This is a genomic window from Roseateles asaccharophilus (assembly GCF_004362405.1).
Lineage (GTDB): Bacteria > Pseudomonadota > Gammaproteobacteria > Burkholderiales > Burkholderiaceae_C > Kinneretia > Kinneretia asaccharophila.
The window spans coordinates 113291-225025 of the sequence record NZ_SNXE01000007.1 but is presented as its reverse complement, the minus strand read 5'-3'; the positions used below and the strand labels follow the sequence as shown (position 1 = coordinate 225025).

Sequence of the window (111735 nt, the reverse complement as noted above, 5' to 3'; positions counted from 1 at the left end):
CTGCGCCCGAGCCCAGGTTCCGGCTCCCGGCCAGGCGCCCCGCCTGGAGGCCGTGCGCCAGAGCTACGGCTTGGCCGCCGAGAGCGTGGGTGACTACGAAGACGACTCGCTGGGGCGCATCGACCCGGCCTGGGTGAGCCAGGCCAAGCGCCGCGTGTCGGTGGCCAAGGACAGCTGGTCCTCCGCCGCCGAGGGCGAGAACCACCGCCTGGCGGGCCTGGACGAGCAGTTTGCCGCCCTGTCCGAATCCCTGGGGCGTCTCTTCCCCAGCGGTGAGGTGCTGGGCCAGACCCTGCAGCGGGCCGTGGTGGCCACGCTGCGCTCGGGCCAGGCGCCCAAGCCGGATCTGGCCATGGAGGTGGCCACCTGCCTGCTGTATGTGGAGGCGGCGCTCGAGGACGCGGCTTTCGACCAGCCTGAACAGGCCGAACGCGTGCGCCAGCTGGCGCGCCGGGTCGAGAGCGTGGCGCATGGCGAGGCGCCGGCTCCGCTCGAGGCCTGGATGGAGGACCTGTACCGCCGGGTCTCTGACCGCCAGACCTTGGGCAGCGTGGTGCACGAGTTGCGAGCCAGCCTGTCCGAGGTGGAGCGCGAGACCGACCAGTATTTCCGTGACCCCAGCCAGCGTCAGGTGCTGATCCCGGTGCCGGGCCAGTTGCAGGCCATGCGCGGCGTGCTCAGCGTGCTGGGCCTCTCGCAGGCCGCCCAGGCCGCGCTGCGCATGCGCGACGAGGTGGACGCGCTGGCCAATACCGAGGTTGATCCCAGCCTGCCCGGGCCGCGCGAGGCCTTTGAGCGTCTTGCCACCAATCTGGGTGCCCTGGGTTTCCTGATCGATATGTTGAGCGTGCAGCCGGCCCTGGCCAAGCGCATGTTCCATTTCGACGAAGCCAGCGGTGTGCTGTCGCCGCTCATGGGTCGCCGCAGCGATGCCGTGAGCCTGCCGCCGCTCGAGGCCAAGGCCGAGCCCAGTCTGCTGAGCCAGGCCCAGGCCGCGGTGCAGGACGTGCAAGACCGCCCCGCGGATGAGCTGGCGCGCGATATGGAGCGCCTGTCGCTGCAGGCGCGCGCCGAGGACGATGCCGGCCTGGCACAGGCCGCCCTGCAGGCCCAGCGCCTGCTGGAAGATCCCGCCCAGGCGCCGGCCCAGGCCCTGCAGTCGCTCAACGAGCTGCTGGAGGCCCGCGCCCCGGCGCCCGCGCCGCTGCCCCAGGCGTCCGAGGACGTGCTGGACGAGGACATGCTGTCCATCTTCCTGGAAGAGGCGCAGGAGGTCTTTGCCACCGCACGCGCCGCCTTGGCGGCCCTGGAAGCCCAGCCGCAGGATGTGGCCGAGCTCACCACGGTGCGCCGTGCCTTCCATACCCTCAAGGGCAGCTCGCGCATGGTGGGCCTGAATGCCTTTGGCGAGGGCGCCTGGGCGTGTGAACAGCTGTACAACGACCGGCTGAGCGCCCAGACCGGGGCCGACCCGGCCCTGCTGGCTTTCAGCGCCGAGGCACTGGACTATCTGGCCGACTGGTGCGCCGCCATCGCTGAACACCGTGGCGCCATGCACAGGCCCGAGGGTCTGCGCCGCAGCGCGGACGCCCTGCGGCTGGAGGGGCGCGTGCTGCCCCTGGATTGGCCGCTGGCCGAGTCCGCGCCGCAGCCGCAGCCCAGCGAGGAGCCGCCAGCCCTGGCCCTGCCCGAGGTGCAGGATCAGCCGGCCGCCACGGTTGCGGACCTGCTGGAGCTGGACTTTGCCGAGCCCGTGCCGGCCGCGCCGCCGCAAGCGGAGCGGGCGCAGCCCGAGCCCGCCCCCGAGCTCTCCCTGCGTTTGGACTTCCCGCTTGATGCGCTGTCCGGCGATGCGCCCATCGAGCCGGTCGAGCCCGAGTTGGTGGCGCCGGCCGTGCCCGCCTTTGCGCCGACCGAGCCGGTGGGCCTGGACCACGAACTGCCGCCGCAGCGCCTTGAGCCGTCGGGTCCGACCGAACTGCTGGAGCTGCCCGAGGTGCTCGAGTCGGTCGAGCTGCCGCTGGAGCTGGATCTGCAGACGCCTGTGGCGGAACCTGCGGCCTATGCCGAACTGCCCGAGTTCGAGCTGCATCTGGACATGGGCAGCGAGCCCGGCGAGGCCGTGGAAGTGCCCGAGCTGCCGGCCGGCGAGCCGCCTGAGCTCGGCGAGGTGCTGGAGCTGCCCGTGGCTGAGGCGCTGTCCGAGCCCCTGCCTGAGCCTGGGCCTGAGCCTGAGCCTGAGCCCGCGGCGCCGCAGCTGACTTTGGTCGTCCCCGAGACCGTGCCCGAGCCCGAGCCTGCTTCGGAGCAAGAGCGCGAGGAAGAGTTCAAGGTCATCGGCCCGCTGCGCATAGGCATCGCGCTGTTCAACATCTTCCTGAACGAGGCCGACGAGTTGTCGCGCCGCCTGTCCACGGCCCTGGCCGAGTGGGCGCTGGAGCTGGCGGCGCCGGTCCCGGCCAATGCCGAGGCGCATGCCCATTCCCTGGCGGGCAATGCCGCCACCGTGGGCTTCGAGGATCTGTCGGCCCTGGCCCGTGAGCTGGAGCATGCCCTGGGCCGCGCCGCGCGCGCCGGGCGCTACAGCGAACAGGACGCCCAGCTCTTCGTCGGGGCAGCGGACGAGCTGCGGCGCCTGCTGCACCAGTTTGCGGCCGGTTTCCTGAAGTCCGTGGATCGCCAGTGGCTGGAGCGCCTGCAGGCCTATGAGCCGCTGGAGCCGCGTGATGGCGAGACCCAGGGCTACTCCGAGCCCATGGACTTGATGGACGCTCCAGTGCCGGCTCCGGCGCTGTCGGCCTTTGCCGAGCGTGCCGTGCAGGCCGGTCACGAAACCGTGGAGCCGGGTACGCCCGACCAGATCGATCCCACCCTGTTCCCGTTCTTCGAGGAAGAGGCTGCGGAGCTGCTGGTCGAGCTGCATGCCCAGCTGCGCGACTGGGTGGCGCAGCCTCAGGCGCGCAGCCATGCCGCGGCGACCATGCGCACCCTGCACACCTTCAAGGGTGGTGCGCGTCTGGCCGGTGCCATGCGCCTGGGCGAGCAGGCCCATGAGCTGGAATCTCAGGTGGAGCACCTGCTGGAGCGTGAGTCGCTCGCCGCGCCCGATCTGCATGTGCTGCAGGACCTGGCCGATGAGCTGCAGGCCGGCTTCGAAGCCTTGCAGGCCGCGCTCAAGCAGACGCCGGCCCCGCTGCAGGAGCCGGACCCCGAGCCGGTGCCTGCCGCCTTGCCCGCGGAGCCCGTGCCGGCTGCGGCTGCGGACCAGCAAGCTGGCGCGGACGATATCGAAACCCTGCCGCTGCAGGAGGAGTCGGGCCCGCAGATCGACTGGTCGCGCTTCCAGGACGGCGCGCTGCCCGCGCTTGCTCAGGGCGATGAAGCGGTGGCCGGCCCGGTGGGCGGCGGCATGGTGCGTGTGCGCGGTGCGCTGCTGGAACGCATGGCCGTCCAAGCCGGCGAGATCAGCATACGTCGCGCCCGTCTGGAGTCCGAACTCTCGCAGATGGAGACCTCCCTGCTGGATCTGGACGACAACCTGGAGCGCCTGCGCAGCCAGCTGCGCGAGCTTGAGCTGCAGGCCGAGGCGCAGCTGGGTCAGCAACAGGAAGCCGCCAAGCAGGCCGGTCGCGATTTCGACCCCCTGGAGTTCGATCGCTACACGCGCTTCCAGGAACTGACGCGCTTGCTCACCGAGTCGGTGGGCGACGTCGCCACCCTGCAGCGCTCCCTGCAGCGCAATGTGCAGCTGGGTCAGGACGAGTTGGCCGGCCAGTCGCGACTGACCCGCGAGCTGCAGGATGATCTCTTGCGTACCCGCATGGTGGAGTTCGATGCCAGCCTGGCCGAGCGTCTGCACCGTGTGGTGCGACAGGCGGCCCGTGAGGCCGGCAAGCAGGCTCAGCTGCAGATCGTGGGCGGTCATATCGAACTGGACCGCAGCCTGCTGGAGCGCCTGACCGGCGCCTTCGAGCATGTGCTGCGCAACAGCGTGAGTCACGGTATCGAAAGCCCGGCCGAGCGCCTGGCCGCCGGCAAGTCCGAGCAGGGCCTGATCACGCTGAGTTTGGCGCAGGAAGGCAATGAGGTGCGGCTCACCTTTAGCGACGATGGTGCAGGCCTGAATCTGGCCCGCATCCGCGAGCGCGGTGAGATGCAGGGCTTGATCGCCCAGGGGGCCGAGCTTAGCGAAGAGGCTCTGAGCGAGCTGATCTTCTCGCCCGGCTTCTCGACGGCCAGCGAGGTCACCGAGCTGGCCGGCCGAGGCGTGGGCATGGATGTGGTGCGTTCCGAGGTCAACACCCTGGGCGGCTATATCGATGTGATCTCGACGCCGGGGCAGGGGGCATCTTTTGCCCTGCATGTGCCCCTGACCACCGCGCTGACCCAGGTCGTGCTGCTGCGCTACGGTGAACACCAGGTGGCCGTGCCGGCCAGTCTGATGGAGTCGGTGCTGCGCATGCCGCTGGCGCGGGTGGAGCAGGCCTATGCCGAGGGTCAGATCAGTGTCGGCGATGCGCAGCTGCCCTTCTACTGGCTGGGCGGTCTGATGAGTGACAGCAGCCGTGGCGTGCTGGCTGGCCGCAGCGTGCCCGTCTTGCTGGTCAAGAGTGCCCATCAGCGCATTGCCCTGCATGTGGACGAGGTGCTGGGCAACCAGGAAGTGGTGGTGAAGAACCTGGGGCCGCAGCTGGGCCGCGTGCCAGGTCTTGCGGGTATCAGCCTGCTTGCCTCGGGCGATGTGGCCCTGATCTACAACCCCGTGGCCCTGTCGCAGTCCTATGGCGCGGCAGCGCACGCCCATGCGCAGAATGCGCAGAGCGCGCAGCTGAGTTCGCCCGCCGATGTGCCCGAGGTGCTGGCGCCGCTGGTGATGGTGGTCGATGACTCGCTGACCGTGCGTCGCGTGACCCAGCGCCTGCTGGACCGCGAGGGTTATCGCGTGCTGCTGGCCAAGGATGGCATGGACGCGATGGAGAAGCTCTCCGGCGACGAGCTGCCTGCCGTGGTGCTCTCGGACATCGAGATGCCGCGCATGGACGGCTTCGATCTGGTGCGCAATATCCGGGCCGACAGCCGCCTGTCCGGGCTGCCCGTCATCATGATCACCTCGCGCACGGCCCAGAAGCACCGTGCCTATGCCCTGGAACTCGGGGTGGAGCACTACCTGGGCAAGCCCTATGACGAAGAGCAGTTGCTGAGCCTGATTGCCAGATACACTTCGGGCACTCTCGCCGCAGCCGAACTGGCCTAGCGGCCGAGACATGCCCGGCTGGCATTGCAGCATCCGCCCCGGGCCCTCATGAATCTCATCAAGGCGGACCCGCGTCAGCGGGCCCGCCCTTGCTTGCGTTTTAGGGTGCTATGTCTGAAGTCGTCGAGCATCTCGCGGAGCTGACCGGATTCCGGGACCGCGACGTCATGGATGTGACCTTGGTCTCCGCCTTGCGCGACCTGCTGGAGCCGCGATCCGTGGCGATCTACCGCATCGTCGGAGAGGCCGGTCAGGAGCGCTGGCTCACACGGGCCCGGCTGGAGGGCGATCAGGCCGTGGCCAGCGCCGATGCGTTCTGGACCGAGGCCGAGCATCTGCCCGCCCTGCACACACAGCCGGCGCGTCTGGAGTGCATGCGCGAGCGCCATGTGCTGCAGAACCGCCAGGGCGACCAGTGGCTGACCCTATTTCCCCTGGCCACCGACCGTGAAGTGGTGGGTGTGCTGGAACTGGGCACGGATGCGCCGCTGCGCAACTCGGCCCAGCGCATGGTCGGCAGCATTCTGCGCATTTATCACAACTTCCAGGGCCTGCTGGACTACAGCGAGCGCGACACCCTGACCGGCCTGCTCAACCGCAAGACCTTTGACGAGAGCTTTCTCAAGGCCCTCAGCGAGCTCAACGCGCCGCAGCGGCAGGCCTGCGACCTGGCCGACGACGGTCGCCGTCTGGCCGTGCCGACCGCGGGCCGCCAGCCGCGTTACTGGCTGGGTGTGATCGACATCGACCACTTCAAGTCGGTGAATGACAGGCACGGCCATCTCATCGGTGACGAGGTCCTGCTGCTGCTCTCGCGCCTCATGCGCAACAGCTTCCGCTTTCATGACCTGCTCTACCGTTTCGGCGGCGAGGAGTTCGTGGTCCTGATGCGCTGCGAGGACGATGATGATGCGGCGCAGGCCTTCGAGCGCCTGCGCCACAACTGCGAGCAGTACGGTTTCCCCCAGGTCGGACGCATCACCGTGAGCATAGGGTTCACCGAGGTGCGTGCCGATGATGCGCCGGCCGGTGCCTTCGAGCGCGCCGATCGCGCCGTCTACCATGCCAAGGCGCATGGCCGAAACCAGGTGCGCAGCCATGCCATCCTGGTGGAGCAGGGGCAGATGCGCGAGAGCCGCCAAGTCAGCGCCGTCGAGCTGTTCTGAGACCGGCGGCGAGGGGACTCCGGGATTTCCCGGGGTCTTCATGGGGTCTTAATCAATCGATTGATTGAATTCGCTAGCATGCGCGGATGTCCGCATCCGAGACCCCCAAGCCCGGCGCCCGCGAACGCATGCTGCGCGAGGCCACCCGCATCTTTGCCAGCAAGGGCTTTGACAAGGCCAGCACCCGCGAGATCTGCCAGGCGGCCGGCGTCAATATCGCCTCCATCCACTACTACTTCGGTGACAAGCAGGGCCTGTACCGCGAGGCCCTGATCCAGCCCATGCTGGAGGTGCTGGCCCATATGCCCGCCCCCGAGGCCAAGCGGCCGCTGTCCGAGTGGTTGCATGACTTCTTCGGCGCCCTGCTGCTGCCGCTGCGCATGGCCGACTCCGACCTGGCCCATCTGATGCGCCTGATGGGCCGCGAGATGATGGAGCCCAGTGCCGTCTACGACGAGCTCTGCAGCCGCCATATCGCCCCCCTGCACGAGGGCCTGGTGGAGATGCTGCGCCAGCGCTGCGGCCTGGCCCAGGCCGATATGGGCCTGCAGCATCTGGCCCATGCGCTCACCGCCATGGCCCATGACTACTGGATGTCCAGTGATTTCATGGAGTCCTTGAGCCCGGGCGTGGCCCGCGGACCCGGCGCCTACGAGCGGGTGCTCGCCCGCCTGGTGGCCTATGGCCAAGCCCTGATCGAATGCGAGATCGCGCTGCGCCAGCGCGCCGACGCCCCGGCCTCCAAGACCAGAAAGTCCGCCAAGTCGTGAAAGTGCCCACTACCCCCGCCCGCAGCTCTTTGCCGGGCCTCTTGCTGACGCTGCTGCTGAGCGCTTGTGCCCTGGGGCCGGCGCCGCGACCCGAGCTGCCCCAGCCCGCCGCCTGGCAGGCCCCCCTGCCGCATGGGGGCAGCAGCGAGCAGCTGGGCCAGTGGTGGTCCCGCTTCGACGACCCCTTGCTGGAGGCCCTGATCCGCCAGGCCGAGGGCGCCAATCCGGGCCTGCAGCAGGCCCTGGCGCGCATTGCCCAAGCGCGAGCCGCGGCCGGTGCGGCCCAGGGCGGGGCCCTGCCGCAGCTTGGGCTCGGTGGCTCGCTGAACCGCAGCCGCGCCGCCGTGCCCAGCAGCGAGGGCCCGCGCAGCCTGGGCACTGTGGGCCTGGACGCGAGCTGGGAGCTGGATCTCTTCTCGCGCCAGCGCCTGCAGAGCCAGGCAGCCAGCGAGCGCGCCGCGGCTTCCAATCTGGCCTGGCACCAGGCCAAGATCAGCCTGGCGGCCGAGGTGGCGCAGAACTATCTGGGCCTGCGCAGCTGCGAGCGCCTGCTGGACATCGTGCAGCGCGATGCCGAGTCGCTGCGCTTGATCGCCGGCTATGCCCAGGACAAGGCCCGCGTGGGCCTGGAGTCGCCCGCCGCCGCGGCCCTGCTGCAGGCCTCGGCCGCCGAGGCCGCCGGCCGCGTGCTGGCCCAGCGCGCCGACTGCGATCTGCAGATCAAGGCCCTGGTGACCCTGACCGTGCTGGACGAGCCGGCCCTGCGTGAGCGTCTGACCGACGGCCGCGCCCGCCTGCCGCAGAGCGCGCGCTTTGCCGTGCCGGCCCTGCCCGCGGCCCTGCTGGCCCAGCGTCCTGATCTGGCCGCCAGCGAGCGCGAGGTGCTGGCGGCCTGGGCCGAGCGCGGCGCGGCCGATGCCGAGCGCTATCCGCAGCTGCGCCTCACGGGCTCCTTCTCACGCGGCGCCCTGCGGGTTGGCGGCCTGCGCGATAGTGGCGAGGGCTGGTCTCTCGGCCCCACGCTGAGCCTGCCGCTCTTTGATGGTGGCACGCGCCGCGCCAATCTGGACGCCGCCCAGGCCCGCTACGAAGAAGCCCTGGCCCTGCACAAGGAGCGTCTGCTGGGCGCGGTGCGCGAAGTGGAGGAGGCGTTGGTGCGTCTGGACGCGGCCGAGGCCCGCGAGGGCCATGCCCAGGACAGTGCGCGCGGCTACGAGGCCTCGCTGCAGGCCACGCAGGCACGCTGGCAGCGCGGCCTGTCCAGTGCGGCCGAGTTGGAGGACGCGCGCCGTCTGGCCCTCAACGCCCAGGCCAGCCTGGTGCAGGTGCAGCGTGAGCGCCAGAGTGCCTGGATCGCGCTCTACAAGGCCAGCGGAGGCGGCGGCTGGCAGCAGCCCTGAGCCCCCTGGCGCCCGCAGAACAAGGAAGCAGCAATGATGCAGATGAACAAGCACAGCAAGTGGATGGTCACGGCCCTGGCCGCGGCCCTGGTGGGCGGCTGGGCCCTGGCGGCCGAGTCGGGCAAGGACGGCGCTGCGGCGGCGGCCAAGGCCCGGCCGGCGCTGAGCGTGCAGCTGGTGGCGGTGGACGGTCAGGACTGGCCCCAGAGCCTGAGCGCCAGCGGCACGGTGGCGGCCTGGCAGGAGGCGGTGGTGGGTGCCGAAATCTCGGGCCTGCGCCTCTCGCAAGTGCTGGTGAATGTGGGCGATGCGGTGCGCCGCGGCCAGCTGCTGGCCCAGCTCTCCAGCGACACGGTGCAGGCCGAGCTGGCCCAGAGCCGGGCCGCCGCCGCCGAGGCCCTGGCCGCGTTGGAGGGGGCGCGCCTGGATGCCGAGCGCGCCCGCGCCCTGCAGGCCAGCGGCAGCGGCGCGCTCAGCGCCCAGCAGCTGCAGCAATACCTGACCGCTGAGCAGACCGCCAAGGCCCGCGCGGAAGCGGCCCAGGCCCGCGTGCGCAGCGATGAGCTGCGCCTGGCCCAGACCCGCATCCTGGCGCCGGACGACGGCCTGATCTCGGCCCGCAGTGCCACCCTGGGCGCCGTGGTGCAGGGGCAGGAGCTGTTCCGCCTGATCCGCGGCAAGCGCCTGGAATGGCGGGCCGAGGTGCCGGCCGCCGAGCTGCCGCGCCTCAAGCCCGGCCAGGCGGTGCAGATCAGCCTGCCGGGTGCTGGCACGGCGCCGCTGCGTGGCAGCGTGCGCATGCTGGCGCCCACCGTGGACAGCGCCACGCGCAACGGCCTGGTCTATGTAGATTTGCCCGCCAGCGCCATGGAGTCCGGGCTGCGCGCCGGCAGCTTTGTGCGTGGCGAGATCCAGCTGGGCAGCGGCCGGGTGCTGAGCCTGCCGCAGACGGCCGTGCTGCTGCGTGACGGCTTCAGCTATGTGTTCAAGGTCGGCGCCGAGGGCAAGGTGCAGCAGACCAAGGTGGCGACGGGCCGGCGCGTGGGAGACCGCATCGAGCTGCTCTCGGGCCTCAAGGCCGGGGAGCGCGTGGTGGCCAGCGGCGTGGGCTTCCTCTCCGATGGCGACCTGGTCCAGGTCGTGCCCACCACGGCCGCGGGGAAGTAAGCCATGCTGAATGTCTCGTCCTGGTCGATCCGCAATCCGACCCCGGCCATCCTGCTCTTTATCATGCTGACCCTGGCGGGTCTGCTGGGCTTTCGCTGGATGAAGATCCAGAACTTCCCGGACATCGATCTGCCCACCGTGACGGTGTCCGCGGCCCTGCCCGGCGCCTCGCCGGCACAGCTGGAATCGCAGGTGGCGCGCAAGCTGGAGAACCAGATCGCCACCCTGCAGGGGCTCAAGCACATCTACACCACCATCCAGGACGGCACGGTCACGGTGACCGCGGAGTTCCGCCTGGAGAAGCCCACCCAGGAGGCGCTGGACGATGTGCGCGCCGCCGTGGCGCGCGTGCGCTCCGACCTGCCGGGCGAGCTGCGCGACCCCATCGTCAACAAGCTGGAACTCAGCGGCACGCCCATCCTGACCTATACCGTGGCGTCCAGCCGCATGGATGACGAGGCCCTGTCCTGGTTTGTGGACAAGCAGGTGACCAAGCGCATGCTGGCGGTGCGGGGCGTGGGCGCGGTCAGCCGCGTGGGCGGTGTCACGCGCGAGGTGCGCGTGGAGCTGGACCCGATCAAGCTGCTGGCGCTCAACACCACGGCGGCCGAGGTCTCGCGCCAGCTGCGCCAGTTCCAGCAGGAGGCCTCGGGCGGGCGGGTCGATATCGGCGGCGCCGAGCAGTCGGTGCGCACCCTGGCCACGGCGCAGAGCGCCCAGGAGCTGGCCGCCATGGACATCGCCCTGGCCGATGGCCGGCGCCTGCGCCTGGACCAGCTGGCCACGGTGAGCGATACCGTGGCCGAGCAGCGCAGTGCGGCCCTGCTCAATGGCAAGCCGGTCGTGGGTTTCGAGATCACGCGCAGCCGCGGCGCCGGCGAGATCGAGGTGGCCCAGGGCGTGAAGCTGGCGCTCGAGGAGCTGCGGCGCGACCACCCCGAGGTGGAGATCGTGGAGGCCTTCAACTTCGTGGACCCGGTGCAGGAGAACTACGAGGGCTCCATGTACCTGCTCTACGAGGGCGCTTTTCTCGCGGTGCTGGTGGTGTGGTTCTTTCTGCGCGATTGGCGTGCCACCCTGGTGGCGGCCACGGCCTTGCCGCTCTCGGCCATTCCGACCTTCTTTGTCATGGAGCTGCTGGGCTTCACGATCAATATCGTGACCCTGCTCTCCCTGTCCCTGGTGGTTGGCATCCTGGTGGACGATGCCATCGTCGAGATCGAGAACATCATGCGCCATCTGCGCATGGGCAAGACGCCTTACCAGGCGGCCATGGAGGCGGCGGACGAGATCGGCCTGGCGGTGATCGCCACCACCTTCACCCTGATTGCCGTGTTCCTGCCCACCGCCTTCATGAGCGGGGTGGCGGGCAAGTTCTTCGTGCAGTTCGGCTGGACGGCGGCCATCGCGGTCTTTTTCTCCCTGGTGGTGGCGCGCATGCTCACGCCCATGATGGCGGCCTATCTGCTCAAGCCCCCTCGCGGTCCCGAGCATGAGCCGCGCTGGCTGCAGCGCTACACGGGCTGGGCGCGCTGGTGCCTGCAGCACCGGGTCAAGACCTTGCTGGCCACCGCGGTCTTCACCCTGGGTTCCCTGGGCCTGGTGGGCTTGCTGCCCACCGGCTTCATCCCGCCGGATGATCTGAGCCAGACCCAGGTCAATATCACCCTGGCGCCGGGCAGCACCTTCAAGCAGACGGCCGAGGCGGCCGAGGCCGCGGGCGCCATTGTCAAGAATCATCCCCATGTGCGCCTGATCTACACCGCCATCGGCGGCGGCTCGGCCGGTTCGGATCCCTTCGCGGTGGGCGGCTCACCCGAGGTCCGTAAGGCCACGCTGACCCTGAATCTGAGCCCGCGCGGCGAGCGTCCGGGCCTGAGCAAGCAGGACATCGAGGCGCAGCTGCGCGAGTCGCTGGAGCGCATACCGGGTGTGCGCATCAAGGTGGGTTTCGGTGGCTCTTCAGAGAAGTATGTGCTGGTGCTGGCGGGCGAGGATGGCCGGGTGCTGGCCGAGCATGCGCAGCTGGTCGAGCGCGAGCTGCGCGGCATTCCGGGCATCGGCGCCGTGACCTCCACGGCCAGCCTGACCAGGCCCGAGCTGATCGTGCGTCCAGACTTTGCGCGCGCTGCTGAGCTGGGCGTCAGTGCAGCGGCCATTGCCGAGACCTTGCGCGTGGCCACGGCCGGCGACTACGAGCAGGAGCTGCCCAAGCTCAACCTGGCCGAACGTCAGGTGCCCATCGTGGTCAAGCTGCCGGCCAGCGTGCGCGGCGATCTGGACTATCTGTCGCGGCTCCCCGTGCCGGGCAGCCGTGGGCCGGTGCCCTTGTCGAATGTGGCCACGCTGGAGATCGCCAGCGGGCCGGCCCAGATCGACCGCTATGACCGCCAGCGCAATATCAACTTCGAGATCGAGCTCAACCAGCAGCCGCTGGGCGAGGTGGCCAAGCAGGCACTGGCCCTGCCCAGCCTGCAGAACCTGCCGCCGGGGGTGATCCAGACCTCGGTGGGCGATGCCGAGGCCATGGAGGAGCTCTTTGCCAGCTTTGGCCTGGCCATGCTGACCGGGGTGCTGTGCATCTACATCGTGCTGGTGCTGCTGTTCAAGGACTTCGTCCAGCCCGTCACCATTCTGGTGGCGCTGGTGCTCTCGGTGCCCGGCGCCTTCTTCGCGCTCTTCATCACGCACACGGCCCTGTCCATGCCCTCCATGATCGGTCTGATCATGCTGATGGGCATCGCCACCAAGAACTCCATCCTGCTGGTGGACTACGTGATCATCGCGCGCCGCGACCATGGGCTGGACCGCATGGCGGCGGTGCTGGACGCCTGCCACAAGCGCGCACGGCCTATCGTGATGACCACCATTGCCATGGGCGCGGGCATGCTGCCCATCGCCATGGGCATCGGGGTGGATCCGAGCTTCCGCGCGCCCATGGCCATCGTCGTGATCGGCGGTCTGATCACCTCCACCTTCCTGAGCCTGCTGGTGGTGCCCATCGTCTTCACCTATGTGGACGATCTGGTGCAGCGCCTGCGCCCGCGCCGGCGCGGGTCCGAGCCTCAGTCGGAGACGGCGCGTGACTTGACCACCCCGTAGCGCGCCAGCGTGCGCTGGCGCGCCTCGTCGTGGCGCACCAGGGGCGGGGCGTAGTCGGCCGGGGCCTCCAGCGGCCCGGCCAGCCAGGGCGCGTGCAGCAGCTTGTCGGGCAGCTCGGCCAGCTGGGGCAGGTAGCGGCGGATGAAGCGGCCCTCGGGGTCGAACTTCTCGCTCTGGCTCACGGGGTTGAAGATGCGGAAGTAAGGCTGGGCATCGCAGCCGCTGGAGGCGGCCCATTGCCAGCCGCCGTTGTTGGCGGCCAGGTCGAAGTCCAGCAGCTTCTCCGCAAAGTAGCGCTCGCCCCAGCGCCAGTCCACGCCCAGGTCCTTGATCAGGAAGCTGGCCGTCACCATGCGCAGGCGGTTGTGCATATAGCCCGTGCTGTTGAGCTGGTGCATGGCCGCGTCCACCAGGGGGTAGCCGGTCTCGCCGCGGCACCAGGCGGCGAAGAGGCGCTCGGCCTCGGGGCCCTGTTCCCAGACGATCTTGTCGTACTCGGGGCGGAAGGCGCTGCCCATGGCATGCGGCCAGTGGTGCATGACCTGGTGGTAGAAGTCGCGCCAGATCAGCTCCGAGAGCCAGACCTCGGCGCCGCGCTCGCCGGCCGTCATGCGCTGCCAAGCCTCGCGCGCCAGGCGGCGGATCGAGAGCGTGCCAAAGCGCAGATGCACGCTCAGATAGCTGGGGCCCTTGACGGCCGGGAAGTCACGGGCCCGGTCGTAGCGGTCAATGCGCTGCAGAAAGTCCTCGAACAGGGTCTCGGCCTTGTCGGCCGCCAGATGCGCCGCTAGGCCGGCGTCCTGGAAGCCGATTTCGGCCAGGCTGGGCACGCCTTGCGCCAGGGCATGAGGGGCCAGGGCCTCGGCGTAGCGCGCCACCGGGTAGGCGTGCAGATAGAACTCGTCCACCTTCTTGAGCCAGGCGTTCTTGTAGGGCGTGAACACGGCATAGGGCTTGCCGGCGCCGGTGAGCAGCTCGCTGCGCTCGAAGATCACATGGTCCTTGAAGCTGTGCCAGGTGCGGCCCTGGGCGGCCAGGGCCTGGGCCACGGCGGCGTCGCGGGCCAGGGCCTGGGGCTCGTCATCATGGTTGGCGAACACGGCCTGCACGCCCAGCTCGGCCGCCAGGCGCGGGATCTCCTCGGCGGCCGCCCCATGCCGCACGATCAGGGCGCCGCCCTGCGCGCGCAGCTGCGCGTCCAGCCGCTGCAGGGCCTGCAGGATGAACTGCACCCGGCGATCGGCCCGGGGCAGGGCGTCCAGGATGGCCGTGTCCAGCACAAAGACGCAGAAAACCCGGCGCGCCTGGCGCAGGGCGTGATAGAGGGCGGCCTGGTCGTCCAGGCGCAGATCGCGCCGGAACCAGACCAGGGCATGGTCCAAAGTCTTGCTGCTCATGGCCAGAGAATAAAATGCCCGGATGTCCAAGCACCAGATGGCCCTCACCAACCAGTTCCTGATCGCCATGCCGGGCATGGCGGACGATGCTTTTGCCGGAACCGTCATCTACCTGTGCGAGCACAACGACAAGGGCGCCCTGGGCCTGGTGATCAACAAGCCCATCTCTCTGACCTTGGGCAATCTCTTCGAGAAGGTGGACCTGAACCTGCCCGATGAAGAACTGGCCGCGCGGCCGGTGTTCTACGGCGGCCCGGTCCAGACCGAGCGCGGCTTCGTGTTGCACGAGCCCCTGGACGAGGAGGGCGGCCACTACAACGCCACCCTGGCCGTGCCGGGCGGCCTGGAGATGACCACCAGCCGCGATGTGCTGGAGGCCCTGGCCCACGGCGCCGGCCCCAAGAGGCTGCTGGTGACCCTGGGCTACAGCGGCTGGGCCGCCGGTCAGCTGGAGGAAGAGATCGGCCGCAACGGCTGGCTCACCGTGGACGCTCAGCCGGCCATCATCTTCGACACCCCCGTCGAGCAGCGCTATGACAAGGCCCTGTCCCTGCTGGGCATAGACCCGCGCATGCTCAGCATGGACGCGGGTCACGCATGATGGCGGCCTCTTCCACGCCCGCCAAGCCCGCCTCCGCTGCCTCGCCGGCCACCGCGCAGTCTCTTCTGGCTTTTGACTTTGGCAGCCGCCGGGTCGGTGTGGCCACGGGCACGCGCTTCAGCGGCACGGGCCAGCCCCTGCGCAGCATCCAGCAGGAGGGCGAGGCGCGCTTCGAGGCCATTGCCCGCCTGATCCAGGAGTGGCAACCCGACGCCCTGGTGATCGGCGTGCCCTTCCACCCGGACGGCGCCGAGCACGAGATCACGCTGCGGGCGCGCAAGTTCGGCCGCCAGCTCAAAAGCCGCTTCCGCCTGCCCGTCTACGAGGTGGACGAGCGCTACACCAGCGTCGAGGCCGAGAGCCAGGGCGCGCGCGATATCGACGCGGCCTCGGCCGCGCTGATTCTTGAACAATTCTTCCGGGAACACCCATGAGCACACTTCTCCTCGACGCCGAGGCGCTCTACACCGACCTTCTGCGCGGTGTGCAGCGGCTGCTGCAGCCCAACACCGCCCTGGTGGGCATCTGGTCGGGCGGCGCCTGGCTGGCCGAGCGCCTGCAGAAGGACCTGGGTCTGGCGGGCTTGCCCGGCGTGATCTCCAGCGCCCTGCACCGCGACGATTTCGGCTCCAAGGGCATGAGCGCCGCGGCCGACCACACCAAGCTGCCCTTCGAGGTGGAGGGCCGCCCCATCCTGCTGATCGACGATGTGCTCTACACCGGCCGCACCACGCGCGCCGTGATCAACGAGCTCTTCGACTTCGGCCGCCCCGCAAGCGTGACCCTGGCCGTGCTGGTGGACCGCGGCGGACGTCAGCTGCCCATCGAGCCGGCCTTCTCGGCCGCACGCGTCACGCTGGGCCCGGAGCAGAAGCTGCGCCTGGCCCGCGACGCTGAGGGCCGCTTCAGCTTCGACGTGAAGTGAGGCCGGGGAGAACACCATGCTGAGCAAACGAAACCCCCAACTGAACAAGCACGGCGAGCTGATCCATCTGCTCTCCATCGAAGGCCTGCCGCAGGCGGTGATCCACCAGATCCTGGACACGGCCGGCACCTTTCTCTCGGTCAATGACCGCGAGGTCAAGAAGGTGCCCCTGCTGCGCGGCAAGTCGGTGTTCAATCTGTTCTTCGAGAACAGCACCCGCACCCGCACCACCTTCGAGATCGCGGCCAAGCGGCTCTCGGCCGATGTGATCAATCTCGATATCGCGCGCTCCAGCACCGCCAAGGGCGAGACCCTGCTGGACACGGTGGCCAATCTGAGCGCCATGCACGCGGACATGTTCGTGGTGCGCCACAGCGAATCGGGCGCGCCCTATCTGATCGCCCAGCACTGTGCGCCGCATGTGCATGTGGTGAACGCGGGTGACGGTCGCCACGCCCACCCGACCCAGGGCCTGCTCGATATGTACACGATCAGGCACTACAAGAAGGACTTCCGCAATCTGACCGTGGCCATCGTGGGCGATATCGTGCACTCGCGCGTGGCCCGCTCCGACATCCATGCGCTCAACATCTTGGGCGTGCCCGAGATCCGCGCCGTGGGCCCCAAGACCCTGGTGCCGGGCGACCTCAAGGACATGGGCGTGCGCGTCTGCCACGACATGGCCGAGGGCATCCGGGATGCCGACGTCATCATCATGCTGCGCCTGCAGAACGAGCGCATGAGCGGCGCCATGCTGCCCAGCGCCGGCGAGTTCTTCAAGAACTTCGGCCTCACGCCCGAGAAGCTGGCTCTGGCCAAGCCCGACGCCATCGTGATGCACCCGGGCCCGATCAATCGCGGCGTGGAGATCGACTCCGCCGTGGCCGATGGCAAGCAGAGCGTGATCCTGCCGCAGGTGACCTTCGGCATCGCGGTCCGCATGGCGGTCATGAGCATCCTCGCTGGGAACGAAGCATGAAGATCCTGATCAAGAACGGCCGGCTGATCGACCCGGCTTCCGGCCTGGACCGCGTGGGCGATCTGGCCATCGCGGCCGGCCGCATCGTGGCCCTGGGCGATGTGCCGGCCGATTTCGAGGCCGCCCGTGTCATCGACGCCAGCGGCCTGGTGGTGGCGCCCGGCCTGGTGGACCTGGCGGCGCGCCTGCGCGAGCCGGGTCTGGAGCAGCGCGGCATGCTGGAGAGCGAGCTGGCCGCGGCCGCGGCCGGTGGCGTGACCAGCCTGGTCTGCCCACCCGACACCGACCCCGCACTGGACGAGCCGGGCCTGGTGGAGATGCTCAAGTTCCGCGCCCGCAAGCTCAGCCGCTGCCGCCTCTTTCCCCTGGGCGCCCTGACCCGCGGCCTGGACGGCGAGGTGCTGACCGAGATGGCCGAGCTGACCGAGGCAGGCTGCGTGGGCTTCGGCCAGGCCGAGCGCCCCATCAGGAACACCCAGTTCCTGACCCGCGCCTTCCAGTACGCCGCCACCTATGACTACGCGGTCTGGCTGCGCCCGCTCGATCCCTGGCTGTCCGGTGGCGTGGCCGCCAGCGGCGCCGTGGCCACCCGCCTGGGCCTGGCCGGCGTGCCGGTGACGGCCGAGACCATTGCCCTGCACACCATCTTCGAGCTGGTGCGGTCCACCGGTGCGCGGGTGCATCTGTGCCGCCTCTCCAGCGCCGCCGGCGTGGCCCTGCTGCGCGCGGCCAAGCAGGAGGGACTGCCGGTGACGGCCGATGTGTCCATCAACTCCCTGCACCTGACCGATATGGACATCGGTTTCTTCAACCCCGCGATGCGCCTGAACCCGCCGCTGCGCCAGGGCCGCGACCGCGACGCCCTGCGCGCCGCCCTGGCCGACGGCACGCTGGATGCCCTGGTCTCCGACCATATGCCGGTGGACGAGGACGAGAAGATGCTGCCCTTTGCCGAGGCCACGCCCGGCGCCACCGGCCTGGAGCTGCTGCTGAGCCTGGCGCTGAAATGGGCCGAGGACGACAAGCAGCCCCTGGCGCGCGCCCTGGCCACGGTCACGGCCGAGCCGGTGCGGGTGCTGGGCCCGGCCCTGGGTTCGCTGGCGGCCAGCGCCGGCCGGCTGGTGGAGGGTGGGGTGGCGGATATCTGCGTCTTCGACGCCCAGACCCGCTGGGCCGTGCGCCCCGAGGCCCTGCTGAGCCAGGGCAAGTACACGCCGTTTGCGGCGGACGTGAGCGGCTTTGAGCTGCCCGGCCGCGTGCGCTACACCCTGGTGGCCGGCCACATCGCCCACGAATGCGCAGCCTGATCGCCGTCTGGCGCCTGGGGCGCGTCAGCCTGCATGTGCTGCGCGGCCTCTTGATCGTCAGCCTGCGCTTCGGCAGCCTGAAGCCCGCCCAGCGTCACGCCCATGTGGGCGCCTGGTCGCGCCGCCTGCTGCAGCTGCTGGGCGTGCGCCTGGAGGTCGTGGGTCAGGGGCGCCCCGGTGCCAAGCTGCTGGTGGCCAACCATGTGTCCTGGCTGGATATCGCGGCCATGCATGCGGTGCTCCCGGAGGCGCGCTTCATCTCCAAGGGCGATGTGCAGCACTGGCCGCTGGTCGGGCGCCTGGTTGTGGGCGTGGGCACCCTCTTCATCGAGCGCGCCAGCAAGCGCGATGCGCTGCGCGTGGTGCACCAGACGGCCGAGGCCCTCAAGGCCGGTGACACCGTGGCCGTCTTCCCCGAGGGCACGACCGGGGCCGGGCCCGAACTGCTGCCCTTCCATGCCAATCTGCTGCAGGCCGCCATCGCCACCGAGCTGCCCATACAGCCCGTGGTGCTGCGCTGGCACGAGCCCCATGAGCCCTTCAGCACGGCGGCACGCTTCATCGGTGACACCAGCCTGGCCCAGAGCCTGTGGCGTATCGCCAGCGCCCGCGAGCTGGCGGTGCGGGTGGAGCTGCTGTCGGCCCAGGCCACGGCCCATGCGGACCGGCGCGCGCTGGCCGAGCATCTGCGCGAACAGATTGGCGCGGCCTTGATCGCGGGCATGCGCTAGCGCCTGAGCCTGGGCTACATTGGGGCGATGAGTGATCGCAGCAGCCCGCTTGTCAGCAGCTCCGCCAGCCAGGCCCTGAAGATCCGCCGTGTCGGCATCGACACCTGGCGCGAGAACGTGGTCTATATGCACCGCGATTGTCCCGTGGTGCGTGCCGCAGGTTTTCAGGCCCTGTCCAAGGTCGAGGTCCATGCCAATGGGCAGACCATTCTGGCCGTGCTCAATGTGGTGAGTGACGAGCACATCGTCAAGGGCTGCGAGCTGGGGGTCAGTGAAGACGCCTTTGCCCGCCTGGGGGTCAACGATGGCCACAGCGCCAGCGTCAGCCATGCCGAGCCGCCGCAGTCCATCGCGGCCCTGCATCGCAAGATCGCGGGCGAGCGCCTGAGCAAGGAAGAGATCCACGCCATCATCCGCGACGTGGCCCAGGCCCGCTACTCCAAGGTGGAGCTGGCGGCCTTTGTGGTGGCCACCAACCAGTATGAGCTGGACCGCGAGGAGATCGTGCACCTCACCGAGGCCATGATTGCCGTGGGGCGCCGGCTGGACTGGCAGCGTCAGGTGGGGCATGGGGTGGTGGTGGACAAGCATTGCATCGGCGGCATCCCGGGCAACCGCACCTCCATGCTGGTGGTGCCCATTGTGGCGGCCCACGGCATGACCTGCCCCAAGACCAGCTCGCGCGCCATCACCTCGCCCTCGGGCACGGCCGACACCATGGAAGTGCTGGCGCGTGTGGAGCTGCCCTTCGAGCGCATGGTTGAAATCGTGCGCGAGACCCATGCCTGCCTGGCCTGGGGCGGCACGGCCGACCTCTCGCCCGCCGACGATATCCTGATCTCGGTGGAGCGCCCGCTGTCCATCGACTCGCCGGGCCAGATGGTGGCCTCCATCCTGTCCAAGAAGATCGCCGCCGGTTCCACCCATCTGGTGCTGGACATTCCGGTGGGCCCCAGCGCCAAGGTGCGCTCCATGGCCGAGGCTCAGCGCCTGAAGAAGCTGTTCGAATATGTGGCCAAGCACCTGCGGCTGCAGCTCGATGTGGTGCTGTCGGATGGTCGCCAGCCCATAGGCCGGGGCATCGGGCCGGTGCTGGAGGCCCGCGATGTGATGCAGGTGCTGCAGGGCGATCCCTCCGCGCCCCAGGATCTGCGTCAGAAGGCCTTGCGCCTGGCCGGCCGAATGATCGAGTTTGATCCCGATGTGCGGGGCGGCGAGGGCTTCCAGATCGCGCGCGACATCCTGGACTCGGGGCGGGCCCTGGCGCAGATGAACGCCATCATCGACGCCCAGGGGCGCCGCGAGCAGGTCTTGCAGCCGGGGCAGCTGCGGGCCGAGGTCTGCGCCGCGAGCGATGGGGTGGTGATTGCGACCGACAATCTGCGCATTGCCCGCATCGCCCGTCTGGCCGGTGCGCCCCAGGTGCCCTCAGCGGGCCTGGACCTGCTCAAGAAACTGGGTGATCGGGTGTCCCAGGGCGAGCCGCTCTACCGCATCCATGCCCAGTACGAGGCCGATCTGCGCTTTGCCCTGGCACATGCGCAGAAGGATTCGGGCTATGCCCTGGGCAGCGCCCAGGAACTGCCGCGCGAATTCGCCAGCGGCAGCCCCTTCCTGTTCTGAAGCCGTGACACCGCTGCCTGGTGCGCACAAGGAGAAGTCCATGGAGCAGACCCTGCTGCTGGCGTTCGAGGATGAGGCGCCCTTGGCGCGCGAGCTGAGTGAAGCCCTGGCGGTGCCGCTGGCTTTTGTGGGCCGGCACCGTTTTCCCGACGGCGAGTTGCGTCTTGTGCTGCCCAAGCCCCTGCCGCCGCATGTGCTGCTGCTGCGCGGCCTGCAGCAGCCGAATGAGAAGCTGGTGGAGTTGCTGATCGCGGCGCCCACGGCGCGGGAGCTGGGCGCGCGTCAACTCTTATTGCTGGCGCCCTACCTGGCCTATATGCGCCAGGACATGGAGTTCACGCCCGGCGAGGCGGTCAGCCAGCGCCATATCGCCCGACTGCTCGCCCAACAGTTCGATCATGTGCTGACCATCGATCCGCATCTGCACCGCATTGCCAGTCTGGATGAGGTGATGCCGCCGGGGGCGGGGCTGGCCTTGTCGGCCGCCCCCTTGCTCGGGGCCTGGATCGCGCAGCGCGTGCCGGACGGTCTGCTGATCGGGCCGGACGAGGAGTCCTCCCAGTGGGTCCGCGAAGCGGCCCGCGCGGGCGGCCTGGACTACGCCGTGGGACGCAAGCTGCGTCACGGCGATCATGACGTGAGCCTGGCCCTGCCCGAGCTGCCGGTGGCCGGGCGTGCCGTGGTGCTGCTGGACGATATGGCCTCCACCGGTCGCACCCTGATCGGCTCGGCCGCCGAGCTGCTGCGGCGCGGCGCAGCCTCGGTCGATGTCGCCGTGACCCATGCGCTGTTCAACGGCGATGCCCTGCCGGCGCTGCGCGCGGCGGGCGTGCGCCATATCTGGAGCAGCAACAGCGTGCCGCACGAAAGCAATGCGCTCAGCGTGGTGCCGCTGCTGGCCCAGGGCCTGCGCCGGCTGCTGCAGCACTGAGGCTGGCGTCAGCCGCGCGCCGCTGCGGCCTCGGCCACCAGGGCCGGATTGAAGCGCGGATCGTTGTACATCTTGAACTGGCGATAGACCTTGAAGAAGGCCCGGCCCGCGGCGGCGTCGGCCAGCAAGGCGTCCAGGCAGCTGCCCAGATCCTCGCGCTGTTGCAGCAGCTGTCCCAGCTTGGCGCGGCTGCTGCTGCGATGCGCTTCATCCACATCGCGGCGCTCCACCTGCCGGCGCATGGCGTGAATCTTGAGCGCCAGGATGGACAGCCTGTCCATCATGGTGCCGGCCGTCTCGCTATTGAGTCGGGCCCCGGCGGGCGCCAGGGAGCGCGGCGTATCGCTGCGTGCGGATTGAGCGTCGACCAGGCCCAGGCGCAGCAGCAGCAGCTCGTCCACGCGCTCCGTGGCGTCATTGCGCGCCTGGTTGTAGCGGTCGATGGCGCGCTTGTTGGCGGCAATCTCGCTGTCGGTGACCTGGGTGCGGCGCGCCAGGTCTTCCTCGGCCCACAGCTTGCTGTTGTAGAAGTGGTTGCGTGCGATCCAGAGCCGGAGCTCGTCCACCTGATCGACAGCCGGCTCCTGCAACCCATCGTGGTCTTGCAAGGCCTGATCGTGGAGCTGGGCAAGTTCCTTGGACGCGGGCAGGGGGGCGATGCTGTTCATGAATTGTTTTTCCGGGGAGGTCGGCTGGCGCGGCGCTGGCTGGCAGAATTTTCTCTGCAATCGATCAACAGTGCCCCGCGAGGCCCAAGAAAATCAATGACCCAGGTCCCTCAAGCCGCCACCAGGACCGTGATCGTGCGGCTGCGCAATTTCGTGGGCGATGTGGTGCTCGGCATACCGGCGCTGCATCTGTTGGAGCAGCATGGCTACACGCCCGTGCTGGTCGGCAAGGCCTGGGCTCCGGCGCTGCTGGAGGGGCAGTCCTGGTCGGTGAATGTCTTGGCCAAGGGGACGCGGGCTCGTGCCGCACAGCTGCGCGCCCTGCGGGCGCAGGCGCAGATGGGCGACCCCGCGTTTGATTCGCGGCTCAATGCGCTGGTCCTGCCCTGGTCCTTTGGCTCCGCCCTGGAGATGCGCCTGGCCGGCTTGCGGGCCGTGGGCTACCGGCATGAGGCGCGCTCCTTGCTGCTGTCACGCAGCTGGCCCATGCCGGCGCAGAGTCATGCCCTGCTGAACTACTGGGATCTGGCCTGCCGCTTTCTGGGCATTGAGCGTCCCCTGCCGCCCGCCGAGATCGGGCTTACACCCAGTCCGGCCCAGCAGGAGCTGGCGGAGCAGCTGCTGGCGCGGCACGGTGTCCATGAGCCCTATGTGCTGATCTGCCCCTTTGCGGCGGGTGACTTCGATACCTTGAGCAAGACCTGGCCCCATTTTGCTGAGTTCGCCAGGCTGGCCTCGGCGCGCGGGCTGCGCCTGCTGGTGTGTCCCGGACCGGGTGAGGAGCAGGTGGCGGCCGAACGTTTCCCGCAGGCGCTGAGCCTGCCCGGGCTCAATCTCGGCGTCTATGCGGCCCTGCAGCGCCGGGCCGCCCTGGTGGTGAGCAATGACACCGGGCCTGGCCACCTAGCCGCGGCCGTGGGTGCCCGTTTGCTCAGCGTGCTGGGGCCCACGGAGCCAGAGCACTGGGCCCCCTGGGGGAGCCGCGTCGATGTCATGCGCCAGCATCCTGGCTGGTGGACTGCGCAGCAGGTGCTGAGCCGCAGCGAAGCCTTGTTGGCGGGGGCTCCGCCCAGTGGTGGCGCGTGGCCGCACTGTCTGCAGGAGGTCATGCCTCCGGGCGCTGAGCCCCGTTGATGTGCGTGGGTGCCCGAGCAGTCACCTTGTTCTTGTATTGGTATTTTTTCGGTTCTATTGTGGCCTGTAGCGGTCGCGCGTCACTTCCCGGTGGCCTCAGTCCGGGCTGCTCGTAGCAGTCCCATTTCAGGGGCAAAAAAGCACAAAAGTAGGCAAATCGGCCCCAAATTGGGTTCAAGAATCCAGTCCAAGGGCCGATCATTTGCTCGTGGCCTGGGGCGGTAGGCGCACAGCGATTGCTTCTGCCGCTGAAGTCGCCATCAAGTTGTCAAACCAAAAAGGATGAATACCATGGTGTCGTTGCCTCAGATGGCTCAGCGCTTGATACCGCTGGCAGCCGCTCTCAGCTGTTTCGGTGCGCAGGCTCAGGCTAATCAGCAGTCGGCCTGGAGCTTTTCGGGTTTCGCCACTGCCGGCTTGGTTGGCACCAGCAGCGACAAGGCGCTGTACGTCATCCCCGGCCAGCTGCGTGGGGGCGACAAGTCCTGGAGCGGCGAGGTGGACAGCAAGCTGGGCTTGCAGCTCACCGGCCGTTTCAATCCCATGTTCTCGGCCACGGGCCAGCTGCTGACCAAGCAGAATGGCAAAGGCAACTGGACACCGGAGTTGGAGTGGGCCTTCGTCAAGGCCCAGCTCAGTCCGGGCTTGGCCCTGCGCGCCGGTCGTATGGGTGCACCGCTGTTTGCCGTCTCCGATTTCCGAGACGTGGGCTACGCCAACACCTGGTTGCGCCCGCCGCTCGATGTCTACGGCCAGGTCCCTATCAGCAACTTTGATGGGGCAGATGCGCTCTACCAAAAGAGTCTGGGCTCCACCACGCTGAGCGCCCAGTTGTTCGGTGGTGTCGCGGGTTCGCATTTCGAGGGAACCAAGGTCAAGCTCAAGAACATGGTGGGTTTCAACACCACAGCCGAGTTCGATGGCGGCATCACCCTGCGCCTGGGTCATGTGCAGGGTAAGCTCCACGTTTACAACAACACCCTGAACAGCTTGGTCGGCACCCTGCGCGGTATTCCGGTGCCCAGCATCTCGGCCGTGGGCAACCAGTTGGCGGCGGATGGCAAGGACGCGAGCTTCACCGGCATCGGCTTGGCCGTGGATCGTGGCCAGTGGCTGGCCAATTTCGAGTACACCATGCGCCGCACCGATTCCTATGTGCCGGACACCACGGGCTGGTACGGCACCCTGGGCATGCGCCATGGCAAATTCACGCCCTATGTGACGGTGTCGCGCCTCAAGGTGGACAGCAGCAATGTGGGCAGCTTGCCGACCGCCGTGGGCGTGCCGGCCATCGATGCCGCGCTGCCGACCCTGCGTGGCGGGGTTAATCTGGTGGTGGCGGGTCAGTCCACCGAGCAGAACACCACGGCTCTGGGCCTGCGCTGGGATGCCTGGCGCAATATCGCGCTCAAGGCCCAGTACGATCGCGTCACGCCCAAGCGCGGCGATGGTCTGTTCACCGGCGCACAGCCCGGATTCGGGGGCGACAGCGTGAACGTCTACAGCCTGGCCGTGGACTTTGTGTTCTGAGGCGGGGGACCCAAACAATGAATAAGAGCAAGCTGAACAAGCAGGTCCTGGCCGCTGCCCTGTCGGGTCTGGGCTTCATCACCAGCGCAGCCGCCCAGGTGGCGGTCATCGTCAACCCCAAGAACCCGGCCGCCAGCATGACGGCCGAGCAGGTGTCCAACATCTTCCTGGGCAAGAGCAACACCCTGCCCAGCGGGGGCACGGCCGCCGCCGTGGATCAGGCCGAAAGTGCTGCCATCCGGGAACAGTTCTACACCAAGGTCACGGGCAAGCAGTCTGCCCAGGTCAAGGCAGCCTGGTCGCGCCTGGTGTTCTCCGGCAAGGCCACGCCGCCCAAGGAACTGGCCAACAGCGCCGAGGTCAAGAAATTCGTGGCGGCCAATCCCGATGCCATCGGCTATGTGGAGAAGTCGGCGGTGGATGGAAGCGTCAAGGCCGTGCTGACCGTGGACTGAGTCCTAGGGGCGGCTTCGCGCCCCCCTGCTCAAGAAGAACGAGAAGAAAACCGTGCTGGGAGCGTTCACGGCGCGCCGGGTCCCGAGTGGCCGGGCGCGTCGGTTTTGGAGTTGAACTTATGAATGTCCGTACCCGGATCTGGTTGCTGCCGGCCTTTGCGGTCCTGATTTTTGCCGTGGGGATTGCGGTGGTGTGGGGCTTTTCATCCCGTACCTCGGCCGCGATCAGCGCCATCGGCGAGGTCGATTTCCCGTATCTGGATGCCACCACCCAGCTGGCGTCCAACCTGGAGGCCCTGGGGGCCACCATCCAGAGCGCTGTGGCCGAGGGTGAGAAGAAGCGCCTTGACGAGGCCAACGAACGAGCCGCATCCATGCGCAAGCTGCTGGATGCGATTGCACGCATCGAGGGCAAGGCCGAGGTGGGCGGCAAGCTCAAGTCGGCCTTCGAGGCCTACCATGCGGCGGCGGTGGACACCGCCCAGCTCTTCCTGGGCATCAAGCAGGGTGATCAGGCCGCGGCCGTGCCCAAGATGCAGGCTGCGCTGAAGGCGTTCGAGACCGAGCTCAAGGCTGCGCGGGTGCAGGCCAGCGAGGGCTTTGATGCGGGCTTGCAGCGTGCTCATGGCGGCGTGTCGTCCAGCCTGACGGCCATTGTCATCAGCGCCGTGCTGGTGGTTCTGGCGCTGGGCCTGGGTTCCTGGATGCTGATCGGCAATGTCTGGCGCCAACTGGGCGGTGAGCCCGAGTACGCCCGAGACGTGATGCGCCAGATGGCGGAAGGCGATCTGTCCCAACAGATCACGGTGGCGCCTGGTGCCGAGGCCAGTCTGCTGGCCGCCGTGCGCGCCATGTCCCAGGGTTTGGCTGGCATCGTCAGCAATGTGCGCAGCGGCACGGACTCCATCACCGTGGCTTCGCGCGAGATTGCGGTAGGCAACAATGATCTCTCGGTGCGCACCGAAAAGCAGGCCAGCTCCCTCGAGCATACGGCCAGCCATATGCAGACGCTGACGGAGACGGTGCGCCAGAGTGCTGACGCGGCGGCCCAGGCCAATCAGCTGGCGGGTTCCGCTGCCGCCGTGGCCGCCAAGGGGGGTGAGGTGGTGGCCCAGGTGGTGAGCACCATGGAGGACATCAACAGCAGCTCCCGGAAGATCGGCGACATCATCGGCGTGATCGACGGCATTGCCTTCCAGACCAACATCCTGGCCCTGAATGCGGCGGTGGAGGCGGCGCGTGCCGGCGAGCAGGGCCGAGGCTTTGCCGTGGTGGCGGGCGAGGTCCGGTCCCTGGCCCAGCGCAGTGCCGAAGCAGCGCGTGAGATCAAGACCCTGATCGGCGCCAGCATGGAGCGTGTGGAGTCGGGTAGTCGCCTGGTGCAGGACGCGGGCAGCACGATGACCGAGATCGTCTCCAGCGTGCAGCGTGTCACCGACATCATCGGTGAGATCAGCGCCGCGGCGAGTGAGCAGCGCGACGGCATTGCACAGGTCAACCAGTCGGTGGGACAGCTGGATCAGATGACCCAGCAAAATGCTGCCCTGGTGGAAGAAGCTGCCGCCGCGGCGAGCAGCCTCGAACAGCAGGCCCAGGCTCTGCAGGCCGCAGTCTCCACCTTCAAGTTGCGCTGAGCGCCGGGCTTCAGCCTATCGCGCGGCCGCCGGTCTTCGCCGGCGGCCGCGCTGTTTTTATAATCCCGCCTCTTCCATCAATCCTTACCGGGCCCCCACATCTTGAATTTCCTGATCGAAAACTGGTATTTGGTGCTGGCCGCTCTTGTGTCCGGCGGCCTGCTGCTGTGGCCCAGCCTGGTGCGCGGTGCTGCTGGCGCAGCGGTGTCCACGGCCGAAGCCGTGCGCCTGGTCAACCGCGAGAAGGCGGTGCTGCTGGACGTGAGCGAGCCCGCCGAGTACGCGGCCGCGCATGTGGCTGGGTCCAAGAATCTGCCCCTGGGCAGCATCGAAGCCGGCGCCAAGCAACTGCCCTCCAACAAGTCCCTGCCCATTGTGGTGCTGTGCGCCACCGGCGCACGCGCCGGCCGCGCGGCTGGCATGCTGCGCAAGCTGGGCTATGAAAAGGCCCAGCCGCTGGCCGGCGGTCTGGCCGCATGGCGTGAGGCCAATCTGCCGGTCGAAAAGACCGCCTGAGGCCCGACGGCGCCGGTGGCCCTGCGGGGACCGGCGCCTTTTGTTTTTGTGCAGGAGCCAGGCTGATGCAAGCCGTGAAGATGTACACCACCCAGGTCTGCCCCTACTGTGTGCGGGCCAAGGCGCTGCTCAAGCAGCGCGGCGTCGAGAACATCGATGAGGTCCGGGTGGATCTGAACCCCGCTGAACGCGAGTCCATGATGGCCCTGACCGGCCGCCGCACCGTGCCGCAGATCTTCATCGGCGAGACCCATGTGGGCGGTTGCGATGACCTCGTCGCCCTGGACCAACGCGGCGCTCTGATGCCCCTGCTGCAGGGCGCCTAAGACCCGGGCCCGGTGCCCCCGGGCTGAGGGGCTTGCTTGTGGCCTTGCGTGCTTGAGCAGGGCGGTCTTGCGCCTGGGCCATAATCGCGCCCTGCTGCCCGCGGCAATTGGCCGGCGGGTCCAACCGAACCGACATCACCATCATGGCCGACGAGAGCAACAACACCCCCGTGTTCCAGATTCAGCGCATGTACCTGAAGGACCTGTCGCTGGAGCAGCCGAACGCGCCCCAGATCCTGCTGGAACAGACCCAGCCCCAGGTCGACATCAATCTGGCGCTGGCGGCCGAGCCGGTGAGCGAGGGCTTTTTCGAGGTCAGCGTGACCGCCACCGTGACCACCAAGGTCGGTGACAAGACCCTGTTCCTGATCGAGGCCAAGCAGGCCGGCATCTTCGAAATCCGCAATCTGCCCCAGGAACAGCTGGAAGGCATCATCGGCATCGTCTGCCCGCAGATGATCTATCCCTATCTGCGTGCCGTGGTCTCGGACGTCTGCACCCGTGCCGGCTTCCCGCCTGTGATCCTGTCGGAAGTGAACTTCCAGGCCATGTTCGAGGCCCAGCAGGCACAGCGCGAGGCACAGGGCGCCGTCAACTGATCCCGTTGACCTGAGCTGTCATGCAACGCCCCTGGCTGCAGCAAGCGGCGGGGGCGTTTTGCCATCGAGCGAGCCCGAAATGAAGATTGCAGTTCTTGGCGCCGGAGCCTGGGGTACGGCGCTGGCCATACAAGCCGCGGCGCGGCACGAGGTCTTGCTGTGGGCGCGCGATGCCGCCGCCTGCGAGCAGATGCAGCGAGAGGGCTGCAACAGCCGCTATCTGCCGGGTGTCCCCCTTCCGCAAGGTTTGGCGCTGCAGCATCAGCTGGGGCTGGCGCTGGCGCATGGCTCCCAGGGCTTGATCGTGATCGCCACGCCCATGGCCGGACTGCGCGGCATGTTGGCGCAGATGCCGTCGGGTGCGCGCGTGTTCTGGCTGTGCAAGGGTTTCGAGGCCGGCAGTGGACGGCTGGGTCATGAGATCGTGCGCGAGATCCGTCCCGATCTGGTGGCGGGCATTTTGTCGGGGCCGAGCTTTGCGCAGGAAGTGGCCGCCGGTCAGCCCACGGCCCTGGTGGCCGCCTGTGGCGATGCCGGACTGGCGCAATGCGCCGTGCAGGCCTTTCATAGCGAGCGCCTGCGGGTCTACACCTCGGCCGACCCGGTGGGCGTTGAGGTGGGCGGCGCGGTCAAGAACGTGATGGCCATTGCTGTGGGCATCGCCGACGGTCTGCGGCTGCAGGCCGAGCGCTCCGGTCGTGCCGCGCTGGACGGTGTGCCGGGTCTGAACGCCCGTGCCGCGCTGATCACGCGTGGCCTGGCGGAGATGCTTCGCCTGGGTCTGGCCCTGGGGGCGCGCACCGAGACCTTTATGGGGCTCTCGGGCATGGGGGATCTGGTGCTGACGGCCACCGGCGACCTCTCCCGCAACCGCCAGGTGGGTCTGAGCTTGGCGGCCGGCAAGCCCCTGGCCCAGATCCTGAATGAGCTGGGCCATGTGTCCGAAGGCGTCTACAGTGCGCCGACCGTGCTGGAGCGCGCCCGCGCCTTGGGGGTGGAGACGCCCATCACGGCGGCGGTTGTCGAGGTGCTGCAGGGCCGGCTGGGTCCGGTGGCGGCGGTCGAGCGTCTGATGAGTCGCGAGTCCCGATCCGAACATTGATCTGATGAAGAAGGTGCCCCCGATGCAACGTCGATCCCTGCTGCAGGCCGCCGCGCTTGCGCCTCTTGCGGCCAGTCTGCCCGTCCTGGCCCAGGCCTGGCCGGCCCGGCCCATCAAGCTGGTCGTTCCCTTCCCCGGTGGCAGTTCGCCCGACATCATTGCCCGTGCCGTGGCCGAGCCTCTGGGGCAGGCCCTGGGTCAGCCCCTGGTCATCGTCAACCAGCCCGGGGCTGGCGGCAATATCGGCACCGGTGCCGTCGCCAAGGCCGAACCGGATGGCTACACCCTGCTGTTCACCATCCAAGGGCCCCTGGTCACCGCGCCCCTGCTGACCAAGCAATTGCCCTACAACCCGGTCAAGGACCTGCAGCCCATTGGTCTGGTGGCAACCAGCCCCAATGTGCTGGTGGTCGACCCCAAGCTGGGGGTGAACAGCTTGGCGGACTTTGTGCGCCTGGCCAAGGAGAAGAAGGGGCAGCTCAACTATGGCAGCGTGGGCAATGGCAGTGCGGCGCATCTGGCCATGGAGTCCTTCCGCACCCGTGCCGGTTTCGAGATGACCCATGTGCCCTACCAGGGCTTCCCGCAGGTGGTGAACGCCATACTGGCCGGTCAGGTGCATGCCGGTTTCATGGTGCCGGGTATTGCCATGGGGCAGGTGCGGGCCGGCAAGCTCAAGGCCCTGGCGGTGACCAGCGCGGGGCGCGTCGCTTCCCTGCCCGAGCTGCAGACCTTGGCGGAGTTGGGTTACGCTGGTTTTGAGGCGATTTCCTGGCAGGCCATGCTGGCACCGGCCAGGACGTCGGCCCCCATCGTGCAGCGTCTCTCCGCGGAGTTGGTCAAGGTGATCAAGAGCGATGAGGTGCGCGCCAAGATGCTGAGTCAGTACTTCAGTGCCGCTGCGAGTTCACCCGAAGGTCTGGCCAGTCTGATGAAGACCGAGCGCGAACGCTGGGGGCAGATGATCAAGGCGGCCGGTGTGCAAGCCGAGTAAGGCTCAGACGCTACCCGCGTAGCCGTTCTGGCGCCAGGCCTCGAACACGGTGACGGCCACGCTATTGCTGAGGTTCAGACTGCGCTGATCCGGGCGCATGGGCAGGCGCACCCGTTGTGCCGTGGGGAAGCTGTCGCGCAGGGCCGGCGGCAGGCCAGCGGTTTCCGATCCGAAGACAAGCCAGTCGCCAGGGCGCCATGCCACCTTGGCGAAAGGCTGGCTGCCGCGTGTCGTGAAGGCAAACATGCGTTCGGTGTCTGGCTTGGCCTCGCTCAGAAAGCTCTGCCAGTCGGCGTGACGCTTGACCGGGGTGTACTCGTGATAGTCCAGACCGGCGCGCTGCAGCAGCCTGTCCTCCATGGAGAAGCCCAGGGGCTCGATCAGGTGCAGGCTGCAGCCGGTGTTGGCGGCCAGGCGGATCACATTGCCGGTGTTGGGCGGTATTTCGGGGTGGACCAGAACGATGTTGAACATGGCGTGAGTTGTTGGGGCAGGCCTACTCAGCGGTGCGCGCCAGCACCCAGGCCTGGATGCGGGTGGCGCCGGCTCTCCTGAGCAGGCGGGCCAGCTCGTGCAGGGTGGCCCCGGTGGTCATCACATCATCCAGCAGGGCCACATGGGCGCCGCGCAGCCGCCCGGCTTGTTGCGGCTCCAGCGCAAAAGCGTGCCGCACATTGGCGGCCCGCTGCTCGGCGGGCAGCTTGAGTTGGTGTGCAGTATCGCGCAGGCGCAGCAAGAGCTTGGCCTCGCAGTTCAAGCCTCGCCGCCGCGCCAGGGGGCGGGCGAGTTCCAGGCTCTGGTTGTAGCCGCGCTCACGCAGGCGCTCGGTCGACAGTGGCACGGGCAGCAATAGATCGGGTGCCTGCGCCTGCTCGCGATCCAGGGCGGCCTCCAGGCATTGCAGCAGCGCCCCACCCAGATGCAGGGCCTGCTGGAATTTGTACCGGAGCAAGAGATGGTCCCAGGGGAAGGCATAGTCCAGGGCCGCGATGCAGCGGTCCAGCGGTGGGGGCTGCTGCAGGCAGCGGCCACATTGCGGGGACGCATGCTGGATTCCGCCCAGGGTTGCCGCGGGTAGGCGCAGGCCGCAGCTCGTGCAGCGCAGGGCGGGGCGTGTATAGCGATCCAGGCAGAGCTGGCAGACGCGCTGCTTCGACCAGCTGCGGCACACCAGGCATTGGCCAGGGCAGCGAGCCAGCGCCCGCTCGAGCAGCGAGGGTTTGGCGGGGCGAAGGGCGCTGGGCTCCATGGCTCAATATACTCGGCGCCCATGTCGTCCCCCGCCCCCGCGCCCGCCCAGCGTCCGCCCAGCCAGCAGATCGATGCCACCGCCCTGAGTCGCCATCTGCGGCGGCTCGCGACCTCGGCCGAACCGCCCTGGCTGCATGCCGATATCGCCCGCCGCATGGCCGAGCGCCTGCCCCTGATCAAGTTGCAGCCGCAGCGGGTGCTGCAGTGGTCGGCCCATCTGGGGGCCAGCGACGCCCTGCTGCGCGAGGCCTATCCCCAGGCGCGCCAGCTGCGCAGCGAGCCTTTGTCGGCCTTGCGGGAGCGCAGCCAGGCGACCCAAGGCAAGGGTGGCTTCTGGGCCGCCCTGCGCGGGCGCGAGCCGGTCGAGGTCTGGCTGCCCGGCGAGGTGCCCGAGGGCACGGCCGAGCTGCTGTGGGCCAATATGTATCTGCACCTGAGCCCGGATCCCGAGGCCTTGCTGCGCTTGTGGCAGCGCGCCCTGGCCGTGGACGGTTTCGTGATGTTCTCCTGCCTGGGGCCCGACAGCTGGCGCGAGCTGCGTCAGCTCTACGAACGCCTGGGGTGGGCCAGCGCCGGGCCGGAGTGGATCGATATGCACGATGTGGGCGATATGTTGGTGCACGCCGGCTTTGCCGACCCGGTGATGGACCAGGAGCGCATCAGCCTGACCTGGGGTGATCCGGCCAAGGCCCTGGCGGATTTGCGCGCTCTGGGTGGCAATCTCTCGCCCCTGCGATTCGAGGGTCTGCGCAGCCGGGCCTGGCGGAACCGTCTGCTGGATGCCCTGGAGTCATTGCGCGGGCCCGATGGCCGCCTGCGACTGAGTCTGGAACTGGTCTACGGTCATGCCTTTAAACCGGCCCCACGGCTGGCGGTGAGCGGGGAAACCCGCGTCTCGCTGGATCAGATGCGCAACATGGTGCGGGGCTCGGCCAAACCCTAATCAGTACATGCACCTAGCCGGGGCAAAGACCACGGGGATATCAGGGGGGCAGGGGCTAAAATTCCTCATCGATCGGATCCCTGCCAGCTGATCTGTGGTTCGTGCTTGACGCAGGTCAGAGGTCCTGATGACCGGCGCGACAGTTGTATGTAGCACCCGCGGGTGTGTACATGGATCAGATCTCGGTGGAAAACGCGAAGGGGTTGGCGGCGCTGCGCTGTGATGCGGTGCCGTGAACCTCATGGGCTGAATTTGAAACAGAAGTGACGACCATGACGATGATGAACGCACGAGTGCATCCGCTGGGGCGCTGTATCAGCCGACTGGCGGGAGGCCTCGCAGCCACGTTGGCCAGCCAGGCTGCCCTGGCCGTGAATGACCTGCCGGGTGGGCCCAAGGTCAATCAGCTGAACCTGCATGAGCCGGTCACCCGCATTGCCGCGGACCAGATGTGGCTGCACAACATGATGCTGGTCATTTGCCTGGTCATCTTCGTCGCCGTCTTCGGCGTCATGTTCTATTCCATCTTCAAGCACCGCAAGAGCCGCGGCGCGGTGCCGGCCAACTTCCACGAGAGCGTCAAGGTCGAGATCGCCTGGACCGTGGTGCCCTTCATCATCGTGATCCTGATGGCCCTGCCGGCCACCAAGGTCGTGGTGGCCATGAAGGACACCACCAATGCCGACCTCACCATCAAGGCCACCGGCTATCAGTGGAAGTGGGGCTATGACTATCTGAAGGGCGAGGGCGAGGGCATCGGCTTCCTGGCCACCCTGGACGCCGCCCAGCGCGAGATGTCGGATGCCGGCAAGCCCGAAGGCGACAACTACCTGCTCAAGGTGGACAACCCCCTGGTCGTGCCTGTGGGCAAGAAGGTGCGCATCATCACCACGGCCAATGATGTGATCCATGCCTGGATGGTGCCGGCCTTCGGCGTCAAGCAGGATGCCATCCCCGGCTTTGTGCGCGACACCTGGTTCAAGGCCGAGAAGGTGGGCGACTACTACGGTCAGTGCGCCGAGCTCTGCGGCAAGGAGCACGCCTATATGCCCATCCACGTGAAGGTGGTCTCGGCCGAGGACTACAGCAAGTGGGTCGACGGCAAGAAGAAGGAAATGGCCGCCAAGGCCGATGATCCGAGCAAGGTCTGGGAGCTGGCGGCCCTGGTGGCCCGTGGTGAGAAGGTCTATGCCGCCAACTGCGCGGCCTGCCACAAGGCCGACGGCACCGGTGCCGGCCCCATCAAGGCCTTGGACAAGTCGGCCCTGGTCCTGTCCGACGACAAGAGCAAGCAGATCCAGGTCATGCTCAACGGTGCTGCCAATGGCGCCATGCCGGCGTGGAAGCAGTTGTCCGACACCGAGATCGCTGCCGTGATCACGTACACCAAGAACAGCTGGTCCAACAAGACCGGTCAGTTGGTGCAGCCGGCCGAGATCGTGGCTGCCCGCAAGTAAGCGTCTGAACGTCCAGAAAGAGGAAAGCAAGATGAGTGCAGTGCTTGACCATCACGGCCACGGCGGCGTTCACGACCACCATGACGACCACCACCATGCCCCCACGGGCTGGCGTCGCTGGGTCTTCGCCACCAACCACAAGGACATCGGGACGCTTTACCTGCTGTTCTCCTTCACCATGCTCATGGTGGGGGGCATCCTCGCGCTGCTGATCCGCGCCGAGCTGTTCCAGCCCGGCCTGCAGTTCGTGAACCCCGAGCTCTTCAACCAGCTCACCACCATGCACGGCCTGATCATGGTGTTCGGCGCCATCATGCCGGCCTTCGTGGGCTTCGCGAACTGGATGATCCCGCTGCAGATCGGCGCCAGCGACATGGCCTTCGCGCGCATGAACAACTTCAGCTTCTGGCTGATGATCCCCGCGGCCATCATGCTGGTGGGGAGCTTCTTCATGCCCGGCGGCGCACCGGCCGCCGGCTGGACGCTGTACGCGCCGCTGACCCTGCAGATGGGCCCCTCCATGGATGCTGGCATCTTTGCGATGCACATCCTGGGCGCCTCGTCCATCATGGGCTCGATCAACATCATCGTCACCATCCTGAACATGCGCGCCCCGGGCATGACCTTGATGAAGATGCCGATGTTCGCCTGGACCTGGCTGATCACGGCCTATCTGCTGATCGCGGTGATGCCTGTGCTGGCCGGTGCCATCACGATGACGCTGACCGACCGCCACTTCGGCACCAGCTTCTTCAACCCCGCGGGCGGCGGTGACCCGGTGATGTACCAGCACATCTTCTGGTTCTTCGGCCACCCCGAGGTCTACATCATGATCCTGCCGGCCTTCGGCATCATCAGCCAGATCGTGCCGGCCTTCGCCCGCAAGCGCCTGTTCGGCTATGCCTCCATGGTGTATGCCACGGCCTCCATCGCCATCCTGTCCTTCATCGTCTGGGCTCACCACATGTTCGCCACCGGCATGCCGGTGACGGGCCAGCTGTTCTTCATGTACGCGACCATGCTGATCGCGGTTCCTACCGGTGTGAAGATCTTCAACTGGCTGGCCACGATGTGGCGCGGCTCCATGACCTTCGAGACCCCGATGCTGTGGGCCGTGGGCTTCATCTTCGTGTTCACCATGGGTGGCTTCACCGGCCTGATCTGCGCGGTCGCTCCCATCGACATCCAGATCCAGGACACCTATTACGTGGTGGCGCACTTCCACTATGTGCTGGTGGCCGGCTCCCTGTACGCCCTGTTTGCCGGCGTCTACTACTGGGGCCCCAAGTGGACCGGCGTGATGTATTCGGAGACCCGCGGCAAGATCCACTTCTGGGGCTCGCTGATCTTCTTCAACATCACCTTCTTCCCCATGCACTTCCTCGGCCTGGCCGGTATGCCGCGCCGCTACGCCGACTACCCGCTGCAGTTCGCCGACTTCAACATGATCGCGTCCATCGGCGCCTTCGGCTTCGGTCTGATGCAGGTCTACTTCTTCCTCTTCGTGGTCGTGCCCATGATGCGCGGCAAGGGTGAGAAGGCGCCGCAGAAGCCCTGGGAAGCGGCCGAGGGTCTGGAGTGGGAAGTGCCTTCGCCGGCCCCCTTCCATACCTTTGAGAACCCGCCCAAGCTGGATGCCACCGCGACCAAGGTCGTGGGCTGAGGAGCAAGTCATGGCCATCAATCCGCAGCAGCGCAAGAGCAATCTGCGTCTGGCCCTGGTTCTGGCCTCGGTGGCCGCGGTGTTTGCCCTGGGCTTCGTGGCCAAGATTGCCCTCTTGGGGGCCTGAGGTTCCGGTATGAGCAGCGCACCCAAACCCGGTTGGATGTCCCTGGCCCTGCGCCAGGAGAACCGGCTCATGGTGGGCAAGCTGTGCGTGATCGTGTTGCTGATGTTTGGCTTCGGCTATGCCCTGGTGCCGCTCTACAACGCCATCTGCACGGCGCTTGGCATCAATGTGCTGTCGCTCTCCGAGCGTCAGCACGTGATCAAGGCCAGTGATCTGAAGAACAGCCAGATCGATTACAGCCGCAAGATCACGGTGGAGTTCGATGCCAATGCCCGCGGCCCCTGGGACTTTAAGCCGGCCGTCAACCATGTGGAGGTGCATCCGGGCGAGCTGACCACGGTCATGTACGAGTTCCGCAATGTGCAGAACAAGATCATGTCCGCCCAGGCGATCCCGAGCTACGCGCCGAAGCAGGCCACATCCCACTTCAACAAGCTGGAGTGCTTCTGTTTCAACGAGTACACATTGGCACCCGGTGAGACCAAGCAGTGGCCGGTGGCCTTTGTCATCGACCCCAAGCTACCGCGCGATGTGAAGACGATCACCCTTTCCTACACCTTCTTCGAGGTGGCCGGCAAGGGTCAAAAGCAGGCTGCGGTGGTAGCCCAGCCTCGGCTATGAAGCCGGGGCAGGATCTGAAGGAAGCTGCGGCTCGGCCGAGTTCCTTCTTGCAGACGGTCAAGGCGATTGCCTGGGCCTTTTTCGGTGTGCGCAGGCGCGCCGACTATGACAGGGATGTAGCTCAGCTGAATCCGGTGCATGTGATCATCGCCGGTGTCATCGGGGCTGCGCTGTTCGTGCTGGTGCTGGTGTGGCTGGTCAACTGGGTGATCAGCAGCGGCGTCGCTGGAGCATGAGCGGATCGAGGATCTAGCAGGACTGATTGATTTAGTTCGAGGAGAAACAGATGTCGGCAGCGACTCCCCACGGAGCAACCCCTTACTATTTCGTGCCCGGCCCTTCGCGGCATCCGGTGATGGCCTCTATCGGTCTGTTCTTCGTGATCCTGGGGGCGGGCCAGTGGATCAACGGCCACCAGTGGGGCGCCTACTCGCTGCTCTTTGGCTTGCTGTGGTGGGCCTTTGTGCTCAAGCAGTGGTTTGGCGATGCCATTCGCGAGAGCGAGGGCGGGCTTTACAGCGACCGCATCGACGTCTCCTTCCGCTGGAGCATGGGCTGGTTCATCTTTTCGGAGGTGATGTTCTTCGCCGCCTTCTTCGGTGCCTTGTACTGGGCGCGGGTGCACTCGGTGCCCACACTGGGCAATCATGAACATGCCCTGCTGTGGCCCGACTTCAAGGCCCTGTGGCCCAGCGTTTCGGCCGGTGCAACGGCCGCGCCTGGCGGCACGGTGGAGCCCTTCAGCACTATCGGCCCCTGGCCCCTGCCCACCATCAACACGGCCCTGCTGCTGACCTCGGGCGTGACGCTGACGATTGCGCACCACGCGCTGATCGCCGGCAACCGGGGCAGGACCATCGCCTTCATGTGGATGACGGTGATCCTGGGCGCCATCTTCCTGGTCGTCCAGGGCTATGAGTACGCCCATGCCTACAACGACCTGAACCTCAAGCTCAACTCCGGCATCTTTGGCTCCACCTTCTTCATGCTGACCGGCTTCCACGGTTTCCATGTGTTCGTGGGCATGCTGATGCTGCTCTTCATCACGCTGCGCCTTCACAAGGGCCATTTCACGCCCGAGCGCCACTTCGGCTTTGAAGGTGCGGCTTGGTACTGGCACTTTGTGGACGTGGTCTGGCTCGGCCTGTACATCGTCGTCTACTGGATGTAAGGACGGCCCACCCCCTACCGGCTGCGCCGGCCCCCTGAAGGGGGCACACCCGCAGGCCCGGCCAAGCCGGATCCTCGGGTGTCGCTGGGGGAAATGCAGCAAACGCCGCGTTGTGCGGCGTTTCTTGTTTCAGCGGCCCAGAGGCACGCCCGTGGGCTTGATCCAGCCCATGTAGTAGCTCAGCAGGATGAAGAGGAAGAGCGCCACCGACAGGGCCACACGCAGCGCCAGGGCGCGAGCCATGCTGCTGCGGCCCTTGCTGCGCCTGAGCATGAACAGGCCCGCCGCCCCCAGGGCGCCGACAATGCCAAGCAAAGCAAGCAGAAGGACGAATTTCATGACGTGGGATTATTCCACCAGGGTCGATCAGACATGAGGGGGCGAGCCCTGATCCTGCTGGCCACGGTGCTGAGCCTGGGGCTGGCCTTGCGGCTGGGTTGGTGGCAGCTGGATCGGGCGGCCCAGAAAACCGCCCTGCTGCAGGCGCAACAGGCCCAGGCCAAGCGGGCGCCGCTGTCCGCCGTCGAGCTGGTCGCTGCGCCGCCGCAGGCCCGCGAGCAGTTGCAGCGGCGGGTGCGTTTGCGCGGCCATTGGTTGGATGCGCATACCGTGTACCTGGAGAACCGGCCCATGGCCGGGCGCACCGGCTTTTATGTGATCACGCCCCTGCAACTGGTGGGTCGCAACGAGGCCATCCTGGTACAGCGCGGCTGGCTGCCGCGGGATGCCCGGGATCGCGAGCGCCTGCCCGAGCTGCCCCAGCAGTCCGCCGAGGTGGAAATCGAGGGGCGTCTGATTGAGGCCCCGACCCGGCTTTATCAGCTTGGCGAGGCAGGGGGCGGACGTATCCGGCAGAATCTCGACGCCGTGGCATTTGCCCAAGAGATTCGTCGCCCCTTGCTGCCGCTGACCGTGCTGCAACAAGGGGATGCGTTGGCGGGTACGGATGGCCTGCTCCGCGATTGGCCGGCGCCTGATGCCGGTGTGCAGAAACACTACGGCTATGCCTTTCAATGGTTCGCGCTAGGCGCCTTGATCCTGGGTCTTTATGTCTGGTTCCAACTCATCCGTCCCCGCCGCCGACAAGCTCGCTGATCAGGGCCTGACCCTGACCGTGCACAGCCTGCCCGATCCCAGAAGCATGGCTGAGTCGCAGCGAACGCTGCGTGGCCGCCTCTGGATGCTGCTGGTCGTCTTGGCCTGCGCAGCGCCGGTCGTCGCCTCCTATCTGACCTTCTATGTGTTCAAGCCCCAGGGCAAGGCTTATGGCGAGCTGATCCATCCGCCGATCGAGCTGCCGACGCTGCAGCTGCAAGACCTGAAGGGCCAGAGCGTGCCGGCCGAGAGCCTCAAGGGCCAGTGGCTGCTCACCCTGGTGCAGGAACAGGCCTGCGACAGCGCCTGCGAGCACCGGCTCTATACCCAGCGACAGCTGCGCGAGATGCTGGGCAAGGAGCGGGACAAGGTCGACAAGCTGCTGCTGCTGCCCGAGGACGCGCCTGAGCCCTCGGCGGCCCTGCGCGAGGCGCTGGCCCAGGGCGTGGGCGTCACGGTGCTGCGCCTGCCGCGCGAACAGCTGCAGGCCTGGCTCAAGCCGGCCGCGGGGCAGGGGCTGCAGGATCACTTCTTTCTGATGGATCCCATGGGGCGCTGGATGTTGAGAGCCCCTTCGAACCCCGAGCCCTCCAAGCTCAAGCGCGATCTGAGCCGCCTGCTCAAGGCCAGCGCTTCCTGGGACCAGCCGGGGCGCTGAGATTCTCATGGATGCTTCCGTCGATCTGGTCAATCTGGCGCCGCTGGCCCAGCTGCTTGCCTTTGGCGCCCTGGTGGGCGGCGCGCCCCTGCTGTGGCTGCGCCTGCGCTCGCGGGCCCGCGCCGGCAGTCCGGAGCGCCTGCGTGCCCTGACCCTGCTGACGCTGTTCCTGACCTTTGATCTGGTCATCTTTGGCGCATTCACCCGCCTGACCGACTCGGGCCTGGGCTGCCCGGACTGGCCGGGTTGCTATGGACAGTTCAGCCCCCTGGGTGCGCGTGGCGAGATCCAGGCTGCCCAGACGGCCATGCCCACCGGGCCGGTCACTCACAGCAAGGCCTGGATCGAGATGATCCATCGCTACCTGGCCAGTGGGGTGGGCTTTCTGATCCTGGTGCTCTGCATCCAGAGCTGGCGCCAGCGCCGTCAGGCCGGCAGCCTGGTTTCGCCCTGGTGGTCCACGCTGACCCTGGTCTGGGTCTGCATGCAGGGCGCGTTTGGCGCGCTGACGGTCACCATGAAGCTGTTTCCGGCCATTGTGACCTTGCACCTGCTGGGCGGCCTGGGGCTGCTCGTCCTGCTGGCCTGGCAGGCGCAGGCCTATGCGCCGCGGCCCTTGCGGCTGGGCTCGGGCCTGCGCCGCGCAGTGCTGGTCTTGTTTGTGCTGACCGTGGCCCAGGTGGCCCTGGGCGGCTGGGTCAGCACCAATTACGCCGTTCTCGCCTGCGACGCGTTTCCGCAGTGCCATGCCGGCCAGTGGTGGCCCGCCATGGACTTTGAACAGGGCTTCACGCTCTGGCGCGCTCTGGGCGAGAACGCCGAGGGTGGCCTGCTGTCGTTTGCCGCACTGACGGCCATCCACATGGCGCACCGCCTGGGGGCCGTGGTCCTGCTGGCGGTGCTGGTCGGCGTGGCCTGGGGCCTCTGGCGCAGCGGTGCCGAGGCCCGGCCTTGGGGCGTCTGGCTGCTGGGGCTGGCTGCGTGGCAGCTGCTCAGCGGCCTGTCCAATGTGGTGCTGGACTGGCCCCTGCTGGCCGCCCTGGCCCACACCGGCGGCGCTGCGGCGCTGCTCACCTTGCTGAGTTTTCTGTTGGCGCGCCTCAGGCAGGGCGCCGTGCATCCCGGTCCCCTATGAATCAAGCTTCTCTTGTTGCGACGCAGGCCTCGCGCTGGCGCCAGTTCTACCAGCTCACCAAGCCACGCGTGGTGCAGCTGATTGTGTTCTGCGCCGTGATCGGCATGGCCCTGGCCATTCCCGGCTGGCCCAGCGGGCCCGAGTGGGGCGTGATTCTTGCCGCCACGGCAGGCATCTGGCTGGTGGCAGGCGCGGCCGCCGCCTTCAACTGCCTGATCGAAGAGCATATCGACGCCAAGATGAAACGCACCGCTTGGCGGCCCACGGCCAAGGGTGAGCTCAGCCGGCCGCAGACCCTGGCCTTCTCCGCCCTGCTGTGCGCACTGGGCTCGGCCATTTTGTGGGTCTGGGTCAACCCGCTGACCATGTGGCTGACCTTTGCCACTTTCGTGGGCTATGCGGTGATCTACACCGTGATCCTCAAGCCACTGACGCCTCAGAACATCGTGATCGGCGGCGCCTCGGGGGCCATGCCGCCGGTGCTGGGCTGGGCCGCCCTGCGGGGCGAGGTGGGCCCGGAGGCCCTGATGCTGTGCCTGATCATCTTCCTGTGGACTCCGCCGCATTTCTGGGCCTTGGCCCTGTACCGTACCGAGGACTATGCCAAGGCCGGCCTGCCCATGCTGCCGGTAACTCACGGTTCGGAGTTCACCCGGCTGCAGGTGCTGCTCTACACCTGGGTGCTGCTGGCCGCCACCCTGCTGCCCTTCCTGACCGGCATGAGCGGCTGGATCTACCTGGCCGCGGCCCTGGTGCTGGGACTGCGCTTTTGCCACTACGCTTGGCGGCTGTGGCGCCAGTACTCGGACGAGCTGGCGCGTGCCACCTTCCGCTTCTCCATCTGGCACCTCTCGCTGCTGTTTGCGGCCCTGCTGCTGGACCACTATCTGACGCCCCTGTGGGCCTGATGCCATGAAGAACTCCGTCCTCCAGCCGGCACGCCGGCTCATGCTCTCGGCCGCCGCGGCCGGGCTTCTTGCCCTGCTGGCCGGCTGCGACAGGGCCAGCAAGCCCGCCTTCAAGGGCATCGACCTCACCGGCGCAGCCTATGCGCGCGAGCTCAAACTGCCCGATCAGGATGGCCGCGAGCGCACCCTGGGCGACTTCAAGGGCAAGGTCCTGGTGGTGTTCTTCGGCTTCACCCAGTGTCCGGATGTCTGCCCCACCACCCTGGCCGAGCTGGCCCAGGTGAAGAAGGCCCTGGGGCCGGATGGTGAGCGGGTGCAGGGCATCTTTGTCACGGTGGACCCTGAGCGCGATACGCCCGAGCTGCTCAAGGCCTATTTGCAGAGCTTTGATCCCAGCTTTGTGGCCCTGCGCGGCAGCGAGGAGCAGACCAAGGCCGTGGCCAAGGAGTTCAAGGTCTTCTATTCCAAGGTGCCGGGCAAGACCGAAGGGTCGTACACCATCGACCACACGGCGGCCAGCTTCATCTTCGACACCCAGGGCCGGGTGCGCGTGTTCTCGCGCTATGGCTCGGGCGCCCAGGCCCTGGTGGACGATATCAAGCTGCTGCTGGCCGAGAAGTAAGACCGCCCACGGCCGCCTCGGAATGAACAAAGCCCCGGCATGCCGGGGCTTTTTCTTGGGTGGGGCAGGGCGCCGAGATCAGGCGGCGACCAGGGCCTTCTTCATCTTCTTCATGGCGGCCACCTCGATCTGGCGGATGCGCTCGGCAGAGACGCCGTACTCGGCCGCCAGCTCGTGCAGGGTCATGCCGCCCGAGTTGTCGTCGTTCACCTTGAGCCAGCGCTCCTCGACGATGCGGCGGCTGCGTTCGTCCAGCACATCCAGGGCGCGGGCAAGGCCGTTGCCGGCCAGCTCGTCGCGGCTGCGGGACTCCAGCACGCGGGTCGGTTCATGACGCTCATCGGCCAGATAGGCGATCGGGGCGAAGGCCTGCTCGCCGTCGTCCTCGCCCTGGGGCTCCAGGGCCACATCGCCACCCGCCATGCGGGTTTCCATCTCCAGCACTTCCTCGCGCTTGACGTTCAGCTCGCGCGCCACATGCTCCAGCTCGCTTTCGGTGAGCGTGTTGCGATGGGTCTGGCCCTCGGCCGCCTCTTCCTTGAGGCTGTGCTTCATGGAGCGCAGATTGAAGAAGAGCTTGCGCTGGGCCTTGGTCGTGGCGACCTTGACCATGCGCCAGTTCTTCAGGATGTACTCGTGGATCTCGGCCTTGATCCAGTGCATGGCATAGCTGACCAGGCGCACGCCCTGCTCGGGGTCGTAGCGCTTGACGGCCTTCATCAGGCCCACATTGCCTTCCTGGATCAGATCGCCCTGGGGCAGGCCGTAGCCCAGATACTGGCGCGAGATCGACACCACCAGGCGCAGATGCGAGAGCACCAGGCGGCCCGCAGCCTCCAGATCACCGCTCTCGCGCAGCCGGCGGGCAAAGGACAGCTCCTCCTCGGGCGTCAGCATCGGCAGGCGGTTGACGGCCGAGATGTAGGCGTCCAGATTGCCAAGCGAGGGAACCAGTGCCCAAGGGTCGCGAACAGCCAGTGCGGTGGGGTTGCTCATTCCATATCCTCCAGCCAGTGGGAGCCCAGGGCTCCCGACATGCTTATATTAGCACTCTACCGAAGAGAGTGCTAAGTGCGGACACACAGGCTCGCGGCGACGTGATGTGACTGCCCGCCGCGTTGGTGTTTACTAACGCTCTAGCCCGCATGAAGCCTGGCGCTCGGGCCAAGAGCAGCCAGGGCTGCGGGCTTGGGGCCCGGTATGGACTCAGTCGACCAGACCGAAATCAGGGCTGGCCACCATGCGCTCGATATCGAGCAGGATGAGCATGCGGTCGCCGATGCGGCCCAGCCCGGTGATGTGCCGGGCATCGATGGCGGCGCCCATCTCGGGCGGCGGCTTGATGGTGTCGGTGCCCAGTTCCAGCACATCGGACACCGAGTCCACCACAACGCCGATCACGCGGCCCAGCACGTTCAGGATGATCACCACGGTGAAGCCGTTGTACTCCGCGGCTTGACCCAGGCGCAGACGAAGGTCCACGATGGGCACGATCACCCCCCGCAGATTGACCACGCCCTTCACAAAGGGCGGCGCATTCGCGATCCGGGTCGGACTCTCGTAGGAGCGGATTTCCTGAACCTTCAGGATGTCGATGCCGTATTCCTCGGCGCCAACGCGGAAGGTCAGGCATTGCCTCACCGTGTCGGTGGCTGCGGTGGTGACCAGGGCGGTCGAGGGTGCTGGGGCGAGTTCGGTGGAGCTCATGATGGTCGGGAGGGCTTGAGTGCCTATTGTGCATGGCTTGGACGCGAGCCTGCAGTGGTTTAGGCCAGCAGCTGGTCCAGCAGCTTCAACAGTTCACGGACGTCCAGGGGTTTGCTCAGGTAATGCCGGATGCCGGCGGCCCGGCTGCGTTCAATCTGCTCGGGCAAGGCATTGGCCGAGACGGCCACCACGGGCAGCGTGGCGCACGCCGCATGCTTGCGCAGCCGGGCCAGCAGGGCCAGCCCATCGGTGTCGGGCAGCTGCATGTCCAGCAGCAGTAAATCCGGGGGCGCGTCCAGCGCTGCGGCCAGCCCGCTGGCACCGTCCTCGCAGACCTGCAGCGAGAACTGGGGCCGCTGGGCGAAGATGCCGCGCATGACTTCGATATTGGCCGCGTTGTCCTCGATATAGAGCACGCGCCGGCTCGGCACGGCTGCTGGCGACGCGCTGTCCAGGGCGGGCGCCGCGGGTAGGGGGCTGGCTGGCGTCGCCAGGGGGAAGCGCAGGGTGAAGGTCGAGCCACGGCCCTCGCTGGAACTCACCGTGAGCCGCCCGCCCATGAGCTCCATCAGCCTTTGGCAGATGACCAGGCCAATGCCCGTGCCCTCCGTGCCACTGTGCTCCCGGCCCAGCCGGTTGAAGGGCTGGAACAGGGCGGCGAGCTGGGCCGGGTTCAGACCCAGCCCGGTATCGGTCACACTCAGCTCCACATAGGCTTCATCGGCTCGCCGCGAGCTCAGCTGCACCCGTCCGCCCTGAACGTTGTACTTGATGGCATTGCTGAGCAAGTTGGTCAGCACTTGGCGAATGCGGGTCGCATCACCCAGGGCATAGCCCGCTTGCGGGTCCAGCTGCTTCTCGATGCTGATCTGCCCGGCGGCGGCTTGCTTCTCCACCAGGGCCAGGGCATCGTCCAGCAGGGCCGGCAGGTTCTGCGCCTGCAGCTCCAGGCGCAGGGCGCCCGACTCGATGCGGGACAGGTCGAGGATGTCGTCAATCATGTGCAGCAGATGCCATCCCGCCTGCTGCACTTGGGCGGTCCAGCCGCGCTGGCGCTCCGACAGAGGGTGCTCGCGGTCCAGATCCATCAGCTGGGTGAAACCCAGCATGGCATTGAGCGGTGTGCGCAGCTCGTGACTCATGCGCGAGAGAAACTCGTTTTTGGCCCGATTGGCCGCCTCCGCTGCCTCGCGAGCCTGTTCCAGCGCCCGCATGCGCAGCTGATCGCTGATGTCCTCCACCACACCGACCAGGCGGCCTGGCTGGCCTTGCGCATCGCGCAGCAGGCTGACCCGGGTCCGCACGTGCAGGGTGTCTCCGGCACGGGTGATGTAGCGCGTCTCGCATCGATACATCTCGCTGCGACCGGCGATCAGCTCACCCGCCAGACGCATATCCTCCTCTTGATCATCGGGGTGGGTGAATGTGAGCGTGCGCATGGCCCGCAGTTCCTTGGCGCTGTATCCCAGCAGACGACAGAAATGGGGATTTACCTCCTGGGGATGTCCTTCCAGATCGGTGAAGAAGATGCCGATCGGCGCCTGCTCGAAGATGGAGCGCAGCCTCTGCTCGCTGGCGCTGAGGGCTGCTGCTGCGGCCTCGCGCTGCGCCACCTCGTGTTCCAGCGCCGTGGTGCGCTGTGCCACCAGGGCCTCCACCCGGCGGGCGCGCCCGGTCACCGTCAGCAACAGAGCGCCCAGCAAGGCGGTGCTCACCAGGCCAACGCTGGCGAAGGCCCAGCTCCCATACCCGGTGCGGCCGCCCAGTCCCTGGGGGGCGTACACCAGAAACTCCCAGTGTCGGTCCGCAAAGCGCAGGGGCCGCCGGTGCTGCTCGCTGCCCTGCGGCGGCCGCTCGCATCCCGTGGGTCCGGCAAGGCGGACCTGGGCCGCGCCCGGTTCTCGATCGATCAGGCACAACTCCAGAGCCTCGGGCATGGTCTTGGCGATGCGCTGCAGCATCAGGTCCGGACGCAGTGTGGCAAAGACGACGCCGCGGGCCTGAGCGGGCGTTCCGGTGGCCGCGCCCTGCGGATAGAGCGCCTGGTAGGCCACCACACCAATGGCCGTTGCACTGTCCTGGGACAGCTGGAAGCCGGCGGTTACGGCGGGCCGGCCGCTCTCAAGCGCACGTTCAAGCGCCGCGCGTGCGGCCGGGATGGAGCGGATGTTCACGCCCAGGGCGGGCGCATTCCGCGACAGGGGCTCGATCAGCCGGATGGCCACCATATCCTCGTCCGCTGGCGGCGCCAGATCGCCCTGGCGGCGGCGGTCATGGACCCGATAGTCGGGCAGGCCGTCCAGGCGAGCGCTCTTTTCCAGGGCCTGCAGCGCATCACGCGGTACCCGCTGGGCCCAGCCCAGGGCGCGCAGATCGCCATCGGCTCGAAGTAGCGCCGCGGTGCCGCGCTCGAAATCCTGGCGTGACAGGCCCGGCGCCACCAGCAGCAGCCCCCGGGTCGCCTCCAGGGCGCCCAGCGGTTCGCGCAAGGCGTGCTCCATGGCCGTGCCAGCCGTGCTGGCCTCACGCTCGAACAGGTCCAGCTCCCGGCGCTCGTCCCACTGCACCAGCTGGTAGGTGCCCAGTCCCATCAGCAGGGTTGTGAACAATATGGGGAGGGCGACGTTGCGGCGACGTCCGACCCATGCCTCACGAGGATGCGCCAGCAGACACAGAGTCAGCGGCGCGCCAATCAGCACGCCCATGGTGTCGCCCACCCACCACGCCGCCCAGTTGCTGAGCCAGCGCTCGGGGGGAATCTCTCCCAGGGCCAGCAGGGATGCCGACCCCACGCTGGAACTCACCAGGCAGGCCAGGGCGGCGCCCAGAAGGTAGAAGCGTCCCAGCTCGCGTGGCTCGGTCAGCGCCGGTGCGGCGGCGACAAAGCGTTTGACCAGATAGGCGCCCGCCACGGCTTGCAAGGCGGCACCCAATGCCAGGACCAGGGGCAGCAGGCCGGCTTGCCGCCCCGCCGACCAGGCCAGCCAGAGGTTGACCAGCACCGAGCCCAGCCACACACCCGCTGCCATGCGGTAGCCCAGCACCAGCACCGCAGCCAGCGCCAGCCCCGCCGAGGGGTAGATCGGGGCGGCGTAGTTGGGAGGGAGGCGCAGCTGAGTCGCCAGCAAGCCCAGTCCGGCGTAGACCAGGGCCAGCGCCAGGGCTTGCAGGGGCCAGCTACGAAGCAGGGGGTACGGCTGTGGCATGGCGGGATGAATCGCTGAAGCCCATCCTAGCCCAGAGACGCCATGCCCATGTAAGGGGGCATGACCGCGCGGGACCTGCATGCCCCGAGCGGGGGCTTGCAGTAGGATGCGCCAGCCCCACCGACCCCGAGGGATTCCGCATGCCCCTGCTGAGCGATCTTCTGCACGCCCTGTTCCTGGTGCCGCTCACCCTGCTGCCCATCATGAACCCCTTCAGCAGCGCCCCGGTGTTCAGCATGACGGCCGGGACCGACCCCTTGGTCAATCGGCAGTTGGCCCGACAGGTGGCCATCAACTGCTGGTTTGTCATCGTCGGCTCCATGCTTGTGGGCACCTATGTGCTGGATTTGTTTGGCATTTCCCTGCCCATAGTGCGCATAGGCGGCGGCCTTCTGGTCGCCAGCTCCGGCTGGCGCATGCTCAGTCGTAGCGATGACGACTCGGTGCAGGAGGCGGTGCGGCGCTCCCAGTCCGGCGGCCTGTCGCAGAGCGAGCTGGTGCGCCGCAGCTTCTTTCCCATCACCTTTCCCCTGACCACCGGGCCGGGCACCATCGCGGCGGCCATCGCCATCGGCGCCGGTCTGCCCCGCACGCCGGCGCTCTACCTGGCTGGTGCGGGCGTGGCGATGCTGGGTGCCACGCTGACCGTGGGTCTGATCTATCTGCTTTACCGCAACTCGGTGGTACTGATGGCCAAGCTGGGCGAGGTGGGCACCCTGGTGTTGACGCGTCTCATGGCCTTTTTGCTGCTGTGCATCGGCCTGCAGATCATGTGGACGGGCTGGGCCCAGCTGAACGGGCTCCAGCCCTGAGGCGCAGCTCTGGCACCCGGCCGTCGCGCCGCAGCTGAGCGTTGCGCGTTTGGCACAGGGCAGGCCGACTTGTCGCCGAAGCGCTGGGTCCTGGTTCCGCATGCGACGGCATATGCCTAGACTGGGTCAACGGCCACGGCGATGCTGAGGCCGCCCGGACATCATCCCCAGAACCGAAGGAGATCGTCGTGAGCGCCCTTGCCGAACAGTTTTTCACCAAGAACCACAAGGCCCTGCCCACCATGCCCGAGGTGGCCAGTCGTTTGCTGAAGAGCTTTGACGACGAGAACATCAGCCTGGCTGCCATCGCCGAGCTGGTGGGCAAGGACTCCACGCTGGCCGCCAAGGTGCTGCGGCTCGCCAACTCGGCGCACTACAGCCCCTCCCACAATGTGGCGACCCTGGAGGACGCGGCCCATGCCCTGGGCATGGACAAGCTGCGCAACCTTTCGCTGGCGGCCTGCATCTCCGGGGCGTTCCCCTTGGTGTCAGGTCTGGATCGGGCCCTGTTCTGGCGCCACGGCATCATGACCGCCGGCTATGCCCGTGTGCTCTCGCGGGTGTTGCAACTGGATGCGGACACCGCCTATCTGGCCGGCCTGATGCTGCGCACGGGGCAGTTGCTGATGGCCATGAGCGAGCCGGCCCTGGTGGCCGATGTGGAGGCTCATGCCGCCGAGCCGGGCAGCCGCTTCTCGCTGGAGATGTATCGCTTCGGCTGCACCCATGCCGATGTGACGGCCGTGCTGGCCCAGCGCTGGCACTTCCCGGACAAGATGGTCGAGGCCTTCAAAGATGCCAACACGCCGCTGGAGATCAAGCCCTTCTCACTGATGGCCGCGGTGCTGCACCTGGCCGAGGTCTTGGCCGATGCTGCCGAGCACCATGACGATCCGGTACAGGCCATGCAAGTCGCCGTGCCTGAGCTGCTGGCGCATCTGCACCTGGATCTGGACTTCTTGCGCAGCAAGATCGAGGCGGCCGGCGATCTGGGCGCCGATGTGGACAGCCTCTTGCATTGAACCGGTGGCAAGGGCCGACGCTGCCGGCCCTTGCACGCAGGTTTAGACGTTGAACAGGAAGTTCAGCACGTCGCCGTCCTTGACGACGTAGTCCTTGCCTTCGGCACGCATCTTGCCGGCTTCCTTGGCCCCGGCCTCGCCCTTGTACTGGATGAAATCCTCGAAGGCGATGGTCTGGGCGCGGATGAAGCCGCGCTCGAAGTCGGTGTGGATCACGCCGGCCGCCTGGGGCGCGGTGTCACCGATATGGATGGTCCAGGCGCGCACTTCCTTCACGCCGGCAGTGAAGTAGGTCTGCAGACCCAGCAGGCTGAAGCCGGCGCGGATCAGGCGGTTCAGGCCCGGCTCGTCCTGGCCCATCTCGGCCAGGAACATGGCGCGGTCTTCATCGCTCATCTCGGCCAGCTCGGCCTCGGTCTTGGCGCAGATGGCCACCACCGGGCCCTTCTGGGCCGCGGCGTATTCCTTGAGGCGGTCCAGGAAGGGGTTGTTCTCGAAACCGTCCTCGGCCACATTGCCCACGAACATGGCCGGCTTGGCCGTGATCAGGCACAGGGGCTTGAGCAGGACCAGCTCTTCCTTGCTGAAGTCGATGGAGCGCACCGGCTTGGCCTCGTTCAGTGCCGCCTGGCACTTCTCCAACACCTTGACCAGGGCTTGCGCCTCCTTGTCACCGGCGCGGGCCACCTTGTTGTAGCGCACCAGGCTCTTGTCCACGGTGCCCAGGTCGGCCAGGCAGAGCTCGGTCTGGATGACCTCGATGTCCGAGATCGGGTCGACCTTGCCGTTCACATGGATCACATTCGGATCCTCGAAGCAGCGCACCACATTGACGATGGCGTCGGTCTCGCGGATGTGGGAGAGGAACTGGTTGCCCAGGCCTTCGCCCTTGGAGGCGCCCGCCACCAGGCCGGCGATGTCCACGAACTCCACGATGGCCGGCACGATGCGCTCGGGCTTGACCACCTCGGCCAGCTGCTGCAGGCGCGGGTCTGGCAGCTCCACCACGCCCACATTGGGCTCGATGGTGCAGAAGGGATAGTTCTCGGCGGCGATGCCGGCCTTGGTCAGGGCGTTGAAGAGAGTGGACTTGCCGACATTGGGCAGGCCCACGATGCCGCATTTGAGGCTCATGGGGGACTTTCGCTGGGGGCCGGATGTAAAACGGGGATTTTAGCGGCCTGCCTACAATGCCCCCCATGCAAGAGCGAGAAGTGTTCGATGTGCTGGTGCGCGGCGATGGCTGTGTGGGCCGCGCCCTGGCCCTGGCCCTCTCGGCCCAGGGCCTGCGCGTGGCCCTGCTCGGCCGCGAACAGCCGGCCCGCAGCGAAGACCTGCGCACCTATGCCCTGAACGCCAGCTCGGTGGCCCTGCTGCGCGAGCTGCGGGTCTGGGAGACCCTGCCGCGCGAGGCCTGGAGCCCCGTCTACGAGATGCAGATCCACGGCGACCAGGCCGCTGGCCGCCTGGCCTTCTCCGCCTGGCAGCAGGGCGTGGGCGAGCTGGCCCATATTGTGGACGCCGCGACCCTGGAACAGCAGCTTGGCGCCGCCCTGAGCTTCGCGCCCCATGTGCGACGGGTCAGCGCGCCGGTGCCGGCGGCGCTGACGGCCCTGTGCGAGGGCAAGGAATCCGAGGCCCGCGAGGCCCTGGGTGTGCGTTTTGAGCGACATGGCTATGGCCAGCAGGCGATTGCCGCCCGCCTGGTGGTGGAGCAGCCGCATCAGGGGGGGGCCCGCCAGTGGTTCCGCGCTCCCGATGTGCTGGCCCTGCTGCCCTTCGAGCGGCCGCAGGCCGAGTGCTCCTACGGCCTGGTCTGGTCCCTGCCCAGCGAGCGCGCCCAGGAACTGCTGGCCGCCGGCCCGGCGGAATTCGAATCGGCCCTGCTGCAAGCCACCGAGGGCGCCGTGGGACCGCTGCGCCTGGCCAGCGGCCGGGCCGCCTGGCCGCTGAGTCTGGGTCGGGCCGATCGCGTCAGCGGTCCCGGCTGGGCCCTGCTGGGCGACGCGGCCCATGTGGTCCATCCCCTGGCCGGTCAGGGGCTGAATCTGGGCCTGGCCGATGTGGCCGCCCTGGCCCAGGTGCTGCGCGAGCGCGAGGCCTGGCGCCCCCTGGGCGACGAGCGCCTGCTGCGCCGCTATGAGCGTGCGCGCCTGGCACCCACCCTGGCCATGGGTGAGCTCACCGACGGTCTGCTGCGCCTGTTTGCGAGCGAGACTCCGGGTCTGCGCGAGCTGCGCAACCGTGGCATGGGCCTGCTGAACCAACTCCCGCCCCTGAAGCGCTGGCTGACGGCGCGGGCCCTGGGCGCCTGAGGCGGCCCGTCCCCTACGTTCTCCTCTCCCGACCGAGCACCCGATATGAAGCTTCTGACCTACACGGCCCTGGCCCTGAGCCTTCTGGCCGCTGCACCGCTGGCCTTGGCCAGCGAGGCCCAGATCCGCAAGAACATCGCCGAGCGCATGCCCAACTGGCCCAAGCTCGACGAGGTGCGCCAGTCGGCCATGCCGGGTCTGTGGGAGATCCGCGCCGGCAATGAGATCCGCTACACCGATGCCAGCGGCAGCTTTCTGATCGAGGGCGAGCTGATCGACCTGAAGGGGCGGCGCAATCTCACCGAGGAGCGTCTGGCCAAGCTCAACCAGATCGATTTCTCCGCGCTGCCGCTCAAGGATGCCCTGGTCTGGAAGAACGGCAAGGGCACGCGTCGCATCGCCGTCTTCGCCGACCCGAACTGCGGCTATTGCAAGCGTTTCGAGCGCAGCCTGCAGGAGCTCAAGGACATCACGGTCTACACCTTCCTGATTCCCATCCTGGGCGGTGATTCGGCCGAGAAGTCGCGCAATATCTGGTGCGCCAAGGATTCGCAGGCCACCTGGCTGGCCTGGATGCTGGACAACAAGCTGCCGCCCAAGGCGGCCGCGAGTTGCGACGATGCCGCCGTGGAGCGCAATCTGGCGCTGGCGCGCAAGCATATGGTCAATGGCACGCCGGCCGTGATCTTCGAGGATGGCAGCCGCGTGCCGGGCGCCATCAGCGCCGAGCAGCTGGAGCGTCGCCTGGCGGCGCTGAAGGCGGCCTCCGGTTCCTGAGGCCACGGCCCGCTCCCCCTTTATCACTTATCGCAAGCCTCACGCCATGCCCTCCGCCGCCCTGGCCGCCGAGTCCGGCCGCCCCTTACCCCTGAATCCGGTGGCCTTGCGCCTGGGCTATGCCGGGCTGATTCCCTTTGTGCTGGGGGCCTTGCTGATCTGGTTGCTGGCCGGCTACAGCCTGGAGGCCCATGCCTTCGTGGCCCTGGGCCTGTCGGCCTATGCCGCCCTGATCCTGAGTTTTCTGGGCGGCATCCACTGGGGATTGGCCATGCGCCAGCAGATTCCCTCGCCCATGCCCTTTGTCTGGGGCGTGGTGCCCTCCCTGCTGGCCTGGGTGGCGGTGGTGATGCCGGCTTATGCCGGTCTGGTGCTGCATGGCCTGATGCTGGTGATCTGCTATCTGGTGGACCGGCGCCTGTACCCCGGCCTGGGGGCCTCGGCGTGGTTGACCCTGCGCTTTCGCCTCAGCGCCGTGGCCGCGCTGTGCTGCTTCCTGGGGGCTGCGGGTAGCTGACGATGATCGTCTATCGCGTCGAGATTGCCGATGCCCACGCGCATCTGTTCCAGGTCACCCTCACGATTCCCGCGCCGTCCGATCGGCTGACCCTGAGCCTGCCGGTCTGGATTCCCGGCAGTTATCTGGTGCGCGAGTTCGCCCGCCATCTGCAGGGCTTGAGCGCGCGCCAGGGACAGCGTGAGCTGGGGCTGCGTCAGCTGCGCAAGAATGCCTGGCAGGTGGACTGCCAGGGCCGGGCGGCCCTGGTGCTGAGCTACCAGGTCTATGCCTTCGACTCGTCCGTGCGCGCGGCCTTTCTGGACGCACAGCGCGGCTTCTTCAACCCCAGCAGCCTGTGTCTGCGGGTCCAGGGGCGCGAGCAGGAACCCCATGCCATCGAGCTGGGCCCCTTGCCCGCGGGTTGGCAGGTGGCCACGGCCATGGCCGTCGAGCAGGGGCGTTATCAGGCGGCCGACTACGACGAGCTGCTGGATCATCCCTTTGAGCTGGGCCGCTTCTGGCGCGGCGAGTTCGTGGCCGGCGGCGTGCCCCATGAGCTGGTGGTGGCGGGCGCTCTGCCGGTGTTCGATGCCGACCGTCTGCTGGCCGACACCCAGCGCCTGTGCGAGGCCCAGATCGCTTTCTGGCATGGGCGACGCGGTTCGGGCGTGGCGTCTTGCGGCAAGCCGCCCTTCGAACGCTATGTCTTCCTGCTCAACGCGGTGGACGAGGGCTATGGCGGCCTGGAGCATCGGGCTAGCACCGCCCTGATCGCGTCACGCCGGGACCTGCCCGTGCTCGGGCAGCCGGACCTCAGCGACGGCTATGTGCGCCTGCTGGGACTCGTCAGCCATGAGTACTTCCACACCTGGAACGTCAAGCGTCTGCGCCCGGCCGAGTTCGAGCGCTACGACTACGAGCAGGAGAACTACACGGAGCTGCTCTGGTTCTTTGAGGGCTTCACCTCCTACTACGACGATCTCTTCCTGCTGCGTACCGGCCTGATCGACGAGGCCCGCTACCTCAAGCTGATGAGCGGCACGCTCAATGCCGTGCTGGCCGCACCCGGGCGGCGCCAGCAGAGCCTGGCCCAGGCCAGCTTCGATGCCTGGGTGCGCTACTACCGCCCCGACGAGAACACGCCCAACAGCACGGTGAGCTACTACGCCAAGGGCGCCCTGCTGGCCTGGGCGCTGGATCTGAGCCTGCGCAGCAGTGAGGCACAGGCCAGCAGCCTGGACGACTTGATGCGCCTGCTCTGGCAGCGCAGCGCTGGCGGCCCGGTGAGTGAGGCGCAGATTCTGGAAGCCGCGGCCGAGCTAGGAGGCCCGGCCCGTGCCGATGAGCTGCGTCACTGGGTCCATGGCACCGACGATCTGCCCCTGCCGGTGCTGCTGGAGCGCCTGGGCCTACGCTGGGGGAGCGACAAGATCTGCCTGGCCCGCCGTCTGGGACTGCGCCTGGACAAGGGCGGCGAGGGTCTGGGCATCAAGCAGGTCTTGCAGGGCTCCGCGGCTCAGCGTGCCGGTCTGGCCGCGGGCGATGAAATCCTGGCCTGCAATGGCTGGCGCCTGCGCAAGCTGGAGGAGGCCCTGCTGACCCTGCGCCCCGAGGCGCCTCAGCGCCTGGCCCTGCTGCTGGCGCGGGACCAGCGCCTCCTGGAGCTGGCGCTTGACCTTCCCCTGGAGGGGCAGGCGGAGGCCCCGGTGCGCCTGAGCCCGGCCGACAAACCCTCGGCGCGGGCGCTGAGCCTGCGTCGTGCATGGCTGAGCGGCTGAACCCCTCGGCGAGCCGCGGTCCCTGGCCTCGCAGAACCGGACTGGCGCTCCTGGTGGCGGCGCTGGTCCTGGCCCTGCATGCGGGCCTGGGTCAGCTCTTGTGGCATCTGGAGACGGGTGGAGATCGCCACCGCTTCCCTGAGCGGCTGGCTGTGGTCTTCTTGCAGGAGTTGCGTCCCCAGGCGGTGGTCTCGGTGCCCGATGCTGCTCGCGCAGGGCAGTCCAGACGGCCGGAGCCCGAGCCGGCCATCACGGTGCCGGGGCCAGCCCTGGCGGCCAGCGAGGCGCCGGTGGCGGCGCCGGCCGAGCCGGCGGCATCGGTGGCCGACGCGGCGGCAAGCCCGGAGCGCCGCGGCAGCGCTGCGTCCGAGCCCTTGGCCGAGCCCCTGCCTGAAGCGGCCCAGGTGGCATCGGCGTCGGCATCGGCATCGGCGTCGGCGCTGGCCAGCGCCGCGGAGTCGTCCACCGAGCCCGGGCCGGAATGGCCGCTGTCCACCCAGCTGCGCTATCGCCTGAGCGGCAACTACCGTGGCGAGGTCACGGGCGAAGCCGAGGTGCAGTGGCTGCGGCAGGGCGCGCGCTATCAGGTGCATCTGGAGGTCCTGGTCGGGGCCCGCTTTGCGCCCCTGATCCAGCGCCGCATGAGCAGCGATGGCCTCTTGGGCGCGGCCGGCATCAGCCCCCATCGCTACGAGGAAGACACCCGCATGCTGATGCGCGAGCGTCGCCGTGTGGCGCTCCGCTTTGATCGCCAAGCCCGGCAGCTGTACCTGGCCGATGGCAGCCCGCAGCCCCTGCCCGAGGGCGTGCAGGACGCGGCCAGCCAGTTCGTGCAACTGACCTGGCTGTTCCTGACCGGGCGCGAGCGCCTAGCGCCCGGGCACATCGTGTCCATGCCCTTGGCCCTGCCGCGCCGGCTCTACGCCTGGCGCTACGAGGTGCTGGGCGAGGATCTGCTGGACACGCCCATGGGGCCGGTGCCGGCCTGGCATCTGCGGCCGCTGCTCGACCGGGAGCTCCGTCCCCAGGACCTCAAGGCCGAGGTCTGGCTGGCCCCCAGCCTGCAGTACCTGCCGCTGCGCCTGCGCATTGCCCAGGACGAACAGACCTATCTTGACCTGATGCTCAAGGCGCCGCCGCTGCAGGCGGCACAATGAGCGCCGAATTTCCACAGCAAGACATCACGAGGAGACCCCATGAGCTATGAGTGCATCCTGACCGAGCTGCGTGGCAGCGGTGAGCGCAAGACCGGCCTGATCACCCTGAACCGGCCCAAGCAGCTCAATGCCCTGAACGATCAGCTGATGGACGAGCTGGGCCAGGCCCTGCTGGCCTTTGATGCCGATGACGGTGTCGGCTGCATCGTGCTGACCGGCTCCGAGCGCGCCTTCGCCGCCGGGGCCGACATCCCGACCATGGCGCCTCACGACTTCATGAGCGCCTTCAAGACCGGCCTGATCTCCAAGAACTGGGAAACCATTCTGCAGGTGCGCAAGCCGGTGATTGCCGCGGTGGGCGGCTTCGCCCTGGGCGGCGGCTGCGAACTGGCCATGATGTGCGACTTCATCATCGCCGCCGACAGTGCCAAGTTCGGCCAGCCCGAGATCAAGCTGGGCATCATCCCCGGTGCCGGCGGCACTCAGCGCCTGCCGCGCGCCGTGGGCAAGAGCAAGGCCATGGACCTGCTGCTCACCGCACGCATGATGGACGCGGCCGAGGCCGAGAGCGCCGGTCTGGTCGCACGCGTGGTGCCGGCCGACAAGCTGCTGGACGAGGCCCTGGCCGCGGCCGAGACCATCAACGGCTTCAGCGCGCCCTCGGTGGCCCTGATCAAGGAGTTGGTGCATCAGGCCTTCCAGGGGCCGCTGAGCGATGGGGTGAAGATCGAACGTCGTTACTTCCATGCCCTGTTCGGTACGGCGGATCAGCGCGAAGGCATGGATGCCTTCATGAACAAGCGCAAGCCCGAGTTCAAGCATCGCTGAAACGCCTGAGCGACGGCGCAGCTTGATGTGAGTCAAGCCGCGCCCCAGGGCCGGCCGCTATGGTCGCGGGTTCGCTGAGCCCGCCATGAGTCCGTCCATCCCTTTCATCGCCCGCCTGGGGCGCCGCTCCCGCCAATGGCTGGGCTTGCTCGTCCTGCTGGGTCTGGCCTGGGCTGGGGCCATCTGGTGGCTGCAGTTCGAGCGGGATGCGCTGCAAAGGCACGAGGGCGAGAAGCTGGAGGGCCTGGTCAAGTCCCTGGAGGGCGTGGTGGCCCAGCAGCTCATCGGCATCAACACCGCCCTGCTGACCATCGACGGGCAGCGCGCCCAGCGCAGCGGGGATGCCTTGGCGCAGCTGCAGCCCCTGCTGCACACGCTGGCAGAGGCCATGCCCGGGGTGCATGCCCTGAGCATCATGGATGAGCAGGGACGCGTGCAGGCCAGCTCCGCGAGCGCCCTGCCCAGCCTGGTAGAGGTCCTGCGCCCGGGCTATGAGCTGGCCCGCGCCCAGCGCCCGCAGGCCGGCCGGCTCCATATCGCTGCGCCGCAGATCAGGCCCGACGGCGGGGAGCAGACGCTGACACTGACCCTGGGCCTGCGTGACGCCCAGGGACGCTGGCAGGGGGCGGTGAGCGCCCTGCTTGCCCCCAGCTATTTCGATGCGGTGCTGCGCACCGCGCAGCCCTCGGCCGAAACCTGGAGCGCCCTGGTGCATGAGCAAGGGCGCCTGTTTGCCCTGCTGCCCGAGCAGCCCCGCTGGCTGGGCGAGGACTTCAGCGCGCGCCAGGACAGTGTGCTGTATCGCCATTTGCTGGAAGGGCGCGATGTCAGCTTGCAGCGCATGCGCGCCGTGGTCAGCGGCGATCTGCGACTCATGTCGGTGCGCAGTGTGCGGCCCGCGGGCCTGGACCCGCGTCCCTCCCTGGTGGTGGCCGTGGGGCGGTCTGTGCACGCGCTGGAGGCGCCCTGGCGACGCCAGCGCGCCGCGGTGCTGGCCGTGGGCCTGTCCATCAGCCTGCTCTCGGTGCTGGCCCTGATGCTGTGGCAACGTCGCCAGCGCCTGATCTTCGATCTGCAGCAGCGCCAGAAGCAGCAGGAGCAGGAGGCGGCGGAGTGGGTGTCTCTGGCGCTGGAGGGCGGCGCCCTGGGCGTGTGGGACTGGGATGTGGCCAGTGGTTCGGCGCGCTTTGACGCCCGCTATTGCGCCATGCTGGGTGAGTCGACCCTGGAGTCCACGGTACGGAGCTGGCACGAGCGCCTGCATCCGGACGATGCCCCCCTGGTGCAGACCCATTTGCAGCTGAGCCTGGAGGGCGAGTCGGACCAGTACGAGGCGCAGTTCCGCATGCGTCATCGCGACGGGCATTGGATCTGGGTGCTCAGCCGGGGGCGGGTGATGGCGCGTGATGCCCAGGGCCGCGTGCTGCGACTGGTGGGCACGCATCTGGACATCACGGAGCTGCGCGCGGGTCAGGACCGGCTGCACAGCCAGGCCCTCTACACCCAGGCCGTGCTGGAAAACATGGTGGATGGTGTGATCACCGTCGACGCGCAGGGACGTGTCGAATCCCTGAACCCTGCGGCCTGCGCCATGTTCGGCTATCAGGCGCATCAGGTGCTGGGGCGCAATGTCAGCATCTTGATGCCTGAGCACGACGCTCGCCAGCATGGCGGCTATATGTCCCGCTATCTGGCCGGCGGCGCCGCGCGCATCATTGGCAAGGGCCGGGATGTTGAGGGGCGGCGCGCCGACGGCAGCGTCTTCCCCATGAGTCTGGCGGTGTCACGCATCGAGCACGAGGGCCGCACCCGCTTCATCGGCCTGACCCGCGACATCACCGAGCGCAAGCGCGCCGAGGCCGAGATCGAGCGTCTGGCCTTTTACGACGCGCTGACGGGGCTGCCCAACCGTCGTCTGCTGCTGGATCGCCTGCGCCAGGCCCTGGCCGCCAGCCGGCGTAAGGCGCGGCGCGGCGCGGTGATGTTCATCGACATGGACAACTTCAAGTCCATCAACGACACCCTGGGCCATGGCATTGGCGACCGGCTGCTGCAGGACGTGGCGCGCCGCCTGCAGGCGGTGCTGCGCACCGACGACACGGTGGCCCGATGGGGCGGGGATGAGTTCGTGGTGCTGCTGCAGGACCTGGGGGTCCAGCAGCAGGACGCCGTGCTGCATGCCGAGGCGGCGGCCGAGAAGCTGCTGCGCGTGCTGGGCCAGCCCTACACCCTGGGCGGGCAGCAGCACCACAGCACGCCCAGCATCGGCATCGTGCTGTGGGGGGAGGAGGGTGGCGACTGCGAGGAGCTGCTCAAGCATGCCGACCACGCCATGTACCAGGCCAAGTCCGCCGGGCGCAATCGCCTGTGCTTCTTCGACCCGGCCACCCAGGCGGCCATGGCCGAGCGCGCCCTGCTGGAGGCCGAGCTTCGCCGCGCCGTCGATCTGCAGCAGCTGGAGCTGCACTGCCAGCCCCAGGTGGCCCGGGACGGCCGCCTGATGGGGGGCGAGCTGTTGATGCGCTGGCGGCACGCAGAGCGGGGCTTTATCTCCCCCGCCCAGTTCATCCCTTTGGCCGAGCAGACCGGCCTGATCGCGCCCCTGGGCGAATGGGCCTTGCAGCAATGCTGCGCCTGGCTCTCGCGCTGGACCGAGGATCCGGCGCTGGCCCCCTTGACCCTGGCCGTCAACCTCAGCGCCCTGCAGCTGCGCCAGAAGGGATTCCTGGGCCTGATGCAGCAGCAGCTGGCGCGCAGCGGCGTGCCGGCCGGGCGTCTCAAGATCGAGCTGACCGAGAGTGCCCTGCTGGAGGACACCGAGGCCGTCATCGGCCTGATGGCGCAGCTGCGCGCCCTGGGCCTGCAGTTCTCGCTGGACGACTTCGGCACCGGCTACTCCTCCCTGGCCTACCTCAAGCGTCTGCCCCTGACCCAGCTCAAGATCGACCAGAGCTTTGTGCGTGATTTGCTGGAGGAGCCCAATGCGCGTGCCATCGCCCGGGCCATCATCCAGATGGGCGACAGCCTGGGTCTGGAGGTGATCGCCGAGGGCGTGGAGACCCGCGCCCAGCGCGATCTGCTGGCCGAGCAGGGCTGCCATGCCTTCCAGGGCTGGTTCTATGGGCGCCCCATGCCCATCGCGGACTTTGAAGCGCTGGCGCGCACCTGGTCGGGCAAGGTTTGAGCGTTGTTCGCACTCTTGTTTGAATCCGCGCGGCTTGTCATGGATTCTTCTGATTCTTTGAATGGTCAATTCATGCTGGGCTAGTTTTTTACTTGGTGGTTAGTTTTTACAGTTGCGGCCATGGACACGGTGATTGCAGGGCACAGCGCCCGCAGCCGGTTCCGTCAACCGACTACCAAGGAGTACCCATCATGTTGAAGAAGCTGAGTGTTGTTGCCCTGTCCCTGATCGCCGCCAGCGCCGCCATGGCCCAGGGCCTGAGCCGGGAACAAGTCCAGGCCGAGCTGCAGCGTGCCCGCGCCGCCGGCGAGATCGCCCGCGTGGACAGCGAGAGCTACAGCCCGAGCGTGCGCAGCGTGGCCTCGACCAAGACCCGTGCCGAGGTCGTGGCCGAGTTGGAGCGCGCCCGCGCCAGCGGCGAGCTGGCCTTGCTGAACAGCAACAATCCCGACCTGGGCGAGCTGCAGGCCCTGCAGCGTGCTCGGGCGGTGTCGGCGGAGCGTCTCGCCGGTCAGCCCAAGAGCGCCCAGTAAGCGTGGTCGTCAAGCCGGCTCCATGGGGCCGGCCTGCGCCATGGGCACAAAAAAAGCGGCTCCGAGGAGCCGCTTTTGTCATGCGCCTGAGGTCGCTCAGCCTTCCCGACGCAGGGCGGGGAAGAGGATCACGTCGCGGATCGAAGGCGAGTCCGTGATCAGCATGATCAGGCGGTCGATGCCGATGCCGCAGCCGCCGGTGGGGGGCATGCCGTATTCCAGGGCGCGAATGAAGTCGGCGTCGTAATACATGGCCTCGTCGTCACCGGCTTCCTTGTTGGCCACCTGGGCCTGGAAGCGCGCGGCCTGGTCTTCGGCGTCATTCAGCTCGGAGAAGCCATTGGCGTACTCGCGGCCGGTGATGAAGAGCTCGAAGCGCTCGGTGATCTTGGGGTTGGTGTCGGAGGCGCGGGCCAGGGGCGAGACCTCTACGGGATAGTCGATGATGAAGGTGGGTTCCCAGAGCTTCTCTTCCACCGCGGCCTCGAACAGGCCGAACTGCAGCTCGGGCAGGGTCCAGTGCTTGGGCGCTTCCTCGCCCAGCTCCTTGAGCTTGGCACGCAGCAGCTCGGCGTCATCGGCCTGGGCCTCGCTGAGGCCGGCATGTGCCACCAGGGAGTCGCGCACCGAGAGGCGGGCAAAGGGCTTGTCCAGGGCCACGGGGCGGCCGGCATAGCTGATGGCGGCGCTGCCGGTGGCGGCGATGGCTGCGTGGCGCAGCACCTGCTCGGTGAAGTCCATCAGATCATGGTGCGTCCAGTAGGCCGCATAGAACTCCATCATCGTGAACTCGGGGTTGTGACGCACCGAGACGCCTTCGTTGCGGAAGTTCCGGTTGATCTCGAACACCCGCTCGAAGCCGCCCACGACCAGGCGCTTGAGGTAGAGCTCAGGCGCGATGCGCAGGAACATCTCCTGGTCCAGCGCATTGTGGTGGGTCACGAAGGGACGGGCATTGGCGCCACCCGGGATGGGGTGCAGCATGGGGGTCTCGACCTCCAGGAAGCCCTGGTCCACCATGAAGCTGCGGATGGAGGAGACGGCCTTGCTGCGCGCCACAAAGCGCTTGCGGGCGTCTTCGTCGGTGATGAGGTCCACATAGCGCTGGCGGTACTTCTGCTCCTGGTCGCTCATGCCGTGGAACTTGTCCGGCAGGGGGCGCAGGCTCTTGGTCAGCAGGCGCAGGGTGCTGACGCGCACCGACAGCTCGCCGGTCTTGGTCTTGAAGAGCGTGCCCTCGGCACCCACGATGTCGCCCAGGTCCAGGTGCTTGAAGCTCTCGTAGCTTTCCTCGCCCACGCCGTCCTTGGTGACGAAGAGCTGGATGCGGCCCGTGGCGTCCTGCAGGGTGCCGAAGGATGCCTTGCCCATCACACGCTTGAGCATCAGGCGACCGGCCACGCTGACCTGGACGCCCTGCGGCTCCAGCGTCTCGTTGTCCAGCTCGCCGTACTGCTGGGACAGGGGCAGGGCGCGGTGCTGGGGCTTGAAGTCGTTGGGGAAGGGCACCGCGGTCTTGGCGCGCAGGGCGGCCAGCTTCTCGCGGCGTTCCGTGATCAGCTGGTTCTCGTCCGCAGCGGCGGGGGCGTGGTGCGGCGTGGCGGGGGTGTGCTGGGTCATCATCAACTCGTTGAATTTGCTGCGATTTTAGCCGGGCCTCTTAGAATCCCGAGTTCCGCTCGAATCCGGCCTTCCATGCCCGTCTCGCTCCCCATCCTGGATCGCAAGATCCGCTTTGCCCTGGTCGGCTGCGGCCGCATTGCCCACAACCATTTCGCCGCCATCGCCAAGCATGGCGAGCGTGCCGAGCTGGTGGCGGTGTGCGACACCCAGCCCGAGGCCCTGGCCGCCGCCGTGGCCACCACCGGCGCGGCCGGCTTTGCCTCGCTGGACGCGCTGCTGGCCGGCAGCCAGCCCGATATCGTGGTGCTGGCCACGCCCTCGGGCCTGCACTCGCAGCAAGCCATACGCCTGGCCCAGGCCGGCGTGCATGTGCTGAGCGAAAAGCCCATGGCCACCAAGTTCGAGGAGGGCCAGGCCATGGTGCGGGCCTGCCGCGACGCCGGGGTCAAGCTCTTCGTGGTCAAGCAGAACCGCCTGAACGCCACGGTGCAGCTGGTCAAGAAAGCGATCGATGAGGGCCGCTTCGGCCGCATCTATATGAGCACGGTCAATGTGTTCTGGACCCGGCCGCAGAGCTATTACGACGCCGCCAAATGGCGCGGCCGCTGGGATCTGGACGGCGGTGCCTTCATGAACCAGGCCAGCCACTATGTGGACCTGCTGGACTGGCTGGTGGGGCCGGTGGACTCGGTCCACGCCTATACGGCCACCCTGGCCCGCGATATCGAGGCCGAGGACACCGGCGTGATGAGCGTGCGCCTGCGCCACGGCGGCCTGGCCTCCATCAACGTCACCATGCTCACCTGGCCGCAGAACCTGGAAGGCTCCATCACCATCCTGGGCGAGAAGGGCACGGTCAAGATCGGCGGCACTGCGGTCAACAAGATCGAGCACTGGGCCTTTGCCGAGCCGCATCCGGACGATGAGGCGGTCAAGAACGCCAGCTATGAGACCGGCAGCGTCTACGGCTTCGGCCACCCGCTCTACTACGACAACGTGATCCGCACCCTGCGTGGCGAGGCTCACGCCGAGGTGGATGGCTACGAGGGCCTGCGCTCGCTGGAGATCTTGATCGCCGCCTACCGCAGCGCGCGCGACGGCCAGCGCGTGGGCCTGCCCCTGGTCTTCTGAGCCCCGCCGCATGAGCTACTGGAAACACGAATCCGCCATCGTCGACGAAGGCGCCCAGCTGGGCGAGGGCACCAAGGTCTGGCATTTCGCCCATGTGAGCCCGGGCGCACGCATTGGCGCAGGCTGCTCGCTGGGGCAGGGCGTCTATGTGGGCAATGATGTGCTGATCGGCGACGGCTGCAAGGTGCAGAACAATGTCTCGATCTATGACGCCGTGACCCTGGAGGACGAGGTCTTCTGCGGCCCCAGCATGGTGTTCACCAATGTCTACAACCCGCGCGCGGCCGTGGTGCGCAAGCACGAGTACCGCCGCACCCTGGTGAAGAAGGGCGCGACCCTGGGCGCCAACTGCACCATCGTCTGCGGCAGCACCATCGGCGAGTACGCCTTCATCGGCGCCGGCGCCGTGGTGCAGAAGGATGTGGCGCCGCATGCCCTGATGGTGGGCGTGCCCGCGCGGCGCATCGGCTGGATGAGCCGCCACGGCGAGCGCCTGCAATTCGATGCCGCGGGCCTGGCGAGCTGCCCGGCCACCGGCGAACGCTACCGCCTGAACGGCGAGCATGTGGAGCTGATCTCTTGAGCCTGCCCTTTATCGATCTGAAATCGCAGTACGCCGCGCTGAAGTCCAGCGTGGACGCGCGCATCCAGCGTGTGCTGGACCATGGCCAGTACATCATGGGCCCCGAGGTCAAGGAGCTGGAGGAGCAACTGGCCGCCCATGTGGGCGTGCAGCACTGCATCACGGTCTCCAGCGGCACCGAGGCCCTGCTGATCGCGCTGATGGCCCTGGACCTGAAGCCCGGCGACGAGGTCATCACCACGCCCTTCACCTTTGCCGCCACGGTGGAGGTGATCGCCCTGCTGGGCGCGGTGCCGGTCTATGCCGACATCGAGCCCGACACCTGCAACATCGACGCCTCGCGCATCGCCGCCCTGATCACGCCGCGCACCCGCGCCATCATGCCGGTGAGCCTCTATGGCCAGGTCTGCGATATGGACGAGATCCGCGCCGTGGCCGGCAGCATCCCGGTGATCGAGGACGCGGCCCAGAGCTTTGGTGCCACGTACAAGGGCCGCAAGAGCTGCGGCCTCAGCACCTTTGGCGCCACCAGCTTCTTCCCCAGCAAACCCCTGGGCTGCTATGGCGATGGCGGCGCGCTCTTCACCGACGACGCGGCCCTGGCCCAGGCGGCGCGCGAGATCCGCGTGCATGGCCAGAGCCAGCGCTACACCCACATCCGCGTGGGCGTGGGCGGCCGCATGGACACGCTGCAATGCGCCGTGGTGCTGGCCAAGCTGGAGCGCTTCGACTGGGAAATTCAGTGCCGCCTGGCCCTGGGCGAGCGCTACCAGCAGGCCCTGGCCGGCCTGCCGCTGCAGCGCCTGGCCGTGCGCCCGGACCGCGATTGCGTCTGGGCCCAGTTCACCGTGATGGTGGAGAACCGCGCCGCGGTGCAGCAGGCCCTGCAGGCCCAGGGCATTCCCACGGCCATCCACTATCCCAAGCCCCTGCATCGCCAGCCGGCCTATGCGCGGCCCGAGCTGAGCCTGCCGCATGCCGAGGCCGCGGCCGACCGGGTGCTGAGCCTGCCCATGAGCCCCGATCTGAGCGAGGCCCAGCAGGATGAGGTGATCGCGGCCCTGCGCCGCGCCCTGGAGGCCTGAGCTTCATGCACGCCGGGGGGCTGTGGCGCTCCACCCTCACCCTGCTGGCCGGCGGCGCCCTGGCCCAGGCCCTGCCCCTGCTGCTGGGGCCCTGGCTCACGCGCCTGTACTCGCCCACCGAATTCGGCCAGTTCGCCCTGCTCTGGGCCCTGGCCACCAATGTGGCGGTGGTGGGCTGCGCGCGCTATGAGTTCGCCCTGCCGCTGGAGCGGGAGGAGGGGCCGGCCGCCCTGCTGATGGGCCTGTGCCTGCGGGTGCTGCTGGGCGTGACGGCGGCCAGCGCGGTGGCCGGCGTGGTGCTGCTGGCCTGGCAGGACTATGACCTGGCCCTGGGCCTGCCCCTGGCCGTGCTGGCCGGTGCCGCGGCCCAGTGGCTCACGCTCTGGGCCACGCGTGCCCAGCGCTATGCCCAGCTGGCCGTGGCGCGCGTGCTGCAGTACGGCGGTGGCGCGGTGGCGCAGCTGGCCCTGGGCCTGGCGGGCCTGGGGGCCTGGGGCCTTTTGCTGGGCGCCAGCCTGGCGGGCCTGGGCGCGGCCGCGCTGCTGGCGCGTCCGGCGCCGCAGGGCGGCTGGTTGGGCCTGCTGGCGCAGCCGCGCGCGGCGCTGCAGACCCTGGCGCGCAAGCATCGCGACTTCCCCCTGCTCAACACCCCGCATGCCTTTGCCGGCGCCCTGCAGGACAGCCTGGCCCTGCTCATCATCACCAGCCTGGCCGGCGATGCCGCGGCGGGCTACTGGGCCCTGGCCCTGCGCTATCTGAAGGCACCGGCCGGCCTGGTGGGCGGCGCCCTGTCCCAGACCCTGTATCCCCGCCTAGTGAACGCCCGCGATCCGGCCGAGGCCCTGGCCCTGGTGCGCCAGGCCCTGGCCGCCCTGGCCGTGCTGGCCCTTCCTCTGCTGCTCGTCCTGCTGCTCTGGGGCGGGCCGCTGTTTGCCTGGGCTTTTGGCGAGCGCTGGGTGGATGCAGGCCATCTGGCTCAGGCCCTGGCGCCCTATATCGCGCTGCACTTCATTGCCTCGCCGCTGTCGGTGGCCACCATGGCCTGGCAGGCCCAGGGCTGGGCCCTGCGTCTGGCCCTGGTGGGGCAGCTGCTCTTCGTGGCTGGTCTGGCCCTGGGCCTCAAGCTGGGCGGCCTGATTGGCGCGGCCTGGGGCGTGTCGGCCGCCATGGCCCTGTACTTCGGTTTCTTCTTCTGGTCGCTGGCGACCTGGAAGCGTTTTCCCGCCTTCACCAAGGCCACCGCCACCACCACTGCCCAAGGGCCTGCCGATGAGAGCCTGGCTTAACCGCGTGCGCCGCGCCCTGTGGCGCCAGCTCTTCTTCCGCATGATCTTCGGTGAGCGTGGGGCGCCGCACAGCCGCATCGCCCCCAGCACCTGCATCGAGGGCGAGGCCGGTCTGCGCCTGGCCGACCATGTCTTCATCGGCCAGTTCAACTTCCTGGATGCCACGGCCGGGCTCACGATAGGCGAGGGCGTGCAGATCACCAATTTCTGCAGCATCGTCACCCACAGCTCGCACCGCTCCATCCGCCTGCTGGGTCGGGCCTATGCCAGCCACAGCGGGCCGGCGCCGGGCTATATCCAGGGGCCCATCGAGATCGGCCCCTATGTCTTCGTGGGCCCGCACAGCCTGATCGAGGCCAACACCCGCATCGGCCGCGGTGCCCTGATCTGCGCCTATGCCCAGCTGCGCGGCGAGGTGCCGGCCTTTGCCATCATGGCCGGCCAGCCCGCGCGCCAGGTGGGTGATGTGCGCGAGCGTGATGCGACCCTGCTGGCCCAGTACCCCGAGCTCGCGCCGCACTACGAAGCCTGGGCCAACGAGGTTCCCCGATGAGACTGGTCCTGCTGGGCGATGGCGAAAGCCCGCATCTGCTGAAGTGGGCACGGGCCCTGGCGCCCCGGGTGGAGCTCTGGGCGGCGTCCAGCCGCGGCTTTCTGCCCGAGTTCGAGAGCCTGTTGCCGCCCCAGCGCCGCCTGGCCCTGGGCCACGCCAGCGCGCATGGCGGCGGCAATATCGCGGTGATCAAGACCTTGCCCACCCTGGGCGCCTGGCTTTCCAAGGTCGATGCCGACTGGATCCATGCCCACTACCTCACCTCGCACGGCACCCTGGCCTGGGCCGCGCGCACCGGCTGGCGTCTGCGTGCCCAGATCGCGGCCTCGGCCTGGGGTAGCGACATCCTGGTGACCCCCCGCCAGGGCGCGGCCTACCGCTGGCTCACCCGGCGCGCGCTGCGTGAGGCGCGGCTGTGCACCTCGGACTCGCGCCATATGACGGCGGTGATGCAGGGCGAGCTGGGCGCGGGCGAGGTGATGACCTTTCCCTTCGGCCTGGAGGTCCTGCCCAAGCAGGGCGCGAAGAAGCAGCCCTGGCTCTTCTTTGCCAACCGCGGCCTGGAGCCTCTCTACCGGCCCGAGCGGGTGATTGAGGCCTTTGCCGCTGTGGCGCGCGAGCAGCCCGAGGCACGCCTGGCCGTGGCCAACGACGGTTCGCTGCGCCCGGCCGTGGAGGCCCAGGTGCGCGCGCTGGGCCTGGCCGAGCGCGTGGAGTTTCTGGGCCGCCTGGATGCCAAGACCCAGGCGGGCTGGTATGCACGCGCCCGCTGGTACCTGAGCCTGCCGGAGAGCGACTCGGTGGCCGTCTCGGTGCTGGAGGCCATGGCGCATGAATGCCTGCCCCTGCTCTCGGACCTGCCGGCCAATCGCGAGCTGATCGCGCCGGAGGCCGGCCAGGGCCTGATCCTGGACGAGCCCGCGCGCCTGAGCCTGGCGGTGCTAGAGGGCCTGGACGCCGAGGCCGCCGGCCGCGCCAACCGCGCCTGGGTGGCCGGCCATGGACTCTTTCCCCCGGCCGTGGAGCGCTTTGTGGCGCGCCTGACCGAACTCACGCCCCCGCCGGCGCACGCCGCCGCCCCCCGATGAAGATTCTGCTGATCAACCATTACGCCGGCACGCCCGAACTGGGCATGGAGTACCGGCCCTACTACCTGGCGCGGGAGTGGGTGCGCATGGGCCACCAGGTGCTGGTGCTGGCCGCCAGCCATTCGCATGTGCGCAGCCGCCAGCCCCAGGCCGGCGGCCAGACCCTGGACGGCATTGCCTACTGCTGGTACGAGACCCCTGCCTACGCGGGCAATGGTTTCGGGCGCCTGCGCAATATCTGGGCCTTCTGCCGCCATGTGGCCAAGGACGCCGACATCCTGGCCCGCGATTTCGCGCCCGATGTGGTGATCGCCTCCAGCACCTACCCCATGGATGTGTGGGTGGCCCGCAAAGTGGCCCGCTTAGCCCAGGCCAAACTGGTCTACGAGGTGCACGACCTCTGGCCGCTCTCGCCCATCGAGCTCTCGGGCATGTCGCCCTGGCATCCATTTGCCCTGCTGTGCCAGAAGGCCGAGAACGATGCCTACCGCGACGCCGACCGCGTGGTCTCCATGCTGCCCAAGGTGCAGCAGCACATGGCCGCCCATGGGCTGGATCTGAGCAAGCTGCACATCGTGCCCAACGGCATCACGCTGGACGAGTGGGACGAGAGTCAGGCCCCGGGCCTGCGCTCCGACATCGCGGCCCATATCGCCACCCAGCGCGCCGCTGGCAAGCTGGTGGTGGGCTATGCCGGCTCGCACGGCCTGCCCAATGCCCTGGACGTGCTGTTGGACGCGGCCAAGCTGCTGCAGGCCCAGGACAGCGCGGGTCAGCCGCCCCTGCACATCGTGATGGTGGGCGGCGGGCATGAGAAGGCGCGCCTGGCCGCGCGGGTGCGTGAGGAGGGCATTGCCCAGGTGGCCATGTTCGATGCCATTCCCAAGGCCCAGATCCCGGCCCTGCTGGCGGCCTTTGACATCGCCTACATCGGCTGGCAGCGAACGCCCATCTACCGCTTTGGCATCGCCCCCAACAAGCTGATGGACTACATGATGGCGCGCCGCCCGGTGCTGCATTCGGTGGAGGCCGGCAACGACCCCGTGGCCGAGGCCGGCGCCGGCCTGACTGTGCCGCCCGAGGATGCCCAGGCCGTGGCCCAGGGCCTGCGCCAACTGGCGGCGCTGAGCCCGCAGGAGCGGGCCGCCATGGGCGAGCGCGGCCGCGCCTTTGTGCTGGCCCACCACACCTACCCGGTGCTGGCGCGCCGGTTCATCGAAGCCGTGTCATGAGCCCGCCGCGCAAGCAGCAGGAACTGGACGCCATTGCCCAGCGCTATGCGCGCCGGGCCGAGACCGTGGCGCATGACCGCTACAGCCTGCTGCGCCCCGAGGTCTGGCAGATGCTGCAGGAGCGCCAGCGCGCCCTGCTGCGCGAGCTGGCGCGCCGGCCCGGGCGACCCGAGCAGTGGCGGCTCACCGAGGTGGGCTGCGGCGCCGGGGGCAATCTGCTGGAGATGCTGCGCCTGGGCCTGGCGCCCGAGCACCTCACCGGCATCGAGCTGCTGCCCGAGCGCCATGCCCTGGCGCGGGCCGTGCTGCCCGCACCCGTGCAGCTGAGCCTTGGGGATGCCTCGCAGGCGGGGGTGGGTGAGGCCAGCCAGGACCTGGTGCTGCAGTCCACCGTGTTCTCCTCCATCCTGGATGACGGCGTGCAGCAGGCCCTGGCCCAGGCCATGTGGCGCTGGCTGCGGCCGGGCGGGGCGGTGCTCTGGTACGACTTCATCGTCGACAATCCACGCAACCGCGATGTGCGGGGCGTGCCCCTGGCGCGGGTGCGTGCGCTCTTTCCCGAGGGCCGGCTGCGCTGGCAGCGTCTGACCCTGGCGCCGCCGCTGGCCCGTCTGGTTTGCCGCGCCCATCCCGCCGCCTACACCGTCTTCAACAGCATTCCCTGGCTGCGCACCCATGTGCTGGCCGTCATAGAGAAACCTTGACTCACCCCCTACGCGCTGCGCGCGCCCCCTCCAGGGGGCGGCACCGGTCGGCCGGCGAAGCCGGACCGACGCTGCCCGCTGGGAAAATGCGGACTGCCAACCGTGTGCGGCTCTGCCGAATCGAATTTGTATGAGCACTGAACAAGCCTTTTTGCCCTTCGCCCTGCCCGAGATCGGCGAGGAGGAGATTGCCGAGGTGGTGAACACGCTGAAGAGCGGCTGGGTCACCACCGGCCCCAAGGCCAAGCAGTTCGAGGCGGCTTTCGCCGCCTTTCTGACCCAGAACGCCGAGGACTCGCAGCTCGAGTGCATCGCCGTCAACTCGGCCACGGCCGGCCTGCATCTGGCGCTGGAGGCCCTGGGCATTGGCCCAGGGGACGAGGTCATCACCACCACCCACACCTTCACCGCCACCGCCGAGGTGGTGCGCTATCTGGGCGCGGACGTGGTGCTGGTGGACATCGACCCCGCCACGCTGAACATCGATGTGGCGGCCATCGAGGCCGCCATCACGCCGCGCACGAAAGCCATCGTGCCGGTGCACTATGCCGGCCTGGCCGTGGACATGCTGGCCGTGCTGGACATCGCCCGCAAACACGGCTTGCGCGTGGTGGAGGATGCGGCCCATGCCCTGCCCACCACCCTGGAGAAGGAGCTGATCGGCACCCTGGGCAGCGACGCCACGGTGTTCAGCTTCTATGCCAACAAGACCATGACCACGGGCGAGGGCGGCATGCTGGTGACGCGCCATGCCGAGCTGGCCAAGCGCGCCAAGGTGATGCGCCTGCACGGCATGAACCGCGACGCCTTCGACCGCTTCACCGCCAAGGTGCCGAGCTGGTACTACGAGATCGTGGCGCCGGGCTTCAAGTACAACCTCACCGACATCGCCGCGGCCCTGGGCTTACACCAGCTCAAGCGCCTGCCGGCCTTTCAGCTGCGGCGCGAGCAGATTGCCGCGGCCTATGACGCGGCCTTTGCCGACCTGCCCCTGATCCTGCCGCCGCAGGCGCCGGAAGGCGACACGCACAGCTGGCACCTCTATGTGCTACGGCTGGCGGACGATTGCGCCGTCGAGCGCGATGTCTTCATCGAGCGCATGTATGCCAAGGGCATTGGCTGCAGCGTGCACTACATCCCTCTGCACTTGCATCCCTACTGGCGCGACCGCTACGGCCTCACGCCCGAGCAGTTCCCGCATTCGCAAAAGGCCTATGAGCGCATGCTCAGCATCCCGCTCTACACCGCGATGACGGATGCCGATGTGCAGCGCGTGATTGCTGCCGTGCGCGAAATTGCCCTGAGCTGAGCCCATGGCCAAGCGCGCTTTCGATCTGCTGCTCTCCGCCCTGGGCCTGCTGCTGCTGGCCCCTGTGCTGCTGCTGATCGCGCTGTGGGTCAAGCTCGATTCGCCCGGCCCCGTGTTCTTCCGCCAGGAGCGGGTAGGGCGCTTCGGCCGGCCTTTTTTCATCCACAAATTCCGCACCATGCGGGTGGACAACGCGGGCCTGCAGATCACCGTGGGCGTGGATCCGCGCATCACCCGCGCGGGTCGCGTCCTGCGTGCGGCCAAGCTGGACGAGCTACCCCAGCTCTGGGACGTGCTGCGTGGCGCCATGAGCCTGGTGGGCCCGCGGCCCGAGGTGCCGCGCTATGTGGCGCTGTACCCCCCCAAGCTGCGCGAGATCGTGCTCTCGGTGCGGCCGGGCATCACCGATCCGGCCTCGCTGAGCTTTCGCAACGAGAGCGAGTTGCTGGCCGCCGCGGCCGACCCCGAGCGCGAGTATGTGGAGGTGGTGATGCCCACCAAGCTGCGCCTGGCCGCCGCCTATGTGCGACGCGCCACGCTGCGCAGCGATCTCCGCGTGATCCTGGCCACCCTGGGCGCGCTGCGCCCCTGATGAATTGTTGTTGACGCTATGAACTGGTTGTCCCTGGATGCCTTGCTAACCCGCATCCGCCCGCATCGCGAGGCCTTGGCCCTGGGCCTGGACCTGCTGGTGATGGCTCTGGCCTGGCAGGCGACCTATCTTTTCCGCCTGGGCTTCGAGCGCTGGTTCAGCGCACGGCCGGCTTATGACCATTGGGTGCTGCTGGGCCTGGTCCTGCTCTACGCCCTGGTGCTCAAGGGCCTGAAGGTGCCCAAGGGCATGTGGCGATTCTCGGGCTTTGGCGAGGTCAAGCGCCTGGCCCTGGCCTGCGCCATTGCCGGCCTGGTGGGCGCCACCGTGGTGCTGATGGCCCAGCTCAGCAAGGTGCCGCGCGCCGTGCTGGCCCTGCACCCGCTCTTCACCCTGATGGGCCTGGCCATGCTGCGCATGGGCTACCGCATGCTCTATGAGCATATGCGCAGCCGCATCAGTGGCAGTGCCCAGGAGCAGCGCCGCGCCCTGGTGATGGGCGCGGGCGACGCCGGCCGCCTGCTGGTGGCCGGCATCCAGCACAGCCAGGGCTGGGTGGTGGTGGGCTATCTGGATGACGCGCCGGCCAAGCGCGGCGCCCGCGTGGCCGGCGTGCCCGTGCTGGGCACGCTGGAGCAGGCCAGGCACTTTGCCGAACTGCACGGCATCACCCACCTGATCGTGGCTATGCCTGCGGCCAGCACATCCCAGCGCCGCCGCGCCCTGGACCTGGCCGGCCAGACGGGCTTGCCCGTGCTCACCGTGCCCAGCAGCCAGGAGCTGCTGGCCGGCCGCCATGTGGACCAAGTGCGCGATATCGAGCCCGAAGACCTGCTGGGCCGCGAGCCCGTGGAACTGGACGAAGGCGGCATCAGCGAATGTCTGAACGGCAAGGTGGTGCTGATCACCGGCGCCGGGGGGTCCATCGGCTCCGAGCTCTGCCGCCAGGTGGCGCGCTACGGCCCCTCAAGCATCGTGCTCTACGAGCTGAGCGAGTTCGCGCTCTACACCATCGAGCAGGAGCTGGGCGAGAAGTTCCCCCACATCCCCCTGGTGCGTCTGGTGGGCGATGTGAAGGACCTGGAGCATCTGCGCTACGTCTTCGGCAAATACAAGCCGCAAATCGTCTTCCACGCCGCGGCCTACAAGCATGTGCCGCTGATGGAAGAAGAAAACGCTTGGGCCTGTGTGCGCAACAATGTATTGGGCACGCACAACGCCTGCCAGGCGGCGGCCGAAGAGGGGGCGGAGCGCTTTGTGCTGATCAGCACCGACAAGGCCGTGAATCCGACCAATGTGATGGGGGCTAGCAAGCGGGCGGCGGAGCTGGTGCTTGCCGGCATGGCCAAGGATCACCCGAGAACGCGCTTCATGGCGGTGCGCTTTGGTAATGTGCTTGGCTCAAGCGGGAGCGTGATCCCCAAGTTCAAAGACCAGATCGCCAGTGGCGGGCCATTGACGGTGACACACCCGGACATCACGCGCTATTTCATGACTATTCCCGAGGCCGCGCGCTTGGTAGTGCAGGCGGGTGCCATGGGAGGGGCAGGGCAGGTTTTTGTGCTCGACATGGGAGAGCCGGTGAGAATTGCTGACCTGGCCCGGACAATGATTCAGATGAGCGGTAAGGACCCGAAGGAAATCCGCATCGAGTTCTCGGGCTTACGGCCCGGGGAGAAGCTCCACGAGGAATTGTTGGGGGACAAGGACACCACCGTTCCCACATCGATCGCGGCCCTACGGATCGCTCAACTAGGCGATCAGTTGGGGGACAGTGAGGCAATCGCGCGATTCGTCGCGTCTAGCCAGGGCGCCGCTGTGGCTAAGCCAGGCGTGGCGGTGCGGACGCTGCTAGCCGAGCTTCCGCTGAGCTATGCAGGAGGTCAGCGCTGATTCCGCCGTGCTGAAGGGAAATCGGCTATGGGAAGTACTGCCAGACTGAAGTGCCGGCATTCCCATAGTTCGGGCCACCGAGCAGCACCAGCGACCCATTGAAGTCGACCAAGGAACTGGCGTGACGCACAGGCAGTTCTTGGGGGACCGGCAGTCGCTCGAACCGTATGCAGTCCGCAGCGAAGAACAAGTCGTTGGACAGGGCGGCTTGCGTGCCAACGGAGCCGTCTGAGACGAAACACCCCTTGGCGGTATGCGCCACCGAGAAATGGCTGCGACCCGGAAACGCGCCGCTGGGCAGTCGTTGCGTCCAGCGGATTCCGTCGGGAGAGGACCAAATGTCGGTGTACTCCACGAAGGTTTCCTGGTAGCGCTCATTGGGCGGCGCGACCTTTAGGCCGCCGCCAATGAGGTAGATCTGTCCTTGGTGGACGACCGACCCGTGGATGAGAGCGCGGCCCTCCCAGGGGACTTGCGCAAGAATCTCGGTCCAGGTTTTGCCGTCTGCAGACTTCCAAACGCTACGATTGCCGCGGGCGACGCAATCGGGCCGATCGTTGCACCATGGAATGGGAGTCCAGTCCTGACCCGCGTAGAGCACGATCTCGTCCGCGATCACGGCAGCGTTGGGTGTATAACGCGGACCAAAGCCGGCATCGGCGGTGGCTTGTTCCCATTGGATACCGTCCGGCGATGACCAGACATCGGTGAAAAGGTCGCCCCCAATCACCCACATCTGGTTCTTGTGGCTGAGCCACGCCGCGCCATGGCGGCCCTTCCAGGGAGCGTTGCCGAGGAAGGTCCAGTTGGCCACATCGTCTGTGCGCCAGACCTCGCTGGTAACCGGGCCGTTGGTCCAGCCGCCCAACAAGTACAGGCTGCCGTTGAGTACCACCAGCCCGGCACCGTCCCGCGCGATCCAGGCCCGCTCGTTGGGGAAACTGCGCCATTGCCCGGATCGGAACAGACCGACCTGGCGCTTGCCCAAACCGGGAATATCGACCCCAGGTTGCTCCTGGCCCAGTTTCAGCGAAAGGCTGACGGCCTCGGTGGCTGGCGAGCCGTAACGAAGCTGAATGGTTGTGCCCGCTTCGCTTATGGCGCACCGCTGCTCCGTCACGATGTACAGCAGCTTGCCCGAATCGTACGCGGCGGCGTCGCAGGCTGCCACTGAGACCGATAGTGTCGATGCCGCCGAGGTGCTGCCGACTTCGTCCCCACCACTGCCTCCGCCGCAGCCCGTAAGCACGAGGGCCGCGAGCAAAGCGCCTGATCTGGGTAACAGGCCTCGCACATTGCCAGCGTCTGGCTTGTTGTTGGGGCCCAAGTCCATCACTTCGCAGCCGGGGCAGTGCTGACGTCCAAGGTTTCACTGATGAGGCGGGCGACGGCTAGCCCGGTGGCGGCGCGCGTATAGCTGCGTCCGACCAACCTGCACCGATTCGATAGCGCCTGCCAACGGGCGGGGCTGTCCCGCAGCGCCAGAACGGTAGAAACGATGGCTCCCACATCCCCTGCGGCGTGGACGACACCGCAGTCCTGCGCGGTAAGGAAGTCACCGGCCTCGCAAGGCGGCGTAACTACGCTAGGGATGCCCAAGCCGAGATACTCCCACACTTTGACGGGAAAGGCGTCTTTGGAAATGCCGTCGTCCAGGCGCAAGCACAGGCCAAGATGGCAGCGTTCGATCTCGGCAATCGTGGCATCGAAGGGCTGACGACCAAGGAAGCGCAAATTCGAGAGTGTTGAAGCCTGCAACTGCGATTCCTTGCGGCCATACCCGATTACGAGCATGTCGATGTTGTGCTCAGCTAGGCGTTCGGCCACCGCCACCAAGGTGTCTACGTCCTGGAAGTAACCCAACACGCCGTGAAAGCAGACCGTGAAACGCGAGTGCTTATGGGCCGAGCGTTCGAGCAGTTCGGCAGGGAAGCCGTTGTAAACGCAGGCGACCTTGGCGGACGGTTCGTCGTGCATGACCTCGCGCGCCAAACCCTGTGTTGCACAAATTACCAAGCGCGCCTTTCGGTACAACTGGCGCGAACGACCGGAGAAGAAGCGGTACAGGGCAGATTCGCGTCGAATCAAGCTGGCTTCCGCATACACCTGCGGGTAGATGTCACGCATTTCCAGCACATAGGGTACACGGCGCCAGCGCGAATAGGCTGCAATGACTAAGGCGGCAAGGTAGCCGGGGGAAGAGATGATTGCTATGTCAGGCCGTCCTTCGCCGGCGAAAAGCCTGCGCGCCGCCCGCCAACCCATCTGCAATTCCCCAAGCAGCCGTCGCTTGAGCGACAGCGAGTTTTCCACCTCCGGCGTGCCGAGCGAGACAACCTCCACGCCAGCCATCAATGTCGGTGAGGGAATGGAAGTGTGTACTTTGATGTGCGCCCCTTTCAACTCAGGAATCTGTGTCAGCCCCGACATGATGGACTGGCCACGAAGCGCTGCCGCCCCCGAGTAGGGGGGCATGTGCTGAAAGAAGGCGGCAATTTTTAGAGTCATTAGTGAATGGCCCTTGCGCGAGAATCAACGGGTATAGGTGAGTATGGGGCGATTGTTGGCAGCATAAATGGTGCGCTAGTCTTTCGATCGCTCCATGGGCTCCATATAAGATATGCAGTTAGCCAGAATGCGTAGTTTGAGATGTAGCCAGATGACTGGGACACCGAGAGAAGTGGTGCGGCTGCTACAAAGCACATCAATCCCATCTGGTGGGGCGTTGGTCGCTTACTTAGTAAGGCTTGAGCGTAAGGGCGAAGCAGAATAAATGCCAGCATCAGTGCAGCTGGTCCAAACTCGATCAAAACCTCAGCAATGGCGTTGTGTAGGCTCTTAGCAGTTAATAGCTCGAAGTTTGGCAACGAGAGCGTGTGCACGGAGCCTGCCGGCCCGAGTCCAAGCCAATGGTTCGATTTGAGCGCCTCGATTGAATGGATAAGCGCGTCCGTTCGGTCAAAGATGGAACCGCCGAGATCATAGGGCTCTAGATTAGCGAGTCGATTCAGTGGGTCTTGAAAAAGCTGGATGAAATCAAACTCCGTTTCTCCAATCTTAACGATGGTGTCGTTCATGGCGACTACGGACAGGGGCATCAGTACGACGAGGGTCAAGAGACCAATCAACGGTCTTATATTTAGGCTTCGGCATGCTAATAACAGTGCAAACATGCCGATCATCAAGAGCGAAGCCAAGATTGCTGCCTTAGCATCGTTGCGCAAGTTCAGTGCAATAAACGCCAAGAAGAAAAGAGTCTTTTTCCATAGAGCATTGTCGCTGCAGAGCACGAGGCAGAACGCGCCGCACAGAAAGAGCGCCAGATCGTTGGGCGTAAAGAAGAAGGTGTTCAGCCATAGGCTACTCTCCTCGTTTACAACGGTGGGAAACTCTAGGCCCGTAAGCTGTTGGATTGAAGCAATGACGAAGGCCGTCGCCGTCAGTGCAAGCACTATTCTTTGAAGTCGGTGCCGGGAACCGGGGTCGATTCGACCGAGCCAGACTAAGAGTCCCAAGAAGGTGGTCAACTGTGCGTACTTCAGCAACTGTGCGGCCTGCATGCTCACCGGCACGCCGTAGCACGTGCCTACGACTAAACCGTAAACCCCGAAAAGTGCAAGCCATAGAAACCAGCGACTGGCCCAAGCAGAGCGTGAAACCATCAGGGCACCGACGAACGGCATTAGCAAGTAGTACGGGGTAATCGGAATGTTCGCTGAGGGGCGCAGCACCGCATTCCACGTCGCCACGAGTACAAGCCCGTACCAGACCCACAGCATACGCCGTGGGCGGTCGGGTGAGGCTGCCCCGAGGAGGCCGTTGCTAGTCACTTATGTAGGCGCTTTTTGTGGACACTCACGAGTCGCTGCGCTAGCTTGGCGTACGACGGATATTCGTAGTGACTGACGGGGGGGGACGACATGTAAGCTTGGAAATCCTCTTTGGAGAATCCCAATTTCTTGCGTACGTAGTCTTGGTCCTGTTCCAGTTGCAACGGCTCGTACAGCGGCTTATGGAGATCTGAAAGCGCTTCCTCGCGCGTCACCTCGCCATTCATGATTAGATCCGAGAGATGGATGCGGCGTTTGTCGACGCCAAATTTGGCTGGAAGAATGTGGGCCTGATAGAACTTTGTAAATGTCGATTCGTAATGCTTACCACCGTAATACTGCCAACCCAATTCGTCCTTGAGCGTGCGCATGGCCTCGTCTTTGCGGTAGGGCAAGTAGTTCAGCAGGCTGACTGACTTGGCGCCACGTACATAATGATTCCAGGCCATTTCCCAAACGCTCAGCGTCGGGTAACGCTTGATGGGGCGCGTGCCGAACTGCCTGTGGATTGCCTTGAGATTGCGAAGGTCGAACTTGAAGTGCTGCCAGGCCGCTGGCATGATCCCTTCAGTGGCCGCATTCGTGCCTGACAGGATGTAGCGAATCTTGTGCTTATTGGCGATCTGGTACATGGCCGCGAAAATCGCGTGATCGGTCACCATCTCAATGTCGATCACATGGGCCTTGAAGAAAGATCGCTGGATGTCCTTGAACTCTTCCCAGTCGATGACAAAGGTCAACAGGTCTAAGCCCAGACGCTTGACGATTTGTTCGATATTTTTGACGGCAAGCTCTGAGTTCCATCCGTTGTCGAAATGGACCGCCAGAGGCTTCAAACCTAATTTGACGGCCTGATAGGCCACGTACGAACTGTCAACCCCGCCGCTCAGGCCGACGATGCTGTCATATTCCCCCCGTTTCTCCGACTGCAGGCGCGCTACCAGTTGCCTGAGTTTTTCTTCGGCACCGCCTTGATACAGCGGCGTCGCCGCGACTTTCTCCTCGTGGCTCTTGCAGTAGTTGCAGATCCCCGTCGAGTCGAACTCAATTCCCGGAGCGGTGGTGTCCATCACGCATCGCGTGCAAATTTGGTAAGCGCTGTTCATGGTTGTTCGAATGATTTGCTGTGGGCGATGGCCTGCGCCAGCGCTTGTTCTTCTGGATAGGTGATCAGAACCGCTCTATGCTTGCCCTGAAAAACGAATAGGCTGCCGGCGGCGGCCGAAGCCGCGTGTCCTTCATCAATTACTTGGATCATGTCGGCCAAGCTGCCAGCACCTCCGCAGGCAATGACAGGAACCTGCACCGCCTGTGCCACGCTGCGTGTCAAGGCGATGTCGTAGCCCTGCATTGTGCCGTCGCGGTCTACGCTATAGACCATCAACTCGCCCGCGCCGGCGTGTTCCGCGCGGAGGGCGACATCGACTGGGTCTTCCTTCGTATTGACCTGGGCAGATTTGATGAAGCGTTCGTGCTTACCGAAGAAGCTCTTTCTTACGTCGATACCGACCACAATGCTCTGGTTGCCGTAGATCTTAGAGGCTTCCGAAACTAGCGTTAGTGCACCGACTGCAGCGGAATTGATGGCAATCTTTTCTACGCCCAGTTTGAATAGGCGCTCAATCTGCTCCAGTGTCGTGACGCCACCGCCGTAGCAGAGCGGCACAAAGGCTTCGCTGGTGATGTCGGCAATTAGATCGAAGTTGGGGCCACGACCGTGCGAATGCGCGTCTATGTCCAGCAGGATCAGTTCGTCAACGGCCTTGTCGTTGAAGATGCGAACGGCGTTGATCGGGTCACCAATATATGTCTCGTTCTTAAACTTCACCGTCTTGTACAAGCCGCTGCCTTTTAGCAACAGCGTGGGAATGAAACGAGCGCGCAGCATCTCAACGGACTCCCTCGGGGCTGTGCGTGGCAGCAAAATTCCGCAGTAACTGCATACCGAAGCGGTGGCTCTTCTCGGGGTGAAACTGGACACCGGCGATGTTATTCCGCGTGATGCCCGAGGCGAACTCGACGCCGTGTGTCGTGCGGCTGAGCACTGATTCGGGGCGGTCGGCGCTCATGAAGTATGAGTGGACGAAATAAAAGCGTGCCGGCCCTTCGAAGTTCATGAACAGAGCATGGGGTGCTGGCGGCTCGGCGAGGTTCCAGCCCATATGCGGCACTTTGTAGTCGGGCCGGTCGATGGCGGGAAAACGCCGCGTGTCAGCATCGATCCAGCCCAAGCCGGGCTCGTTGCCTTCTTCGCTACCTCGCGTCAGCAACTGCGCACCGACACAGATGCCGAGCAGCGGCAGACGCCGCTCATGTACGAGCGGCGCAAGTGCGTCTGCAAACCCCAGTTGGCGTAGATTACGCGCGCAGGTGTCGAAATGGCCGATGCCCGGAAGCAGGATGTGAGTGGCGCCGTCGAGCTCGGCAGGTCGCTCTGCAACGCGTGCGGCGACGCCGATGCGCTTGAACATGTTCACGATGGAACCGAGGTTCGCGGTCTTGTAGTCGACGATGACGATCATTGTGCGGCTTGGAGGATGGTTTGCAGGACGCCAGTCAGTCGCGACGGCTCTGAAGCGGAGATCGAATGATGTGCAATATCGCAGCGCTGCGGCAGCGTGCGCACGAAGCTGTCGCCATCGGACACACGGATGGCCACACCGCGGCGGATGTGAGCCTCGAAGAGTTGCTCGCCGTAGTCCGACCACACGAGCGAAGGGATGCCGAGCAACTCTGCTTCGATGACAGTGCTGGAACTGTGAGTGGCGTGCGCGGCTGTATCCCGCAAAAGCACCGGCAGGGGCAGCGAGGTGGCGTCAGTGATGTTCCAGTGTGTGACACCATGACTTGCCAGCAGCGCTTCGATGCCCGCGCGATCGTCTGTCGCCAACGGATGCAGCCGCAGCCACCACGCGACCTTGGGCTGCTGGATCCACGCTTGAAGCAGTGGCGCCAGCGATTCCTCCGTCGTCAGGTGAGGTTGGAGGGTCACCAGCACTGGCGGGCGGCCTTCGGCGCTGATACGCAGGCGGTCAAGCGCTTGCTGCGCATCCTCCGACAAGCGGATCGAACCCGTGCGCCAGGCTTCCAAGAACGGGTGGCCTCCGACGAATGCCTGGCGGGTTGCCAACGCATGAGATCCCACCCAGCGCTCGACGACTCGGGCATCGTCATCGGCCCAGCACCAGAAGAAGCGGGGTAGCAACGCGAGGCCGCCGGCCGGTTCGACGTGCCAGTCGGCGTAGGCCATGTGCAGGTCGCCAGTCACGCCATGCTGCACGTCGATTGAGGCGGCGCCCGCCCGATGTGCCGCCAGGACGTACGCGTAGCCACCGACGTCGTAGTAGCCGACGACAAACACTGCACGCACCCGCTCGCGCCGCATCCTTACTGCTAACGTCGAGGCTAGCGACAGCACTGCGTTGGTCATTGCGTTGAACCGCTTGGCGCTAAGGGGCGGCAAGACGATTCCCGAGCGTCCGGCAGCAAGTCGGACCTGTTCGACAAGTCGCTGGTGCCGGCGGTCCGGCAAGAAGGCGGCCCGCAGCGCACCGGACAACTTGGCGCGATGCGTCAATGGCATCCACCAGCGCGTAGGCGTGGTACCTCGTCGCCGTTGCGGGCTGCCACGGTCGACGAGCACGGAATCGACGCCTATGTCGCGCAGGGCTTGGTGCAGCGGACCGCAGAAGCGTTCCATCTGGTCATCGCCCAGCGCCGCAAACGAAATGCCGTCGGACACCAGCCAGACTGGCGAGTCCGCGTCTGCGGCAGGCGACGAGGATTCGGTGCGGCGGAATACGGGCCCGATCTCCGGCCGGCGTACGCCCTTGCTGGGTGGACCGGCATGGCAGACAAATAGCATACGGTACAGCTCGAGCCGGTAGAGCGGCCAGAGGTGGACGTCGCCCACGCGCCAATCCGGCGAGTCCAAGTCCAGTCCCCGCTCGATGGCAAGCACATGGGAGGCGATGGCGCGCGCGTCCAGGGAGGGGGCTGTCATGCCGACGGCCCTTTGCGAAAAGCGTTCATCCACGGCATGGGCGAGACCTGATGCGCGGCGAACCAAGTCGCCATCCAATAAACCATAGCGGCAGCCAGTGTTGAGAACCCGGCGCCGCTGATGCCCCACCTCGGTACGCAGACCAGCAGCAGTCCGACCTGCAGCGCGGCGGTGAAAAACGTGATCGTCGACAGCACGCCTGTCTTTCCGGTGTAAAAAAGGTAGTTCGTGACGAAGTAGTACATGCCGGAAAAGGCCGCGGCAGGCGCCAGCCAACGCAATACGGGCACGGCTTCGGCGTAGTGCTCGCCTGCGACAAGTTTAATTATCCAGGGCGCGGCTAGCGCTAGCACTAGCGCGGCAAGCAGCAAGGCGGCATTCAGCGCGAAAGTGGCGCGGACGATCTCGACAGCAGATTCGCGTGAGGGCGACGCGAGACGACGGTAGATCCAGGGCACCCAGGCCTGGTTGATCGCTGCTGCGCCCACGGTAATCACGGCGCTTATCTGGAAGGCCGCGAAGTATTGTCCCGCCATCTCCGTCGTACCGATGCTGGAAAGGAGCAGCCGATCTGCTCCCGCCATGATGGCGCCCGCGATGGAGTGAGGCACCAGCGGCAACCCGAAGCGTAGCAGCGCGGACAGCGGCGCTGTCCCGGTCGATGCCGACAGCATGCCTTCACGGTGCAGTAGGTACAGCGCCCCCAGCGCGACGACCATCGTGGCGATCAATTGGCCTAGGGCCCGACCGACCCAGTCCATGCCGGCGCTGCACACGAGCAGGATTGAGAGCGCAGCCCATCCGGCCGTAACGCCCACCTGCAGCGTTGCGTAGCGAAGTGGCTGCTCCCGGGCCTGGAAAATGGCCATGCTCAGCGACACGATGAACTGGGCACACGCGACCAGCGCGATGGTCCACACCCAGCCGGCCGCTAGCCCGGTGAGGCGTTCGAGAAGCGGGGCGAAAAGCAGGCAGCCCAATAGCAGCGGGAACCCCGTCAGTGCCACGGTGCGCAATGCGCCCCGCACATAGGCCGGCACAGCATGTGCGCCATCCCTGAAGTGCACGACGCTGATGATGCCGTGCACGCTCAGCCCGGCTACCACCGTGGCGATGTTGATCAGCGCAAGGTAGACCCCCACCTTGCCGAACTCTTCGGGACCCAGCGTGCGGACGAGAGGCGGCAGGGCGAGGAAAGGAATGATCGCATTCATCGCCGCGGCACCAACGTAGATGCCGCCGCTGCGCAGGAAGGATGCCACTACGTCACCGAGGCCCGGTCCAGCTCGTCCTGGGTTAGGAAGCCGGCGATGATCTTCAGTCCAACTGGGCCACTCTTCTCTGGATGGAACTGGCAACCGACGACTGAGTTGCGCCGGATCACGGCCGAGATGCGATGCCCGCCATAGACGCAGTGGGATAACAGATCTGCTGAATCGTCGAGCTCGACGGCGAACGAGTGGACGAGATAGACCGAGCTTTCGAGCACGGTATCCGCGAGGATGGTGTCGGTCCAGTCAACCTGGGCTTGCTTGTAGAGCGGGCTCCAGCCGATATGCGGTGTCTTCAGCGCGGAGCCGTCTACCGCGACGCGCGGTATTGCACGCACGCGGCCCGGAATCAGGTTCAGGCCCTCGTGCTCGCCGAATTCCTCGCTTGCAGTGGCCAGCATCTGCATACCCAGGCAAATCCCCATGAGTGGACGTCCCGAGGCTGCATAGCGACGGATAGGCTCGACGAGATCGCGATCCCGGAGCCCTTGCATGCCGTCAGCGAACGCACCAACGCCTGGCAAAATGAGGTGGCTTGCTCGTTCGATGTCATAGGCATCGTGGGCGAGCTTCACGGTGGCGCCGCAATGTTCAAAGGCCCGCGTGACGCTCAGAAGATTGCCAACGCCGTAATCGATGATGGTGACGGTCTTCTTCATTGAGTTCTCACACCTACGCCTGCGGCCAACGCTGCGGTTCGGATGTCCCCGAGCGTCGAACGGTTGTAGTGGAGGATGTCGGCCATCGCGACCGCATCCGCCCGCCCTTCTCTGACTGCTTTCACTGCATCCTGCGGCTGGCCCATTCCACCGCTGGCGATAACGGGCACAGGAACCACTCCCGCAACCGCCGCGAGTAGCGCTAGGTCGAAGCCCTCGCGCGTTCCTTCTTGGTCTACCGATGTCAGCAGGATCTCGCCCGCACCGAGTTCGACACCACGTTGCGCCCATTCGACGACATCCATGCCCGTGGGCTCGCGGCCGTTGTCGGTGTAGGCCTCCCAGCGACCAGATGCAACGCGTTTGGCCTCAATGGAGAGCACCATGCACTGCGAGCCGAACTTGCGCGCCACCTCACTGATTAGCTCGGGGCGTTTGGTTGCGGCGGTGTTAATGCCGACCTTGTCTGCCCCAGCGCGCAGCATGTCGCGAACGTCATCGACTGAGCGCAGCCCGCCCGTAACCGTCAAGGGGACGAACACATCCTGTGCTGCCCGACGCACGATGTCGTGCAGGCTGTTGCGTCCGTAGAGGCTGGCCACCACGTCGACATAGAGCAATTCGTCTGCGCCCTGCTCGTAGTACTTTCGAGCGTAGTCCTGGGGGGCTCCGATTACGCGTAAGCCTTCCAGATTGATGCCCTTAATCAGGTTTGGCCCCTTGATATCGAGGCGCGGGATGAGGCGGGTTCTCATGAGATGTCGCTGTGGGTCAGCCCTCGTTCCAGATAGGATGCTTAAGCTGCCAGCCGTCGGCTGTTTTCTCCCACAGATGGTCCGAACGCCAGCTGTCGACGACCTCCTGGAATTCCTCATCTGTGATGCCGCAATAGTCCAGAAACTCCTGGTAGTACTTGCGGGGAAACTCGCCGTCATAGCGCTTGACCAGCGCTATACCTTCTTCGCGGCTGATCTTGCCATCGCGAATCTCGTGCGCAGTGTCCGATGTTGTTCGGCCAATGCCGAACTTGATGTAGCCCAGGAAATAGTGATAGCCATCGATGCGGTCGTCCAAGCTAGCGTACTTCGAGTAGGTGCCTTCCGACCGCTCGGTGTTGGGCTGGAATCCAGTATTCTCGCGGCAGTAGTAAAAGTTTTCCTGGGGATCCCAGAATTTGTAGTAACCGAAGAAGTGGATCTGTGTCTTGTTGTTCATTAGCGATTCATAGCTTGGCGCCATGAACGGCTTCAGATCGGCTTGGGTGACACCATGCTCGATCCAGAATTCGGGTGGAAGACCAGAAAAATAGTGTTTGTCATGATCCTGAATGTCGCGATCCGGGCGGAAGGCGTTCTTCATGTCACCGCCATACTCTACCTCGCCGTTTTCCCCGTACATGATGAGCTGCACGTTGTGCTTGACCGCCATGTGCATGGGATAGTTGGTTTGGCCGTAGATGAACGGCTGAAACGGGTCTCCCAGATGTTGCAGCGCCAGACGTGTCAACTTGCGCGTAACCTTGCCGTTGGGCGTGCCCAGAACGTTATCGAATCCCGATTGAATGAAAGCGTCGAGATTGCGACGGCCGATCTCAGTTGCCTTTAGCGGAGCCCAGGTGACGGTCAGCGGATTCATGCCGTATTTGAACTTCAGCATGTGGGCGACGAAGCTGCCGTCCTTGCCGCCGCTGCAGGGCACGATGACGTCGTACTCGCCGTTGCCCTTGCGATAGCGGTTGCAAAGATCGACCAATTCGCGCTCGCGTTCTGCCCAGTCGATCTTGTTACGCTTGTAATTTGCGAAGTTGCAAGCCGAGCAGACGCCGTGTTCATCGAACGTAATCCGCGGACGTTGGTTGGACATGGTGCACAACTTGCAAAACCGAACTTCGGTTGGCAGCTTGTACTGATTGATAACGTCGCGTTTCTTCATTTTGACCTCTCGGGTTGGGCCGCTCAGGAAGCGAATGGAACAAGGGACCGGACTCTGGCAAGGTCGTCCGGCGTGTCGATGTCGATGGAGCGGTCAGTTGGCATGTGAAAGCCTACTGTCTGCGGGGATAGGAAGCTGCGGCTGGCACGCAACCAGTCGCAGCGGGCTGCGTAGACTGCGCCATTCAGGCACCAAGCGTTCGGCAGATCCTGCCGGCGCAAGCTGGCGCCCTCGGGGGGGCGCGTAAAGTGGCTCAAGCGCCCCTGGTCGTCCTGACTGAATACGAGATAGGGGTGATCTGCTGCCGGTCGCACTGTCACCGCAGCGGGCGCCGCGGTGTTAACCATAGCGCGCAGGCAGCCATCAATGTCAGCTGCCGTCCGCAACGGCGAAGTTGGCTGTAGCAGCACAACGATGTCGTATCCAGGTGTCCTGTCAAGCGCGTCCATGACGACGTCTATCGAGGCGCTTGTGTCGGTGGCGAGCATTGGCGAGCGCTTGAACGGAGCGTTGCACCCGAGTTTGCGTGCCTCATCGATGATCTTGTCATCATCGGACGATAGGATCACTTCATCGATGTGCTCCGACGCGCGGGCCGCCTTTACTGTCCAGCCGATGAGCGGCATGCCGCCAAGCGGCGCGATGTTTTTGTCTGGAATACCCTTTGAACCGCCGCGAGCGGGAATAATCGCCAGAACACGCAGACCGTCGATCATTGAAACACCTCGTGAAAATCGAGGTTGGCCCGCTCGTAATCGGGCAGCCGGCCGATATCTAGCCAGTAGCCATCCATCTGATGTGAGCGGGTGGGCATATTGGCTGCCAACATTGCGTCGAACAACGAGGGCATGTCGAAGAACTCGTTCGCCGGCACCAAATTCAACGCTGCTGGCGACAACACATAGATCCCCGCACTAACCATGAAGCGGTGAATTGGCTTTTCCTCAATGGATTCGATGAAGCCGTCACGAAGTTTGATCACGCCGAACGGTACCTGCATCTCATAGTTCCGGACAGCCATTGTGGCCTGCGCCCGCGCTTGCTCATGCTGATCCAGCATGAGACCGAAATTTTCCTTCGTTAGTAGGTCCGCGTTGGTAACGATAAAGGGCTGTTCCGGACGTTCCGGAAGCAGACTCAGCGCGCCAGCAGTGCCAAGACGCTGCTTCTCTCGCAAGTAGCGGATGTCCACGCCCAATGCCTTGCCATCCCCAAAGTACTGTTCAATCTGCTCAGCCTTGTAGTTCACTGCCAAGTAAAAGCGGTGAAATCCCTGGTCGGCATAGCTACGGATAATGGTCTCAAGTATGGGGCGAGAACCAACCTTCAACATTGGCTTGGGTACGTCTCGCGTGAGTTCCTGAAGCCTGCTGCCAAGCCCGCCAGCCATGATGACTACCCAGTTCTCTCGCCGAATCGCAGTTAGGTAGTCGTTGATCAAGGCCAAGCCTACGACCTTGCGCTCGGCATCGATGATGGGCAACTGATGGAAACCCGTTCGACGCATCGTCGACAGGATGCTTTGTGGTGTCTCACCTTGGCTGATGCAGGTCGGGTCCGGGAACATGGCCTGGGACACTGGAGCGGACAGGGCTAAACCGGCCAGCAGACTCCGGCGCGCATCACCATCGGTCAATGTGCCGAGCAATCGGCGAGTGTGATCGACGACCAGCACAGCCTGGGCACCAGTACGATCAATGGTCTCAAGTGCCTCTCGTAGCGTCGTCTCTGGCCGGACAAGGGCGGATTCCCAGTCTTTCATGTCTTCCAATCCATGGGTCGCGCGGGCACGCCGGCCAGCACGGTTGCACTTAGTTGATGGCGAACGACGGCAGCGCCCACGCCAACCAGCACGTTGTTCCCCAGTTCTATGCCTTGCCTTACGACGGCTCCGGCACCGATATGCGCGCCTGAGCCAATCTGCGCCTCACCGCAGATCACCGCGCCAGGCGCTACATGCGTCCACGCACCCACGCGTACATCGTGCTCGATGACTGCCCGGGAATTGACGATTGCGCCGGCTTCGACCGAAGCACCGGCTTGTATGACCGCACCGGCGTGTACTTGAACGTCCTCAGCCAGCAGTGCGCGAGGCGAAATGACTGCCGACGGATGGCGTACCGCAACAAAGCGCCAGCCCTGCGTGGCCAACTTGACCTGCACTTGGCGGCGGACTATTGCTCCTTGAGCATCGACCATGCCCAGGCCATTGGCCAAGCAAACTGCAGTGGGATCGTAGCTCGCGAGTACATCATCGCCACCAAGTATGGGCAGCCCGAAGCTCGTCTGGTTCCACCTACTAGGATCGGCATCAGTGAAGCCCAGAACTCTTACGCCAACGCAAAGCAGTGCGTCAGCCACCACGCGCGCGTGTCCACCGGCACCGATCACAATGACGGAACAAGGCGAGGTCATGGGGCGATCAGGTCGTCCAAGTCGTGGTCGCGGCGCGCGGTGCGGTCTCCGAGGAACCAGATGTCCATCGGCGAGATGCCCTCTCCCGGACGCTTGCTTGTCAGCTTGTCCAGCGTCAGTGACTCACCAGCGGCGATCGGGCGGGCCGCCACCACGCTGCGGCGGGCGACACGGCGATTGCCGAGCTCCTCAGGCGCGGGCCCTTTGATCGTGCTGCCCAGCGCCTGCTCGACGGTCCGGATGCAGCGCACCAGTTCCTTGAGTTCTGCGGGTTCCAGCGAGGCCGCGTGGTCCGGGCCCGGCATGGTCCGGTCCAGCGTGAAGTGTTTTTCGATCACGGTGGCGCCGCGCGCCACTGCCGCGATGGAGACCTCCAGGCCTAGTGTGTGGTCCGAGTAGCCCACCGGCAGGCCGAAGGCTTCGCGCATGGTGTCCATCGCCCGCAAGTGAACAGCGCTGGCCGGTGCCGGGTACTGCGTGACGCAGTGCAGCAGCGTGACGTGGTCTCGCAGCGCCTGCCGGCCCTCGGCACTGCTATAGGCTTCCTCGAGCTCGGCACGGGACGACGGCGTGCCGTCGTGCGTCAAGCCGAAGGCGATGACAGCCAGTGCCTGTTCGATGTCGCCAAGCGTGGACATGCCGGTGGACACGATCAGCTTCTGACGGAGACGTGCGGCCTGCAGCAGCAATGGACCACAGGTGATGTCCCCGGACGGGATCTTGAGCGCGGGCATGTTCAGCGTGCCGAGCATCGCCAGGCTCTCTGAGTCGAAGCCGGTCGACATGAAGGCGATGCCGCGGTCGCGGCAGTGCGCTAGCAGAGCCTCATGGTCCTCGTGAGCCAGCTCCAGTCGACGCAGCATCGCGAGCTGTCCGCCGTCTTCCTGCGTGTTGTCGATCTGGTACTGTGCTTTGCGCGCCGCGGCAGTGACGAGGTTCTCGGCCTTGAAGGTCTGAAATTTCACCGCGTTCGCGCCGGCTTCGGCTGCGACGTCGACGAGTTGGCGGGCCAGATCCAGCGACCCGTTGTGATTGACGCCAGCTTCGGCGATGAAGAAGACGGATGAACTCATGACGTGCGTTCTCAGTTCGAGGGGATCAGATGGAACTGCTTCTTGAGCAATGCTTCGCCCAGCGGCAATTCGAGCAGCGCCTGCACTATGCGGGCGCTTGAGTGGCCGTCTCCATATGGATTGACCACGCTGGTGCAGTCCAGCGTCCAGGCACGTTCAATTGCCGCGGCGATGCTGTTCGCGTGTGGCTCGCAATGCAATACCGAGGCTGCAGCCAGCCGGCCGCGCTGGCGATCTCCAATGTTGACAGTGGGGCACTTGAATGACGGGGCTTCGTACAGCCCGCTTGAAGAGTTGCCGATGACCATGTCGGCCTGCGACATCAAGCTCAAGTAACGCAATTGTCCCAGCGAAGCAAAGACATGTGCGTTGGCGCGGCCGGCGGCCCAGGCCCGCAGATCGGCGGCAAGAGCGCGGCCCCCCGTGTCCGCGTTTGGCAAGGTGAACCAGCACACGGTGTCGTTGCCCATGGCGGCCAGAACCGAAAGCAGTTCTTGCTGCTGACGCAGTCCTTCGCCGGCCTCGAGCGTGACGGGATGGAAGGTGACCAGCAAGTTGCGGTGACCCAGCGGTGCCCCAAGCGCCGCCTCGAGTGCAGCGCGGTCCAGTAGCGGCCGCCGGTTCAGATGGTCCAGCCCTGGGCTGCCGACGATCCTTATGCGTACCGGGTCCTCGCCCATCTGGTGCACTCGCCGTGCGGAGGACTCGGTTGTTACCAGATGCAGGTGCGACATCTTGGTGATCGCATGCCGGATCGCCTCGTCGAACGCGCCTTCGGTCGTGTCGCCGCCAGCAATGTGTGCGATCGGGATGTTGTGGATCATCGCGGCCTGTGCTGCGGCGAGGATCTCGAATCGGTCACCGAGCACCAGCATGATGTCCGGCGCCAGGTGCCCGAGTGCATCCGACATTCCGAGCACACCCAGTGCAAGCGACTTGGCCGTGCTGGTCGGCGTGTCGCCGCTCACCAGCATGTCCACCCTCCGCGCAATAGGCAGTCCATCGCGCTCGATTTCGCTCACGGTCAGGCCGAACTCCGGCGCTAGGTGCATGCCGGTCACGATCAGCTGCAGCTCCACGTCGGGACAGGCCTGTAGGTCCTTCAGGACCCAGTACAGCAGGCCGTACTCCGCGCGGCTTCCTGTGACCGCGGCGATCTTGCGACGAGCGCTCACACCACCCCCGGCATCAGCTGCGGGCTGCTGGGCAGGTTGACGACGCGCTGGGCGAGATCGTCCGCCACCGGTGTGGCCATGCGCTCGCAGGAGCTATACATGGGCAGGGTGTAAAGCAACTCCCAGACGGGGCGGGTCATTTGGCCGGCGGCATTCGTCGTAGCGAGTATCTCGTCGCGTTGCGCCGCCACTTCGGGCGCGAGCAGCAGCGTCTGCAACCAGTAATTGGCCTGGGTACCGGGGCGTTCTAGGAACATGCTAACCTCCGGCACATCACGGAAAGCGTCTACGTAGCGGCTGGCGAGCAATCGCTTGGCCTCAAGGAACTGTCCGATCCGCTCCAACTGCGCACAGCCCATGGCCGCATTGAGGTTGGGCATGCGGAAGTTGTAGGCCACCTCGTCGTGGAAGAACGCCCATGGGTGAGGCTGCTTGGCCGTCGTGGTGACATGCTTGGCGCGCTTGGCCAGCGCACCATCGTTTGTGATGATCGCGCCGCCGCCGCCGGTGGTGACAATCTTGTTGCCGTTGAAACTCAGCATTGCGCAACGTCCGAAGGTGCCAGTGTGCCTGTCACCTATCCAGCTGCCTAGCGACTCGGCGGCATCTTCGACGATCTCCAGGCGATGCCGCTCAGCGAGTTCCACCAGCGCTGGCATGTCCACCGGGTGGCCGAAGGTATGCATTGGCACGACAGCCGCAATACGGCGGCCAGTGCGGCGGTTATAGCAGCCGTCATTGCGTTGCTCGGCGATATCGCGGAGATAAGCCTCGAGTTTGGCCACGTCAATGCCGAGCGTGCACACGTCGCTGTCTACAAAGTGCGGCCATGCGCCGCAGTGGCGCACCGCATTAGCCGTCGCCACGAAAGACAGAGCCGGCACCAGCACTTCGTCATCGCGCCGAACTCCAACCAGCTCCAGAGTTACCTGTAGTCCGGAGGTGCCGTTGCTGACGACCACGGCATGTGCCGCGCCGGTGTAGGCCGCCAACTCGCGCTCAAAACGGTTGACATACTCGCCGACTGAAGATACCCAGCCTGTCTGGATGCACTCGGTCACATACTTCAACTCATTGCCGCCGAAGGTTGGCTCATGGAGCGCAACCTTTGGTGCTTGCGTGACACGCTGGATGCGGTCGAGAACGGTTGGAGCGATGGACATGCGCGGTCCTGAGGTGTCAGATGTTGTAGACGCCGGCCTTGTAGCGGCGCAGGTTCTCAGGCTGGGTAAACCAGTCGATGGTCTCGGCCAAACCGCGTTTGAGGCCCTCTACGCCGGGATACTCGGGCGTCCAGCCCGCGAGCTCGCGAGCCTTTGCGTTCGCGGCCCACAGTCTCTCCACTTCGCTGCCCGCCGGACGGATGCGCTGCTCGTCGCTGACGAATTCGACCTCACGACCCATCAACTCGGCGATCAATGCCGCCGTATCACCGATGGTGACTTCGTAGTTGCTGCCGACGTTGACGACCTGGCCCACGGCTGCATCGCACTCGGCCAGCGCCAGGAAGCCGCGCACCGTGTCGCGCACGTAGTTGAAGTCACGTGTCGGATGCAGGGCGCCAAGCTTGAGTTGACGCGCGCCGGCGGCGATTTGCGTGATGATCGTCGGGATCACCGCACGTGCGGATTGGCGTGGGCCATAGGTGTTGAACGGCCGTATGGTCGTCACCGGGGTCTCGAACGAATGGAAGAAGCTCTGCGCGATTTGGTCTGCGCCTATCTTGCTAGCCGAGTAGGGAGACTGGCCCTGTAGTGGATGCTCCTCTGTGATCGGGACGAAGCGCGCTGTGCCGTAGACTTCGCTCGTCGATGTGTGCACGACCCGCTCGACGCCCAGGTCACGTGCGGCTTGAACGATATTGAGTGTGCCCTTGACGTTGGTGTCGATGTAGGTGTCGGGAGAGTGGTAGGAGTAGGGGATCGCGATCAGTGCGGCGAGGTGCAGCACTACGTCGCAACCCTGCATCGCGGCGCGCACGCCGTTCGGGTCGCGGATGTCGCCGGCGAACACATCCAGTGACTTGCGGACGTCCTCGCTGGACTCGTCCAGCCAACCCCAAGAATTGAAGCTGTTGTAGTAGACGAATGCACGGACATCGATACCCTGCCGGACCAGGTGCTCGGTCAGGTGGGAGCCGATGAAGCCATCGGCGCCGGTGACGAGGACTTTCTTACCTGCGAGCTTCATGCGGCGGCTCCATCGAAGCTGCGAATGGCCTCGACCACAGCATCGATCTGCGCTTCGGTCATCTCCGGGAAGATGGGCAGTGACAGGATGCGGCTCTGATCGCGGTGGGCATTCGGGAAGTCCGACGGCTTGTGGCCCATCGGCGCGTAGCAAGGCAGGAAGGGCAGGGCAGTCGGGTAGTTGATGACGGTCTGGATCCCCTTGGACTTCAGGTGCGCGGCCAACGCGTCGCGACGCTCGTGGCGAATCACATAAAGGTGCCAGACCGGCTCGCGGCCCTCGGCAACTGCGGGGACGCTGACGCCCGGGATGCCGCTCAGCCGCTCGGTGTAGACATTCGCCCAATGCTGGCGAGCCCGCGTCCACTTGGGTAGGTGCGGCAGTTTGACCGACAGGATCGCTGCCTGCAGGCCGTCCAGACGGCTGTTGATGCCTTCGATCTGGTGGTCGCCCTTGGTCAGGCCACCATGACGCGCGAACATGGCCATGCGCTTGGCGAGTTCCGGATCGTTGGTCGTCACAGCACCTGCATCGCCCATCGCACCGAGGTTCTTGCCCGGATAAAACGAGAACGAGGCGGCATTGCCGAAGGTGCCGACCAGCCGGCCCTTGTAGCGTGCCAAGTGCGACTGCGCACAGTCTTCCAAGATCCACAGGCCGTGCTGTTTCGCAATGGCCATGATCGGGTCCATGTCGGCAGGCTGCCCGTAGATGTGGACCGGGATAACGCCGACCGTGCGCGGTGTCACCAATGCAGCCAGCTTAGACGTGTCGATCGTGTGGGTGAGCGGGTCGGTATCGCAGAACACTACTTTGCCGCCGGCCTGAGTGATCGTCTCGGTCGTCGAAATCCAACTGTGCGCTGGCGCGATCACTTCGTCGCCAGGCTTAACGCCCAAAGCGTGCATCGCGATGTAAAGCGAGTCTGTACCGTTGGCACAGGACACGCAGTGTTTAGCGTTCATCATGTCCGCGAACGCGGCTTCGAACTTGTCGACGTAAGGGCCCCGGATGAAGGCGGAGGTCCGGATCACGTCGGCGATGACTGCATCAATATCGCTCTTGATGGTCAGGTACTGGGCGTGCAGATCTGCGAAAGGCACGTGGACTGTGTCAGCCATGATGTTCTCAATCCTTGCTTGGCATGGCACGCAGCAGGCGCGCCGGGTTTCCGACGTAGAAGCCGGGTTCGGTGATGTCGCGGGTGACGACCGCACCGGCGCCCACGACCACGTCGTCGCAGATCCGCACAGGCATGATCGTCGCGTTCGAGCCGAGCGAGACACGGTTACCGATCTCGGTGGACCTCCATAGTTCGCGCCGCCCGCGGGCCGGACCGCCGACAGAGAAGGCGTCATTGATGAACATGACACCATGGCCGACGAAGCAGTCCGCGCCGATTGACACGAGCTCGCAGATAAAGCTGTGGGACTGGACGCGTGTGCGCGCGCCGATCGTCACGCCTTTCTGGATCTCGGTGAAGGGGCCGACGAAGCAGCCATCGCCAAGCGTGCACTCATAGACGTTCGCCGGTTGGACGATTTTGACGCCTTCACCGCAGGTCACGTCCCGTATGGAGGCTTGCAGCAGCGTGGGAGCGCGGCTCATGGTCAGGCGCGCCCGAGGCGGCTATGCTCGGTTTTGAGAGGCAACGAGACTTCCAGGCCGCTGGCCATGGACTCATACAGTGCGGCGACCAGTTCCAGGCTAGCCCGGCCTTCGTGGCCGTCAACAAGCGCTTTCTCTCGGCCTTCCAGTACAGCAACGACATGCTCGTAATAGGCTTGATGACCGAAGCCGTACACATTGGGTGGGTTGACCGAGAAGCGATCCATCACCTCGGCGTCCTCTTCCCGGGGGGCGACGAAGTTCCAATGGCGTATTTTGTTCACAGCGAAACCGCCGATCTCAACCGTACCGCCGGAACCGAGTATCGACAGCGAGCCTTCCAGGTCTTTGGGTCGAGTGGCATTGGTTGCTTCGATGACGCCGACGGCGCCACTGCGAAACTTGACTGTGGCGACGCATGTATCCTCGGCTTCGATGTCCACTAGTGCGCGCACGCCGCGTGCATGAATGCTCTCCACCGGGCCCATGAACCAGCCCAGCATGTCGACATGGTGGCTGGCCTGATTGGCGATCACGCCACCATCTTGAGCGAAGGTGCCGCGCCAAGCGTCCTGTGCGTAGTAGCCCTGATCGCGGCACCAGCGTACGCGCACCGTGCCCAGTACCAGTTGGCCAAAACGGCCGGCACTCAGTGCCTCGTAGGCCTTGACAACCGGAACGTTGAAGCGGTTCTGCTTTACGACGAGCAAGCGGACCTTGTTTCGGTCGGCGGCAGCAATCATGGCGTCCGCGTCTTCCAAGCGGAGTGCCATTGGTTTTTCGACCACGACATGCTTGCCTGCATTTGCAGCCATGATGGCGTGCTCGGCATGCATGCCGCTTGGCGTCAGCACTGCTACAGCATCAATGCCAGGAGCGGTCAGCATCTCGCTAATGCTGGTAAATCCAGGCACGCCAAAGCGCTCGGCGAAAGCCTGGGCGCGAGTCGAATCGATATCGCAAACGGCGACCAGGCGAGCGCCTGTAATCTGCCCAGTGCCGAGCAGTTCGGCATGGCGCTTGGCAATGCGGCCGCAGCCGATGATGGCGAAATTGATCATGGTCGTCCAATGCAGAGATAGGTCAGTCCAGCCGCGCGGGCCTGTCGCGGATCAAGGATGTTTCGGCCGTCCACCACGACTTTCAGCCGCAGTGCACTGGCTAGGCGCTCAAGGCGCGGGCTCCTGAATTCTTTCCATTCAGTGACGATCAGCAGGGCATCGGCACCGTCCACTGCCGCATCGGCTGATTCGGCAAAGCGCAGGCGATCAGACCTCGGCAACTCCTTGGCCGCGGTTTCGGTAGCAACAGGGTCATAGGCCACTACCGCCGCGCCGCGAGCCAATAGTTCAGGAACAACGACCAAGCTTGTCGCCGCGCGCATATCGTCGGTTTCTGGCTTGAACGCCAGGCCCCACACTGCCACAGTCAATCCTGACAGGTCACCGCATTCGGCCACCAGTTTTTCGACGAGAACCCGCTTCTGATGCTCGTTAGCCTTCTCAACGGCGTCCAGAATTCGCATAGGTTGCCCATGCTTTTGCCCTGTATGAAGTAATGCTTGGACGTCCTTGGGAAAACAGGAGCCACCGTACCCGCAGCCGGCGTACAGGAAGTGTGTGCCGATGCGCGGGTCTGAGCCGATGCCTCGGCGGACATGATCAATGTCGGCGTTCACTTGATCGGCCAACAGTGCCAGCTCGTTCATGAAGCTGATGCGTGTGGCGAGCATGGCATTTGCCGCGTACTTCGTTAACTCGGCTGAGCGTGCATCCATCGTGATCACCTTGGGGTGATTGCGCTCAAAGGGGGCGTAGAGCGCGCGAAGCAGCTCCAAGCCCCAGGGCTCTTCGCCACCGATGACGATTCGGTCGGGGCGCATGAAATCATCGATTGCTGCGCCTTCCTTCAAAAACTCCGGATTGGAGAGTACGCAAAAGCGCAGCTCAGTACCGCGTACTGCAAGCTCGTGCTGTATTGCGTTTCGCACCAGATCGACAGTGCCGACGGGGACAGTGCTCTTGTTGACCACCACTTGGTTGCCGCGCAAATGCTTGCCTATTCCACGTGCGGCAGACAGCACATGCTGCAGGTCAGCCGAACCATCCTCGCCAGGCGGGGTGCCCACCGCGATGAACAACAGATCGCCGTGGGTCACGGCGACTTGCACATCCGTGGTGAAACGTAGTCGCCCTGCTCGCGCATTGCGCTCGATCAGTTCCTTGAGCCCTGGTTCGTAGATGGGCACATCGCCAGCCTCGAGCATGGCGATCTTGCGTGTGTCGATGTCTAAGCAAACGATGTCGTTGCCAACGTCAGCCAAGCATGCGCCAGTAACTAGGCCAACATATCCAGATCCAATTACGGTCGCTTTCATTCATTCTCACAATTCTTCTGCGTTGTTGAGCCTGTCTCTAGTTCTGCCTTGAGTTCGTAAATCGCTAGCCTGAGTTGCTCAAACTCTTCTTCCTTCCGTTGAATAAAGCGACGCGTAAGACGCAGTTTTTCCGCAATGCCGGATGGCGTCAAAACATAGGCGTACGCGAGTTTGTTGCCGCTCTTTCGGAAGTTGCGAACTTTCACGTGCCCTTTCTCGAGCAATGCCCGCAGAACAAAGTTAGTGCGCCCAAGGCTCATGCCGAGAGCTGTCGCTAGTTCGCGCTGTGACTGCAGCGGCGCACGCGCAAGTAATCTGAGCGCAGCGAGACTGTGGCCGTCCAATGCACTAGTCCCTGCTTGCTCGGTCGGGCGGGACGATTGTTCACTCATTGAACGCGTGAATGTAGCAGATGTTCGCCCGTGGTCCAACCCATGGTGATGGCTTATGTGGGCCGTTTGCGGTGGTTGACAATAAAGAAGATGCTAGTAGCAGTCAGCGCAAGTAGCCAAGCAATGCCGGCGGTGATGGCGCGCCTTGGCTTGCTCTTTAGTTCGGGCGGTGTTGCCACATCAATGACTTGGATGGAGCCGCCATCGCGGCTCTCGTCCAATCGCGCGATCTCGTACTGCTTGGAGAATAGTTCGAACAAAGCTTCCTGATACTTGTACTCCCGATAGCGGCTGACATAGTCGGCGCTGGGGCTGTCATCAGTCTTGGTCGTGAGCTTGACTAACTGTCCGTGTAGAGCGGCAACTAAGCTGGCCTGTTGTTGCACTTCGGGGGCAGTGTCGGTTCGGGTGCGGCGCAGTGCTTGTAGGCGAACCTCGGCGGCGGTCAACTGAGCTTTAAGTTGTGCGTAGTTCTCCGCTGCGGCCTTGGGCTCGGCCTTGATGGCGCCGGCATTAAAGCCACCACTTTGGAGTGCTTGCTGTGCCTCGGCGAGCTTGGTCTTGGTGTTCTTGAGCTCAGTCTCGAAAAAGGCACGGCGCTGCTGCGCTTCGGTGAGGGCTAGTTCCGATGTCAGCCGGCGCAATTCGGCGACGTACTGATTGGCCATATCGGCGGCCAACTGCGGATCTTTGGCATCGGCTTCTACTGTGATCAAGCCGTCCTTCTTTCCCAGGCTGATGCGAACGTTTTGCTCGAGCTCCTTGCGAGCTTCGAAGCGGAACTTCGCCTCATAAAGCGCCATGAGCTTGAAGCGGTCGATGATGCGGTCTTCCACGTTCGCGCTCTGCATCAGCGAAACGTATTGGTCGCCTGGCGTTTTGAGGCTGCCTGCGCCGCCTGCGAGGCCGGCAAGCGCACCGAGAGATGCAAGTGCGGATGCGGCTGAACTTTGTTGTTGCTGGGGGGGGAGGAAGATTGTTTGCGCCGTGAAGGTGGGTTTGATGAGGTAGGTGCCCCCTAAGGTCAGGGTACCGACGAGCAAAGGCACCGAAACCAGCAGCTTCCATTTGTTGAGCAGGTGCGAGCCTAGCTCCAGAAGGTCTACGCCCTCGTCTTCGTTCCAGGGGTTGTGGTCGGCGGGGTGCGCTTGCGGTTGAGCATTGTTGTTCTGCGTCACGGTTGGATGGCTCCAGGCGGGGTCAGGCCAGATGTTGTTGTGCTTGTCGCGCTCAGTTCTTGATGGTCTTCAAGGCTGCTGCGCCCAGACCGAACTGATACAGGATCTGCGTCCATTCCTTGGCCGACTGCATGAATGTGGTCTTGTTCATCTCTTCGGGCACGAAGACGGTGTCGCCGGGCAGGGCAGCCACATTCGCGAGCGCGCTGCCGAAGCTGACCCAGCCGCCGCTGGTCTGCTGGGCGCTGATCACGCTGCCGTTGGCGCGCAGCACAAAGGTGCTGCTGGTGTCGGCGCCACGGGTGGGGCCGCCGGCCAGACGCAGAGCGTCGTCCACCGAGCTGCCGCTCTTCCAGAGGAAGCTGCCGTTGTTGAATACGCTGCCGAACACGCCCACGGTGGTGGGGCGCGGCGGGATCATGATGCGGTCGCCTTCTTCCAAGGTGAGTTCGGGCAGGCTGGTCGCGTCGGCGCTGAGTTGCAGTACCACGCGGCCTGTGGGCTTGACGGCACGCAGGCGCTCGATCAGTCGGGTCGTGCCGGTGGCGCGGGCCGCTTGGGCGGCGCTCTCGTCAGCGGTCAGCGCGCGCTGCGTGCTGGTGGCGCGGGCGAACTCGGTTTCCAGATCGCGCAGGGCGCGCTCGTAGTTCTCTTGCTGCTTGATGCGCACGCTCTCGCGCGAGAACTCGGTGCCGAAGACATAGGCCAGCGGGGTCATGCCGCCGGCGGCCTGGATGGCTTCGTTGATGGTGCTGTTGGGGGCCAGCACATATTCGCCGGGGCGCTGCACCTCGCCTTCCACACGCACGCGCTTGTACTGCTTGTGCTGGGGCAGGGTGGCGGCCACGCTGCTGAAGGCGCGAAGAATGTCGCCATTGCTGAGCGGCTGTGAGGACTGGGCCGGCAGGGCCAGCTCGGTGACGCGGCGGTCGTTGCGCTCGCTCAGGCGCTCGATGGAGATGCGGCTGCGATCGGCTACGGGGTTGAAGCCGCCGGCCATGTTCAGCGCGTCGTCAATCGTCTCGCCGGGCTTGATCTCAGCGATCACCGGCTTGTTGATGCTGCCCAGCACGGCCAGTTGCGCGCCCACGGGACCGATATGCACCACATCCTCGGACTGCAGAGGCAGGTCGGCGGCGCGATTGCCCTTGAGCAGCAGGTCGTAGAGGTCGAACTTGACCGCGGGCTTGCCGGCGCGGCGCAGCTCGATCTGGCGGAAGCTACCGGCCGCCGAGGGGCCGCCGGCCTGCATCAGGGCGCTGACGATGGTGGACAGGCTGCTGATGTTGTAGCTGCCGGGGCGCTGGGCAAAACCGGTCACATAGACGCGGATGCCGCGCAGCCTACCCAGCGAGGCACTGGCCTGGAAGTTCTTGAAGACCTGGCCCACACGGCGGCTGATGGCCTCGTTGAGCTCGGCATAGCGCAGACCAGCCACCAGGATGGGGCCTACGCGCGGCACGACGATGCGGCCGGCGTTGTCCACGGTGAGGCGCAGGTCTGCATCGACCGAGCCCCACAGGGTGAGCTGCACCTCATCGCCGATGCCGATCACATAGTCCAGCGGGACTTGCCGCGGAGCGTCGTCCGTCGCGCTAGGCATCATGAGCTCTGCACCCAGACGCTTGACCAGCAGTTCGCGCTCTGGCTCGCCAGTCGCGCTCTGTGCCTGGGTATCGCTGCCTTGGATTCGAGAGTTCACTGGCTCCCAGCCCAGCAGCTTGTTCACATAGATCTCGAATTCACCCGGCTTGTAGGGGGCGGGCTTGCGCTCACGCAAGGTACTCTGTGCACTGCCGTTCTCGCGCAGACTCATGCCCTCGGAGCCGGTGGCTCTGCCACTGTTGAGTCGCACCGGCCCCATGCCGGACTCTTCCTGATCCGTGCTGTTGGAGAGCGGGGCGGCCTGGGTTGGCAGGCTGCCCAGGCCCAGCGACGCTGCGGCCAAGAGGGCTGCCACAAGGGGGCGCAGGTTCAGGCGGGCGCGAGAGGCGCGGACATTCATGAGTGGTCTCGGCGATTGAAGCATCTCGTGACGATCCCGACCGTGCCGCAGGGCAGGCCGGGTGTGAGCTAGGCGCGACATTCTAAGGGGCGGTTTGGTCTGCTCGGGGCCGGCTTTTTGGGGATCGGCCCGTACACTCGCGGCCATATGTTGTTCCTGCTCGTTTCCTTTGTGGTCGCGGCGGCTGTAACGCTGCTGGTGGTCCATTCGTCGGCCAAACATGGGCATCTCTCGGCGGACCATGATCTTTCCGGTCCTCAGAAGTTCCATGCCCGTCCCGTGCCTCGCATCGGGGGTGTGGGCATTTTCTCGGGCTTGGCGGCCTGCGTGCTGCTGGGGTTCGGCTTGGATTCGATGCCGTACGAGCATCTGGGTCTGCTGATCCTGCTGTGCGGCCTGCCGGCCTTCGGTGCGGGCTTGGTGGAGGATTTCACCAAGCGCGTATCGCCGGCCAAGCGTTTGCTGGCCACGGCCGTGTCGGCGGCGCTTGGGGGCACATTTCTCGGCGCCTTGATCACGCGCACCGACATTCCCGGCTTGGACTGGGTGGTGGCCACCACCGTGGGTGCCACCCTGGTCACGGTTTTTGTGGTGGCGGGTGTGGCCAATTCGGTGAACATCATCGATGGCTTCAATGGTCTCTCCTCCATGTGCGTCAGCCTGATGTTGCTGGTGTTTGCCTATGTGGCTTACCAGCTGGGTGACACGGAGCTGACGCTGTGGGCTCTGGCTGGGGTAGGCGCCATCCTGGGCTTCTTTGTCTGGAATTACCCGGCCGGCCTGATTTTCCTGGGGGACGGCGGCGCCTATTTCATGGGCTTTTTCCTGGCCGAGATTGGCATTCTGCTGATCGCGCGTCATGCCGAGGTCTCGCCCCTGTTCCCGCTGATGGTCTGCATCTATCCGGTGTTCGAGACCGTGTTCTCCATCTACCGGCGCCGTTTCCTGCGCGACGCCTCGCCTGGCGAGCCCGATGGCATCCATCTCCACTCACTGATTTATCGCCGGCTCATGCGCTGGGCCGTGGGTGCGCGTGATGCGCGTGCGCTGACCCGTCGCAACTCCATGACGGCGCCCTATCTGTGGATGCTGTGCCTGACCTCCCTGGTGCCGGCTTTGCTGTTCTGGCGTTCCACGGTCATGCTGGCTGCCTGCATGCTGGTGTTTGCCGTGCTGTACGTGGGTCTGTATTGGCGCATCGTGCGTTTCCGTACACCCAAGTGGCTGGTGTTTCGTGCGTCAAGCAGCATGGACAAATCACGCCTGGGCGAGCGTTGAGCCCTGGTGAAATCCCGCTGGACAAGCGCCCTGGGGGATAATCCCGCCCCATGACCGAAGAAACCATCACTCCGCCGCCCGCCCGCTTCGACACGCTGCCGCTGGATGCCAAGCTGCTGCGCGCCGTGGCCGACCAGGGCTACGCGACCATGACGCCGATCCAGGCCAAGGCCATTCCGATCGTGCTCAGCGGCCGCGACGTGATGGGCGCTGCGCAGACCGGCACCGGCAAGACCGCGGCCTTCTCCATCCCCCTGCTGCAGCGCATGCTCAAGCATGAAAACGCCAGCGCCTCACCGGCCCGGCACCCGGTACGCGCCCTGGTGCTGGCGCCCACCCGCGAGCTGGCCGACCAGGTGGCCAACAACGTCAAGGCTTATTCCAAGCACACCAATCTGCGCGTGGCCTGCGTCTTTGGCGGCGTGGACATGAAGCCCCAGACCCTGCAGCTCAAGGGCGGGGTTGAGGTGCTGATCGCCACCCCGGGCCGCCTGCTGGACCATATCGAGGCCAAGAACGCGGTGCTCAACCAGGTCGAGTATGTGGTGCTGGACGAAGCCGACCGCATGCTGGACATCGGCTTTCTGCCTGATCTGCAGCGCATCCTGAGCTACCTGCCCAAGGCGCGCCAGACCCTGCTGTTCTCGGCCACCTTCTCGCCCGAGATCAAGCGCCTGGCCCAGAGCTATCTGCAGAACCCCGAGTTGGTGGAGGTGGCACGGCCCAATGCCACGGCCTCTACCGTGGAGCAGCGTTTCTTCAGCGTGGAAGACGACGACAAGCGTCGCGCCATCATCCACATCCTGCGCGAGCGCCAGATCAAGCAGGCCATTGTCTTTGTGAACTCCAAGCTGGGCTGTGCCCGCCTGGCGCGTTCCTTCGAGCGCGATGGTCTGCGCACCAATGCCTTGCACGGCGACAAGTCCCAGGACGAGCGCCTCAAGGCCCTGGACGCCTTCAAGCGCGGCGAGGTAGACGTGCTGGTCTGTACCGATGTGGCCGCCCGTGGTCTGGACATCGCCGACCTGCCCGCCGTCTTCAACTTCGACGTGCCCTTCAATGCCGAGGACTATGTGCATCGCATTGGTCGTACCGGCCGCGCCGGCGCCTCGGGCATTGCCGTCACCCTGGTCACCAAGGCCGACGCCCGCCTGACCGCCGAGATCGAGAAGCTGACCAAGCGCAAGATCGAGCTCGAAGCCCTGGAGCTGGAAGACGAGCGTCCGCGTCGTGCGCCGCGCCGCGAAGGCTATGGCGAGTCGTCGGGTGCTTCGTCCTACGCGGCCAGCCCCGCCCCCGCGCCGCGTGCGCCGCGCCCCGCGCCGGCCTCGCGCGACCCCTTCTTCGACAAGCCTTACGAGCCCAGCCTGTCCGACGATGCCAAGCCGGCCTGGGAAAAGTCGGCGCCGGCCACGGCTGCAGCCGGCCGTGGCGGCCTCTCGCCCTATATCAAGCCCAAGAAGAAGGTGGCGGCCCTCTTCGGCGCCAAGCCGGCGCCCCAGCCCGCGCTTGCGCCGGCGCCTCAGGCGGCGGTGCAAGCCGAGGCTCAGCAACCCTGAGCTCGCGCAACATCATAAAGACACAGGGCGCCGACGGCGCCCTTTTTGCTGGGCTCAAGCAAGCAGCGCGAACACGGCAGGTACCTTGTCGGGCAAGGCGGCGGGCTGAGCGCGCCACTGCGCCACCGTGGTGCTTCGGGTGAAGCCCTGAGCCAGGCTCAGGCCACAGCTGACCGACAGCCTCGTCTGTGGCTTTAGCGCGCCCAGCAGGGCCTGCAGCAAGGCCTCGTTGCGGTAGGGCGTCTCGATCATCAGCTGGCTCTGCTGCTGGCGGGCCGACAGGGCCTCCAGCTCGCGGATGCGCGCCACCCGTGCCGCAGCCTCCACGGGCAGATAGCCCACAAAGGCAAAGCTCTGCCCGTTCAGGCCGCTGGCCGCCAGGCCCATCAGCAGCGAGCTGGGGCCGGCGAGCGGCACCACCTCGATCTGTGCCGCATGGGCTGCGGCGACCAGCTGGGCGCCGGGGTCGGCAATGGCGGGCAGGCCGGCCTCCGAGATCAGGCCCAGGTCCTCGCCCTGAAGGGCGGGGGCGAGCAGGGCTTGCCACTCATTCTTGCCGCCGCCGGACTGCGCGTCCTTGAGCGGCTTGTGTGCGCCGCCGCCCTTTGGGGGGCGGGGCAGCTCGGCGATCTGCACGCTTTGCAGGGGCTGCTGCAGCGGGCACAGGGCGTCCACCCGCTTCAAAAAGGCGCGCGTGGTCTTGGCGTTCTCCGCCACCCAGCAGCGCAGGCGGGCTGCCACCTCCAGGGCCAGGCGCGGCAGCACATGGTCCAGCGGCATCTCGGCACCCGGCACGCCGAAGTCCAGGGTGTTGGGCATCAGGTAGAGCCGCCCGGTCGGCTTGTCTTGCTTGGCGTTCATGCGGTGGTTCCGGTGCCGGGCAGGGCAAAGCCCGCGCGGCGCAACAGGGTGGTGGTGGCGATCAGCGGCAGCCCGATCAGGGCGGTGGGGTCGTCGGACTCCACGGCCTCCAGCAAGGTGATGCCCAGGCCCTCGACCTTGGCGCTGCCGGCGCAGTCATAGGGCTGCTCGGCGCGCAGATAGTGCTCGATCTCGGCCTCGCTGAGCACGCGCAGCCGCACCCGCACGGTGCTGAGGGCCTCGCCCACGCATTGGCCTTGCGCATCCAGCACGGCCACCGCAGTGTGGAATTGAAGCTGCCGGCCGCTCATGGCGCGCAGCTGGGCCACGGCGCGTTCGTGGCTGCCCGGCTTACCCAGGGCTTGCCCATCGAGCTCGGCCACCTGGTCCGAGCCGATCACCACGGCGCCCGGCTGCTGCACGGCCACGGCTCGGGCCTTGGCCAGGGCCAGGCGCCGGGCTGTGTCGGACGGGGCTTCGCCGGGCAGAGGACTCTCGTCGATGGAGGGGCTGTGGCATTCGAAAGGCAGGCGCAGGCGCTGCAGCAGCTCGCGCCGGTAGGTGGAGCTGCTGCCCAGGATCAGGCGCTGCGGCGCGTGGCGGGCGGGTGATGACATGTGCGGCATTGTCCCATCGCGCTCGGGCGGCCCTCTACACTTGCGGGCATGAATACGCGCAGTGCCCGCGGCGCCAGCAAGCCGCCTTCTCCCCGCAAGCTCGATGTGGCCGCCCTGGCCCGTGATGGTCAGTCTTTGTCCGGCGAATGGCCGGCCGTCGAGCTGGAGCGCCTGGCCGAGGCGGCCGCGCCCGAGGCACCAGCGGCGGGCTGGTCGCCCGTTCAGTGGTCGGTGCGCGGCGAGCTGCGCCAGCCGCGCGGTGGCGAGGCTCAGACCTGGATGCTGCTGGAGGCTTCGGCCGAGGTGGCCCTGAGCTGCCAGCGCTGCTTACAGCCGGTGCGCGAAAACCTGCAGTTCTCGCGCTGGTTCCGTTTTGTGCGTGACGAGGCCGAGGCTGCCGAGCTCGATGCCGACAGCGAGGACGAGGTGCTGGCCCTGACGCGGGCCCTGGATCTGCAAGAGCTGGTCGAGGATGAGTTGCTGCTGGACCTGCCCCTGGTGCCGCGCCACGAGGTCTGTCCGGAAGTCCTGCCCCAGGCGGTGGGCGAGGCCGAGTTGGAGCAGGCCGAGAGTGAGAAGCCCAATCCTTTTGCGGTGCTGGCGGCGTTGAAGAAGAAGTGAGCACGATCCGCCGGCTAGGCATGTCGGCTGGCTTGTGCTACACTTTCGGGCTTTCCCGGTAATAGGGTCGTTGGTGGGCAGCTTGGCTGCCTGACATGTGGGTGCGAAGCCTGTGTGTGCAGCGGTCGCCGGGCGCTCTTGTCGACGAGCGCAAAAAGCGTCGAACAACTGTCGAATCATGGGGCGGCGGTAGCGGATCCGAGAGGGTCTGGCATGCGAGCCTCAGGCACCGAAGCCCTAGGAGAAAATCATGGCCGTTCAGCAAAACAAGAAGTCGCCTTCCAAGCGTGGCATGCACCGTTCGCACAATGCTCTGGTGAACCCGGGCACCGCGATTGAACCGACCACCGGTGAAGTGCATCTGCGTCACCACATCAGCCCCAACGGCTTCTACCGTGGCCGCAAGGTCCTGAAGACCAAGGCTGACGCCTAAATCTTGCTTGCGCCGCCTTACCGCGGTGCCAGGAAGCAGGTAAGCAAGACCCGGACTGCATGCTGCGGTGCCGGGTTTTTGTGTTTGTGCCTTTGCTTTCGCTTGCGGGTGAGCCCGCTTGTCGCTCACCGTGGCCTCGCGTAAGGTCGCGCCTTCACACATCAGCCCTGCACCGCAGTTTCCTGCCCTGATGCATTCCTACGATTCCAGCCAGCCCGTGCGTCTTTCCGTCGACTGCATGGGGGGTGATCACGGGCCTTCCGTGACCTTGCCGGCCTGCCGGGCCTTCCTCGCTGCGCACCCGCAGGCCGAGTTGCTCCTGGTGGGGCGCCCCGAAGCCCTGGCCGATGCGGCCGCTTGGCCTCGCTGCACCATCGTGGCCGCCAGCGAGGTGGTGACCATGGACGATCCGGTCGAGGTGGCGCTGCGCCGCAAAAAGGATTCGTCCATGCGCGTGGCCATTCAGCAGCTCAAGGCGACCGACGGCGCGCCCGCGGCCGCCCAGGTCTGCGTCTCGGCTGGCAATACCGGGGCGCTGATGGCCGTGGCCCGCTACCTGCTCAAGACCCTGGACGGCATCGACCGTCCGGCCATCGCCACTGTCATGCCCAACCAGACCGGGCGTTACACCACGGTGCTGGATCTGGGGGCCAATGTGGACTGCACGGCCGAGCATCTGCTGCAGTTCGCCCTGATGGGCTCGGCCCTGGTGGCCGCCGTCGAGGGGCGCGAGGAGCCCAGCGTGGGCCTCTTGAACATCGGCGAGGAAGTGATCAAGGGCAGCGAGACCATCAAGCGCGCCGGCGAACTGCTGCGCGATGCCGGTGCCGCGGGCCTGCTCAACTTCCACGGCAATGTGGAAGGCAATGACATCTTCAAGGGCACGACCGATCTGGTGGTCTGCGACGGTTTTGTGGGCAATGTGGCCCTCAAGACTTCCGAGGGACTGGCCACCATGATCAGCACCATGCTGCGCGAGGAGTTCGGTCGTAGCCCCCTGAGCAAGGCCGCGGCTTTGTTGGCTCTGCCCGTGCTCAAGCGCTTCAAGCACCGCCTGGATCACCGCCGCTTCAACGGCGCGGCGCTGCTGGGCCTGCGTGGCCTGGTCTTCAAGAGCCACGGCTCGGCCGACGCCTTCGCTTTCGAGCAGGCGCTGAACCGGGCGTATGATGCCGCCCGTAACCGGTTGTTGGACCGGGTTCACGACCGCATCATCGCCACGCTGCAGGCCACGCCTGCCCAGGTCGATGGCGATGCAGGAGACAAGGGGCCGCAAACGGCCTCACAAGCTGCATGAGCGCCTCTTCCACATCTTCACCCCGTTATTCCCGCATCCTCGGCACCGGCAGCTTTCTGCCGCCGCAGCGGCTGAGCAATGCAGAGCTGAGCGAGCGTTTGGCACGCGACGGCATTGAGACCTCGGACGAATGGATCGTCGAGCGCACCGGCATCCGGGCGCGCCACTTCGCGGCGCCCGAGGTCACGTCCAGCGACCTCGCCCTGCCGGCGGCCCGTGCGGCCCTGGAGTCGGCCGGCATCACGGCCGAGGACATCGACCTGATCATCGTCGCGACCTCGACGCCCGACATGGTCTTTCCCTCCACCGCCGCGCTGCTGCAGCGCAAGCTCGGCGTGGCGGGCTGCGCGGCCTTTGATGTGCAGGCCGTCTGCTCGGGTTTCGTCTACGCCCTGACCGTGGCCGACGCCATGATCAAGAGTGGCGCCGCGAGCAAGGCCCTGGTGGTGGGCGCCGAGGTCTTCTCGCGCATCCTGGACTTCAAGGACCGCACCACCTGCGTGCTCTTCGGCGATGGCGCCGGCGCCGTGGTGCTGGGCGCCTCCGAGACGCCGGGCATTCTGGCCTCCGAGCTGCATGCCGATGGCCGCCATGTGGACATCCTCTGCGTACCCGGCCAGGTGGCGGGCGGCGCGGTGACCGGCCATCCCTTCCTGAAGATGGACGGGCAGGGCGTCTTCAAGCTGGCGGTGAGCGTGCTGGAGAAGGTGGCGCGCTCGGTGCTCGAGAAGGCCGGCAAGACCGATGCCGACATCGACTGGCTGATCCCGCACCAGGCCAATATCCGCATCATGCAGGGCACCGCCAAGAAGCTGAGGATGTCGCTGGACAAGCTCATCGTCACCGTTGATGAGCATGGCAATACCTCGGCCGCTTCCATCCCGCTGGCGCTGGACGCCGCGGTGCGCAGCGGCAAGATCCAGCGCGGCCAGACCGTGCTGCTGGAAGGTGTGGGCGGCGGCTTCACCTGGGGCGCCGTGCTGCTGGACTTCTGATTCAAGCCACGAGACAAGAACACATGACTGCGAAGTTTGCTTTCGTCTTTCCCGGCCAGGGCTCCCAGGCCGTGGGCATGCTGGATGCCTGGGGTGATCACCCCGAGGTGCTGCGCACCCTGGCCGAGGCCTCCGAGGCCCTGGGCGAGGACATTGGCGCCCTGATCAAGAACGGCCCCAAGGACCAGCTGGACCTGACCACCAACACCCAGCCCGTGATGCTGACCGCCGGCATCGCCTGCTACCGCGCCTGGATGGCCGAAACCGGTCTGCAGCCCTCTGCGGCCGCCGGCCACTCGCTGGGCGAGTACACGGCCCTGGTGGCCGCCGGTGCGCTGAGCCTGGGCCAGGCACTGCCCCTGGTGCGTCTGCGCGCCCAGGCCATGCAGCAGGCCGTGCCGGTGGGCGCAGGCGCCATGTATGCCATCCTGGGTCTGGACGGCGAGGCCGTGCGCGCCGGCTGTGCTCAGGCCGCGGCCGAGAGCGGCGAGGTCATCGAGGCCGTCAACTTCAACGACCCCAAGCAGACCGTGATTGCCGGCAGCAAGGCCGGTGCCGAGAAAGCTGCCGAGCTGCTCAAGGCCGCGGGTGCCAAGCGCGCGCTGCCCCTGCCGGTGTCCGCGCCCTTCCACAGCAGCCTGATGAAACCCGCCGCCGAGGTGCTGCGCACCAAGCTGGCCGAGATCAGCTTCGCCGCTCAGGCCTTCCCGGTGGTGAACAATATCGATGTGGCCGTCACCGACAGTGCCGACGCCCTGCGTGACGCGCTCTACCGCCAGGCCTTTGGCCCCGTGCGCTGGGTCGAGGTGGTGCAGGCGCTCAAGGCCAGCGGCCTGACGCACGTCATCGAGTGCGGCCCCGGCAAGGTGCTGGCCGGCATGGTCAAGCGTATCGACGCCGAGCTGCAGAGCTGCACCGTGCTGGACCCGGCCTCCCTGGCCGAGGCCAAGAACCTCCTGGGCTGAGAAACAGAAGAATCTATGAGCGAAAGCAAGCAAGTCGCGCTGGTCACCGGCGCCAGCCGCGGTATCGGCCGCGCCATCGCGCAACACCTGGCCGCCCAGGGCTATCTCGTGATCGGCACCGCCACCAGCGAGTCCGGCGCCGCCGCCATCGGCGAGGCCCTGGCCCCGCAGGGTGGCCGTGGCATCGTGCTGAATGTGAACGATGGCCCGGCCTGCGAGGCCGCGGTGGACGAGATCGTCAAGGCCCATGGCGGCCTGCAGGTGCTGGTCAACAATGCCGGCATCACCCGCGACACCCTGGCCATGCGCATGAAGGACGAGGACTGGGATGCGGTGCTGGACACCAATCTCAAGGCCGTCTTCCGCATGAGCCGCGCCGTGATGCGCACGATGATGAAGCAGCGCTTTGGCCGCATCATCAGCATCACCTCGGTGGTGGGGGCATCGGGTAATCCGGGGCAGGCCAATTACGCGGCGGCCAAGGCCGGCGTGGCCGGCATGACCCGCGCCCTGGCGCGTGAGCTGGGCAGCCGCGGCATCACCGTGAACTGCGTGGCCCCGGGCTTTATCGCCACCGATATGACCGAGGTCCTGCCCGAGGCCCAGAAGGCTGCGCTGCTGGGCCAGATTCCGCTGGGCCGCCTGGGCGCGCCCGAGGAGATTGCCGCGGCGGTGGCCTTCCTGGCCTCGTCGGGTGCCGGCTACATCACCGGCACCGAACTGCATGTCAACGGCGGCATGTTCATGAATTGAGAGACTGTGGCGGGCGCTTCGCGGCCCCGCCCACCGGATTCGCCCGGCCGGTGAAGGTGCTCCGGGGTGTCGTCAAGCCTGAACTTAGGTGCGCCACCCTAGAGGCCTTAGAATCCCGGGCTGTTCCTAGCAAACCCCTCCTGGAGGAGTCATGAGCGATATCGAAGCACGTGTCAAGAAAATCATCGCCGAGCAACTCGGCGTGCCCGAAGCCGATGTGACCAATGAGAAGGCCTTCGTGGCTGATCTGGGCGCCGATTCTCTGGACACCGTGGAACTGGTGATGGCCCTGGAAGACGAGTTCGGCATCGAGATCCCGGACGAAGAAGCCGAGAAGATCACCACCGTGCAGCTGGCGATCGACTACGCCGTCAAGCACCAGAAGGCCTGACGAGCGCTGTCGCGCCCAGGTCTGTCTTCCGTTAACTGATCCCTTACCGCATGAGCCGTCGTCGCGTTGTCGTCACCGGTCTTGGCCTGATCAGCCCCGTGGGCAACACGGTGTCTGAGGGCTGGGCCAACATCCTGGCTGGCAAGTCCGGCATTGACACCATCACCCGTTTCGATGCCAGCAACTTTGCCTGCCAGTTCGCCGGCGAGGTCAAAGGCTTCGATGTGAGCGCCTATCTCTCCAGCAAGGAGGCGCGCACCATGGACACCTTCATCCACTACGGATTGGCGGCGTCTGTGCAGGCGGTGCAGGATGCGGGCTTGCCCACCAATGATCAGCTGACGGAAGAGCAGGCCGAGCGCATCGGCGTGCTGGTGGGTTCGGGCATCGGCGGACTGCCGATGATCGAGGAAACCCACGCCGAGCTGATGAGCCGCGGCCCGCGCCGCGTCTCGCCCTTCTTTGTGCCGGCCTCGATCATCAACATGATCTCGGGCCATGTCTCGATCAAGTACGGTTTCCAGGGGCCCAACCTGGCCATCGTGACTGCTTGCACCACCGGCCTGCACGCCATCGGCGAGGCGGGTCGCCTGATCGAGTACGGGGATGCGGACGTGATGATCGCCGGCGGTGCCGAGTCGACCGTCTCGCCCCTGGGTATCGGCGGCTTCGCGGCCGCCCGTGCCCTGTCCACCCGCAACGACGACCCCAAGACCGCGTCCCGCCCCTGGGACAAGGATCGCGACGGCTTCGTGCTGGGCGAGGGCGCCGGCGTGCTGGTGCTGGAAGAGTACGAACACGCCAAGAAGCGTGGCGCCAAGATCTATTGCGAACTCGCAGGCTTCGGCATGGGTGCCGATGCCTATCACATGACTGCGCCCAATGTGGACGGCCCCAAGCGCTCCATGCGCGCGGCCCTGCGCAATGCAGGCCTGAATCCGGATCAGGTGCAGTACATGAACGCCCACGGCACCTCGACGCCGCTGGGTGACGTCAACGAGACCAATGCCATCAAGCTGGCTTTCGGCGATCACGCCAAGAAGCTGGCGGTCAGCTCCACCAAGTCCATGACCGGGCATCTGCTCGGCGGCGCGGGCGGCATTGAGTCGGTGTTCACGGCGCTGGCCGTGCGCGACCAGGTGGCGCCGCCCACCATCAACATCTTCAACCAGGATCCCGAGTGCGACCTGGACTACTGCGCCAACACGGCGCGGGAGATGAAGATCGAGTACGCCGCCAAGAATAACTTTGGATTCGGCGGTACCAATGGCACGCTGATCTTCAAGCGGGTCTGAGGTCGGGCCCATGGAGGCCCCGCCCCGTCATGCCAGCGCCTTCGCGTTGGATCTGGGGCCTGAAAAGCGGCTGCGTTGGGCAGCCGCTTTCGTTTTTGCCGTGGCAGCCGCTGCCCTCTCGTTCGCCCTGGCCAGCCATGATGCCGTGGCGGACCGCCCCCGGTGTTCCGAGGCCTGCTGGTTCGGTCTGACTCTGCTGATACTGCCCGCCGCTGCCTGGCTGGGCTGGATGTTGGCCGGGCATGTGCCCCTGCGGCTGCGCTGGGATGGTCAGGCTTGGCATCTAGGCGCCGCGTGCGCGCCGGGCGATATGGAAGAGCGCGCCGTTCATGTACGTGTGGCGCTGGACTTTGACGACTGGCTGCTGCTGCATATCCGCTCGACCCGGGGCTGGGCGCCTGGGCGCTACTTGGCGCTGTGTCGCGCCGACCAGTCCGCGCACTGGCAGGCCTTGCGCGCCACGCTGTATGTGGCGGTCCAGCAGCGTGCCGGGGAAGAGGGGGCGCCGCCCTGGACCTGAGGGGGCGCCTTGTGCGTCTACGGCCGCTGTCGCACACAATGAGCGCCTGTGTGCGATGCTTGCGTGTCCGGTAAGCACCGGGTTCATTCAGCCAAGATTCCGATGATGCCAATTGCCATGAATTTCCGTCGTGTCCTGCTGCGCAGCGCCGCTGCGGCCCTGCTGCCTCTGGGTGCTATGAACGTGCCCGCTGCGCAGGCACAGGCCGTCCGCGACTTGCCCGACTTCACCGAACTCGTGGAGCGCAGCGCGCCCTCGGTGGTCAACATCCGAACCGCAGAGCGTGCGCGGCGTGCCGCCGGCGCGCCGAATATGGACGAGCAGATGCTCGAGTTCCTGCGCCGCTTCGGCATCCCCGTGCCGAACCAGCGTGGCCCACGCGGGGGCGGGGAGGGTGAGGACGAGGATGCCCCCCAGCGCCGCGGTGTGGGCTCCGGCTTCATCCTCAGTGCTGACGGCCTGGTGATGACCAATGCCCATGTGGTGGACGGTGCGGACGAAGTCTGGGTCACGCTGACGGACAAGCGGGAGTTCAAGGCCCGCCTCATTGGCGCCGACGCGCGTACCGATGTGGCCGTGGTCAAGATTGAGGCCAGCGGCCTGCCGGCGGTGAAGATCGGTGAGGTCTCACGCCTGAAGGTGGGTGAGTGGGTGCTGGCCATAGGCTCGCCCTTTGGCTTTGACAGCACCGTAACGGCCGGCATCGTCAGCGCCAAGGCGCGAGACACCGGCGACTTCCTGCCTTTCATCCAGACCGACGTGGCCATCAATCCCGGCAACTCGGGCGGCCCGCTGCTCAATATGCGTGGCGAGGTGGTGGGGATCAATTCCCAGATCTACAGCCGCTCGGGTGGCTTCATGGGCATCTCCTTTGCGATTCCGATTGACGAGGCCATGCGTGTGGCCGAGCAGCTTCGCAGTGCCGGCAAGGTGGTGCGCGGACGCATCGGCGTGGAGCCGGTGGATGTGAGCAAGGAGGTGGCGGAGGCCATCGGCCTGGGCAAGCCGGCGGGCGCCCTGGTGCGACGCGTGCTGGAGGACAGTCCGGCCGAGAAGTCGGGCCTGGAGGGTGGGGACGTGATCCTCAAGTTCGATGGCAAGGCCGTGGAGCGCGCCGCCGATCTGCGCCGCATCGTGGCCGCGACCAAGCCCGGCAGCAAGGTCAGCATGCAGGTGTTCCGTC

At 66.2% G+C, this 111735-nt stretch carries 105 protein-coding genes (2 of these 105 only partly in view); 68 read left to right on the top strand and 37 right to left on the bottom strand.

What is annotated here, in order from left to right:
- From DFR39_RS15360 to DFR39_RS15335, 6 genes are all read left to right on the top strand, one after another.
- Nucleotides 1-5254, top strand: partial view of a hybrid sensor histidine kinase/response regulator gene (locus DFR39_RS15360; RefSeq protein ID WP_133604508.1) — the 3' portion only. 830 nt of this gene lie to the left of the window's left edge; only the last 5254 of its 6084 coding nucleotides appear in the window; its start codon lies off the left edge, out of view; it ends in the stop codon at nt 5252-5254.
- A gap of 110 nt (nt 5255-5364) precedes the next feature.
- Entirely contained in the window at nt 5365-6420 is a 1056-nt protein-coding gene (locus DFR39_RS15355; RefSeq protein ID WP_133604506.1) for a GGDEF domain-containing protein, read from the top strand.
- An 86-nt stretch (nt 6421-6506) separates the two neighbouring features.
- Nucleotides 6507-7190 carry a TetR/AcrR family transcriptional regulator gene (locus DFR39_RS15350; protein ID WP_133604505.1) on the top strand — a complete coding sequence of 228 codons (684 nt, stop codon included), beginning with the start codon at nt 6507-6509 and terminating at the stop codon, nt 7188-7190.
- A complete protein-coding gene (locus DFR39_RS15345; protein ID WP_162849545.1) occupies nt 7187-8590 on the top strand; it encodes an efflux transporter outer membrane subunit in 1404 nt (467 codons plus the stop codon). The genes DFR39_RS15350 and DFR39_RS15345 overlap by 4 nt, the downstream gene beginning before the upstream one ends.
- Before the next feature lie 33 nt (nt 8591-8623).
- The gene (locus DFR39_RS15340; RefSeq protein ID WP_246030858.1) at nt 8624-9757 is read left to right on the top strand and encodes an efflux RND transporter periplasmic adaptor subunit; all 1134 of its coding nucleotides are present in this window, start codon (nt 8624-8626) and stop codon (nt 9755-9757) included.
- A 3-nt stretch (nt 9758-9760) separates the two neighbouring features.
- Nucleotides 9761-12859 (top strand): efflux RND transporter permease subunit, encoded by a 3099-nt coding sequence (locus tag DFR39_RS15335; RefSeq protein WP_246030857.1) that lies wholly within the window; start codon nt 9761-9763, stop codon nt 12857-12859.
- Here the strand turns inward: DFR39_RS15335 and DFR39_RS15330 are convergent.
- Nucleotides 12823-14256 (bottom strand): cryptochrome/photolyase family protein, encoded by a 1434-nt coding sequence (locus DFR39_RS15330; protein ID WP_133604501.1) that lies wholly within the window; start codon nt 14254-14256, stop codon nt 12823-12825. The genes DFR39_RS15335 and DFR39_RS15330 overlap by 37 nt on opposite strands.
- A gap of 22 nt (nt 14257-14278) precedes the next feature.
- Here DFR39_RS15330 and DFR39_RS15325 point away from each other — a divergent pair, with 22 nt between their 5' ends.
- From DFR39_RS15325 to DFR39_RS15290, 8 genes are read left to right on the top strand one after another with little or no spacing between them, the layout of a single operon-like run.
- A complete protein-coding gene (locus tag DFR39_RS15325) occupies nt 14279-14857 on the top strand; it encodes a YqgE/AlgH family protein (protein WP_246030856.1) in 579 nt (192 codons plus the stop codon).
- The gene (gene ruvX / locus DFR39_RS15320; protein ID WP_133604499.1) at nt 14854-15291 is read left to right on the top strand and encodes a Holliday junction resolvase RuvX; all 438 of its coding nucleotides are present in this window, start codon (nt 14854-14856) and stop codon (nt 15289-15291) included. Before DFR39_RS15325 ends, ruvX begins: the two co-directional genes overlap by 4 nt.
- Complete coding sequence (pyrR, locus tag DFR39_RS15315; protein ID WP_133604498.1) at nt 15288-15782, top strand: bifunctional pyr operon transcriptional regulator/uracil phosphoribosyltransferase PyrR; 495 nt, start codon at nt 15288-15290, stop codon at nt 15780-15782. Before ruvX ends, pyrR begins: the two co-directional genes overlap by 4 nt.
- 16 nt (nt 15783-15798) lie before the next feature.
- Complete coding sequence (locus DFR39_RS15310; RefSeq protein WP_133604496.1) at nt 15799-16761, top strand: aspartate carbamoyltransferase catalytic subunit; 963 nt, start codon at nt 15799-15801, stop codon at nt 16759-16761.
- A complete protein-coding gene (locus tag DFR39_RS15305; RefSeq protein WP_133604494.1) occupies nt 16758-18068 on the top strand; it encodes a dihydroorotase in 1311 nt (436 codons plus the stop codon). The genes DFR39_RS15310 and DFR39_RS15305 overlap by 4 nt, the downstream gene beginning before the upstream one ends.
- Nucleotides 18056-18799: a lysophospholipid acyltransferase family protein gene (locus DFR39_RS15300; RefSeq protein ID WP_133604492.1), complete on the top strand. Its 744-nt coding sequence runs from the start codon at nt 18056-18058 to the stop codon at nt 18797-18799. The genes DFR39_RS15305 and DFR39_RS15300 overlap by 13 nt, the downstream gene beginning before the upstream one ends.
- Nucleotides 18800-18826: 27 nt before the next feature.
- Complete coding sequence (locus DFR39_RS15295; RefSeq protein WP_133604491.1) at nt 18827-20422, top strand: thymidine phosphorylase family protein; 1596 nt, start codon at nt 18827-18829, stop codon at nt 20420-20422.
- Between the two features lie 40 nt (nt 20423-20462).
- Complete coding sequence (locus DFR39_RS15290) at nt 20463-21353, top strand: ribose-phosphate diphosphokinase (protein ID WP_133604490.1); 891 nt, start codon at nt 20463-20465, stop codon at nt 21351-21353.
- An 8-nt stretch (nt 21354-21361) separates the two neighbouring features.
- Here DFR39_RS15290 and DFR39_RS15285 read toward each other — a convergent pair whose 3' ends face one another.
- Nucleotides 21362-22021 (bottom strand): DUF4254 domain-containing protein, encoded by a 660-nt coding sequence (locus DFR39_RS15285; RefSeq protein WP_133604489.1) that lies wholly within the window; start codon nt 22019-22021, stop codon nt 21362-21364.
- A gap of 96 nt (nt 22022-22117) precedes the next feature.
- Here DFR39_RS15285 and DFR39_RS15280 point away from each other — a divergent pair, with 96 nt between their 5' ends.
- The 9 genes from DFR39_RS15280 to DFR39_RS15240 all read left to right on the top strand — a co-directional run bounded on the left by DFR39_RS15280 (nt 22118) and on the right by DFR39_RS15240 (nt 30311).
- Nucleotides 22118-23155, top strand: a complete 1038-nt coding sequence (locus DFR39_RS15280; protein WP_133604488.1) for a glycosyltransferase family 9 protein — start codon at nt 22118-22120, stop codon at nt 23153-23155.
- Between the two features lie 291 nt (nt 23156-23446).
- Nucleotides 23447-24685, top strand: a complete 1239-nt coding sequence (locus DFR39_RS15275; protein ID WP_133604487.1) for a porin — start codon at nt 23447-23449, stop codon at nt 24683-24685.
- 17 nt (nt 24686-24702) lie between these two features.
- Nucleotides 24703-25140, top strand: coding sequence for a substrate-binding domain-containing protein (locus tag DFR39_RS15270; RefSeq protein ID WP_246030855.1), 438 nt, complete (start codon nt 24703-24705; stop codon nt 25138-25140).
- A gap of 119 nt (nt 25141-25259) precedes the next feature.
- Nucleotides 25260-26774: a methyl-accepting chemotaxis protein gene (locus DFR39_RS20395; protein ID WP_133604485.1), complete on the top strand. Its 1515-nt coding sequence runs from the start codon at nt 25260-25262 to the stop codon at nt 26772-26774.
- Nucleotides 26775-26876: 102 nt separating this feature from the next.
- A complete protein-coding gene (locus tag DFR39_RS15260; protein WP_133604483.1) occupies nt 26877-27290 on the top strand; it encodes a rhodanese-like domain-containing protein in 414 nt (137 codons plus the stop codon).
- Nucleotides 27291-27355: 65 nt separating this feature from the next.
- Nucleotides 27356-27616, top strand: a complete 261-nt coding sequence (gene grxC, locus DFR39_RS15255) for a glutaredoxin 3 (RefSeq protein WP_133604481.1) — start codon at nt 27356-27358, stop codon at nt 27614-27616.
- Nucleotides 27617-27759: 143 nt separating this feature from the next.
- Nucleotides 27760-28215 (top strand): protein-export chaperone SecB, encoded by a 456-nt coding sequence (gene secB / locus DFR39_RS15250; protein WP_133604479.1) that lies wholly within the window; start codon nt 27760-27762, stop codon nt 28213-28215.
- A 79-nt stretch (nt 28216-28294) separates the two neighbouring features.
- Entirely contained in the window at nt 28295-29317 is a 1023-nt protein-coding gene (locus DFR39_RS15245) for an NAD(P)H-dependent glycerol-3-phosphate dehydrogenase (RefSeq protein ID WP_133604477.1), read from the top strand.
- A gap of 22 nt (nt 29318-29339) precedes the next feature.
- The gene (locus tag DFR39_RS15240) at nt 29340-30311 is read left to right on the top strand and encodes a Bug family tripartite tricarboxylate transporter substrate binding protein (protein ID WP_246030854.1); all 972 of its coding nucleotides are present in this window, start codon (nt 29340-29342) and stop codon (nt 30309-30311) included.
- A gap of 3 nt (nt 30312-30314) precedes the next feature.
- Here DFR39_RS15240 and trmL read toward each other — a convergent pair whose 3' ends face one another.
- A complete protein-coding gene (gene trmL, locus DFR39_RS15235; protein ID WP_133604473.1) occupies nt 30315-30785 on the bottom strand; it encodes a tRNA (uridine(34)/cytosine(34)/5-carboxymethylaminomethyluridine(34)-2'-O)-methyltransferase TrmL in 471 nt (156 codons plus the stop codon).
- Nucleotides 30786-30807: 22 nt separating this feature from the next.
- Nucleotides 30808-31560, bottom strand: coding sequence for a ComF family protein (locus DFR39_RS15230; RefSeq protein WP_133604471.1), 753 nt, complete (start codon nt 31558-31560; stop codon nt 30808-30810).
- 21 nt (nt 31561-31581) lie between these two features.
- Here DFR39_RS15230 and DFR39_RS15225 point away from each other — a divergent pair, with 21 nt between their 5' ends.
- The 7 genes from DFR39_RS15225 to DFR39_RS15200 all read left to right on the top strand — a co-directional run bounded on the left by DFR39_RS15225 (nt 31582) and on the right by DFR39_RS15200 (nt 37544).
- Nucleotides 31582-32505 carry a class I SAM-dependent methyltransferase gene (locus tag DFR39_RS15225; RefSeq protein WP_133604469.1) on the top strand — a complete coding sequence of 308 codons (924 nt, stop codon included), beginning with the start codon at nt 31582-31584 and terminating at the stop codon, nt 32503-32505.
- Between the two features lie 281 nt (nt 32506-32786).
- On the top strand, nt 32787-33962 hold the full coding sequence (gene coxB, locus DFR39_RS15220; RefSeq protein WP_133604582.1) for a cytochrome c oxidase subunit II: 1176 nt from the start codon (nt 32787-32789) through the stop codon (nt 33960-33962).
- A 31-nt stretch (nt 33963-33993) separates the two neighbouring features.
- Complete coding sequence (ctaD, locus tag DFR39_RS15215) at nt 33994-35625, top strand: cytochrome c oxidase subunit I (protein WP_133604468.1); 1632 nt, start codon at nt 33994-33996, stop codon at nt 35623-35625.
- Between the two features lie 10 nt (nt 35626-35635).
- On the top strand, nt 35636-35752 hold the full coding sequence (locus DFR39_RS19980; protein ID WP_211343881.1) for a cytochrome oxidase small assembly protein: 117 nt from the start codon (nt 35636-35638) through the stop codon (nt 35750-35752).
- A gap of 42 nt (nt 35753-35794) precedes the next feature.
- Nucleotides 35795-36373, top strand: a complete 579-nt coding sequence (locus DFR39_RS15210; protein ID WP_133604580.1) for a cytochrome c oxidase assembly protein — start codon at nt 35795-35797, stop codon at nt 36371-36373.
- Complete coding sequence (locus tag DFR39_RS15205; RefSeq protein WP_133604466.1) at nt 36370-36609, top strand: DUF2970 domain-containing protein; 240 nt, start codon at nt 36370-36372, stop codon at nt 36607-36609. Before DFR39_RS15210 ends, DFR39_RS15205 begins: the two co-directional genes overlap by 4 nt.
- A gap of 50 nt (nt 36610-36659) precedes the next feature.
- The gene (locus DFR39_RS15200; protein ID WP_133604465.1) at nt 36660-37544 is read left to right on the top strand and encodes a cytochrome c oxidase subunit 3; all 885 of its coding nucleotides are present in this window, start codon (nt 36660-36662) and stop codon (nt 37542-37544) included.
- 129 nt (nt 37545-37673) lie between these two features.
- Here the strand turns inward: DFR39_RS15200 and DFR39_RS15195 are convergent, their stop codons facing one another.
- Complete coding sequence (locus tag DFR39_RS15195; protein WP_133604463.1) at nt 37674-37883, bottom strand: DUF2909 domain-containing protein; 210 nt, start codon at nt 37881-37883, stop codon at nt 37674-37676.
- A gap of 33 nt (nt 37884-37916) precedes the next feature.
- Between DFR39_RS15195 and DFR39_RS15190 the strand changes: the two genes are divergently transcribed.
- Genes DFR39_RS15190 through DFR39_RS15170 form a run of 5 tightly spaced genes read left to right on the top strand, consistent with a single transcriptional unit; the run spans nt 37917 to nt 41962 of the window.
- Entirely contained in the window at nt 37917-38639 is a 723-nt protein-coding gene (locus tag DFR39_RS15190) for an SURF1 family protein (protein ID WP_133604461.1), read from the top strand.
- Entirely contained in the window at nt 38593-39297 is a 705-nt protein-coding gene (locus DFR39_RS15185; protein ID WP_133604459.1) for an SCO family protein, read from the top strand. The genes DFR39_RS15190 and DFR39_RS15185 overlap by 47 nt, the downstream gene beginning before the upstream one ends.
- Nucleotides 39298-39304: 7 nt before the next feature.
- Nucleotides 39305-40432, top strand: a complete 1128-nt coding sequence (locus DFR39_RS15180; protein WP_133604458.1) for a COX15/CtaA family protein — start codon at nt 39305-39307, stop codon at nt 40430-40432.
- The gene (gene cyoE / locus DFR39_RS15175) at nt 40429-41340 is read left to right on the top strand and encodes a heme o synthase (protein WP_133604456.1); all 912 of its coding nucleotides are present in this window, start codon (nt 40429-40431) and stop codon (nt 41338-41340) included. Before DFR39_RS15180 ends, cyoE begins: the two co-directional genes overlap by 4 nt.
- A 4-nt stretch (nt 41341-41344) precedes the next feature.
- The gene (locus DFR39_RS15170) at nt 41345-41962 is read left to right on the top strand and encodes an SCO family protein (RefSeq protein WP_246030853.1); all 618 of its coding nucleotides are present in this window, start codon (nt 41345-41347) and stop codon (nt 41960-41962) included.
- Nucleotides 41963-42040: 78 nt separating this feature from the next.
- On the opposite strand, the gene rpoH is transcribed toward DFR39_RS15170, so the two are convergent.
- The 3 genes from rpoH to DFR39_RS15155 all read right to left on the bottom strand — a co-directional run bounded on the left by rpoH (nt 42041) and on the right by DFR39_RS15155 (nt 46875).
- On the bottom strand, nt 42041-42958 hold the full coding sequence (gene rpoH / locus DFR39_RS15165) for an RNA polymerase sigma factor RpoH (protein WP_133604454.1): 918 nt from the start codon (nt 42956-42958) through the stop codon (nt 42041-42043).
- Between the two features lie 210 nt (nt 42959-43168).
- A complete protein-coding gene (locus DFR39_RS15160; RefSeq protein WP_133604452.1) occupies nt 43169-43669 on the bottom strand; it encodes a chemotaxis protein CheW in 501 nt (166 codons plus the stop codon).
- A 59-nt stretch (nt 43670-43728) separates the two neighbouring features.
- Entirely contained in the window at nt 43729-46875 is a 3147-nt protein-coding gene (locus DFR39_RS15155) for a CHASE domain-containing protein (RefSeq protein WP_162849544.1), read from the bottom strand.
- Nucleotides 46876-47015: 140 nt separating this feature from the next.
- Between DFR39_RS15155 and DFR39_RS15150 the strand changes: the two genes are divergently transcribed.
- Nucleotides 47016-47687 (top strand): MarC family protein, encoded by a 672-nt coding sequence (locus DFR39_RS15150; RefSeq protein WP_246030852.1) that lies wholly within the window; start codon nt 47016-47018, stop codon nt 47685-47687.
- Between the two features lie 188 nt (nt 47688-47875).
- The gene (locus DFR39_RS15145; protein ID WP_133604449.1) at nt 47876-48709 is read left to right on the top strand and encodes an HDOD domain-containing protein; all 834 of its coding nucleotides are present in this window, start codon (nt 47876-47878) and stop codon (nt 48707-48709) included.
- 42 nt (nt 48710-48751) lie between these two features.
- Here the strand turns inward: DFR39_RS15145 and ychF are convergent, their stop codons facing one another.
- Nucleotides 48752-49843: a redox-regulated ATPase YchF gene (gene ychF / locus DFR39_RS15140; protein ID WP_133604447.1), complete on the bottom strand. Its 1092-nt coding sequence runs from the start codon at nt 49841-49843 to the stop codon at nt 48752-48754.
- Nucleotides 49844-49908: 65 nt separating this feature from the next.
- Between ychF and DFR39_RS15135 the strand changes: the two genes are divergently transcribed.
- The 8 genes from DFR39_RS15135 to DFR39_RS15100 all read left to right on the top strand — a co-directional run bounded on the left by DFR39_RS15135 (nt 49909) and on the right by DFR39_RS15100 (nt 59780).
- The gene (locus tag DFR39_RS15135; RefSeq protein WP_133604446.1) at nt 49909-51024 is read left to right on the top strand and encodes an FAD-dependent monooxygenase; all 1116 of its coding nucleotides are present in this window, start codon (nt 49909-49911) and stop codon (nt 51022-51024) included.
- A gap of 45 nt (nt 51025-51069) precedes the next feature.
- Nucleotides 51070-51801 carry a DsbC family protein gene (locus DFR39_RS15130; RefSeq protein ID WP_133604445.1) on the top strand — a complete coding sequence of 244 codons (732 nt, stop codon included), beginning with the start codon at nt 51070-51072 and terminating at the stop codon, nt 51799-51801.
- 46 nt (nt 51802-51847) lie between these two features.
- Complete coding sequence (locus DFR39_RS15125; RefSeq protein ID WP_133604443.1) at nt 51848-52318, top strand: DUF3429 domain-containing protein; 471 nt, start codon at nt 51848-51850, stop codon at nt 52316-52318.
- 2 nt (nt 52319-52320) lie between these two features.
- Entirely contained in the window at nt 52321-54078 is a 1758-nt protein-coding gene (locus DFR39_RS15120) for a M61 family metallopeptidase (protein ID WP_133604441.1), read from the top strand.
- Between the two features lie 53 nt (nt 54079-54131).
- Entirely contained in the window at nt 54132-55235 is a 1104-nt protein-coding gene (locus DFR39_RS15115; RefSeq protein WP_162849543.1) for a DUF3108 domain-containing protein, read from the top strand.
- Between the two features lie 39 nt (nt 55236-55274).
- Nucleotides 55275-56063, top strand: a complete 789-nt coding sequence (locus tag DFR39_RS15110) for an enoyl-CoA hydratase (protein ID WP_133604438.1) — start codon at nt 55275-55277, stop codon at nt 56061-56063.
- A gap of 85 nt (nt 56064-56148) precedes the next feature.
- A complete protein-coding gene (locus DFR39_RS15105; RefSeq protein ID WP_133604436.1) occupies nt 56149-59247 on the top strand; it encodes a bifunctional diguanylate cyclase/phosphodiesterase in 3099 nt (1032 codons plus the stop codon).
- A gap of 191 nt (nt 59248-59438) precedes the next feature.
- Nucleotides 59439-59780: a DUF4148 domain-containing protein gene (locus tag DFR39_RS15100; RefSeq protein WP_133604435.1), complete on the top strand. Its 342-nt coding sequence runs from the start codon at nt 59439-59441 to the stop codon at nt 59778-59780.
- Nucleotides 59781-59876: 96 nt separating this feature from the next.
- On the opposite strand, the gene lysS is transcribed toward DFR39_RS15100, so the two are convergent.
- Nucleotides 59877-61403: a lysine--tRNA ligase gene (lysS, locus tag DFR39_RS15095; RefSeq protein ID WP_211343880.1), complete on the bottom strand. Its 1527-nt coding sequence runs from the start codon at nt 61401-61403 to the stop codon at nt 59877-59879.
- Between the two features lie 72 nt (nt 61404-61475).
- Between lysS and DFR39_RS15090 the strand changes: the two genes are divergently transcribed.
- From DFR39_RS15090 to DFR39_RS15040, 11 genes are all read left to right on the top strand, one after another.
- On the top strand, nt 61476-62534 hold the full coding sequence (locus DFR39_RS15090) for a Gfo/Idh/MocA family protein (protein ID WP_133604432.1): 1059 nt from the start codon (nt 61476-61478) through the stop codon (nt 62532-62534).
- A 10-nt stretch (nt 62535-62544) separates the two neighbouring features.
- On the top strand, nt 62545-63117 hold the full coding sequence (locus DFR39_RS15085; RefSeq protein ID WP_133604430.1) for an acyltransferase: 573 nt from the start codon (nt 62545-62547) through the stop codon (nt 63115-63117).
- A gap of 2 nt (nt 63118-63119) precedes the next feature.
- Entirely contained in the window at nt 63120-64202 is a 1083-nt protein-coding gene (locus tag DFR39_RS15080; RefSeq protein WP_133604574.1) for a DegT/DnrJ/EryC1/StrS family aminotransferase, read from the top strand.
- 5 nt (nt 64203-64207) lie between these two features.
- Nucleotides 64208-65488, top strand: coding sequence for a lipopolysaccharide biosynthesis protein (locus DFR39_RS15075; protein ID WP_133604428.1), 1281 nt, complete (start codon nt 64208-64210; stop codon nt 65486-65488).
- Entirely contained in the window at nt 65472-66041 is a 570-nt protein-coding gene (locus tag DFR39_RS15070; protein WP_133604426.1) for an acyltransferase, read from the top strand. The genes DFR39_RS15075 and DFR39_RS15070 overlap by 17 nt, the downstream gene beginning before the upstream one ends.
- Nucleotides 66038-67129, top strand: a complete 1092-nt coding sequence (locus tag DFR39_RS15065; protein ID WP_133604424.1) for a glycosyltransferase — start codon at nt 66038-66040, stop codon at nt 67127-67129. The genes DFR39_RS15070 and DFR39_RS15065 overlap by 4 nt, the downstream gene beginning before the upstream one ends.
- Nucleotides 67126-68361 (top strand): glycosyltransferase family 4 protein, encoded by a 1236-nt coding sequence (locus DFR39_RS15060; RefSeq protein WP_133604422.1) that lies wholly within the window; start codon nt 67126-67128, stop codon nt 68359-68361. The genes DFR39_RS15065 and DFR39_RS15060 overlap by 4 nt, the downstream gene beginning before the upstream one ends.
- A complete protein-coding gene (locus DFR39_RS15055) occupies nt 68358-69065 on the top strand; it encodes a class I SAM-dependent methyltransferase (protein ID WP_133604420.1) in 708 nt (235 codons plus the stop codon). Before DFR39_RS15060 ends, DFR39_RS15055 begins: the two co-directional genes overlap by 4 nt.
- Nucleotides 69066-69195: 130 nt before the next feature.
- Nucleotides 69196-70374: a DegT/DnrJ/EryC1/StrS family aminotransferase gene (locus DFR39_RS15050; protein WP_133604418.1), complete on the top strand. Its 1179-nt coding sequence runs from the start codon at nt 69196-69198 to the stop codon at nt 70372-70374.
- Between the two features lie 4 nt (nt 70375-70378).
- Entirely contained in the window at nt 70379-70966 is a 588-nt protein-coding gene (locus DFR39_RS15045; protein WP_133604416.1) for a sugar transferase, read from the top strand.
- 18 nt (nt 70967-70984) lie between these two features.
- Nucleotides 70985-72859, top strand: a complete 1875-nt coding sequence (locus tag DFR39_RS15040) for a polysaccharide biosynthesis protein (RefSeq protein ID WP_133604414.1) — start codon at nt 70985-70987, stop codon at nt 72857-72859.
- Between the two features lie 25 nt (nt 72860-72884).
- Here the strand turns inward: DFR39_RS15040 and DFR39_RS15035 are convergent, their stop codons facing one another.
- The 25 genes from DFR39_RS15035 to DFR39_RS14915 form a co-directional block, all read right to left on the bottom strand.
- Nucleotides 72885-74123: a Kelch repeat-containing protein gene (locus DFR39_RS15035; RefSeq protein ID WP_133604412.1), complete on the bottom strand. Its 1239-nt coding sequence runs from the start codon at nt 74121-74123 to the stop codon at nt 72885-72887.
- Nucleotides 74124-74191: 68 nt separating this feature from the next.
- Nucleotides 74192-75367, bottom strand: coding sequence for a glycosyltransferase family 4 protein (locus DFR39_RS15030; RefSeq protein ID WP_133604410.1), 1176 nt, complete (start codon nt 75365-75367; stop codon nt 74192-74194).
- Nucleotides 75367-76638, bottom strand: coding sequence for an O-antigen ligase family protein (locus DFR39_RS15025; protein ID WP_162849541.1), 1272 nt, complete (start codon nt 76636-76638; stop codon nt 75367-75369). Before DFR39_RS15025 ends, DFR39_RS15030 begins: the two co-directional genes overlap by 1 nt.
- Nucleotides 76639-76685: 47 nt before the next feature.
- The gene (locus tag DFR39_RS15020; protein ID WP_133604406.1) at nt 76686-77795 is read right to left on the bottom strand and encodes an N-acetyl sugar amidotransferase; all 1110 of its coding nucleotides are present in this window, start codon (nt 77793-77795) and stop codon (nt 76686-76688) included.
- Entirely contained in the window at nt 77792-78577 is a 786-nt protein-coding gene (locus DFR39_RS15015; RefSeq protein WP_133604405.1) for an AglZ/HisF2 family acetamidino modification protein, read from the bottom strand. Before DFR39_RS15015 ends, DFR39_RS15020 begins: the two co-directional genes overlap by 4 nt.
- Nucleotide 78578: 1 nt before the next feature.
- Nucleotides 78579-79211, bottom strand: coding sequence for an imidazole glycerol phosphate synthase subunit HisH (gene hisH, locus DFR39_RS15010; RefSeq protein ID WP_133604403.1), 633 nt, complete (start codon nt 79209-79211; stop codon nt 78579-78581).
- Nucleotides 79208-80692: a hypothetical protein gene (locus tag DFR39_RS15005; protein WP_133604401.1), complete on the bottom strand. Its 1485-nt coding sequence runs from the start codon at nt 80690-80692 to the stop codon at nt 79208-79210. The genes hisH (DFR39_RS15010) and DFR39_RS15005 overlap by 4 nt, the downstream gene beginning before the upstream one ends.
- Nucleotides 80689-81954 (bottom strand): lipopolysaccharide biosynthesis protein, encoded by a 1266-nt coding sequence (locus DFR39_RS15000; protein WP_133604399.1) that lies wholly within the window; start codon nt 81952-81954, stop codon nt 80689-80691. Before DFR39_RS15000 ends, DFR39_RS15005 begins: the two co-directional genes overlap by 4 nt.
- Nucleotides 81954-82622: an imidazole glycerol phosphate synthase subunit HisH gene (gene hisH / locus DFR39_RS14995; protein ID WP_133604397.1), complete on the bottom strand. Its 669-nt coding sequence runs from the start codon at nt 82620-82622 to the stop codon at nt 81954-81956. The genes DFR39_RS15000 and hisH (DFR39_RS14995) overlap by 1 nt, the downstream gene beginning before the upstream one ends.
- Nucleotides 82619-83377, bottom strand: coding sequence for an imidazole glycerol phosphate synthase subunit HisF (gene hisF, locus DFR39_RS14990; protein WP_133604396.1), 759 nt, complete (start codon nt 83375-83377; stop codon nt 82619-82621). Before hisF ends, hisH (DFR39_RS14995) begins: the two co-directional genes overlap by 4 nt.
- A 16-nt stretch (nt 83378-83393) precedes the next feature.
- Entirely contained in the window at nt 83394-84554 is a 1161-nt protein-coding gene (locus tag DFR39_RS14985) for an N-acetyl sugar amidotransferase (RefSeq protein WP_133604394.1), read from the bottom strand.
- A gap of 23 nt (nt 84555-84577) precedes the next feature.
- On the bottom strand, nt 84578-85270 hold the full coding sequence (locus DFR39_RS14980; protein ID WP_133604393.1) for an acylneuraminate cytidylyltransferase family protein: 693 nt from the start codon (nt 85268-85270) through the stop codon (nt 84578-84580).
- On the bottom strand, nt 85267-86316 hold the full coding sequence (locus tag DFR39_RS14975; RefSeq protein ID WP_133604391.1) for a nucleotidyltransferase family protein: 1050 nt from the start codon (nt 86314-86316) through the stop codon (nt 85267-85269). The genes DFR39_RS14980 and DFR39_RS14975 overlap by 4 nt, the downstream gene beginning before the upstream one ends.
- A complete protein-coding gene (locus DFR39_RS14970) occupies nt 86313-86969 on the bottom strand; it encodes a NeuD/PglB/VioB family sugar acetyltransferase (RefSeq protein ID WP_133604389.1) in 657 nt (218 codons plus the stop codon). Before DFR39_RS14970 ends, DFR39_RS14975 begins: the two co-directional genes overlap by 4 nt.
- Nucleotides 86966-88042 carry an N-acetylneuraminate synthase gene (gene neuB, locus DFR39_RS14965; protein WP_133604387.1) on the bottom strand — a complete coding sequence of 359 codons (1077 nt, stop codon included), beginning with the start codon at nt 88040-88042 and terminating at the stop codon, nt 86966-86968. The genes DFR39_RS14970 and neuB overlap by 4 nt, the downstream gene beginning before the upstream one ends.
- Nucleotides 88043-88053: 11 nt before the next feature.
- Nucleotides 88054-89217, bottom strand: coding sequence for a UDP-N-acetylglucosamine 2-epimerase (neuC, locus tag DFR39_RS14960; protein WP_133604385.1), 1164 nt, complete (start codon nt 89215-89217; stop codon nt 88054-88056).
- Nucleotides 89214-90380 carry a LegC family aminotransferase gene (locus tag DFR39_RS14955; RefSeq protein WP_133604383.1) on the bottom strand — a complete coding sequence of 389 codons (1167 nt, stop codon included), beginning with the start codon at nt 90378-90380 and terminating at the stop codon, nt 89214-89216. Before DFR39_RS14955 ends, neuC begins: the two co-directional genes overlap by 4 nt.
- Nucleotides 90381-90396: 16 nt before the next feature.
- Nucleotides 90397-91407, bottom strand: coding sequence for an NAD-dependent 4,6-dehydratase LegB (locus DFR39_RS14950; protein WP_133604382.1), 1011 nt, complete (start codon nt 91405-91407; stop codon nt 90397-90399).
- On the bottom strand, nt 91404-92528 hold the full coding sequence (locus DFR39_RS14945; protein WP_133604381.1) for a DegT/DnrJ/EryC1/StrS family aminotransferase: 1125 nt from the start codon (nt 92526-92528) through the stop codon (nt 91404-91406). The genes DFR39_RS14950 and DFR39_RS14945 overlap by 4 nt, the downstream gene beginning before the upstream one ends.
- A 7-nt stretch (nt 92529-92535) precedes the next feature.
- Entirely contained in the window at nt 92536-93015 is a 480-nt protein-coding gene (locus DFR39_RS14940; protein ID WP_133604380.1) for an acyltransferase, read from the bottom strand.
- 2 nt (nt 93016-93017) lie between these two features.
- Complete coding sequence (locus DFR39_RS14935; RefSeq protein ID WP_133604379.1) at nt 93018-94076, bottom strand: Gfo/Idh/MocA family protein; 1059 nt, start codon at nt 94074-94076, stop codon at nt 93018-93020.
- The gene (locus tag DFR39_RS14930) at nt 94073-95392 is read right to left on the bottom strand and encodes a UDP-glucose dehydrogenase family protein (RefSeq protein WP_133604378.1); all 1320 of its coding nucleotides are present in this window, start codon (nt 95390-95392) and stop codon (nt 94073-94075) included. The genes DFR39_RS14935 and DFR39_RS14930 overlap by 4 nt, the downstream gene beginning before the upstream one ends.
- Entirely contained in the window at nt 95389-95784 is a 396-nt protein-coding gene (locus DFR39_RS14925) for a MarR family EPS-associated transcriptional regulator (RefSeq protein WP_133604377.1), read from the bottom strand. Before DFR39_RS14925 ends, DFR39_RS14930 begins: the two co-directional genes overlap by 4 nt.
- A 53-nt stretch (nt 95785-95837) precedes the next feature.
- Nucleotides 95838-96962, bottom strand: coding sequence for a Wzz/FepE/Etk N-terminal domain-containing protein (locus DFR39_RS14920; RefSeq protein WP_246030850.1), 1125 nt, complete (start codon nt 96960-96962; stop codon nt 95838-95840).
- Nucleotides 96963-97014: 52 nt separating this feature from the next.
- Nucleotides 97015-98967 (bottom strand): SLBB domain-containing protein, encoded by a 1953-nt coding sequence (locus DFR39_RS14915; RefSeq protein ID WP_133604376.1) that lies wholly within the window; start codon nt 98965-98967, stop codon nt 97015-97017.
- Between the two features lie 147 nt (nt 98968-99114).
- On the opposite strand from DFR39_RS14915, the gene DFR39_RS14910 reads away from it, so the two are divergent.
- Together DFR39_RS14910 and DFR39_RS14905 are read left to right on the top strand one after the other, a co-directional pair.
- Entirely contained in the window at nt 99115-100245 is a 1131-nt protein-coding gene (locus DFR39_RS14910; protein ID WP_133604375.1) for an MraY family glycosyltransferase, read from the top strand.
- Nucleotides 100246-100295: 50 nt separating this feature from the next.
- Entirely contained in the window at nt 100296-101804 is a 1509-nt protein-coding gene (locus DFR39_RS14905) for a DEAD/DEAH box helicase (protein WP_133604374.1), read from the top strand.
- 54 nt (nt 101805-101858) lie between these two features.
- Here DFR39_RS14905 and DFR39_RS14900 read toward each other — a convergent pair whose 3' ends face one another.
- Both DFR39_RS14900 and DFR39_RS14895 read right to left on the bottom strand, forming a co-directional pair.
- Nucleotides 101859-102665, bottom strand: a complete 807-nt coding sequence (locus DFR39_RS14900) for an SAM-dependent methyltransferase (protein ID WP_133604373.1) — start codon at nt 102663-102665, stop codon at nt 101859-101861.
- Nucleotides 102662-103282: a Maf family nucleotide pyrophosphatase gene (locus tag DFR39_RS14895; RefSeq protein WP_409846253.1), complete on the bottom strand. Its 621-nt coding sequence runs from the start codon at nt 103280-103282 to the stop codon at nt 102662-102664. The genes DFR39_RS14900 and DFR39_RS14895 overlap by 4 nt, the downstream gene beginning before the upstream one ends.
- A gap of 48 nt (nt 103283-103330) precedes the next feature.
- Here DFR39_RS14895 and DFR39_RS14890 point away from each other — a divergent pair, with 48 nt between their 5' ends.
- The 10 genes from DFR39_RS14890 to DFR39_RS14845 all read left to right on the top strand — a co-directional run.
- The gene (locus tag DFR39_RS14890; RefSeq protein WP_133604371.1) at nt 103331-103903 is read left to right on the top strand and encodes a YceD family protein; all 573 of its coding nucleotides are present in this window, start codon (nt 103331-103333) and stop codon (nt 103901-103903) included.
- Nucleotides 103904-104153: 250 nt separating this feature from the next.
- A complete protein-coding gene (rpmF, locus tag DFR39_RS14885) occupies nt 104154-104336 on the top strand; it encodes a 50S ribosomal protein L32 (RefSeq protein WP_133604370.1) in 183 nt (60 codons plus the stop codon).
- A 190-nt stretch (nt 104337-104526) separates the two neighbouring features.
- Nucleotides 104527-105633, top strand: coding sequence for a phosphate acyltransferase PlsX (plsX, locus tag DFR39_RS14880; protein ID WP_133604369.1), 1107 nt, complete (start codon nt 104527-104529; stop codon nt 105631-105633).
- Complete coding sequence (locus tag DFR39_RS14875; RefSeq protein WP_133604368.1) at nt 105630-106628, top strand: beta-ketoacyl-ACP synthase III; 999 nt, start codon at nt 105630-105632, stop codon at nt 106626-106628. The genes plsX and DFR39_RS14875 overlap by 4 nt, the downstream gene beginning before the upstream one ends.
- Nucleotides 106629-106651: 23 nt before the next feature.
- The gene (fabD, locus tag DFR39_RS14870) at nt 106652-107593 is read left to right on the top strand and encodes an ACP S-malonyltransferase (RefSeq protein ID WP_133604367.1); all 942 of its coding nucleotides are present in this window, start codon (nt 106652-106654) and stop codon (nt 107591-107593) included.
- 15 nt (nt 107594-107608) lie between these two features.
- Nucleotides 107609-108346 carry a 3-oxoacyl-ACP reductase FabG gene (fabG, locus tag DFR39_RS14865; protein ID WP_133604366.1) on the top strand — a complete coding sequence of 246 codons (738 nt, stop codon included), beginning with the start codon at nt 107609-107611 and terminating at the stop codon, nt 108344-108346.
- A 151-nt stretch (nt 108347-108497) separates the two neighbouring features.
- Entirely contained in the window at nt 108498-108737 is a 240-nt protein-coding gene (acpP, locus tag DFR39_RS14860; RefSeq protein WP_058936430.1) for an acyl carrier protein, read from the top strand.
- Nucleotides 108738-108787: 50 nt separating this feature from the next.
- Nucleotides 108788-110032 carry a beta-ketoacyl-ACP synthase II gene (gene fabF, locus DFR39_RS14855; RefSeq protein WP_133604365.1) on the top strand — a complete coding sequence of 415 codons (1245 nt, stop codon included), beginning with the start codon at nt 108788-108790 and terminating at the stop codon, nt 110030-110032.
- Between the two features lie 100 nt (nt 110033-110132).
- Nucleotides 110133-110552 carry a hypothetical protein gene (locus DFR39_RS14850; RefSeq protein WP_133604364.1) on the top strand — a complete coding sequence of 140 codons (420 nt, stop codon included), beginning with the start codon at nt 110133-110135 and terminating at the stop codon, nt 110550-110552.
- A 117-nt stretch (nt 110553-110669) separates the two neighbouring features.
- Nucleotides 110670-111735: the 5' portion of a DegQ family serine endoprotease gene (locus tag DFR39_RS14845; RefSeq protein WP_133604363.1), read on the top strand. 362 nt of this gene lie beyond the right edge of the window; 1066 of the gene's 1428 nt are visible here — the first part of the coding sequence; its start codon is at nt 110670-110672; its stop codon lies off the right edge, out of view.

Excerpts from the sequence above, each read along its gene's own strand:
- DFR39_RS15355 (WP_133604506.1), top strand. The coding sequence starts at position 5,365 with ATGTCTGAAGTCGTCGAGCATCTCGCGGAGCTGACCGGATTCCGGGAC.
- DFR39_RS15350 (WP_133604505.1), top strand. The coding sequence starts at position 6,507 with ATGTCCGCATCCGAGACCCCCAAGCCCGGCGCCCGCGAACGCATGCTG.
- DFR39_RS15340 (WP_246030858.1), top strand. The coding sequence starts at position 8,624 with ATGATGCAGATGAACAAGCACAGCAAGTGGATGGTCACGGCCCTGGCC.
- DFR39_RS15335 (WP_246030857.1), top strand. The coding sequence starts at position 9,761 with ATGCTGAATGTCTCGTCCTGGTCGATCCGCAATCCGACCCCGGCCATC.
- DFR39_RS15330 (WP_133604501.1), bottom strand. The coding sequence starts at position 14,256 with ATGAGCAGCAAGACTTTGGACCATGCCCTGGTCTGGTTCCGGCGCGAT.
- DFR39_RS15325 (WP_246030856.1), top strand. The coding sequence starts at position 14,279 with ATGTCCAAGCACCAGATGGCCCTCACCAACCAGTTCCTGATCGCCATG.
- ruvX (WP_133604499.1), top strand. The coding sequence starts at position 14,854 with ATGATGGCGGCCTCTTCCACGCCCGCCAAGCCCGCCTCCGCTGCCTCG.
- pyrR (WP_133604498.1), top strand. The coding sequence starts at position 15,288 with ATGAGCACACTTCTCCTCGACGCCGAGGCGCTCTACACCGACCTTCTG.
- DFR39_RS15310 (WP_133604496.1), top strand. The coding sequence starts at position 15,799 with ATGCTGAGCAAACGAAACCCCCAACTGAACAAGCACGGCGAGCTGATC.
- DFR39_RS15305 (WP_133604494.1), top strand. The coding sequence starts at position 16,758 with ATGAAGATCCTGATCAAGAACGGCCGGCTGATCGACCCGGCTTCCGGC.
- DFR39_RS15300 (WP_133604492.1), top strand. The coding sequence starts at position 18,056 with ATGCGCAGCCTGATCGCCGTCTGGCGCCTGGGGCGCGTCAGCCTGCAT.
- DFR39_RS15295 (WP_133604491.1), top strand. The coding sequence starts at position 18,827 with ATGAGTGATCGCAGCAGCCCGCTTGTCAGCAGCTCCGCCAGCCAGGCC.
- DFR39_RS15290 (WP_133604490.1), top strand. The coding sequence starts at position 20,463 with ATGGAGCAGACCCTGCTGCTGGCGTTCGAGGATGAGGCGCCCTTGGCG.
- DFR39_RS15285 (WP_133604489.1), bottom strand. The coding sequence starts at position 22,021 with ATGAACAGCATCGCCCCCCTGCCCGCGTCCAAGGAACTTGCCCAGCTC.
- DFR39_RS15280 (WP_133604488.1), top strand. The coding sequence starts at position 22,118 with ATGACCCAGGTCCCTCAAGCCGCCACCAGGACCGTGATCGTGCGGCTG.
- DFR39_RS15275 (WP_133604487.1), top strand. The coding sequence starts at position 23,447 with ATGGTGTCGTTGCCTCAGATGGCTCAGCGCTTGATACCGCTGGCAGCC.
- DFR39_RS15270 (WP_246030855.1), top strand. The coding sequence starts at position 24,703 with ATGAATAAGAGCAAGCTGAACAAGCAGGTCCTGGCCGCTGCCCTGTCG.
- DFR39_RS20395 (WP_133604485.1), top strand. The coding sequence starts at position 25,260 with ATGAATGTCCGTACCCGGATCTGGTTGCTGCCGGCCTTTGCGGTCCTG.
- grxC (WP_133604481.1), top strand. The coding sequence starts at position 27,356 with ATGCAAGCCGTGAAGATGTACACCACCCAGGTCTGCCCCTACTGTGTG.
- secB (WP_133604479.1), top strand. The coding sequence starts at position 27,760 with ATGGCCGACGAGAGCAACAACACCCCCGTGTTCCAGATTCAGCGCATG.
- DFR39_RS15245 (WP_133604477.1), top strand. The coding sequence starts at position 28,295 with ATGAAGATTGCAGTTCTTGGCGCCGGAGCCTGGGGTACGGCGCTGGCC.
- DFR39_RS15240 (WP_246030854.1), top strand. The coding sequence starts at position 29,340 with ATGCAACGTCGATCCCTGCTGCAGGCCGCCGCGCTTGCGCCTCTTGCG.
- trmL (WP_133604473.1), bottom strand. The coding sequence starts at position 30,785 with ATGTTCAACATCGTTCTGGTCCACCCCGAAATACCGCCCAACACCGGC.
- DFR39_RS15230 (WP_133604471.1), bottom strand. The coding sequence starts at position 31,560 with ATGGAGCCCAGCGCCCTTCGCCCCGCCAAACCCTCGCTGCTCGAGCGG.
- DFR39_RS15225 (WP_133604469.1), top strand. The coding sequence starts at position 31,582 with ATGTCGTCCCCCGCCCCCGCGCCCGCCCAGCGTCCGCCCAGCCAGCAG.
- coxB (WP_133604582.1), top strand. The coding sequence starts at position 32,787 with ATGAACGCACGAGTGCATCCGCTGGGGCGCTGTATCAGCCGACTGGCG.
- ctaD (WP_133604468.1), top strand. The coding sequence starts at position 33,994 with ATGAGTGCAGTGCTTGACCATCACGGCCACGGCGGCGTTCACGACCAC.
- DFR39_RS19980 (WP_211343881.1), top strand. The coding sequence starts at position 35,636 with ATGGCCATCAATCCGCAGCAGCGCAAGAGCAATCTGCGTCTGGCCCTG.
- DFR39_RS15205 (WP_133604466.1), top strand. The coding sequence starts at position 36,370 with ATGAAGCCGGGGCAGGATCTGAAGGAAGCTGCGGCTCGGCCGAGTTCC.
- DFR39_RS15200 (WP_133604465.1), top strand. The coding sequence starts at position 36,660 with ATGTCGGCAGCGACTCCCCACGGAGCAACCCCTTACTATTTCGTGCCC.
- DFR39_RS15195 (WP_133604463.1), bottom strand. The coding sequence starts at position 37,883 with ATGAAATTCGTCCTTCTGCTTGCTTTGCTTGGCATTGTCGGCGCCCTG.
- DFR39_RS15190 (WP_133604461.1), top strand. The coding sequence starts at position 37,917 with ATGAGGGGGCGAGCCCTGATCCTGCTGGCCACGGTGCTGAGCCTGGGG.
- DFR39_RS15185 (WP_133604459.1), top strand. The coding sequence starts at position 38,593 with ATGTCTGGTTCCAACTCATCCGTCCCCGCCGCCGACAAGCTCGCTGAT.
- DFR39_RS15180 (WP_133604458.1), top strand. The coding sequence starts at position 39,305 with ATGGATGCTTCCGTCGATCTGGTCAATCTGGCGCCGCTGGCCCAGCTG.
- cyoE (WP_133604456.1), top strand. The coding sequence starts at position 40,429 with ATGAATCAAGCTTCTCTTGTTGCGACGCAGGCCTCGCGCTGGCGCCAG.
- DFR39_RS15170 (WP_246030853.1), top strand. The coding sequence starts at position 41,345 with ATGAAGAACTCCGTCCTCCAGCCGGCACGCCGGCTCATGCTCTCGGCC.
- rpoH (WP_133604454.1), bottom strand. The coding sequence starts at position 42,958 with ATGAGCAACCCCACCGCACTGGCTGTTCGCGACCCTTGGGCACTGGTT.
- DFR39_RS15160 (WP_133604452.1), bottom strand. The coding sequence starts at position 43,669 with ATGAGCTCCACCGAACTCGCCCCAGCACCCTCGACCGCCCTGGTCACC.
- DFR39_RS15155 (WP_162849544.1), bottom strand. The coding sequence starts at position 46,875 with ATGCCACAGCCGTACCCCCTGCTTCGTAGCTGGCCCCTGCAAGCCCTG.
- DFR39_RS15150 (WP_246030852.1), top strand. The coding sequence starts at position 47,016 with ATGCCCCTGCTGAGCGATCTTCTGCACGCCCTGTTCCTGGTGCCGCTC.
- ychF (WP_133604447.1), bottom strand. The coding sequence starts at position 49,843 with ATGAGCCTCAAATGCGGCATCGTGGGCCTGCCCAATGTCGGCAAGTCC.
- DFR39_RS15135 (WP_133604446.1), top strand. The coding sequence starts at position 49,909 with ATGCAAGAGCGAGAAGTGTTCGATGTGCTGGTGCGCGGCGATGGCTGT.
- DFR39_RS15130 (WP_133604445.1), top strand. The coding sequence starts at position 51,070 with ATGAAGCTTCTGACCTACACGGCCCTGGCCCTGAGCCTTCTGGCCGCT.
- DFR39_RS15125 (WP_133604443.1), top strand. The coding sequence starts at position 51,848 with ATGCCCTCCGCCGCCCTGGCCGCCGAGTCCGGCCGCCCCTTACCCCTG.
- DFR39_RS15120 (WP_133604441.1), top strand. The coding sequence starts at position 52,321 with ATGATCGTCTATCGCGTCGAGATTGCCGATGCCCACGCGCATCTGTTC.
- DFR39_RS15110 (WP_133604438.1), top strand. The coding sequence starts at position 55,275 with ATGAGCTATGAGTGCATCCTGACCGAGCTGCGTGGCAGCGGTGAGCGC.
- DFR39_RS15105 (WP_133604436.1), top strand. The coding sequence starts at position 56,149 with ATGAGTCCGTCCATCCCTTTCATCGCCCGCCTGGGGCGCCGCTCCCGC.
- DFR39_RS15100 (WP_133604435.1), top strand. The coding sequence starts at position 59,439 with ATGTTGAAGAAGCTGAGTGTTGTTGCCCTGTCCCTGATCGCCGCCAGC.
- lysS (WP_211343880.1), bottom strand. The coding sequence starts at position 61,403 with ATGATGACCCAGCACACCCCCGCCACGCCGCACCACGCCCCCGCCGCT.
- DFR39_RS15090 (WP_133604432.1), top strand. The coding sequence starts at position 61,476 with ATGCCCGTCTCGCTCCCCATCCTGGATCGCAAGATCCGCTTTGCCCTG.
- DFR39_RS15085 (WP_133604430.1), top strand. The coding sequence starts at position 62,545 with ATGAGCTACTGGAAACACGAATCCGCCATCGTCGACGAAGGCGCCCAG.
- DFR39_RS15075 (WP_133604428.1), top strand. The coding sequence starts at position 64,208 with ATGCACGCCGGGGGGCTGTGGCGCTCCACCCTCACCCTGCTGGCCGGC.
- DFR39_RS15070 (WP_133604426.1), top strand. The coding sequence starts at position 65,472 with ATGAGAGCCTGGCTTAACCGCGTGCGCCGCGCCCTGTGGCGCCAGCTC.
- DFR39_RS15065 (WP_133604424.1), top strand. The coding sequence starts at position 66,038 with ATGAGACTGGTCCTGCTGGGCGATGGCGAAAGCCCGCATCTGCTGAAG.
- DFR39_RS15060 (WP_133604422.1), top strand. The coding sequence starts at position 67,126 with ATGAAGATTCTGCTGATCAACCATTACGCCGGCACGCCCGAACTGGGC.
- DFR39_RS15055 (WP_133604420.1), top strand. The coding sequence starts at position 68,358 with ATGAGCCCGCCGCGCAAGCAGCAGGAACTGGACGCCATTGCCCAGCGC.
- DFR39_RS15050 (WP_133604418.1), top strand. The coding sequence starts at position 69,196 with ATGAGCACTGAACAAGCCTTTTTGCCCTTCGCCCTGCCCGAGATCGGC.
- DFR39_RS15045 (WP_133604416.1), top strand. The coding sequence starts at position 70,379 with ATGGCCAAGCGCGCTTTCGATCTGCTGCTCTCCGCCCTGGGCCTGCTG.
- DFR39_RS15040 (WP_133604414.1), top strand. The coding sequence starts at position 70,985 with ATGAACTGGTTGTCCCTGGATGCCTTGCTAACCCGCATCCGCCCGCAT.
- DFR39_RS15030 (WP_133604410.1), bottom strand. The coding sequence starts at position 75,367 with ATGACTCTAAAAATTGCCGCCTTCTTTCAGCACATGCCCCCCTACTCG.
- DFR39_RS15025 (WP_162849541.1), bottom strand. The coding sequence starts at position 76,638 with ATGCTGTGGGTCTGGTACGGGCTTGTACTCGTGGCGACGTGGAATGCG.
- DFR39_RS15020 (WP_133604406.1), bottom strand. The coding sequence starts at position 77,795 with ATGAACAGCGCTTACCAAATTTGCACGCGATGCGTGATGGACACCACC.
- DFR39_RS15015 (WP_133604405.1), bottom strand. The coding sequence starts at position 78,577 with ATGCTGCGCGCTCGTTTCATTCCCACGCTGTTGCTAAAAGGCAGCGGC.
- hisH (WP_133604403.1), bottom strand. The coding sequence starts at position 79,211 with ATGATCGTCATCGTCGACTACAAGACCGCGAACCTCGGTTCCATCGTG.
- DFR39_RS15005 (WP_133604401.1), bottom strand. The coding sequence starts at position 80,692 with ATGACAGCCCCCTCCCTGGACGCGCGCGCCATCGCCTCCCATGTGCTT.
- hisH (WP_133604397.1), bottom strand. The coding sequence starts at position 82,622 with ATGAAGAAGACCGTCACCATCATCGATTACGGCGTTGGCAATCTTCTG.
- hisF (WP_133604396.1), bottom strand. The coding sequence starts at position 83,377 with ATGAGAACCCGCCTCATCCCGCGCCTCGATATCAAGGGGCCAAACCTG.
- DFR39_RS14985 (WP_133604394.1), bottom strand. The coding sequence starts at position 84,554 with ATGAAGAAACGCGACGTTATCAATCAGTACAAGCTGCCAACCGAAGTT.
- DFR39_RS14980 (WP_133604393.1), bottom strand. The coding sequence starts at position 85,270 with ATGATCGACGGTCTGCGTGTTCTGGCGATTATTCCCGCTCGCGGCGGT.
- DFR39_RS14975 (WP_133604391.1), bottom strand. The coding sequence starts at position 86,316 with ATGAAAGACTGGGAATCCGCCCTTGTCCGGCCAGAGACGACGCTACGA.
- DFR39_RS14970 (WP_133604389.1), bottom strand. The coding sequence starts at position 86,969 with ATGACCTCGCCTTGTTCCGTCATTGTGATCGGTGCCGGTGGACACGCG.
- neuB (WP_133604387.1), bottom strand. The coding sequence starts at position 88,042 with ATGAGTTCATCCGTCTTCTTCATCGCCGAAGCTGGCGTCAATCACAAC.
- DFR39_RS14955 (WP_133604383.1), bottom strand. The coding sequence starts at position 90,380 with ATGTCCATCGCTCCAACCGTTCTCGACCGCATCCAGCGTGTCACGCAA.
- DFR39_RS14950 (WP_133604382.1), bottom strand. The coding sequence starts at position 91,407 with ATGAAGCTCGCAGGTAAGAAAGTCCTCGTCACCGGCGCCGATGGCTTC.
- DFR39_RS14945 (WP_133604381.1), bottom strand. The coding sequence starts at position 92,528 with ATGGCTGACACAGTCCACGTGCCTTTCGCAGATCTGCACGCCCAGTAC.
- DFR39_RS14940 (WP_133604380.1), bottom strand. The coding sequence starts at position 93,015 with ATGAGCCGCGCTCCCACGCTGCTGCAAGCCTCCATACGGGACGTGACC.
- DFR39_RS14935 (WP_133604379.1), bottom strand. The coding sequence starts at position 94,076 with ATGATCAATTTCGCCATCATCGGCTGCGGCCGCATTGCCAAGCGCCAT.
- DFR39_RS14930 (WP_133604378.1), bottom strand. The coding sequence starts at position 95,392 with ATGAAAGCGACCGTAATTGGATCTGGATATGTTGGCCTAGTTACTGGC.
- DFR39_RS14925 (WP_133604377.1), bottom strand. The coding sequence starts at position 95,784 with ATGAGTGAACAATCGTCCCGCCCGACCGAGCAAGCAGGGACTAGTGCA.
- DFR39_RS14915 (WP_133604376.1), bottom strand. The coding sequence starts at position 98,967 with ATGAATGTCCGCGCCTCTCGCGCCCGCCTGAACCTGCGCCCCCTTGTG.
- DFR39_RS14910 (WP_133604375.1), top strand. The coding sequence starts at position 99,115 with ATGTTGTTCCTGCTCGTTTCCTTTGTGGTCGCGGCGGCTGTAACGCTG.
- DFR39_RS14905 (WP_133604374.1), top strand. The coding sequence starts at position 100,296 with ATGACCGAAGAAACCATCACTCCGCCGCCCGCCCGCTTCGACACGCTG.
- DFR39_RS14900 (WP_133604373.1), bottom strand. The coding sequence starts at position 102,665 with ATGAACGCCAAGCAAGACAAGCCGACCGGGCGGCTCTACCTGATGCCC.
- DFR39_RS14895 (WP_409846253.1), bottom strand. The coding sequence starts at position 103,282 with ATGTCATCACCCGCCCGCCACGCGCCGCAGCGCCTGATCCTGGGCAGC.
- DFR39_RS14890 (WP_133604371.1), top strand. The coding sequence starts at position 103,331 with ATGAATACGCGCAGTGCCCGCGGCGCCAGCAAGCCGCCTTCTCCCCGC.
- rpmF (WP_133604370.1), top strand. The coding sequence starts at position 104,154 with ATGGCCGTTCAGCAAAACAAGAAGTCGCCTTCCAAGCGTGGCATGCAC.
- plsX (WP_133604369.1), top strand. The coding sequence starts at position 104,527 with ATGCATTCCTACGATTCCAGCCAGCCCGTGCGTCTTTCCGTCGACTGC.
- DFR39_RS14875 (WP_133604368.1), top strand. The coding sequence starts at position 105,630 with ATGAGCGCCTCTTCCACATCTTCACCCCGTTATTCCCGCATCCTCGGC.
- fabD (WP_133604367.1), top strand. The coding sequence starts at position 106,652 with ATGACTGCGAAGTTTGCTTTCGTCTTTCCCGGCCAGGGCTCCCAGGCC.
- fabG (WP_133604366.1), top strand. The coding sequence starts at position 107,609 with ATGAGCGAAAGCAAGCAAGTCGCGCTGGTCACCGGCGCCAGCCGCGGT.
- acpP (WP_058936430.1), top strand. The coding sequence starts at position 108,498 with ATGAGCGATATCGAAGCACGTGTCAAGAAAATCATCGCCGAGCAACTC.
- fabF (WP_133604365.1), top strand. The coding sequence starts at position 108,788 with ATGAGCCGTCGTCGCGTTGTCGTCACCGGTCTTGGCCTGATCAGCCCC.